The organism is Mumia flava (assembly GCF_002797495.1).
Taxonomy (GTDB): Bacteria; Actinomycetota; Actinomycetes; order Propionibacteriales; family Nocardioidaceae; genus Mumia; species Mumia flava.
This window is the reverse complement of record NZ_PGEZ01000001.1, coordinates 1,355,219-1,468,570: the sequence shown is the minus strand read 5'-3', so window position 1 is coordinate 1,468,570 and position 113,352 is coordinate 1,355,219. Positions and strand designations below refer to the sequence as shown.

The 113,352-nt window shown below is 72.1% G+C and carries 106 protein-coding genes and 1 tRNA gene (2 of these 107 only partly in view); 59 read left to right on the top strand and 48 right to left on the bottom strand.

What is annotated here, in order from left to right:
- The 4 genes from CLV56_RS06955 to CLV56_RS06940 form a co-directional block, all read right to left on the bottom strand.
- Positions 1–796 carry the 5' portion of a family 78 glycoside hydrolase catalytic domain gene (locus CLV56_RS06955; protein ID WP_170224762.1) on the bottom strand. Its footprint begins 2,930 nt before the window's first position, so 796 of the gene's 3,726 nt are visible here — the first part of the coding sequence; its start codon is at positions 794–796; its stop codon lies off the left edge, out of view.
- A gap of 207 nt (positions 797–1,003) precedes the next feature.
- Entirely contained in the window at positions 1,004–1,816 is an 813-nt protein-coding gene (locus CLV56_RS06950) for an ABC transporter permease (protein WP_100414594.1), read from the bottom strand.
- Positions 1,813–2,541, bottom strand: coding sequence for an ABC transporter ATP-binding protein (locus CLV56_RS06945; RefSeq protein ID WP_039350300.1), 729 nt, complete (start codon positions 2,539–2,541; stop codon positions 1,813–1,815). Before CLV56_RS06945 ends, CLV56_RS06950 begins: the two co-directional genes overlap by 4 nt.
- Positions 2,534–3,109, bottom strand: coding sequence for a TetR/AcrR family transcriptional regulator (locus CLV56_RS06940; protein WP_245857668.1), 576 nt, complete (start codon positions 3,107–3,109; stop codon positions 2,534–2,536). The genes CLV56_RS06945 and CLV56_RS06940 overlap by 8 nt, the downstream gene beginning before the upstream one ends.
- Positions 3,110–3,325: 216 nt before the next feature.
- Here CLV56_RS06940 and CLV56_RS06935 point away from each other — a divergent pair, with 216 nt between their 5' ends.
- The 4 genes from CLV56_RS06935 (at position 3,326) to CLV56_RS06920 (ending at position 8,103) form a co-directional block, all read left to right on the top strand.
- A complete protein-coding gene (locus CLV56_RS06935; RefSeq protein ID WP_039350298.1) occupies positions 3,326–4,807 on the top strand; it encodes an MFS transporter in 1,482 nt (493 codons plus the stop codon).
- Between the two features lie 45 nt (positions 4,808–4,852).
- Complete coding sequence (locus CLV56_RS06930) at positions 4,853–6,442, top strand: MFS transporter (protein ID WP_100414593.1); 1,590 nt, start codon at positions 4,853–4,855, stop codon at positions 6,440–6,442.
- Between the two features lie 63 nt (positions 6,443–6,505).
- Positions 6,506–7,096, top strand: a complete 591-nt coding sequence (locus tag CLV56_RS06925; protein ID WP_100414592.1) for an RNA polymerase sigma factor — start codon at positions 6,506–6,508, stop codon at positions 7,094–7,096.
- Complete coding sequence (locus CLV56_RS06920) at positions 7,093–8,103, top strand: DUF4349 domain-containing protein (RefSeq protein ID WP_100414591.1); 1,011 nt, start codon at positions 7,093–7,095, stop codon at positions 8,101–8,103. The genes CLV56_RS06925 and CLV56_RS06920 overlap by 4 nt, the downstream gene beginning before the upstream one ends.
- A 115-nt stretch (positions 8,104–8,218) precedes the next feature.
- On the opposite strand, the gene CLV56_RS06915 is transcribed toward CLV56_RS06920, so the two are convergent.
- Positions 8,219–8,521: a putative quinol monooxygenase gene (locus CLV56_RS06915; RefSeq protein WP_100414590.1), complete on the bottom strand. Its 303-nt coding sequence runs from the start codon at positions 8,519–8,521 to the stop codon at positions 8,219–8,221.
- 120 nt (positions 8,522–8,641) lie between these two features.
- Between CLV56_RS06915 and CLV56_RS06910 the strand changes: the two genes are divergently transcribed.
- Positions 8,642–9,628 carry an aldo/keto reductase gene (locus CLV56_RS06910; RefSeq protein WP_039350296.1) on the top strand — a complete coding sequence of 329 codons (987 nt, stop codon included), beginning with the start codon at positions 8,642–8,644 and terminating at the stop codon, positions 9,626–9,628.
- A 46-nt stretch (positions 9,629–9,674) separates the two neighbouring features.
- Here CLV56_RS06910 and CLV56_RS06905 read toward each other — a convergent pair whose 3' ends face one another.
- Entirely contained in the window at positions 9,675–10,280 is a 606-nt protein-coding gene (locus tag CLV56_RS06905; RefSeq protein WP_039350286.1) for a TetR/AcrR family transcriptional regulator, read from the bottom strand.
- Positions 10,281–10,505: 225 nt separating this feature from the next.
- Between CLV56_RS06905 and CLV56_RS06900 the strand changes: the two genes are divergently transcribed.
- Together CLV56_RS06900 and CLV56_RS06895 are read left to right on the top strand one after the other, a co-directional pair.
- Positions 10,506–11,756, top strand: a complete 1,251-nt coding sequence (locus CLV56_RS06900) for an ATP-binding protein (protein WP_039350284.1) — start codon at positions 10,506–10,508, stop codon at positions 11,754–11,756.
- Between the two features lie 163 nt (positions 11,757–11,919).
- A complete protein-coding gene (locus CLV56_RS06895) occupies positions 11,920–12,438 on the top strand; it encodes a methyltransferase family protein (RefSeq protein WP_039350282.1) in 519 nt (172 codons plus the stop codon).
- Between the two features lie 40 nt (positions 12,439–12,478).
- Here the strand turns inward: CLV56_RS06895 and CLV56_RS06890 are convergent.
- Positions 12,479–12,551: transfer RNA gene (locus CLV56_RS06890), tRNA-Lys, on the bottom strand.
- Positions 12,552–12,620: 69 nt separating this feature from the next.
- Positions 12,621–13,535: a hypothetical protein gene (locus CLV56_RS06885; RefSeq protein WP_100414589.1), complete on the bottom strand. Its 915-nt coding sequence runs from the start codon at positions 13,533–13,535 to the stop codon at positions 12,621–12,623.
- Positions 13,536–13,731: 196 nt separating this feature from the next.
- On the opposite strand from CLV56_RS06885, the gene CLV56_RS06880 reads away from it, so the two are divergent.
- From CLV56_RS06880 to CLV56_RS06850, 7 genes are all read left to right on the top strand, one after another.
- Positions 13,732–15,222, top strand: coding sequence for an alpha/beta hydrolase family protein (locus CLV56_RS06880; protein WP_039340617.1), 1,491 nt, complete (start codon positions 13,732–13,734; stop codon positions 15,220–15,222).
- Entirely contained in the window at positions 15,219–15,620 is a 402-nt protein-coding gene (locus tag CLV56_RS06875; protein ID WP_157805095.1) for a hypothetical protein, read from the top strand. The genes CLV56_RS06880 and CLV56_RS06875 overlap by 4 nt, the downstream gene beginning before the upstream one ends.
- Positions 15,621–15,728: 108 nt before the next feature.
- The gene (locus tag CLV56_RS06870) at positions 15,729–18,401 is read left to right on the top strand and encodes a M14 family zinc carboxypeptidase (protein WP_039340618.1); all 2,673 of its coding nucleotides are present in this window, start codon (positions 15,729–15,731) and stop codon (positions 18,399–18,401) included.
- 45 nt (positions 18,402–18,446) lie between these two features.
- Positions 18,447–18,998, top strand: a complete 552-nt coding sequence (locus CLV56_RS06865) for a TetR/AcrR family transcriptional regulator (RefSeq protein WP_157805094.1) — start codon at positions 18,447–18,449, stop codon at positions 18,996–18,998.
- A 52-nt stretch (positions 18,999–19,050) separates the two neighbouring features.
- Positions 19,051–19,518, top strand: a complete 468-nt coding sequence (locus tag CLV56_RS06860) for a DUF4334 domain-containing protein (protein WP_039340619.1) — start codon at positions 19,051–19,053, stop codon at positions 19,516–19,518.
- Positions 19,515–20,606: an NAD(P)-dependent alcohol dehydrogenase gene (locus tag CLV56_RS06855; RefSeq protein ID WP_039340620.1), complete on the top strand. Its 1,092-nt coding sequence runs from the start codon at positions 19,515–19,517 to the stop codon at positions 20,604–20,606. The genes CLV56_RS06860 and CLV56_RS06855 overlap by 4 nt, the downstream gene beginning before the upstream one ends.
- Before the next feature lie 38 nt (positions 20,607–20,644).
- Complete coding sequence (locus CLV56_RS06850) at positions 20,645–21,571, top strand: NADP-dependent oxidoreductase (protein WP_039340621.1); 927 nt, start codon at positions 20,645–20,647, stop codon at positions 21,569–21,571.
- 62 nt (positions 21,572–21,633) lie between these two features.
- Here CLV56_RS06850 and CLV56_RS06845 read toward each other — a convergent pair whose 3' ends face one another.
- On the bottom strand, positions 21,634–23,034 hold the full coding sequence (locus CLV56_RS06845; RefSeq protein WP_157805093.1) for an FAD-binding oxidoreductase: 1,401 nt from the start codon (positions 23,032–23,034) through the stop codon (positions 21,634–21,636).
- A gap of 193 nt (positions 23,035–23,227) precedes the next feature.
- On the opposite strand from CLV56_RS06845, the gene CLV56_RS06840 reads away from it, so the two are divergent.
- Entirely contained in the window at positions 23,228–26,689 is a 3,462-nt protein-coding gene (locus tag CLV56_RS06840; protein ID WP_039340624.1) for an ATP-binding protein, read from the top strand.
- A gap of 6 nt (positions 26,690–26,695) precedes the next feature.
- Here the strand turns inward: CLV56_RS06840 and CLV56_RS06835 are convergent, their stop codons facing one another.
- Entirely contained in the window at positions 26,696–28,834 is a 2,139-nt protein-coding gene (locus tag CLV56_RS06835; RefSeq protein WP_039340627.1) for an MMPL family transporter, read from the bottom strand.
- A gap of 131 nt (positions 28,835–28,965) precedes the next feature.
- Positions 28,966–29,445, bottom strand: a complete 480-nt coding sequence (locus tag CLV56_RS06830) for a hypothetical protein (RefSeq protein ID WP_039340628.1) — start codon at positions 29,443–29,445, stop codon at positions 28,966–28,968.
- A gap of 103 nt (positions 29,446–29,548) precedes the next feature.
- On the opposite strand from CLV56_RS06830, the gene CLV56_RS06825 reads away from it, so the two are divergent.
- The 6 genes from CLV56_RS06825 (at position 29,549) to CLV56_RS06805 (ending at position 34,756) form a co-directional block, all read left to right on the top strand.
- A complete protein-coding gene (locus tag CLV56_RS06825) occupies positions 29,549–30,151 on the top strand; it encodes a TetR/AcrR family transcriptional regulator (RefSeq protein WP_039340629.1) in 603 nt (200 codons plus the stop codon).
- 388 nt (positions 30,152–30,539) lie between these two features.
- Positions 30,540–31,391, top strand: coding sequence for an alpha/beta hydrolase family protein (locus CLV56_RS06820; protein ID WP_100414584.1), 852 nt, complete (start codon positions 30,540–30,542; stop codon positions 31,389–31,391).
- A gap of 197 nt (positions 31,392–31,588) precedes the next feature.
- Positions 31,589–31,753, top strand: coding sequence for a hypothetical protein (locus CLV56_RS20835; protein WP_170224761.1), 165 nt, complete (start codon positions 31,589–31,591; stop codon positions 31,751–31,753).
- A gap of 126 nt (positions 31,754–31,879) precedes the next feature.
- Positions 31,880–32,497 carry a DUF47 domain-containing protein gene (locus CLV56_RS06815; protein ID WP_039340635.1) on the top strand — a complete coding sequence of 206 codons (618 nt, stop codon included), beginning with the start codon at positions 31,880–31,882 and terminating at the stop codon, positions 32,495–32,497.
- 20 nt (positions 32,498–32,517) lie between these two features.
- Positions 32,518–33,510 (top strand): inorganic phosphate transporter, encoded by a 993-nt coding sequence (locus CLV56_RS06810; RefSeq protein WP_039340955.1) that lies wholly within the window; start codon positions 32,518–32,520, stop codon positions 33,508–33,510.
- Positions 33,511–33,523: 13 nt separating this feature from the next.
- Positions 33,524–34,756, top strand: coding sequence for an MFS transporter (locus CLV56_RS06805; RefSeq protein WP_039340638.1), 1,233 nt, complete (start codon positions 33,524–33,526; stop codon positions 34,754–34,756).
- 35 nt (positions 34,757–34,791) lie between these two features.
- Here CLV56_RS06805 and pstB read toward each other — a convergent pair whose 3' ends face one another.
- From pstB to CLV56_RS06775, 6 genes are all read right to left on the bottom strand, one after another.
- Positions 34,792–35,613, bottom strand: a complete 822-nt coding sequence (gene pstB / locus CLV56_RS06800) for a phosphate ABC transporter ATP-binding protein PstB (RefSeq protein WP_100414583.1) — start codon at positions 35,611–35,613, stop codon at positions 34,792–34,794.
- Positions 35,614–35,648: 35 nt separating this feature from the next.
- Positions 35,649–36,737, bottom strand: a complete 1,089-nt coding sequence (gene pstA / locus CLV56_RS06795) for a phosphate ABC transporter permease PstA (RefSeq protein WP_039340641.1) — start codon at positions 36,735–36,737, stop codon at positions 35,649–35,651.
- Positions 36,737–37,666, bottom strand: coding sequence for a phosphate ABC transporter permease subunit PstC (pstC, locus tag CLV56_RS06790; RefSeq protein ID WP_039340644.1), 930 nt, complete (start codon positions 37,664–37,666; stop codon positions 36,737–36,739). Before pstC ends, pstA begins: the two co-directional genes overlap by 1 nt.
- A gap of 94 nt (positions 37,667–37,760) precedes the next feature.
- Positions 37,761–38,858: a phosphate ABC transporter substrate-binding protein PstS gene (pstS, locus tag CLV56_RS06785; RefSeq protein ID WP_039340647.1), complete on the bottom strand. Its 1,098-nt coding sequence runs from the start codon at positions 38,856–38,858 to the stop codon at positions 37,761–37,763.
- 246 nt (positions 38,859–39,104) lie between these two features.
- Positions 39,105–40,007 (bottom strand): NUDIX hydrolase, encoded by a 903-nt coding sequence (locus tag CLV56_RS06780; RefSeq protein WP_170224760.1) that lies wholly within the window; start codon positions 40,005–40,007, stop codon positions 39,105–39,107.
- On the bottom strand, positions 40,004–42,202 hold the full coding sequence (locus CLV56_RS06775; protein ID WP_100414581.1) for an RNA degradosome polyphosphate kinase: 2,199 nt from the start codon (positions 42,200–42,202) through the stop codon (positions 40,004–40,006). The genes CLV56_RS06780 and CLV56_RS06775 overlap by 4 nt, the downstream gene beginning before the upstream one ends.
- A gap of 118 nt (positions 42,203–42,320) precedes the next feature.
- On the opposite strand from CLV56_RS06775, the gene CLV56_RS06770 reads away from it, so the two are divergent.
- Positions 42,321–43,373 (top strand): alpha/beta hydrolase, encoded by a 1,053-nt coding sequence (locus CLV56_RS06770; RefSeq protein ID WP_039340965.1) that lies wholly within the window; start codon positions 42,321–42,323, stop codon positions 43,371–43,373.
- Between the two features lie 17 nt (positions 43,374–43,390).
- Here CLV56_RS06770 and mshD read toward each other — a convergent pair whose 3' ends face one another.
- The 3 genes from mshD to CLV56_RS06755 form a co-directional block, all read right to left on the bottom strand.
- The gene (mshD, locus tag CLV56_RS06765; RefSeq protein WP_039340649.1) at positions 43,391–44,239 is read right to left on the bottom strand and encodes a mycothiol synthase; all 849 of its coding nucleotides are present in this window, start codon (positions 44,237–44,239) and stop codon (positions 43,391–43,393) included.
- Complete coding sequence (locus CLV56_RS06760) at positions 44,236–45,684, bottom strand: carboxyl transferase domain-containing protein (RefSeq protein WP_039340967.1); 1,449 nt, start codon at positions 45,682–45,684, stop codon at positions 44,236–44,238. Before CLV56_RS06760 ends, mshD begins: the two co-directional genes overlap by 4 nt.
- Before the next feature lie 117 nt (positions 45,685–45,801).
- Positions 45,802–46,569, bottom strand: a complete 768-nt coding sequence (locus tag CLV56_RS06755) for a winged helix-turn-helix transcriptional regulator (protein WP_039340652.1) — start codon at positions 46,567–46,569, stop codon at positions 45,802–45,804.
- A gap of 176 nt (positions 46,570–46,745) precedes the next feature.
- Between CLV56_RS06755 and CLV56_RS06750 the strand changes: the two genes are divergently transcribed.
- The 6 genes from CLV56_RS06750 (at position 46,746) to CLV56_RS06725 (ending at position 50,286) form a co-directional block, all read left to right on the top strand.
- Complete coding sequence (locus tag CLV56_RS06750; protein ID WP_211288002.1) at positions 46,746–47,045, top strand: MoaD/ThiS family protein; 300 nt, start codon at positions 46,746–46,748, stop codon at positions 47,043–47,045.
- Positions 47,042–47,824: a hypothetical protein gene (locus CLV56_RS06745; protein ID WP_039340655.1), complete on the top strand. Its 783-nt coding sequence runs from the start codon at positions 47,042–47,044 to the stop codon at positions 47,822–47,824. The genes CLV56_RS06750 and CLV56_RS06745 overlap by 4 nt, the downstream gene beginning before the upstream one ends.
- A 35-nt stretch (positions 47,825–47,859) precedes the next feature.
- Entirely contained in the window at positions 47,860–48,330 is a 471-nt protein-coding gene (locus CLV56_RS06740) for a TlpA family protein disulfide reductase (protein WP_100414580.1), read from the top strand.
- Between the two features lie 203 nt (positions 48,331–48,533).
- Positions 48,534–49,037, top strand: a complete 504-nt coding sequence (locus tag CLV56_RS06735; protein WP_100414579.1) for a DUF4395 domain-containing protein — start codon at positions 48,534–48,536, stop codon at positions 49,035–49,037.
- Between the two features lie 91 nt (positions 49,038–49,128).
- Positions 49,129–49,977, top strand: a complete 849-nt coding sequence (locus CLV56_RS06730) for a sulfurtransferase (protein WP_039340658.1) — start codon at positions 49,129–49,131, stop codon at positions 49,975–49,977.
- Positions 49,978–49,980: 3 nt separating this feature from the next.
- Complete coding sequence (locus tag CLV56_RS06725; RefSeq protein ID WP_039340659.1) at positions 49,981–50,286, top strand: DUF1416 domain-containing protein; 306 nt, start codon at positions 49,981–49,983, stop codon at positions 50,284–50,286.
- Between the two features lie 96 nt (positions 50,287–50,382).
- On the opposite strand, the gene CLV56_RS06720 is transcribed toward CLV56_RS06725, so the two are convergent.
- Entirely contained in the window at positions 50,383–51,489 is a 1,107-nt protein-coding gene (locus tag CLV56_RS06720; RefSeq protein WP_100414578.1) for an LCP family protein, read from the bottom strand.
- A 79-nt stretch (positions 51,490–51,568) separates the two neighbouring features.
- Complete coding sequence (gene dtd / locus CLV56_RS06715; RefSeq protein WP_039340662.1) at positions 51,569–52,030, bottom strand: D-aminoacyl-tRNA deacylase; 462 nt, start codon at positions 52,028–52,030, stop codon at positions 51,569–51,571.
- A 57-nt stretch (positions 52,031–52,087) separates the two neighbouring features.
- On the opposite strand from dtd, the gene CLV56_RS06710 reads away from it, so the two are divergent.
- The 4 genes from CLV56_RS06710 to manA all read left to right on the top strand — a co-directional run bounded on the left by CLV56_RS06710 (position 52,088) and on the right by manA (position 56,711).
- Positions 52,088–52,597: a heme-binding beta-barrel domain-containing protein gene (locus tag CLV56_RS06710; protein WP_039340665.1), complete on the top strand. Its 510-nt coding sequence runs from the start codon at positions 52,088–52,090 to the stop codon at positions 52,595–52,597.
- Positions 52,590–53,603 carry a CAF17-like 4Fe-4S cluster assembly/insertion protein YgfZ gene (gene ygfZ / locus CLV56_RS06705; protein WP_211288001.1) on the top strand — a complete coding sequence of 338 codons (1,014 nt, stop codon included), beginning with the start codon at positions 52,590–52,592 and terminating at the stop codon, positions 53,601–53,603. Before CLV56_RS06710 ends, ygfZ begins: the two co-directional genes overlap by 8 nt.
- A 113-nt stretch (positions 53,604–53,716) precedes the next feature.
- Positions 53,717–55,555 carry a DEAD/DEAH box helicase gene (locus CLV56_RS06700; RefSeq protein WP_039340671.1) on the top strand — a complete coding sequence of 613 codons (1,839 nt, stop codon included), beginning with the start codon at positions 53,717–53,719 and terminating at the stop codon, positions 55,553–55,555.
- Positions 55,556–55,559: 4 nt separating this feature from the next.
- Complete coding sequence (manA, locus tag CLV56_RS06695) at positions 55,560–56,711, top strand: mannose-6-phosphate isomerase, class I (RefSeq protein WP_039340674.1); 1,152 nt, start codon at positions 55,560–55,562, stop codon at positions 56,709–56,711.
- 453 nt (positions 56,712–57,164) lie between these two features.
- On the opposite strand, the gene CLV56_RS06690 is transcribed toward manA, so the two are convergent.
- The 5 genes from CLV56_RS06690 to cysC are packed head-to-tail and all read right to left on the bottom strand — an operon-like array spanning position 57,165 to position 62,206.
- Complete coding sequence (locus CLV56_RS06690; RefSeq protein WP_100414576.1) at positions 57,165–58,454, bottom strand: sulfate adenylyltransferase subunit 1; 1,290 nt, start codon at positions 58,452–58,454, stop codon at positions 57,165–57,167.
- Entirely contained in the window at positions 58,454–59,383 is a 930-nt protein-coding gene (cysD, locus tag CLV56_RS06685; protein ID WP_039340677.1) for a sulfate adenylyltransferase subunit CysD, read from the bottom strand. Before cysD ends, CLV56_RS06690 begins: the two co-directional genes overlap by 1 nt.
- 39 nt (positions 59,384–59,422) lie before the next feature.
- The gene (locus tag CLV56_RS06680; RefSeq protein WP_100414575.1) at positions 59,423–60,082 is read right to left on the bottom strand and encodes a lysoplasmalogenase; all 660 of its coding nucleotides are present in this window, start codon (positions 60,080–60,082) and stop codon (positions 59,423–59,425) included.
- Complete coding sequence (locus CLV56_RS06675) at positions 60,075–61,052, bottom strand: sulfite exporter TauE/SafE family protein (RefSeq protein ID WP_039340684.1); 978 nt, start codon at positions 61,050–61,052, stop codon at positions 60,075–60,077. The genes CLV56_RS06680 and CLV56_RS06675 overlap by 8 nt, the downstream gene beginning before the upstream one ends.
- A complete protein-coding gene (cysC, locus tag CLV56_RS06670; RefSeq protein WP_245857663.1) occupies positions 61,049–62,206 on the bottom strand; it encodes an adenylyl-sulfate kinase in 1,158 nt (385 codons plus the stop codon). The genes CLV56_RS06675 and cysC overlap by 4 nt, the downstream gene beginning before the upstream one ends.
- Before the next feature lie 131 nt (positions 62,207–62,337).
- On the opposite strand from cysC, the gene CLV56_RS06665 reads away from it, so the two are divergent.
- The 6 genes from CLV56_RS06665 to CLV56_RS06640 all read left to right on the top strand — a co-directional run bounded on the left by CLV56_RS06665 (position 62,338) and on the right by CLV56_RS06640 (position 66,041).
- Positions 62,338–62,751 carry a helix-turn-helix domain-containing protein gene (locus CLV56_RS06665; protein ID WP_039340687.1) on the top strand — a complete coding sequence of 138 codons (414 nt, stop codon included), beginning with the start codon at positions 62,338–62,340 and terminating at the stop codon, positions 62,749–62,751.
- Positions 62,748–63,449: a hypothetical protein gene (locus tag CLV56_RS20980; protein WP_211288000.1), complete on the top strand. Its 702-nt coding sequence runs from the start codon at positions 62,748–62,750 to the stop codon at positions 63,447–63,449. The genes CLV56_RS06665 and CLV56_RS20980 overlap by 4 nt, the downstream gene beginning before the upstream one ends.
- A gap of 86 nt (positions 63,450–63,535) precedes the next feature.
- Positions 63,536–63,826, top strand: coding sequence for a DUF2516 family protein (locus CLV56_RS06655; RefSeq protein ID WP_211287999.1), 291 nt, complete (start codon positions 63,536–63,538; stop codon positions 63,824–63,826).
- Positions 63,786–64,190, top strand: a complete 405-nt coding sequence (locus tag CLV56_RS06650) for a DUF2568 domain-containing protein (protein WP_100414574.1) — start codon at positions 63,786–63,788, stop codon at positions 64,188–64,190. Before CLV56_RS06655 ends, CLV56_RS06650 begins: the two co-directional genes overlap by 41 nt.
- Positions 64,191–64,236: 46 nt before the next feature.
- Positions 64,237–64,881 (top strand): alpha-ketoglutarate-dependent dioxygenase AlkB, encoded by a 645-nt coding sequence (locus tag CLV56_RS06645; protein WP_245857660.1) that lies wholly within the window; start codon positions 64,237–64,239, stop codon positions 64,879–64,881.
- Positions 64,882–65,069: 188 nt separating this feature from the next.
- On the top strand, positions 65,070–66,041 hold the full coding sequence (locus CLV56_RS06640) for a hypothetical protein (protein ID WP_157805091.1): 972 nt from the start codon (positions 65,070–65,072) through the stop codon (positions 66,039–66,041).
- A 58-nt stretch (positions 66,042–66,099) separates the two neighbouring features.
- On the opposite strand, the gene typA is transcribed toward CLV56_RS06640, so the two are convergent.
- Positions 66,100–67,974 carry a translational GTPase TypA gene (typA, locus tag CLV56_RS06635; RefSeq protein WP_039340690.1) on the bottom strand — a complete coding sequence of 625 codons (1,875 nt, stop codon included), beginning with the start codon at positions 67,972–67,974 and terminating at the stop codon, positions 66,100–66,102.
- Positions 67,975–68,187: 213 nt separating this feature from the next.
- On the opposite strand from typA, the gene CLV56_RS06630 reads away from it, so the two are divergent.
- Positions 68,188–69,780 (top strand): DHA2 family efflux MFS transporter permease subunit, encoded by a 1,593-nt coding sequence (locus tag CLV56_RS06630; protein WP_100414572.1) that lies wholly within the window; start codon positions 68,188–68,190, stop codon positions 69,778–69,780.
- A gap of 81 nt (positions 69,781–69,861) precedes the next feature.
- Here CLV56_RS06630 and CLV56_RS06625 read toward each other — a convergent pair whose 3' ends face one another.
- Positions 69,862–70,623, bottom strand: coding sequence for an SDR family oxidoreductase (locus CLV56_RS06625; RefSeq protein WP_039340697.1), 762 nt, complete (start codon positions 70,621–70,623; stop codon positions 69,862–69,864).
- A gap of 64 nt (positions 70,624–70,687) precedes the next feature.
- On the opposite strand from CLV56_RS06625, the gene mshA reads away from it, so the two are divergent.
- Both mshA and CLV56_RS06615 read left to right on the top strand, forming a co-directional pair.
- A complete protein-coding gene (mshA, locus tag CLV56_RS06620; protein WP_039340700.1) occupies positions 70,688–71,965 on the top strand; it encodes a D-inositol-3-phosphate glycosyltransferase in 1,278 nt (425 codons plus the stop codon).
- 49 nt (positions 71,966–72,014) lie between these two features.
- Positions 72,015–72,527 (top strand): type III secretion system chaperone family protein, encoded by a 513-nt coding sequence (locus CLV56_RS06615; RefSeq protein WP_039340702.1) that lies wholly within the window; start codon positions 72,015–72,017, stop codon positions 72,525–72,527.
- Between the two features lie 146 nt (positions 72,528–72,673).
- On the opposite strand, the gene CLV56_RS06610 is transcribed toward CLV56_RS06615, so the two are convergent.
- Both CLV56_RS06610 and CLV56_RS06605 read right to left on the bottom strand, forming a co-directional pair.
- Positions 72,674–73,669: an NAD-dependent epimerase/dehydratase family protein gene (locus tag CLV56_RS06610; RefSeq protein ID WP_039340705.1), complete on the bottom strand. Its 996-nt coding sequence runs from the start codon at positions 73,667–73,669 to the stop codon at positions 72,674–72,676.
- Between the two features lie 137 nt (positions 73,670–73,806).
- Entirely contained in the window at positions 73,807–74,754 is a 948-nt protein-coding gene (locus CLV56_RS06605) for an isopenicillin N synthase family dioxygenase (RefSeq protein WP_039341008.1), read from the bottom strand.
- A gap of 202 nt (positions 74,755–74,956) precedes the next feature.
- On the opposite strand from CLV56_RS06605, the gene CLV56_RS06600 reads away from it, so the two are divergent.
- Positions 74,957–75,703: a phosphoglyceromutase gene (locus tag CLV56_RS06600; protein WP_039340707.1), complete on the top strand. Its 747-nt coding sequence runs from the start codon at positions 74,957–74,959 to the stop codon at positions 75,701–75,703.
- 73 nt (positions 75,704–75,776) lie between these two features.
- On the top strand, positions 75,777–76,586 hold the full coding sequence (locus CLV56_RS06595) for a sulfite exporter TauE/SafE family protein (protein WP_039340709.1): 810 nt from the start codon (positions 75,777–75,779) through the stop codon (positions 76,584–76,586).
- Positions 76,587–76,696: 110 nt separating this feature from the next.
- Here the strand turns inward: CLV56_RS06595 and phoU are convergent, their stop codons facing one another.
- The gene (phoU, locus tag CLV56_RS06590; RefSeq protein ID WP_039340712.1) at positions 76,697–77,344 is read right to left on the bottom strand and encodes a phosphate signaling complex protein PhoU; all 648 of its coding nucleotides are present in this window, start codon (positions 77,342–77,344) and stop codon (positions 76,697–76,699) included.
- 133 nt (positions 77,345–77,477) lie between these two features.
- Here phoU and CLV56_RS06585 point away from each other — a divergent pair, with 133 nt between their 5' ends.
- From CLV56_RS06585 to CLV56_RS06575, 3 genes are read left to right on the top strand one after another with little or no spacing between them, the layout of a single operon-like run.
- Positions 77,478–78,761 (top strand): sensor histidine kinase, encoded by a 1,284-nt coding sequence (locus tag CLV56_RS06585; protein ID WP_100414571.1) that lies wholly within the window; start codon positions 77,478–77,480, stop codon positions 78,759–78,761.
- Positions 78,758–79,438, top strand: a complete 681-nt coding sequence (locus tag CLV56_RS06580; protein WP_039340713.1) for a response regulator transcription factor — start codon at positions 78,758–78,760, stop codon at positions 79,436–79,438. Before CLV56_RS06585 ends, CLV56_RS06580 begins: the two co-directional genes overlap by 4 nt.
- Positions 79,439–79,458: 20 nt before the next feature.
- Positions 79,459–80,253: a deoxyribonuclease IV gene (locus CLV56_RS06575; protein ID WP_039340715.1), complete on the top strand. Its 795-nt coding sequence runs from the start codon at positions 79,459–79,461 to the stop codon at positions 80,251–80,253.
- Positions 80,254–80,263: 10 nt separating this feature from the next.
- Here CLV56_RS06575 and CLV56_RS06570 read toward each other — a convergent pair whose 3' ends face one another.
- Complete coding sequence (locus CLV56_RS06570) at positions 80,264–80,884, bottom strand: hypothetical protein (protein WP_100414570.1); 621 nt, start codon at positions 80,882–80,884, stop codon at positions 80,264–80,266.
- A 288-nt stretch (positions 80,885–81,172) separates the two neighbouring features.
- On the opposite strand from CLV56_RS06570, the gene CLV56_RS06565 reads away from it, so the two are divergent.
- Both CLV56_RS06565 and CLV56_RS06560 read left to right on the top strand, forming a co-directional pair.
- The gene (locus tag CLV56_RS06565) at positions 81,173–81,658 is read left to right on the top strand and encodes a CarD family transcriptional regulator (RefSeq protein WP_039340718.1); all 486 of its coding nucleotides are present in this window, start codon (positions 81,173–81,175) and stop codon (positions 81,656–81,658) included.
- 148 nt (positions 81,659–81,806) lie between these two features.
- Positions 81,807–82,160, top strand: a complete 354-nt coding sequence (locus CLV56_RS06560; protein WP_039340721.1) for a nitrite reductase (NAD(P)H) small subunit — start codon at positions 81,807–81,809, stop codon at positions 82,158–82,160.
- Here the strand turns inward: CLV56_RS06560 and ispF are convergent.
- Both ispF and CLV56_RS06545 read right to left on the bottom strand, forming a co-directional pair.
- Positions 82,144–82,641: a 2-C-methyl-D-erythritol 2,4-cyclodiphosphate synthase gene (ispF, locus tag CLV56_RS06555; protein WP_211287998.1), complete on the bottom strand. Its 498-nt coding sequence runs from the start codon at positions 82,639–82,641 to the stop codon at positions 82,144–82,146. The two genes, CLV56_RS06560 and ispF, sit on opposite strands and share 17 nt — an antisense overlap.
- Before the next feature lie 174 nt (positions 82,642–82,815).
- Positions 82,816–84,102, bottom strand: coding sequence for a C39 family peptidase (locus CLV56_RS06545; RefSeq protein WP_100414568.1), 1,287 nt, complete (start codon positions 84,100–84,102; stop codon positions 82,816–82,818).
- A gap of 130 nt (positions 84,103–84,232) precedes the next feature.
- On the opposite strand from CLV56_RS06545, the gene cysS reads away from it, so the two are divergent.
- Positions 84,233–85,681 (top strand): cysteine--tRNA ligase, encoded by a 1,449-nt coding sequence (gene cysS / locus CLV56_RS06540; protein ID WP_039340725.1) that lies wholly within the window; start codon positions 84,233–84,235, stop codon positions 85,679–85,681.
- Positions 85,681–86,631 carry a 23S rRNA (guanosine(2251)-2'-O)-methyltransferase RlmB gene (rlmB, locus tag CLV56_RS06535; protein ID WP_039340728.1) on the top strand — a complete coding sequence of 317 codons (951 nt, stop codon included), beginning with the start codon at positions 85,681–85,683 and terminating at the stop codon, positions 86,629–86,631. Before cysS ends, rlmB begins: the two co-directional genes overlap by 1 nt.
- Here rlmB and CLV56_RS06530 read toward each other — a convergent pair.
- Positions 86,595–87,167, bottom strand: a complete 573-nt coding sequence (locus CLV56_RS06530) for a hypothetical protein (RefSeq protein WP_039340731.1) — start codon at positions 87,165–87,167, stop codon at positions 86,595–86,597. The genes rlmB and CLV56_RS06530 overlap by 37 nt on opposite strands.
- A gap of 55 nt (positions 87,168–87,222) precedes the next feature.
- On the opposite strand from CLV56_RS06530, the gene CLV56_RS06525 reads away from it, so the two are divergent.
- From CLV56_RS06525 to CLV56_RS06505, 5 genes are all read left to right on the top strand, one after another.
- Positions 87,223–88,134, top strand: coding sequence for an ABC transporter ATP-binding protein (locus CLV56_RS06525; RefSeq protein ID WP_039340734.1), 912 nt, complete (start codon positions 87,223–87,225; stop codon positions 88,132–88,134).
- Entirely contained in the window at positions 88,131–88,928 is a 798-nt protein-coding gene (locus CLV56_RS06520; RefSeq protein WP_039340737.1) for an ABC transporter permease, read from the top strand. Before CLV56_RS06525 ends, CLV56_RS06520 begins: the two co-directional genes overlap by 4 nt.
- 96 nt (positions 88,929–89,024) lie before the next feature.
- Complete coding sequence (locus tag CLV56_RS06515) at positions 89,025–89,435, top strand: tetratricopeptide repeat protein (protein WP_211287997.1); 411 nt, start codon at positions 89,025–89,027, stop codon at positions 89,433–89,435.
- 104 nt (positions 89,436–89,539) lie between these two features.
- Positions 89,540–92,326 (top strand): MMPL family transporter, encoded by a 2,787-nt coding sequence (locus CLV56_RS06510; RefSeq protein WP_245857869.1) that lies wholly within the window; start codon positions 89,540–89,542, stop codon positions 92,324–92,326.
- Positions 92,323–94,389, top strand: a complete 2,067-nt coding sequence (locus CLV56_RS06505) for a YhgE/Pip family protein (RefSeq protein WP_039340740.1) — start codon at positions 92,323–92,325, stop codon at positions 94,387–94,389. The genes CLV56_RS06510 and CLV56_RS06505 overlap by 4 nt, the downstream gene beginning before the upstream one ends.
- A 92-nt stretch (positions 94,390–94,481) precedes the next feature.
- Here CLV56_RS06505 and CLV56_RS06500 read toward each other — a convergent pair whose 3' ends face one another.
- From CLV56_RS06500 to CLV56_RS06465, 8 genes are all read right to left on the bottom strand, one after another.
- On the bottom strand, positions 94,482–96,125 hold the full coding sequence (locus tag CLV56_RS06500; protein ID WP_039340742.1) for an ABC transporter substrate-binding protein: 1,644 nt from the start codon (positions 96,123–96,125) through the stop codon (positions 94,482–94,484).
- A gap of 81 nt (positions 96,126–96,206) precedes the next feature.
- Positions 96,207–97,874, bottom strand: coding sequence for a CocE/NonD family hydrolase (locus CLV56_RS06495; RefSeq protein WP_039340745.1), 1,668 nt, complete (start codon positions 97,872–97,874; stop codon positions 96,207–96,209).
- Between the two features lie 14 nt (positions 97,875–97,888).
- Positions 97,889–98,404, bottom strand: coding sequence for a DUF3237 domain-containing protein (locus tag CLV56_RS06490; RefSeq protein ID WP_100414565.1), 516 nt, complete (start codon positions 98,402–98,404; stop codon positions 97,889–97,891).
- Entirely contained in the window at positions 98,401–99,273 is an 873-nt protein-coding gene (locus CLV56_RS06485; RefSeq protein ID WP_039340746.1) for an ABC transporter ATP-binding protein, read from the bottom strand. The genes CLV56_RS06490 and CLV56_RS06485 overlap by 4 nt, the downstream gene beginning before the upstream one ends.
- Positions 99,266–100,294, bottom strand: a complete 1,029-nt coding sequence (locus CLV56_RS06480) for an ABC transporter ATP-binding protein (RefSeq protein ID WP_100414564.1) — start codon at positions 100,292–100,294, stop codon at positions 99,266–99,268. The genes CLV56_RS06485 and CLV56_RS06480 overlap by 8 nt, the downstream gene beginning before the upstream one ends.
- Positions 100,291–101,160 (bottom strand): ABC transporter permease, encoded by an 870-nt coding sequence (locus CLV56_RS06475; protein ID WP_039340749.1) that lies wholly within the window; start codon positions 101,158–101,160, stop codon positions 100,291–100,293. Before CLV56_RS06475 ends, CLV56_RS06480 begins: the two co-directional genes overlap by 4 nt.
- The gene (locus tag CLV56_RS06470) at positions 101,157–102,119 is read right to left on the bottom strand and encodes an ABC transporter permease (protein ID WP_211287996.1); all 963 of its coding nucleotides are present in this window, start codon (positions 102,117–102,119) and stop codon (positions 101,157–101,159) included. Before CLV56_RS06470 ends, CLV56_RS06475 begins: the two co-directional genes overlap by 4 nt.
- Positions 102,109–103,800 carry an amidohydrolase gene (locus tag CLV56_RS06465; RefSeq protein WP_039340751.1) on the bottom strand — a complete coding sequence of 564 codons (1,692 nt, stop codon included), beginning with the start codon at positions 103,798–103,800 and terminating at the stop codon, positions 102,109–102,111. The genes CLV56_RS06470 and CLV56_RS06465 overlap by 11 nt, the downstream gene beginning before the upstream one ends.
- A gap of 98 nt (positions 103,801–103,898) precedes the next feature.
- On the opposite strand from CLV56_RS06465, the gene CLV56_RS06460 reads away from it, so the two are divergent.
- The gene (locus CLV56_RS06460; protein WP_157805090.1) at positions 103,899–104,627 is read left to right on the top strand and encodes a TetR/AcrR family transcriptional regulator; all 729 of its coding nucleotides are present in this window, start codon (positions 103,899–103,901) and stop codon (positions 104,625–104,627) included.
- A 68-nt stretch (positions 104,628–104,695) separates the two neighbouring features.
- On the opposite strand, the gene CLV56_RS06455 is transcribed toward CLV56_RS06460, so the two are convergent.
- Complete coding sequence (locus CLV56_RS06455; protein ID WP_039340754.1) at positions 104,696–105,853, bottom strand: PucR family transcriptional regulator; 1,158 nt, start codon at positions 105,851–105,853, stop codon at positions 104,696–104,698.
- A gap of 105 nt (positions 105,854–105,958) precedes the next feature.
- Between CLV56_RS06455 and CLV56_RS06450 the strand changes: the two genes are divergently transcribed.
- Positions 105,959–107,608 carry an FAD-binding dehydrogenase gene (locus tag CLV56_RS06450; protein WP_039340757.1) on the top strand — a complete coding sequence of 550 codons (1,650 nt, stop codon included), beginning with the start codon at positions 105,959–105,961 and terminating at the stop codon, positions 107,606–107,608.
- 98 nt (positions 107,609–107,706) lie between these two features.
- On the opposite strand, the gene CLV56_RS06445 is transcribed toward CLV56_RS06450, so the two are convergent.
- Positions 107,707–108,933 (bottom strand): DUF4032 domain-containing protein, encoded by a 1,227-nt coding sequence (locus CLV56_RS06445; RefSeq protein WP_100414562.1) that lies wholly within the window; start codon positions 108,931–108,933, stop codon positions 107,707–107,709.
- Positions 108,934–109,152: 219 nt separating this feature from the next.
- On the opposite strand from CLV56_RS06445, the gene CLV56_RS06440 reads away from it, so the two are divergent.
- On the top strand, positions 109,153–110,508 hold the full coding sequence (locus CLV56_RS06440) for a hypothetical protein (RefSeq protein ID WP_039340760.1): 1,356 nt from the start codon (positions 109,153–109,155) through the stop codon (positions 110,506–110,508).
- Between the two features lie 67 nt (positions 110,509–110,575).
- Here CLV56_RS06440 and CLV56_RS06435 read toward each other — a convergent pair whose 3' ends face one another.
- Together CLV56_RS06435 and CLV56_RS06430 are read right to left on the bottom strand one after the other, a co-directional pair.
- The gene (locus CLV56_RS06435; RefSeq protein ID WP_039340763.1) at positions 110,576–111,886 is read right to left on the bottom strand and encodes a D-arabinono-1,4-lactone oxidase; all 1,311 of its coding nucleotides are present in this window, start codon (positions 111,884–111,886) and stop codon (positions 110,576–110,578) included.
- The gene (locus CLV56_RS06430; protein WP_245857658.1) at positions 111,883–113,058 is read right to left on the bottom strand and encodes an alanine racemase; all 1,176 of its coding nucleotides are present in this window, start codon (positions 113,056–113,058) and stop codon (positions 111,883–111,885) included. The genes CLV56_RS06435 and CLV56_RS06430 overlap by 4 nt, the downstream gene beginning before the upstream one ends.
- A 91-nt stretch (positions 113,059–113,149) precedes the next feature.
- Here CLV56_RS06430 and CLV56_RS06425 point away from each other — a divergent pair, with 91 nt between their 5' ends.
- Positions 113,150–113,352, top strand: partial view of a TM7S3/TM198-like domain-containing protein gene (locus CLV56_RS06425; protein WP_039340769.1) — the start only. It continues 427 nt past the right edge of the window; 203 of the gene's 630 nt are visible here — the first part of the coding sequence; the start codon lies at positions 113,150–113,152; its stop codon lies beyond the right edge, outside the window.

The following is a 113,352-nucleotide window of genomic DNA, read 5'->3' as shown; positions in this document are numbered from 1 at the left end:
CGGTGGTGGTGTCGACCAGCGTGCCGTCGATCCACGTCCGGATCGTGTCGCCGACCGCCTCGATCTTCAGGGTGTGGTCGGTGTTGCGCTGCAGGTCGAGGTCGAGAGGCACGGTCTTCAGCTCGGTGTAGGCGCCGTTGACGCGCTTGTGCGGGGCGAGCTGGTTGACGCCGTCGCCGCGGACCTGCCACATGTAGTAGTTGTTCGTGTCCTGCGCGCGGAAGAGGATCGTGGCGTTCTGCGTCGTGATCGAGAACGTCGTCTCGAGCGTGTAGTCCCCCCACGCGTCGTCGTCCTCGCCGCCGAGCCAGATCGGGGTCGAGTCACCCCACTGCTGGTCGGGGGCGGTCGAGAAGTCGGCCGGCTTGGACCACGGGCTCGGCTTGCCGCGGCCGTTCCAGGTGCGTACGCGCCAGGTGTACGCGGTGGTGGGGTCGAGTCGCGGGCCGTCGTACGCGACGTTGGTGCTCGAGGGGGAGTCCACGCGTCCCGAGTCCCAGATCCGGTCGTCCCAGGGATCGTCGCCCTCGGGCGCGACCTGGACCCGGTAGCCGCTCTGGACGGCCGTCCCGACGTGCCAGCCGAGCAGCGGTGCGTCGAGGTCGCCGACGTCGGCCGGGGCCGGCAGCTGGCCGATCGTGAGTCCGGTCGGGCGCGCGGTGGCGGCCTCGGCGGCGTTGGGCGACGGGTCACCCACCGCGGGGGCCGACGGGATCAGCAGCGCGCCGGCGAGCAGCGCGGACGACGCGACGATCGCGGCGGTGCGCCGGCGTCGTCGGGGACGGATGCTCAGCACGGAGGCCTCCACATAAAACGATTCAAGGTCCGGGTCAACGTAACGACGTGACACGCGTCACGTCAACGCGCTCGGGTGGCCGGATCCGGACACCGCGTCAGCCCCGTCCGCGCCCGCGATGTGACGGGTTTCCCACCGAACGCCTGCCGGCATTCGGTGGGAAACGCGTCGAATCGGGCGCGCGTCGCGGTGGCGTGCGCGGGCGCGTCAGCGGTCGAGCTCGAGGTGCGCCCAGGAGCGGATCGTGAGGGCGCCGAACCCGACGCCGACCAGGACGGGCAGCCCGAGCTGTGGTGCCGTGACCGACGTCGGGTCCAGCGCCCACAGCGCAGGGGCGGCGAACGGCCACCGCGCCCCCGTCCCCGCGACCGCGAGCACCTGCGCGGTCGCGATCACCAGCACCGTGGCGGCGATCCCGCTCAGCAGGCCGCGCCCGAGCGTGGCGGTCCACGCCGCCGGTGTCGCGATCACCGCGGTGAGCAGGACGAGGACGCACAGCCGGCCGAGAGCGGCGACCGCGCCACCGTCCGGCGGGCCGAGGCCGATCGCGAGTCCGGCGACGAGTGCGGACACGGTCGATGCCGCCGCGACGACCGCGGCCCACGCCGCGTACACGAGCAGCTTCGCGAGCGCGGTCGTCTGCCGCGACACCGGCAGAGCGAACAGGCCCGCGAGGGTCCCGTCGGCGAACTCCCGCCCGACGAACCAGCTCAGCGCGACCCCGAACCCGAGCAGCGCGGCCGCCCCGCTGACCTGGGCGAGCGCACCCGTGTAGGTCGTCCAGCCGTCGGCGCCGCTCTGCCCCAGGGTCGCGCCGAGCTGCGCGCGGATCTGCTCGTTGCCCGCCCGTGCGGCGAGCGTCAGCGACGCGGCGAGGACGGTGATCCCACCGGCGACCAGGGCCGCCGTCGTGACCACCACCGGCGACGCGAGCGCCTTGCGCCGTTCGGTCTCCCACGCAGCCGCGAGGAGGCCGAGCCTCCCGGCACCGCCGCCCGTACGGGTGGGTGCGCCGCTCACGACGCACGCTCCTCGTCGTCGGCGAGCACGAGAGCGAAGAACGCTCGCTCGAGATCGGTCCCGCCGGGCTCCAGCGCGCCGACCACGCGGCCGTCGTTCATCACGGTGATCCGGTCGGCGATCCGCGCCACCTCGTCGAGGTGGTGGCTGGACACCAGGATCCCCGCACCCGCCTCCGCGCGGCGTACGAGCGCCTCGCGGAGCAGGATCACGCCGCGCGGGTCGAGCGCGTTCGTCGGCTCGTCCAGCACGACGAGCCCCGGGTCGTGCTGGAGCGCGGCCGCGATGCCCACGCGCTGCCGGTTGCCCGCCGAGAGCCGTCGCGCGCGGACCGACGCGTACGGCGTGAGCTCGAGCTCGGCGACGATCGCGTCGGTCCGGCGCCGTGCCTCGTCGGGCGCGAGACCGTGGAGCCGGGCGGCGAGCCGCAGGTTGGTCCGCACGTCGAGCTCGGGATAGGCGAACGGGGCGTCGACCAGGTGGCCGACCCGTCTCCAGGTCGACGCCGTCGCGGCGGGGAGCCTGGTCCCGTGCACCCGGACCTCGCCGGCGTCCGGGCGCAGCATCCCGAGCGCGGTGCGCATCAGCGTCGTCTTGCCGGCGCCGTTGAGCCCGACGAGCGCGTGCACCTCGCCCGCCCGTACGTCGAGGTCGACGCCGTGCAGCCCGGCGCCGCCGCCGAACTCGCGGACGAGCGCGGCGAGCCGGAGCACGGGCTCAGCCATCGCTGCCCTCCAGCGTCGCCAGGGCGGTCTCGATGGCGAAGGCGAGTCGGGTGTCCTCGCCTTCGGCCCACGCGAACAACGCGGTCGTGAGGGCGGCGAGGACGGCGGCGGCCGCGATCCGGGCGGGCAGGACACCGCTCCCGCCCGACTCCAACGCTTCAGCGATCACGCGCTCGGTCTCGGCGTTGTTGCGCGAGACGCCGGCTCGAAGCGACGGCGTCGCAGCCGCGATCCGCACGCGGCGCCGCACGGTCGCGTCCTCCGGCTCCGGCACCCGCCCCCACGCCTCGCGCACGCCGCCGACGGCACGGGCCAGCGGGGGCAGGCTCGGCGGCTGGTGGGCCACGGCGTTCGCGATCGCGGGGTCGTACGGGTCGTCGAGCAGGACGGACTCCTTCGTGGCGAAGTGCCGGAAGAACGTCATCTCGGTGACCCCCGCGGCGCCCGCGATCTCGCGCACGGTGGTGGCGTCGTACCCCTGCTTCTCGAAGAGCGTGAGCGCGCAGTCGGTCAGCCGGGCGCGGGTGCGCTCGCGCTTGCCCGCAGTACGCGTCGGTGAGGTGGTCACGCGAGAATGTTAGCAACTAACATTCGGCGGGACCGGTCTGTTGCTCGATCGGCCGGCCCCGGCGGCCTTCGCTGCGCGGGAGTACCGGCGCGCGACGACGGCGAGTGCGGCGCCGAGCTCGGGCGGTCCGTCGACGGTGAGGTCGGCGCCGAGCAGGCCCAGCCACAGCGCGAGCGGTGATCTGCACGCAAGACCGTTGGGGCGTACAACGATCTGGTGAGTACTTCGAGCAACTCTGGTGAGCGCGCCGGCGACAGCGACGCCCTCGGCACCGTCACGACCAACATCCCGGCGCGGCTCGATCGGCTGCCCTGGGCGCGGTTCCACTGGATGATCGTGATCGGACTGGGCACCGTCTGGATCCTCGACGGCCTCGAGGTCACGATCGTCGGCAACCTCTCGGCCGTCCTCAAGGACTCGACCGACGGACTCGGCCTGACCAGCGGCCAGATCGGCATGGCCGGCGCGATCTACGTCGCCGGCGCCTGCATCGGCGCACTGTTCTTCGGGCAGCTCACCGACCGGTTCGGGCGCAAGCGCCTGTTCATCATCACCCTGCTCGTCTATCTCGGCGGCACCGTGCTGACCGCGTTCTCGATGAACCCCGCGTGGTACTTCGGCTGTCGCTTCATCACCGGCCTGGGGATCGGTGGCGAGTACGCGGCGGTGAACTCCGCGATCGACGAGCTGATCCCCGCGAAGTACCGCGGGCGGATCGACATCACGATCAACGGCTCGTACTGGATCGGCGCCGCGTTCGGCGCGCTCATCACGATCCCACTGCTCGACCCGGCCCTCGTCAACCCGGAGTTCGGCTGGCGGTTCTGCTTCGCCCTCGGCGCCGTCCTCGGCCTCGTCGTGCTGTTCGTGCGGCGCAACGTCCCGGAGTCGCCGCGCTGGCTGTTCATCCACGGGCGGGAAGACGCCGCCGAGGAGGTCGTACGGGAGATCGAGGACCGCGTCGAGCACGAGGACGAGGTCGATCTGGAGGATCCCGAGCAGACGATCACCGTCCACCAGCGCAAGACCATCGGGCTGCCGACGATCGCACGGACGGTGTTCGCGACCTACCCCCGCCGTACGGTGCTGTGCCTGGGGATGTTCGTCGGGCAGGCGTTCCTCTACAACGCGTTCTTCTTCACCTTCGGCGACACTCTGCAGACGTTCCTCGGAGTCGGGCAGACCGGCTGGTACCTCGCCGCGTTCGCGCTCAGCAACTTCGCGGGCGCGCTGATCCTCGGGCCGCTGTTCGACAAGGTCGGCCGTGTCCCGATGATCTCGTCGACGTACATCGTCTCCGGCGTCGTGCTCGCTGTCGCCGGGTTCGTGCTGGGCGACCTGACCGCGCTCACGCTCACCGTGTTCGGGATCGTCGCCTTCTTCTTCGCGTCTGCCGGCGCAAGCTCGGCCTACCTGACGGCCAGCGAGGTGTTCCCGATGGAGACCCGCGCGCTCTGCATCGCCTTCTTCTACGCGATCGGAACGGCGGTCGGCGGGATCACCGGGCCCCTGATCTTCGGTCGGCTGATCGAGAGCGCGAGCAACGCCGGCGACATCACCGGGATCGCGCCCGGCTACTTCCTCGGCGCCGCCCTGATGGTCCTCGGGGGGATCATGGCGCTGTTCCTCGGTGTGAAGGCAGAGCAGCAGTCGCTCGAGGACATCGCCACCCCATTGACCGCGCAGGACGACGACTGACAACTTCCCGCCCGGCGCGCAGGCTGGTCGCTACGTTCGGGTGTTGTGCACGATCACGGTCGTCTGCACCCGCACCACGCCGATCCGGTGGGCAGCATCGACGGGCGGCGGCGTACGGTCGCGCTCGCGACGCTGTGCCTGTGCGCCCTGACCGCCGGGGTCGATCTCACGATCACCAACGTCGCGGTCCCGTTCATCGGGCGCGCGCTGGACGCATCCACGAACGAGCTGCAATGGGTCGTCGCCTCGTACAGCATCGTCCTCGCCGGCTTGCTCGTGCTCGGCGGCGCTGCCGCCGACCGGTACGGCCGACGGCGGGTGTTCCTGGTGAGCTACGCGCTGTTCGCCGTGGCTTCCTTGGTGGCCGCCTTCAGCCCGTCGGTCGGCCTGCTGATCGCGGCCCGGGCCCTGATGGGGGTCGGTGCGGCGGGGGTCACCGCGCCGGCCCTCGCGATCATCGCCTCGATGTACGCCCCCGAGGAACGCGGCCCGGCGATCAGCACGTTCGTCGTGTTCGGAGCATCCGGGCTCGCCGTCGGACCGATCGCCGGCGGGCTGCTCCTCGACCACTTCTGGTGGGGATCGGTGTTCCTGGTCAACGTGCCGGTGGTGGCGCTCGGCGTGATCGTCGGCGCCCGGACGATCGCCGAGTCGCGAGCGCCTGAGCCACCGGGCGGCTACAGCGATCTCGACGTGGGCGGCGCGATCGCGTCGGTCGTGGGGCTGGGCGGCGTGCTGTTCGCGGTGATCGAAGGGCCGGAGCGCGGCTGGCTGTCCCCGGTCGTGCTCGTGGCGTTCGCCGTCGGCGCGGTCGCGCTGGCCTGGTTCGTACGACGGCAGCTGCGGGCTTCCGCGCCGCTGTTCGACGTCCGGATCCTGCGGCGCCCCGCCGTCCTGGCCGGCTCCGTGACGCTCCTGGTGGCGTACCTGGTCTTCAACTCCTTCCTCTTCCTCACCCCGCAGGACCTCCAGGACGTCCGCGGTGAGTCGATCGTGACGGTCGGTGTCCTGCTCGTTCCTTTCGCCGCCGTGTTCGGTGCGTGCTCGCTGCGGGCCCACCGGGTCCTGGCGCGGCTCGGTCCCCGCTGGACGATCACGTCCGGCCTGCTCGTGTGCGCTACCGCGGCGGCGGCCCTCGCCGCCACGGTCGGAGGTCCGACGTGGTCGTCGGTCGGGGCCTCGGTCCTGCTGGGCGCCGGGCTGTCGGTGCTGATCGCTCCGCCGTCGACGGTCGTCATGAACGACCTGCCTCCCGCGAAGGCGGGCCACGGGTCCTCGCTGAACTTCGTCAGCCGGTTCGTCGGCGCCGCCGTCGGCGTGGCGGTCGTCGGGTCGGTGCTCGCGAGCCTGTACGCGTCCGACCTCGCCGCGGCCTCGGGCGGTTCGGGATCGCTCGACGCGAGCCAGGCCGACCGTGCGGACGGGTCGCTGCAGGGCGCGCTCGAGGTCGCCGACGGCCTCGGTCGTACGGACGGTGACGCCCTCGCAGCAGCGGCCCGCGACGCGTTCGACCGCGGTGCGCTCGTGGCGTACCTCGTGATCGCCGTCGTCGCACTGCTCGTGGCGGCGATCGCGTGGGCTGCGCTCCGCCACGTCGACGAGTCGTCCGGTCGGAGTGCGCCCAACGAATCGTGATCCGACTGAGACGCTTCTCCCGCTCGCGACATGGAGAAGATGAGGGACCACGAACGGAGCGCCATGACGACCGAGCCGCCGAGCGAGACCGACCACCCCGGTCGGGAGCCCGACGACGACCGCCTGCTGCTGGCCCGGATGCGCCGCGGTGACCGCGACGCGCTCGGCTTGCTCTACGAACGCCATGTGCGTCCCGTCTACTGGCAGGCCTACCGCGTCGTCGGCGTCGACGCCGATGCCGAGGAGGTCGTCCAGGACGTCTTCGTCACCGCGTGGCGGCGGCGTGACGACATCCACGTCGTCGACCGCTCGGTCCTGCCGTGGCTGCTCGCGACCGCGAAGTACACCGCGCTCAACCACCAGCGCCGCCGGCGACGCCGTGCCTGGGCCGAGCTGGACGAGAACGTCGCCAGCATCCACCCGGGCCCGGACGACGTGGTCGTCGCGGACCTCGTCCTCGAGCGGGTGCACGAGCACGTCCGCTCGCTGTCGACTCTCGACCAGCGGTTGTTCTCGCTGTGCGTCGCCGGCGACCGGTCGTACGCCGAGGCGGCCGACGAGCTCGGCGTCACCCACGGCACGGTCCGCAACCGCGTGTCCCGGATCCGCAGCCGGGTGCGCACCGCCACCGAGGACCTGAGGGGGCCCGCATGACCACCCCGCCCACCCTTCCCGAGCTGACCGACGTCCAGGTGGACCGGATGTACGCAGCGATCGCCGCCGAGGTCGATCGCACCGAGACCCGCCACCGCCGCCGCCGTACGGTCGGGCTCGCCGCCGCTGCGCTCGTGGCCGTCGCCGGTGTCGGGTCCGTCGTGGTCGGGCCGATCCTTCAGGACCAGTCGTCGGGTGACTTCTCGGTCTCGTCCGACGGGGACTCGGGCGCGGTCGCCGAGCGGGCGCCGACCGAGTCGGGCGGCGCCGTCTCCGACGAGGCCGCCCCCGGCGACGGATCGGCCGGCGCCGATGAGGACGGCGGTGTCGCCGGGACGGCGGACGCCGTCACCGACCGCGAGATCGTCACCACCGCGTACGCGACCGTCGAGGTCGAGCGCCCGCGTGAGGCGGCCGACGACCTGGTGGCGTGGGCCGAGGCGGCGGGCGGGCGACTGGAGAGCCGGTCCGAGTCGGGCTCGGGCGACGCACAGCACGCCACGGTGTGGCTGCGGGTCCCGGCCGACCGGGCGACCGACGCGACCGACCATCTCGACGAGCTCGGGACCGTGGCCACGCTCGAGGTGACCTCGGACGACGTGACCGCCCAGGGCCGGGACCTGGACGCTCGGATCTCCGCCCTCCAGGTCTCCGTGGAACGTCTCGAGACCCTCATGTCCCAGGCGTCGTCGACGGACGACCTGCTGCGGGCCGAGCGGGCGCTGTCTCAGCGCCAGGCGGAGCTGGACTCGCTGCAGGCGCAACGCCGCAGCCTGACCGACCAGGTCGCGATGTCCTCGGTGCAGGTCGACCTGATCGAGCCCGACCCGCAGGAGGCGCCCAGCCCGACCGGGTTCCTCGGAGGCCTCGCCGACGGGTGGGACGCGATGCTCGCGGTCGCCGGCACGACGGTCGCGGTGGTCGGGTTCGTGCTGCCGTGGGCGGTTGCGTTGGCGGTGCTGGTCGCCGCGCTCCTCGCCGCCCTGCGGATCCGGCGCCAGGCCTAGACCTTTTCGGGAACGCGGACCCGAGTCTCGACATTGCCGCTGCTCGGGCCACCGCGATGTCGAGAGGCCGGTCCGCAGCACGGAGATGTCGAGACTCGCGTCGCCGTACCCGCCGTCAGGCGGTCTGGTCGCCGACCGGGTCGAGCACGATGACTTCCGGCGGAGCCGCGAGAAGCTCGCCGAGCGCCGCGGACAGCGCCACGAACTCGTCGGACGAGCCGTGGGCCCGCAGCGCGTCGGTCGTCTCGTACGCCTCGATCATCACGTACTCGGTCTCGCTCTTGCGGCGGCGCTGGAGGTCGTAGCGAAGGCATCCGTCGTGGGCGAGCATCGCGGAGCGGACCTCCGCGATCGCCTGCTCGAGCGCGGGTCCGCTGCCGGGCTTCGTGGTCAGGAGCGCGACGACGTTGAGGGTCATGGAGGGCCTTCCGGTCCGGGGCGGGTCTGGCACGTGGTCGAGTGCATCACATCACGTCTCCGGCGCGGGTCGCCTAAGGTGCTCGTGCGGCACCGTGTCGCCCCACCGGAGGAGGACCGCATGCGTACTCGCACCCTCGGCACCCGCGGACCGGAGGTCTCGGCCGTCGGGCTGGGTTGCATGGGCATGTCCCAGGGGTTCGGGCCTGCGCCGGACCGCAGCGCGATGATCGCATTCCTGCGCAGCGCGGTCGAGCACGGCGTGACGTTCTTCGACACCGCCGAGGTGTACGGCCCGTTCGTGAACGAGGCGCTCGTCGGTGATGCGCTGGCCGCGGTGCGCGACGAGGTCGTGATCGCGACGAAGTTCGGCTTCGTCTTCGGAGAGGACGGCTCGTCGCGGCTGTCCAGCCGACCCGACGACATCCGCAACGCCGTCGACGGCTCCCTGACGCGGCTGCGGACCGACGTCATCGACGTGCTCTACCAGCACCGCGTCGACCCCGATGTGCCGATCGAGGAGGTCGCGGGCACGGTCGCGGAGCTCGTGGAGGCAGGCAAGGTGCGGCACTTCGGCCTGTCCGAGGCCGGCGTCGGCACGATCCGGCGCGCGCACGCGACCTTCCCGGTGACGGTGCTCCAGAGCGAGTACTCGCTGTACTGGCGTGAGCCCGAGGCCGAGATCCTGCCGACGCTGGAGGAGCTCGGCATCGGCTTCGTCCCCTTCAGCCCGCTGGGCCGGGGGATCCTGACCGGGCAGGTGACGGCGTCCACCGAGTTCGGCGAGGGTGACATCCGGGCGACGCTGCCGCGGTTCTCCGACGACGTGCGCGAAGCCAACCTCCGGCTCGCCGAGCAGGTCGGCGCGATCGCGACGCGGGCCGGCGCCACCCCCGGGCAGGTGGCCCTCGCGTGGCTGCTCGCGCAGAAGGCGTGGATCGTGCCGATCCCCGGGACCCGTCGGCTCGGTCGGCTCGAGGAGAACCTCGGCGCCGCGGACGTGGTGCTCACCGATGAGCAGCTCGCTGAGCTCGACGCCGCCGCGGACAGCCTGCCGATCGAGGGCGAACGCTACCCCGAGGCGATGCTGCGGATGATCGACCGCTGACGGCGGCGTTCCGAGGGCGGCAGGGCGTACGGCGCCCCGCGGCCGATCAGTCCGCGTCGGGCAGCGGGGCGGTGAGGTAGCGCTGGACGGTCGGGGCGATCGACGCGACCGCTGCGGCCGGGCTGAGCGCGACCACCGGCGGCAGCCGCAGGATGTCGCGACAGAGCGCGAGTCCGAGCATCTGGGTCGCGATCAGGCCGGCTCGTCGCGGCGCCTCGTCCATCCGCTCGTCGGGGAGCACGGAGACGATCGTCGCGACCAGCTGCTCGGCGAACATGCGGTGCATCGTCTCCGCCATCTGCTCGTCGTCGATCGCGGCACGCAGCAGCATGAGCAGCGTGTCGTCGTCCGGGTCCTCCCAGCGTGCGACGAAGTGGGTGACCAGCTGGTGGCCCCGTCTGCTCCGGGCGACCCGGCTCAGCTCGGGTAGTCGCAGGTCGAGGTCGGCCGCGGCCGCGAACAGCTGCTGCTTGCTCCCGAAGTACCGCATCACCATCGCCGGATCGATCCCCGCGTCGGCGGCGACCGCCCGCACGGTGGCCCGGCGGTAGCCCTCGGTCGTGAACCGCGTGCGCGCCGCATCGAGGATCGCCTGCTTCGTCGCCTCCGCGCTGCGCGGTCGCGAGGTTGTCGGGGTCTGCGGAGCAGCCATCGCGGTCCCTCGTCTCGTCATCGGCGGTGCCCACACCGTACGGCGGTCAACGTTCGTTGACAAGCGAATCGAGGTTGCGAGGACGGGGTGTACCGCTGGCGGCTGAAGCTAGAGCACGCCATCGAATCATCTCGGTTAGACGTATAGTATTGTCTCGCTTTTACCCATACTATTGTCTCGTTTAGGCCTAGAGGATGGTCTCGGTGCCTGCGAGGGAGCAGCGACGTGCATGACTACCGAACGCGTGTGGCGGACGGGGATCTCGCCGACCGGATGAGATGGGCGGGTGCCGTTCTCATCGAGGGTCCTAAGGCTTGCGGGAAGACCGCCACGGCCGAGCGTGTGGCGGCAACGACGTTCCAGATGGACACCGACATGGGCGCCCAGGCTCTGGTGCAGACGGCACCGGAGGTTCTGCTCGGCGCACACGCGCCGGTGCTCTTCGACGAGTGGCAGATCACCCCGTCCTTGTGGAATCTCGTTCGTCGCGAGGTCGACAACCATCGGGCTCGTGGCCGATTCATCCTCACTGGATCGGCGACGCCTGATGACGATGCTGCACGACACACAGGGGCTGGTCGGTTCTCTCGGCTGGAGATGCGGCCCATGAGCCTCTTCGAGGGTGGGGTCTCGAACGGTCAGGTGTCGCTGCGTGGACTGTTCGATGGCGACTTCGCGCCGACACTCGACCCGGGGGTCACGGTGCCTGAGCTGGTGGAGCGCATGGTGGTCGGCGGTTGGCCCGACTTGTTGGATGCGCCCGTCCGCGAGGCTCAACGTTGGATGTCCGACTACTTGCGCACCGTCGTCGAGATCGACCTGCCGCGGCTCGGTGTCAGGCGGGATCCCGAGAGCCTCATGCGAATGCTCCGTTCCCTCGGGCGTGGCGTAGGGACCGGGCTGACTGCGAAGGCGGTGGCATCGGATGTCGGCGGCCCCGATGGCCCAGCCCGGCAGGAGACGGTGGCGAGGTACCTCGATGCGCTCCGCAGGCTGATGCTCACCGAGGACGTTCCGGCCTGGGCGCCGCACATGCGCGCCACTACGCCGCTGAGAAAGGCCGCGACGCGCTTCATGGCAGATCCTTCCCTCGGGATTGCTTCGCTGGGTGCGGGGCCGACGCAGCTGCTGCGGGACCTCAACGCAGCCGGGTTCCACTTCGAGGGGCTCGTCGCGCGAGATCTCCGTGTCTACGGTCAGCCCCTGGGTGGGCGACTGTGGCATTGGCGCGACAACAACGGGCACGAGGTCGACTTCGTCATCACGCTCGACGACGGTCGCTGGGGTGCACTCGAGGTGAAGATGAACCCGGAGGCAGTTGACTCCGCGGCCGACTCGCTCCTGAGGTTCGTCCAGAAGGTCGACACGAGCAAGGTTGGTCTGCCGGAGTTCATGGGAGTGGTGACGACGCGGTCGTCAGCGATCCGACGTCGCGACGGCATTCTCGTTCTACCCGTCGCAGCGCTCGGCCCATGAAGTCGGGGTGCGGCCGGTCCAAGCCATCGTCGGGCTCGTGCGCCGCACGGTGGGTCAACAGCCGTTGACAACCAGGCCGCGGCCATGCATGCTGGGGACGGGGTTCAGGTCAACATGTGTTGGCATAGGGAGTGCGGATGACCCGAGCGCAGGAGATTGCACGATGAGGCCGGCGGCCTCGCGGATCGGGAGCGCTGCGTTCTTCCTCGCCGCGCCCGGCACGACCGCCGGTCTGATCCCGTGGGTGATCACCGGCTGGTCGATGCCCGACGACGGCACCCTGCGTACGGCGTCGGTGGCCGTCGGCTCGGCGGTCGTCGTGGTCGGGCTGGTCCCGGTCGTCGATGCGTTCGTGCGCTTCGCCCGCGCGGGCGGCACCCCGATGCCGGCAGCGCCGACCGAGCGACTCGTCGTGGACGGCTTCAACCGCTGGATGCGCAACCCGATGTACGCGGGGGTGACGCTGGTGATCGCCGGCCAGGCGCTCGTCTTCGGGTCGTGGGCGGTGCTCGCGTACGCCGGCCTGTTCTGGGCCGTGACGGCGTCCTTCGTGCGGTGGTACGAGGAGCCGACGCTGCTGCGGACCTACGGCGAGGCCTACCGGCGCTACCGCGAGGCCGTGCCGGCGTGGTGGCCGCGCCGGCGTCGACGGAGTGTCACCACTCAGCCGAACCAGCCGTAAGCCCTCACCCGGATCATCGTCCGGTCACAGAATCACACGGTGGGCCCCGTGGGACTCGAACCCACAACCCGCGGATTAAAAGTCCGCTGCTCTGCCGATTGAGCTAGAGGCCCCGGGCGGGTGGCCCGATCACGGCGGCCAGTATGCCGTACGCGCCCGGTGCGCGAGACCGCGCCGACAGCTCACTCGCCCCGCAGGAGCGACGGCGACGGGTCGTACGGCAGGTAGCCGAGCGACCACGGATCGAGCTGGCGGAGCTGGTTCAGCGTGCTGATGTTGCGGACCATGAGGTCGTTCGCGCGCCGCCCGACTGCGGTCGAGGTGACGTTCGCCGGCGTGTAGTACCAGGTGTCGGCGTACCCGTCGCCGTCGGTGTCGAGACACTGCCACTCGGCGTAGCGGTCCTGGTTGGCGTCGTAGTACATCCGCTCGCCGGCACCGTTCGCGTCGAGGTCCAGCAGGAACGCCTCGAGGTAGCCGTTCTCGTCCTGGTCGAGCGCGACCGCGATCGGCTTGCGCCGCGCGAAGATGGCGATGCGCTCGTAGAGCCCGTTGCGGTTGTCGTCGAACAGGATCGCGTCGCGTCGCCCGTCCGCCTGACGGTCGATGTTGTAGTCCTTGATCCCGTCGCCGTCGCCGTCAGCCATCCAGATCCGTGGAGCCCGCAGGTGCTTCGCACGCTCGAGCCGGCTGGCGCGGAGGCGTCGGGTCGCGAGCGCGCGGACCCGGATGCGCTTGGACTTCTTGGGCAGGGCCCGGTGGGCGCGGTTCTTCCGCAGCCGCACGACCACGGACCGCGTCCGCTTCTTCCTCCCCACGCGGTACGAGATGCGTGCCTTGCGGGCGTTGCTGCGGACCTTGACCGCGACCTTGCCGCGTCCGACGCGGCGCCACGTGGCCTTCAGGCGGGCCCGCTTCTTGCGCCGCCGCTCCTCGGCCGCGTCGGCGACACCCGCGGTGCGTGCCGTCGTGCCGCCGGCCCCCGCGGCCGCAGCGCTTGACGTCGTCGTCTCCGCGGACGCTGTGGCGGCGGCTGTCTCGAGGCAGAACGCGGTCAGCACGAGCGGAACGACGAGAACGAGAGCGGTTCGACCCATGACGGCCTCCTCACCGGTCCGCTCAACCTAGGCGGGCCGCATGGGCGACTTGACCGGATTTCACCGATCCGGCCGAGGGCACCCTCGCGCGTTCGGTGCAAGTGCCGAGCCGAGGCGCCGTGGGGATGCCACGCTGCGCACAGGAGGGTCGCGGGCCGAGACGTCGGCGGGACGCCGGGCGCCGCGGCGACGTGCGATGGCAGAGCGGCTTCCGATCATCTACGTCCGCGGCTTCGGCGGCGGTCAGCGGGGGATCGACTCCCTCGTCGACGACCCGTTCTACGGCTTCAACGTCGGCTCCACCCACGTACGGGTCGGCCCGAAAGGGGCCCCGCGGTTCCACCAGTTCGAGGGGCCGTTGCTGCGCCTGATGAACGAGGACCGCTACAACCTCGCGGTCGGCGGCAACCAGCAGCAGCTCCTGCTGGACGCCGGTGCCGGCGAGCTCGCGCCGGACTCGCTGTGGGTGTACCGGTTCTACGACCGCAACTCCAGCACGTTCGGCGAGGAACCCGAGCCGTACGAGATCGCACGGGCGGCACAGGGGCTCGCCGACTTCATCGCCCTGGTCCGGGAGAAGACCGCAGGCGCCCCGATGGTTAACCTCGTGGCGCACTCGATGGGCGGACTGATCTGCCGGGCGGCGATCCAGAAGCACCTCGACGACCCGGCGTCGGTGGTCTCGAAGCTCTGCACGATCGGCACACCGCACGGCGGGATCGACCCGAAGCTCGGCGGGGGGATCGGGGACTGGGTGATCAAGACGTTCGGTCCGGCCGGCTCGGACATCTTCGCCCCGGAGGTGATGGCCGGCTACATGGTTCCGGAGTCGGAGCTGTCCGACGCGAAGCCGGCGGAGGACTGGGACCCCCGCACGATGCTGAACGGCTTCCCGACCGACCGGGTGCTGTCGATCGCCGGGACGAACGCACGTGACTACGAGGTCGCGCTCGGCCTGTCGGCGAAGGCCATGGGCGAGCAGAGCGACGGCCTGGTCGCGATCCGCAACGCCGTCGTGCTGGGGTCGGCCCGCGCGTACGTCCACCGCTCGCACTCGGGCCGGTACGGGCTGGTGAACTCCGAGGAGGTCTACCAGAACCTGAAGCGGTTCCTGCTCGGCAGCCTCCGCGTCGACTTCCACCTCGCTGGCCTGGATCCGGCACGGCTCACCGCCGACGACGACCGGACCTGGCAGGCCGACGTGAAGCTCGCGATCCGGGAGCTCCCCGTCCTCGTCCACGAGCAGACCGCCGCACACCACTGCCCGGTCGACCTGGAGAAGCTGACCGAGGCCGAGACGCCGCTCCTCACCGTCTTCCTCGCACCCGGCTCGAAGTCGACGATCCGCTACGCCCTGAACCTGCGGCTCGCATCGCTCGTCGCCCGCGGCGGCTGGTTCAACTTCGGCGACCACCTCGAGCAGATCGCCGACTGGGACGACAGCCTGCTCGTCGAGCTCGAGATCAAGCCGGTCGGCGACCCCGAGGCCGGCAACGTCGTCGGCGGTGCGTGCGCGTGGAACAGCGAGCTGGCCGGGCCCGTCCGCTCCTCGACCCTGGCCCCGAACGTGATGGAGTGGACCGGCGGGAGCGAGAACGGCTGGAGCGGCGTCGTGCAGCTCCCCGAGACGGCGAGGACGCTGCTCGGCCCCGACGCCCACCTCCGGTTCGACGCGCGGCTGTGGTGACCGGGCCGCTGCTGACCGTCGGCGAGCAGCGCACCGTGCGGGTGGCGTCACGACCGCGCTGGGTCGCGACCGGCGCCGTGCTCGTCGCGGGCGGGTCGTACGACCTCACCGCCACCGGCACGTGGACCGACTGGCGGACCGAGTGCGGACCGGACGGGTACGCGTCGCCGAACCGCGTGCTCCGTTGGGCGGAGCGGCTGAGGCGGCACCGCGAAGCGGACTGGTTCACGCTGATCGGCACCGTCGGGTCGAACGGCGCGGCGACGTTCGCCATCGGCTCCGGGACGACCCACCTCGCCGAGGCCGGCGGCGAGCTGCGGTGCTTCGCCAACGACGTCGCGTGGTTCGGGTTCAACAACAGCGGCGCGGTCGAGCTGACGATCCGCCGCACCGCGTGACGGCCACCGCACGTCGCCGTCTGGACGAGCGGAGTCGGGCATGTCGGTGCAGAATCGGGCCACCGCGGGTGTCGTCCCCGTCGCCCCGCCCGGTGAGAGGAAGCCCCCATGCGATCGTCCCGTCGAGCCGGTGCCCTCGCCGGCGCCGCCCTGATGTCGGCCGCTGTCCTGGTCGCGGCCCCCGCTGCCGCGGATCCCCCTGATCGCGACCGGTTCAGCGTGCGCTCCGCCAAGGACGGCACGCACCCCGGATCCCTGACCGCGAAGGCTGCCCGGTGGGCGGCGAAGCACGGCGCCGGCGTCGGAGATCCACTGCCGATGCCGAGCTCGTACCCCTACCAGCCGCAGCTCACCGTGTTCCCCGAGACAGAGCCGGACGCGGCCGACACCGGCAACCTCGTCGGGTACGACCAGATCGCTCCGATGCTGAACGACCTGATGGCCGGCTCGGACCGCGTCTCGACGCAGGTCGTCGGGCAGTCGACGCAGGGCCGCGACCTCTACCTGGTGACGCTCACCGCACCCGAGAGGCGCCACGAGACCCGGCTCCAGACGGCGTGGCGGGACGAGATCCGCGAGCACCCGAGACTCGCCGAGCGTGACCGGCTCCTCCAGAAGCACTACAAGACGCCGATCTGGATCAGCGCCAACATCCATGGCAACGAGTGGGAGGGCACCGACGCGGCGCTGCAGTACATCGAGCAGCTCGCCACTGCTCCGTGGTCGCAGGTCCGGGATCTGCTCAGCGAGCACCGGATCTACTTCAGCCTCACCCTGAACCCGGACGGGCGCACGATCGGGCAGCGCGCGACCGCGCTCAACCTCGACGAGAACCGCGACATGGTCACGAACACCACGCCCGAGTCGGTCTCGTTCGTCCGCACGGCGCAGGCCGTCCAGGCGCTGTACGCCGCGGACTTCCACGGCTACACCCGGGTCCTGCAGGTCGAGCCCTGCGGACCGCCGCACGGCGACGACTACGAGTACGACCTGTTCATCCCGCACGGGTACGCGCTCTCGCTCCAGGTGGAGCAGGACGTCGTCGCGGCCGACATCCCGGGCAACACGTACTACGACGTGACGACCGGGCAGGTCGTGGACGAGAACACCGGACCCGACACGGCGCACATCAAGATCCCGTACCGCGACACCCCGTCCGGCTGGGACGACTACCCGCCGATCTTCACCGCGCAGTACGCCGCGTTCTCCGGAGCGGTCACCTCGACCGTGGAGCTGCCGAAGTCGCGCCCGAACGGGAGCTCGCAGACGCCGGAGAACGCCGTGGTGAACACCGCCGTCGCGCTGCAGACCATGCAGAGCCTGGTCGACTACGTCGAGACGAACGACGACGCGATGCTCGACGACCAGATCGAGTTCTTCCGCCGGGCGGGATCCGGCGCGCCGCGCGTCGCGCTGACCTCGGAGAACCTCGACGAGGTGGCCGGCCCCGACGAGTGGAAGGCCGAGTGGGACGCGGCCGACGACCAGAACGCGGTCACCTATCCGCGGGCGTTCGTGATCCCGACGGGTTCGGGTCAGCGCTCGAGCAGCGACGCGCGGTTCCTCGTCGAGCGGCTCCAGCTGCACGGGGTCGAGGTCGGGCGGCTCGTGCGCACCAGCCGCATCGACGGCACCACGTACCCGGCCGGGTCGTACGTCGTCGACATGCACCAGCCGCGACGCAACCTGGCGCACAACCTGCTCGCGGCGGGCAGCGACATCTCGGACAAGGTCCCGAGCATGTACGACGTGTCGGCGTGGAGCTGGGGCTACCTGTGGGGCGCGACGGTCGAGCCGGTCGGGACGACCGGGAGCGGCTCCCTCCCGTGGACCCGCCCGGCCACCCGTCACGACGCCGACGGGGACGTCCCGCGGTCGAAGGCCGCTCTGACCTTCGACCTCGCCGGCGTCGGCGACTTCCAGGCACTGAACGCCCTGCTCGAGGACGGGATCGCCGTGTCGCAGCTGTCCGACGGTTCGGCGCTCGTGGACGACGGCTCGGCCGGCCGCCGGGCGGCGGCCGAGGCCGCCGACGAGTTCGGCGTCGACTTCGAGACGGCCTCGAAGCGCGACCTCGCCGAGGTGCGGTCCGGCCGGGCGAAGGGGCTGGAGGACCTCACCGTGGGCTGGACCGGGAGCCAGGACGACCTGCTGTCGCTCACCCAGCTCGGCTTCGACGACCTGGTCGAGCTGGACGAGGCCGAGCTGGCCGCGGACCCGTCGATCCTCGACGACGTCGACGTGATGTGGCTCGGGTCCGGCCTGTCCTTCGGCGCCGGTGAAGAAGCCGGTGCGGCGGCGCTGGACGCCTACGTCGCCGACGGCGGCGGGATCGTCGGCCGCGGGACGGGCGCGTTCTCGACCGCGACCGATCTCGGTCTGATGTCGGGCACCGCCGTGAGCGGCAACCGGTCCGGCAACGGGATCGTCACCGTCGACACCGTCGACGACGGGGTACTGTCGGCGTACCCGCAGGGCCACGCCTTCGTGTACCCGGCGATCTGGTTCGCCGGCCTGGGGACGGGCACCACCGTCGAGCAGGCGTACGGCGCGGACCCGCTGGTGGCGGGGCACTGGCGGCCGAGCGGGAGCGGCGGCAACGGGCCGGCCGACTCCGCAGGCCAGGCGGCGGTCGTCTCCGCGGCGTCCGACTCCGGCGCGAAGGCGCTCGTGTTCGGGACGTCGGTGGTGTTCCGGACGCACCCCAAGGGCGGGATGAGCCAGGTGGCGACCGGACTGTTCTGGGCCTCGCCCGACGGCGACGGGGTTCCGGCGCCGTGACGACCGCGGTGTGACACTGGGGCACCGAACTGTCAGACTGGTTCGGTGCCCCAGCTGAGTCCAGCCCGCCGCGCGCAGGTCCTCGGCCCGGCGTTGCGGGTCTTCGCCCGCAACGGCTACCGCGCGACCTCGATGCAGCTGCTGGCCGACGCGACGGAGCTGTCCCGCCCGGCGCTCTACCAGTACTTCCCGAACAAGCGAGGCGTGTTCCGGGCCGCGGTGGCGTTCGCCCTCGACGGCGCGGTCCACGACGTACGCGCGGCGGCCGCCGGTGCCGGTCCGCCTCGGCAGCGTCTGCTCGACGTTCTGAGGCATGTTCTCGTCTTCTACGACGGTCCCGAGCTGGGTCGGATCCGTGCCGAGCTGATCGACCAGACGTACGCCCAGGCGGGCGATCTCTGGGAGGGTTTCGAGACCGCGCTCCTCGATGCCGTCGAGCGCGTCCTGTGCGAGGCCGGGGTCGGGGAGGCGGACGAGACGGCGGTCGTCGTGGTCTACGGCGTCGAGGGGATCGCCCTGAAGTCGACGGACCGCACCGCCCGCGACCGCGCCGTCGCCCGGCTCGTCGACCTCGCGCTCACCGCATCCACCCGCTGACATTATTGCGGATTTGTGTCAGGATCGCTCCACCCGACCACAGGAGCGACCGATGGACATCACCGAGGCACGCCAGACCTTCGCCCGACTGCGCGAGACCGACGGCACGGTCGACCCCGACGAGCTCGACGCCGTCTGGGCAGCGCTCGACGTCGTCCGGCCCGAGGCGCTGCTCGGTCGGTGGAAGGGCGGTGAGTTCGTCACCGGCCACCGGATGAACGGGATGCTGGAGCGGATCGGGTGGTACGGCAAGACCTTCTCGTCGCTGGACGACGCGCAGCCGCTGGTCTGCCGCGGGTCCGACGGCGAGCTGTACTCCGACCTGACGACCGGCAAGGGCGCCGCGAGCCTGTGGATGGTGGAGTTCCGTGGCGAGTCGACCGCGACCATGGTCTACGACGGCCAGCCGGTGCTCGACCACTTCAAGCAGGTCGACGAGTCCACCGTGCTCGGCATCATGAACGGCAAGGGCGTCCTCGACGACGAGCGGCACTTCTACTTCTTCCTCGAGCGCGCGTGAGCGCCCGTACGGCCCGCGCCGCGATCGTCGAACGACCGGGTGGACCGTTCGTGCTCGACGAGATCGAGGTCGACGGGCCGCAGGACGACCAGGTCCTGGTCCGGATCGACGCCGTCGGGCTCTGCCACACCGACATCAGCACCCGGGCGATGCTCACCGAGCGGCTGCTCCCGGCCGTCCTCGGCCACGAGGGCGCGGGCGTGGTCGAGGCCGTCGGGAGCCGGGTCCGCGGGGTCGGCCCGGGCGACCACGTGGTCTGCACCTTCCGCAGCTGCGGGTCGTGCACCTCCTGCACGACCGGGGCTCCGGCGTACTGCACCGCACGGGGCCTGAACAGCCTCGGCGGCCGCGCCGCCGGCACCAGCGCTCTGACGCGCCGCGGCGAGCGGCTCAACGGCGGGTTCTTCGGGCAGTCCAGCTTCGCGAGGTACGCCCTCGCGTACGAGTCGAACGTCGTCACGGTCCCCGCCGGTGTTCCGGCCGGCGTCGCCGCGCCGCTCGGGTGCAGCGTCCAGACCGGAGCAGGAGCCGTGCTCAACGTGCTCCGTCCCACGGCCGGTGAGCCGGTCGTCGTGCTGGGCACGGGCGCGGTCGGCATGGCGGCCGTGATGGCGGCCGTGGCCTCCGGCGCCGACGTGATCGCGGTCGACCCCGTGGCGTCGCGCCGCACGCTCGCCGTCGAGCTCGGTGCCCGCGCAGCCCTCGATCCGGTCGACGACCCGGTCGGTGCGGTCCGCGACCTCACCGACGGGGGCGCTGCCTGCGCGGTCGACACCACCGGGCGGCCGGAGGTCGTCGCGTCCGCACTCGACCTGCTCGGCCCCCGCGGCCGGCTCGCCGTGCTGGGGATCGGGCAGTCGTTCCCGGTCGAACCGATGACCCTGATGTCCAAGGGCATCACCGTGCGAGGCGTGATCGAAGGCGACTCCGTGCCCGAGGTCTTCATCCCGCGGCTGCTCGCGCTGCACGCCGACGGCCGGCTGCCGCTGGAGCGGATCATCACCCGGATGCCCTTCGAGACGATCGAGGACGCGGTCGCGGCGAGCGCGTGCGGCGACGTGATCAAGCCGGTCCTCACCTTCGGGTGAGGCGGAATGGCTGGGTCGTCGAACCCGTTGTGCGGGGCATGAGAGCCATCGCCTACGACGAGTTCGGCAGCGCCGACGTGCTGCACCTGCGCGACCTCCCCGACCCGCACCCCGGCCCGGACACCGTGGTCGTCCGTGTGGTCGCGGCCGGAGTCAACCCGGTGGACTACAAGGTCCGCGAGGGCTACCTCCAGGGGCTGATCGACGTCGACTTCCCCGCCGTCCCGGGGTGGGACGTCGCCGGCGTGGTCGAGCAGGTCGGTCTCGACACGCCGGAGCTGCAGGTCGGTGACGAGGTGTTCGCCTACGCCCGCAAGGACACGGTCGGCGGCGGCACGCTCGCGGAGCGGGTCGCGGTGCCGGTCCGGACGGTCGCCCGCAAGCCGGCGTCGATCGGGTTCGAGGAGGCCGCGGCCGTGCCGCTGGCCGGGCTGACGGCCCTCCAGACCGTCCGACGGTCGGGGCTGGGCGAGGGATCGACGGTCCTGGTCCACGCGGCGGCCGGCGGTGTCGGCTCGTTCGCCACGCAGCTCGCCGTCCACGCCGGTGCGCGGGTGGTCGGGACCGCGTCGGAGCCGAACCACCCGTACCTGCGGGAGCTCGGCGCCGAGCCGATCACGTACGGCGCCGGGCTGGTCGACCGTGCGCGCGCCCTCGCGCCGGACGGGTACGACGTGATCCTCGACTACGTCGGCGGCGACGCCGTCGAGACGGCCGGCGAGCTGCTCGCCGACGGCGGGACGGTCGTGTCGATCACGGACGCTCGCGCGCGAGACGAGCTGGGCGGCGAGTACGTCTGGGTGCGTCCTGACCCCGACGACCTCACCGCTCTCGCGGGGCTGATCGACGCCGGCGCGGTCCGCGTCGAGGTGGCGCAGGTCTTCGATCTCGCCGACGCGGCGGACGCGCACCGGGCGGTGGAGACCGGCCACACCCGCGGCAAGGTCGTCGTCCGGGTCGGCTGACCGGTCGAAGGCGCGACCCCGGGACCGGGTGGTCCCGGGGTCGCCTCCCGGACGGGCGTCCCTCAGACGAGGCCGACCGCCGCGGTGAAGGTGCCGGTGGGATCGGCGTCCGCCATGACCTCGGCGAGCAGGGCGCGGTCGCTGTACGAGGCGGTGCGCTCGAGGGTGTCCCAGGCCGCGACCAACGTCGACGCCACCGAGCCGGCGGTCCACGGGCGCAACGTGGCAGCGACGCCGTCGAACGCGTCCCGGATCACGGCCTCGACGGCCGGGTCGGGCACCAGCGCGAGTGCCGTGGCGACGAACGTGGACGGGACCGCGGTGACGAACCCGTCCCGGTGCCCCGGGCGCGCAGGACCCAGGTGGCGGATCTGGAGCTGCATCACCGGGCCCGGGCGGCCGACCGCGGCGAGCACGGCGTCGACGGTCGCGGGCGTCACCTCGCCGAGCGGTACGGCGCGGTGCGCTGCGGGCATCGGGTCGACCGGCTCCTCGCAGATGTCGCCGACCTCGGCCGCCGTACGGACCCGCATCGTGTCGTGCTGCACGGTGCCCGCGGCACGGATCGGGGCCAGCGCCCGTTCGAGCGGGCCGATCCCGTCGCTCGCGCAGGCGTCCACCGTGACCAGCGAGCGTCCGCGGATCTCGGCGGGCAGGAACGGCGCGTCCGGCATGTGGGCGATCGACGCCCACAGCGACACGGTGTCCGCGGTCTCGGACGTCGCCGTCGCGAACGCCTCGAGGACGTCGCGGGCGTCGGCGATGTCGAACACCAGGCGTCCACCTGCGATCCGCGGCGCGGGGTGCAGGTCGATCTCGACCGCGGTCACGTAGGCGACGTTGCCGCCCCCGCCGCGCAGCGCCCACATCAGCTCCGGGTCGGACGTGTCGTCGATCCGGCGCAGGCGGCCGTCGGCGTCGACGATCTCCGCCGCGCGCAGCGAGTCCGAGCCCATGCCGAACGCGCGCGTGAACCAGGAGTACCCGCCCTGGAGGGTGTAGCCGACCACGGAGACGTCCGGGTTCGAGCCGATCATGCCCGTCAGACCGGTGCCGTCCAGACGTGCCTGGAGCTGGCCCCAGCGGACGCCGGCACCGACGCGGGCGACGCGCCCCACGACGTCGACGTCGATCTCGTCGAGCCCGCTGCTGCGGACCACGATGCTGCCGCGCAGGCGCCCGCTGGCCCCGTGCCCGCCGGCCTGCGGCGCCACCGTCAGGCCGTAGGCCCGGGCGAACCGGATCGCGGCCGCGACGTCGTCGGTGCTCGACGCGAGGACGACGGCGCACGGCGCCTGGTCGATCGCGAGGTTCCAGGCGAGGCTGACCTCGTCCCACCCGGGCTCACCGGGCAGGACGAGACGGTCGCCGATCTGGACCCGCAGGGCGTCGAACGCGATGTCGTCCGTGCCCGCGGTGTGACGACCCGGTCGGATCTCGATCGCGTCGGTCGTTGTGGTCATGATGCTTCCTTGCTGGTGGTGCCGGTCGGACCGGCTCGGTTCGTTTGACATCGACCACGGTGAGCCCGGCACCTTGGGGAGTCCTTGGGATCGGCTTGGGGCGGGTCCGGGGGCGTGCCGTACGGCCCGTCCTGCCGGGCGGGACAGCGGAAATCGCGCAGCGGGTGGTCCCCGGCCGACTTAGGATCCGCTCATGTGGCTCGGTGTGCTCGGCCCGGTCGAGGTGCACCGTGAGCAGGCTTCGCCGCCGGTCGCGCTCGGGACGCGCAAGCACCGTGTCCTGCTCGCGGCGCTCGCGCTCGGGGTCGGGAACGTGCAGAGCGTGGACACGCTCGTCGACTACCTGTGGGGGGACCGTCCGCCGGACGGTGCCCTCGGCACGCTGCAGTCGTACGTCTCGGGGCTGCGCCGCGCGCTCGGCACGGCCACCGGTCCCGGCGAGGGAGCACCCCTGCGCACGGCCAACGGGGGCTACGTGCTGGATGCGCCCAGCGTGCAGGTGGACGCCGCGACCACGACGGCGCTGCTCCAGCGGGCCCACCGGGCGCTCGGTCCGCTGGCCCGCGACGCGATCCCCGGGTCCGGGGTGGTCCCCGACGACGTGCTCGAGCGCATCGGCCAGGACCTCGAGGCCGCGGTCGCGTCCTGGCGCGGACGTGCGTACGACGACCTGGGAGACCACCCTCAGGCGGTCGCCGAACGGGCCCGGCTCGACGAGCTCCGCCTGGTCGGGCTGGAAGACCTCGCGGTCGTCCGGCTCGCCCGTGGGGAGCACGCGACGGTCGCCGCCGAGCTCGAGGCACTGACCAGCCAGCACCCGCTGCGCGAGCGACTCTGGACGCTGCGGGCGGTCGCGCTCGCGCGTACCGGACGCCAGGCCGACGCCCTCGAGGTCGTGAGCCTGCTCGCCCGCACGCTCGACGAGGAGCTCGGCCTCCAGCCGACGGCGCTGGTGCGCGACACCCAGACCGCGATCCTGCGCCAGGACCCGCTGCTCACCTGGTCGGAGCAAGGACTGACGCGCAGCGGCGTGGCGGTCGGCGAAGCGACGGCACCCGCCGTACCGGTGGCCTCCGTGACGGCACCCGCCGTACCGATGGCGCCCGCCGGACCGACGGCGCCCGCCGGACCCGCCGAGCCCACCGCCGGGGGCATGCGGCCGGACGCCGGCACACCACGGCTCCCGGCGTGGCCGATGGTCGGCCGGGACCACGAGGTCGCCGTGCTGCGCTCGCGGCTCGACGCGGCGGACGCGGGCGTCCCTCAGTTCGCGGTGGTCACCGGCGAACCCGGGATCGGCAAGTCCCGGCTCGTGGCCGAGTTGATGGCCACCGCCCGCGGTCGCGGTGCCCGGGTGCTCGTGGGCCGCTGCTCGTCGGACGCCGGCGCCCCGCCCCTGTGGCCGTGGCAGGCGGTGCTCGACGGGCTGGGCAGCACGGTCCCGGTCGCCGACCGCGAGCGCGACCCCGACCCCGACAGCGGGCGGTTCGCGGCGTGGGACCACATCTGCCGCGAGATCCTGACGGCGGCAGCGGACCGGACGATCGTCGTCGCCCTCGACGACCTGCAGTGGGCCGACCCGTCCTCGCTGCGCGTGCTCCGCCACCTCGCCGCGCTGGCCGAGCACGGACGTCTCCTGCTCCTCGTCACCCTGCGCTCGCACCCCGAGCCCGCCGGTCAGGTCGCCGAGACCCTGGAGGCGCTGGCACGTCGCCACGCAGCGACGCTGCGTCTGCACGGCCTCTCGGTCCCCGACACCGGCGCGGTGCTCAACGCACTCGGCGACCGCCCCGTCTCCGTCCGCGCCGCAGAGGCGATGCGCGACCGTACGGACGGCAACCCGTTCTTCGTGGTGGAGTACGCGCGGCTGCTCCAGAGCGAGGGCGCTGTGGACGCGGAACCGCCGACCGCGGTCGCCGACGTCGTCCGCCGACGCCTGGACGCGGTCGGGGAGCCGACGCTGGAGGTGCTGCGGTACGCCGCGGTCGTCGGGCGGCGCTTCGACCTGACCACCGTCACGGCGTGCACGGGTCAGTCCGACCTCGCCGTGCTCGACCGGCTGGAGCAGGCGACGGCCGCGGGGCTGCTGCGCGACGAGGGCGACGACCGGTTCCGGTTCTCCCACGCCCTGGTGCGCGACGCCGTCTACGGCGCGCTGTCACCCTCGCGACGCCAGCGCATGCACGCCCGGATCGCCGAGACCTTGAGCGCCGACCGGCGTGCGTCCGCACAGATCGCACAGGTCGCCCGGCACTGGGCGGAGGCCGGCTCGGCGCACGCCGCGCAGGCGTGGACCGCCGCGTACCGTGCGGCGTTGGCAGCCCAGCGGCTGCACGGGCACGAGGAGGCAGCCGACCTCCTCGACCTTGCGCTCACGCGGATCGACCTCGATCCGGATGCCACGCCGGCGGACCGCTACGAGCTGCTGCTCGCCCTCGCCGACGCCGAACGCTGGGCCGCACGCTGGGACGCGCTGACCGACGCGGTCGTGGAGGCGATCGGGGTGGCCGAGGAGATCGGAGACCCCGCTCTGCTCGCTCGGGCAGCCGTCGCCACCACCCGCGGCGCGTTGTGGCAGACACGCTCGTTCGGGGCGACCAACGACGCCCTCGTGGCCGCCCTGCGCCGGTCCCTCGAGACGCTCCCGCCGGAGGACTCCGCCCTGCGCAGCACGGTCCTCATCAGCCTCGCGAACGAGACCTACTACACCGCGACCGAGGACGAGCGCCAGCAGCTGGTTGCCGACGGACTCGCGATGGCGCGGAGGCTCGGCGACGACGCGCTGCTGATGGAGTCGTACGCGGCTGCCTTCCTGGCCGTCTGGCACCCGTGGACCGCACGGCAGCGTCGCGAGCTCGCGGACGAGGTGGTCGCGATCGCCCGGGCGCGGGGAGACGCCCGCGGCGAGGCGATGGGGCTCGCTCACCGGGCGACCGCGCTGAGCGAGCTCGGTCAGGTGACGGCGATGGAGACCGACCTGGCGCAGGGCCGTCGACTCGCCGAGGAGCTCCAGCTCGCCTACCCGCGCTGGTACCTCGACTGCATGCGGCTCCCGTGGCTCGCGATGCGTGGCAGCCTCGACGAGGCTCGGGGATGCCTGGACGGGCTCGTGGCCGCAGCGGATGCAGTGGCGGTGCCCCACCGCGACGACGCCATCGCGGCCCTGGGGCTGGTCATCGGGATCTGGAGCAGGGAGAGCGGCCCCGGGGAGTTCTCGGTGGAGGCGCTGGCCGAGTTCGTGCGGGACGCCGAGGTCCCCATCCGGATGACGATCGTCGGCTTCCTCGTCCGACTCGATCGCCTCGACGAGGCCCGGGAGCTCTTTCCCGCCGCCGTTGCGGACGCCGACGACGAGTCCTGGTTCGCGCCGCTGGTGTGGGGGTTCGCCGCCGAGGCGGCGCTCGCCCTCGACGAGCCCGAGCTGGCTGCGCTCGTCTACCGACGACTGCAGGGCCTCGCGGGAGGGGTCCTCAGCGGAGGGTCGACGATCGCGATGGGACCCGTGGACGCCTTCCTGGCACTGGCCGCGGCGGCGACGGGCGAGCACGCCCGCGCGCGCGGTCACGCGGAGGACGCCCTGGAACTGATCCGGGACTGGGACCTCCCGCTGGTCGAGGAGTGGCTCCTCGCCCAGCGGGACGCCCACGGCTTCTGAGGACGGTCAGATCCGCACCGGCACCGCCGGGCGGTCGTCGGCAGACCCCAGCGGGCGATCCGAGCCGCCGTCGTTGCGTCCGTCGCGGTCGAGCCACGACGGCAGCCACCAGTTCCACCGCCCGAGCATCGTCATGGTCGCGGGGACCAGCACGAGGCGGACGAGCGTGGCGTCGAGCGCCACCGCCGCGGCCATCCCGACGCCGAGCATCTTGACCGTGACGGCCGACTCGGTGGCGAACCCGAGGAAGACCGCCACCATGATCGCCGCGGCAGCCGAGATCACCCGTGCGCTCGACGCGAGCCCGGCGGCGACCGAGCCGCGTGCGTCACCGGTCGCCAGCCAGGCCTCGCGGACGCGGGAGAGCAGGAAGACCTCGTAGTCCATCGACAGGCCGAACAGGACCGCGAACATCAGGATCGGCACCCAGCTCGAGACCGGCACCGCGTGGTCCATCCCGAGCAGCGACGACCCCCAGCCGTGCTGGAAGACCAGCGTCACCACTCCGTACGCCGCAGCGATCGACAGCAGGTTCATCGCCGCGGCCTTCACCGGGACGACCAGTGACCGGAACATCACCGCCAGCAGCAGCATGGAGACACCGACGACGAACGCGACCACGAGCCACAGCCGCTCGGCGAGCATCGACGAGATGTCGCTCAGGACGGCGGTGCTGCCGGTGACGTCGACGAAGGCCGGCAGCACGTCGTCGCGCAGCGAGGCGATCAGGTCGGCGGTGCGCTCGTCGGTCGGGCCGAACGCCGGCTGTGCCTCGAACAGCGCGATCGCTCCGTCGGGTGAGGACACGACCGGGCCCACCTCGACGATCCGGGCGTCCTCGGCGACCGCGGCGCGGGTCTGCTCCACGCCGTCGGGGCCGAGCGTCTCGAGGTCGGCGACGATGGTGAGCGTGCCGTTCGCACCGGGCCCCATCTCGGCGGCCACCACGTCGTAGGCCTGGCGGGTCGTGAAGCTGCTCGGGTCGGCGCTCGCGTCCTGCGGGAACGTGCGCATCCCGAGGGCCGGGGCGGCCAGGGCGAGCAGCACGATCAGGGCCGCCAGCGCCCAGGGCAGCGGTCGAGCACCGACACGTGCCGCCCAGCGCGCGGTGAACGACGGCCGGGAGGGGTCGACGAGCTCGGGGCCGCCGCGGCGGATGCGGCGCGCGAGCACGCGTGGGCCGGCCAGACCGCACAGCGCCGGCACCAGGGTGAGTGCCGCCGCCATCACGGCGACGACGGTGATCCCGGTCGCCAGACCGAACGCCGAGTACGTCGGCAGGCCGGCGAGCCCGAGCCCCATCAGCGAGACCAGCACGGTGATGCCCGCGAACACGACGGATCGCCCGGCGGTCCTGTTCGCGTAGCCCGCGGCCTCGACGCGCGGCTCACCGACGCTCGTGCGCTCGGCGAACCGGGTGACGAGCAGCAGTGCGTAGTCGATCCCCACGCCCAGGCCGACCATCGTCGCCACCGTCGGTGCCGTGGTGCTGACGTCGCGGGTCGCTGCGAGCAGCGTGACCCCGGCCGTGCCGAGCGCCAGCCCGCCGACGGCGACCGCGATCGGGAGCCCGGCGGCGACGACGGAGCCGAACGTGAGGATCAGCAGGACCAGCGCGACCCCGACGCCGATCAGCTCCCCGCGTCCGCTCATCTCCATCGCCGAGGAGGGCACCTCACCGGCGAAGTCGACCTCGACCCCGTCCAGCGCGGCGGCATCGACGGCCTGCTCGAGCGGTTCGAGCGCACCCATCACGTCCGGGTGCGTGACCGGCACGTCGTAGCGGACCGCGAGCAGCGCGGTGTCGCCGTCGTCGGAGACCCGGGCGGGTGACACGTCGACGACGTGGTCGACGTCGCCGAGCTGGTCGGCGAGGTGCGTGAGGTCGCCGGCGGCGAGCCGGTCACCGTCGGGGTCGTGGACGGCGACGAGAGCGCTCGCCCCACCCGAGCTGGGCAGGTGCTCCCGGATCGTGTCGAGACCGCGCTGCGCCTCGGCGCCGGGCACGTCCCAGTCGTCCTGGAAGGTCCCGCCGGCGGCAGCGGCGAGAGCGAGGGCGGCGGCGAGGGCGACCACCCACGCGGTGATCGTGCGCCAGGGGTGGGCGGCGGTCGCCCGCCCGAGGCGGTCCAGCAGGGAGGACATCGGTTGCTCCTTCTCGTGAGTGAGATCAGGAGCGTCCCTCGGGCGCCTTGAGATTCGGTTGGGAACCGCTTGGGGTGCCGGTCCCGGGCGCCGCCACCACTGGAGGGTCGGCGGCGGCGCCCGGGACCGGGTCAGCCGGCGATCAGCGTGCGGACCCGGCGCCGGAGGCCGAGCCCGCAGGAGCGCCGGGGTCGGGTCGACCCGGTCGGGGTGCGCCACACGGTCGGCACCGAGGCGCCGGTGCGTCGGCGGGTGGTGCGTGCGTGTCGTGCGTGCGCCTGGACCACGGCCGGGTGGTCGCGGTGCTGCTCCAGCAGCGCGGCGGTCCCGGGGAGCGCGTCCCCCGCGGCGGACCACGCACTCCGGACGGCCTCGGAGACCGTCGCCTCGCGCTCGAGGGCGAGGTCGAGCTGGGCGTCGACGGTCCGCTGCCACTGTGCGTACGCCGCGAGCAGCAGGTCGTCGAGAGAGTCGAAGGCGTCGGCGCGTGCACGGCGGACGGCAGCGGCCGTGGCGGCCGGGTCCTGCGCGGCATCGGTGACGGCGCGCAGGGCGCGCTGGCGCTGGGTGGTGCGCTCCCAGGCGGAGCGATCGATCGTCGAGGTGGTCATCGGTCTTCCTCTCGTACCGGGGCCTCGAACGGAGCGACAAACAGTGCGCCAGTGACCTACTAAGTGTCGGTCACATACACACTGTATGTCATATGCTGGGAGTATGTCACGCCTCCCGAGCCGACGCGAGCAGTACTCCGAGGAGACCCGTGAGGCGTTGCTCACGACGGCGGCCGCGCTGTTCGCGCAGCGCGGCTTCACCAAGACCGCCCTGTCGGCGGTGGCCTCGGAGGCCCAGGTCACGCGGGGTGCGGTCTACCACCACTTCAAGGACAAGCAGGACCTCTACCGCGCCGTCCTGGAGCGGACCGAGGCGGCCGGGATGGAGTCGATCCGCGAGGCCTTCCTGGCGCACGAGGACCCGGCGACCGGCGCGTTCGCCGCGATGAGCGCGTTCCTCGACCACGCCTGCGACTCCGACTACGCCGAGATCGTGCTCCGCCAGGGCCCGATCGCGTTGGGGTGGGAGGACTGGAAGGCCTGCGAGGAGGAGTACGCCGCCGGGCTGATCCGCGAGATCGTGACCGCCCTGGTGTCGGCGGGACGGATGGCACCGTTGCCGATCGACACGACCGCGTCGATCGCGTTCAGCCTGCTCGGCGGCTGCGCCATGACGATCGCGGCAGCCGATCCGGGTGAGCGCGGCCGTGTCCGCGAGGAGGCCGGCGAGGTGCTCGGACGGCTCGTGAGCGGCCTGCTCGTGTGAGCTGATTCCCAGCGGCGGTGGTGTGGGAACTGGCTCACGGCCGGGCGGTGGTGCGGGCCCGATCGTGGGGTGGCGCTGAGACCAGGTCTCACGTCGACGCGTCCACGGGCCCGATCGCACGGTCCCGACCGTGATTGGCCGACCGGAGAATTTCGCTCGCCGCATCGCCGAATCGTCAGATTCTGTCGGAGTGCCACCGGAATCCCGGAGAAACAGCCGGTGGCAGTCATAAGCAAGCGCTTAGTAAGTCGAGGCTTACCAGTGATCCGGCACCTGTGTTGTGCTCTTGATCACTTTGTAACCCAGTCGTTAACGTCCCGATTTCAACAGGCGGTGCTCCTCCGGATGCGGAGCGCTCTCGGGCCGCTCGATCCGAAAGGAGAACGGGATGTTCACACGTCTCGCGACCAGACTCGCGGCGTTGCTCGCCGTCGTCGCCCTGCCCCTCGTCGGGGTGTCGTCGGCCGGTGCCGTCGAGAACGGTCCGGCCCCGAACGGGTCCAACATTCTCGGGAGCGGCCCGTACAGCGTCCGCACCGACGGTGTCTCGGGCTGGTTCGTCAGCGGCTTCGGCGGCGGCGACATCTACCGCCCCTCCACCGGCAGCAACTTCGGCGCCGTGGTCTTCTCTCCCGGCTTCACCGCGACCGCGTCGATGTACAGCGGCCTGGCCCGGCGCGTCGCCTCGCACGGGTTCGTGGTGCTCGTGATCGACACCAACACGACCCTCGACCAGCCTGACAGCCGCGGTCGGCAGATCCTCGCGGGTGTCGACTACCTGACCCGCAGCTGGTCCGGCCGGTCCCAGATCGACACGTCCCGGGTCGCCGTGGCCGGTCACTCGATGGGCGGCGGAGGCACGCTCTACGCCGCAGAGAACGGCGGATCGAACGTGAAGGCGGCCGTCGCCCTGCAGCCCTGGCACACCGACAAGACCTGGTACGGCGTGGACGTCCCGACGATGATCATCGGGGCGCAGTCCGACACGATCGCCCCGGTCAGCTCCCACTCCGAGCGCTTCTACGCCACGCTGAGCGGCGCCCCGGAGAAGGCGTACGCAGAGCTCCGGCTCGAGGACCACCTGGCCGCGAACACCGATCCCGACGACCAGGGTGCGCTGATGGTCAGTTGGCTGAAGCGCTACCTCGACGGCGACACCCGCTACTCGTCGGTGCTCTGCCCGCTGCCGTCGACGGTCTCGTCGCAGCTCTCGGAGTACCGCGACACCTGCCCCGCCTGATCCCTCCCGGCGCGGCATGAGTTGAGGGCCGGGCGCGATGGTCGAAGCATCGCGCCCGGCCCTTCTCCATTCTCCGACCGGGCTCGTCGGGGGCGCGCGAGCGGGGGTCGCGTGGATTTCCCCAATGCTCCCCGTCGACTGGTCCGCACCCCGTAGCCTGACCTCGTACAGCCGTTCGAGCGTGCGAGAGGTGGGGGATGGCGACGCCGGAGCCGTTGGACGCTCGACTGCGCGATCAGGACGCGCTCGACGAGATCGAGATGACCAGCGCCCTGATGATCGCGGCGTCGGAGTCCTGCGAGCGTCTCAGTCAGCGTCGCGTCGACGAGATCCTCGGCATAGCCCCGGAGGGTCGCGACTAGGCGGGACGACGTCGGCCGGCGTGCTCGCGTGATGTGGGTCACGCGGACGTTCGACCGGACTGCGCACGGCCATGGACCAGCCCGTACCATTGTCCCGGCCCCTGCCCCACCCGACGGGAGTTTGTCGTGCGGTTGCGAATTCGACCGACGGAAACAGCGTTCTACGACCTGTTCACCCAGCTGGCCCAGCACCTCGTCGAGGGGGCGGACCTGCTGGCCAAGATGCTCGACGAGTCCGTCGACCGCGACGACGTCGCCGCACAGCTGCGTGAGGTCGAGCACAACGCGGACGAGACGACGCACGCGATCATCAACCGCGTCAACCAGACCTTCGTGACGCCGTTCGACCGCGAGGACATCTACAAGCTCGCGAGCAGCCTCGACGACGTCATGGACTTCATCGAGGAGGCCGGCGACCTCGTCGTGCTGTACGAGCTCGATGCGCTGCCCGGCCGGATGGCGTCGATGGTCGAGGTGATCCAGCGCGGTTGCGAGCTGACCGCCGAGGCGATGCCGCGGCTGCGGACGATGACCGACCTGTCGGAGTACTGGATCGAGATCAACCGCCTGGAGAACCAGGGCGACCGGGACTACCGGCGGATCCTGGCCAAGCTCTTCAGCGGCGAGTACAAGGCGCTCGAGGTGCTGAAGCTGAAGGACGTCGTCGACTCGCTGGAGAGCGCCGTCGACGCACTCGAGTCCGTGGCGAACACGGTCGAGCAGATCGCGGTCAAGGAGTCCTGAGGGTGGAGCTCACCCTGCTGATGGTGATCCTCGTGGTCAGCGTTGCGCTGATCTTCGACTACACCAACGGTTTCCACGACGCGGCCAACGCGATCGCGACGTCGGTCTCGACGCGCGCGCTGACGCCGCGGATCGCGCTGCTGATGGCCGCGATCATGAACTTCATCGGTGCCTTCCTCGGGACCGAGGTTGCCGACACCGTCGGAAGCATCATCGCCGAGGGAGTCGAGGGCGAGGGCAACCACGGGCTGACCGTCGTGTTCGCGGCGCTCGTCGGCGCGATCGTCTGGAACCTGATCACGTGGTACTTCGGTCTTCCCTCGTCGTCCTCCCACGCACTGATCGGAGGCCTCGTCGGCGCCGGTGTCGCGTCCGCGAGCACGGTCGCGTGGGCCACGGTGGTCGACAAGGTCGCGATCCCGATGGTCGTCTCCCCGGTGGTCGGGTTCACGGGAGCCTTCCTGCTGATGACGGGGATCCTCTGGGCGTTCCGCCGCAGCAACCCGCACAAGACCTCCCGGCACTTCCGCCTCGCGCAGACGGTCTCGGCGGCCGCGATGGCACTGGGCCACGGTCTGCAGGACGCGCAGAAGACGATGGGTGTCATGTTTCTGGCCCTGCTCGCCGGCGGCTACGTCGCCGCCGACGACGGGATCCCGTTCTGGGTCAAGGTCTCCGCCGCGGCCGCGATCTCGCTCGGCACCTACTCCGGCGGCTGGCGGATCATGCGGACGCTCGGACGCCGGATCATCCACCTCGATCCGCCGCGCGGGTTCGCGGCGGAGACGACCGCCGCGAGCGTCCTCTACGTCATGGCGATGGGATTCGGGGCGCCCGTCTCGACGACCCACACGATCACCTCGTCGATCATGGGAGCCGGCGCGACGAAGCGGTTCAGCGCCGTCCGCTGGGGCGTGGCTCGTGGCATCGTGACGGCGTGGATCGTCACCATCCCCGCCGCCGCCCTGGTCGCGGCACTGACCTACTACCTCGTGGCCTGGTTCCTGCCCTGAGTCCGGTGCGCCGATGAGGCGCGTCGCGTTCTGGGCGATCGCGTACTTCGCGCTCAATGCCGCGATCCCGTTCTTCGCGGTCTACACGCTGCTGTTCGCCGACGCCGGGCTGTCGGACGCGCAGATCACCTCGCTGCTCGCGTTCTGGTCGGTGACCGCGTTCGTGGTCGAGGTGCCGTCGGGGACCTGGGCCGACCTGGTGGACCGCCGGCTGCTCCTGTTCGGGGCCGGCCTGCTGCTCGCCGCCACGTTCGCCTCCTGGATCCTGGTGCCGACGTACGCGGGGTTCGCGTTCGGCTTCGTCCTGTGGGGCCTGTCCGGGGCCATGATGTCGGGCACCTTCGAGGCGCTGCTGTACGACGAGCTGTCCGCGCACGGTCGCGCGGAGCGTTACGCCGGGCTGATGGGGACCGCGACCACGGTGCAGATCCTCGCGATGCTGGCCGCGATCGCGCTGGCGGCCCCGCTGATGTCCCTCGGCGGCTACACGTTGGTGGCGTGGGTCAGCGTCGCGGTGGCGCTCGTCCACGCGGCCTGCGCTCTCGCGCTGCCGAAGGCGGCACCGACCACTCCCACCACGCCGACGGAGGACGCGGAGGTGGCCTCGACGGTGTGGTCGCGCTACGTCCGCACGATGCGGGCGGGGTTCGTCGAGTCGACCCGCGTGCGGGCCGTGCGCCGGCTGGTGCTGCTCAGCGCGTTCCTCTGGTCGGTGAGCCTCGTCGAGGAGTACTTCCCGCTGATCGGACGCGACCAGGGTGCTCCGGCCGCGCAGATCCCGCTGCTCATCACCTTGACGGTGGCCTTCCAGGCAGTCGGTACGGCGTTCACCGGACGGGCCGCGCTCCTGCGGGGCCGGTGGCTGGCGTGGCTGCTCCTGCTCGCTGCCGCGCTGTTCGTCGCCGGGCTGACCGACCCGCTCTCGGTCGCGGACAGCGTGGCCGGGAGGGTCGCGCTGTTCACCGTCCTGGGGCTGGCGTTCGGGATCGCGACGATGATCACGCTCGTCGTCGACGCCCGCCTCCAGGACGCGGTCACCGGTCGGGCACGCGCGACGGTCACGTCGTTCGCCGGGCTGAGCTCCGAGGCCGTGACGCTCGGCGTCTTCGGGCTGATCGCTGCCGGCACCTACGTGACGACCCTCGCGGCCACGCTCTCGGTGCTCGCGCTGCTGCTCGTCGTGCTCGCATGGTTCGTCGGACGGTGGACCGACCTGCCTCCGACGGCGAAGGCCCCCACCCCCTGACGGGGTGAGGGCCCTCGTACGGACGTGGCTGTCGCTCAGCCGAAGCGGCCGGTGATGTACGCCTCGGTGGACGGGTTGTCCGGGTTGGAGAAGATCTTCGTCGTGTCGCCGGACTCGACCAGCTCCCCGGGCTCGCCGACACCCGCGAGGTTGAAGAACGCGGTCTCGTCGGAGACTCGGGCGGCCTGCTGCATGTTGTGCGTGACGATCACGATCGTGTAGTCGGACTTCAGCTCGCCGATCAGGTCCTCGATCGCACTGGTGGAGATCGGGTCGAGAGCCGAGCAGGGCTCGTCCATCAGCAGGACCGCGGGCTCGACCGCGATCGCACGCGCGATGCAGAGGCGCTGCTGCTGCCCGCCGGAGAGGCTCGCCCCGGGACGCCCGAGGCGGTCCTTGACCTCCTCGAAGAGGTTGGCGCCGCGCAGCGCCTTCTCCGCGAGCTCGTCGGCGTCGTCCTTGCGGAGCCGACCGCCGTTGAGACGGACCCCGGCGAGGACGTTGTCCTTGATCGACATGGTCGGGAACGGGTTCGGGCGCTGGAAGACCATCCCGATCTCGCGCCGCACCAGGACCGGGTCGACCCCGGTGTCGTACAGGTCGCGGCCGTCGACACGGATGGTGCCTTCGACCCGGGCTCCCGGCGTCACCTCGTGCATGCGGTTGAGGGTGCGCAGGAAGGTCGACTTGCCGCAGCCCGACGGGCCGATGATCGCGGTCACCGACTGGCCCGGGATCGACAGGGTGATGTCCCGCACCGCGTGGCTGTCGCCGTAGAAGATGTTGAGACCTTCGACGTCGATGCCCGACCCGCGGTGGCGGGGCGAGGTCTGCGGCGTCTGCGTGGCTGCGGTCATGGCGGGGGAGGATTCACGGGTCACGGATCGCATGCTCATCGCTTGTCCTTCGGAGAGAAGTAGTAGGTCACGAGTCGGGCGGCGAGGTTGAGGATCATCACGATCAGCATCAGCACGAGCGCCGCACCCCAGGCCCGGTCGATCGACGGGCCGGGCGGGAAGCCCGGGGAGCTGATCGAGGTGTAGGCGAAGACCGGCAACGTCGCCATCCGCCCGTCGAACAGGTTGAAGTTGGTCGAGTCGGTGATGCCGACGGTGACCAGCAGCGGCGCGGTCTCGCCGATCACGCGGGCCACCGCGAGGGTCACACCGGTGACCAGGCCGGCCATCGCGGTCGGGAGCACCACCTTGAGCACGGTGCGCCACCGCGGCACACCCAGCGCGTACGAGGCCTCGCGCAGCTCGTGCGGGACGAGCTGGAGCATCTCCTCGGCCGAGCGGACCACGACCGGGATCATCAGCACCGACAGGGCGACGGCGCCGGCGATGCCCATCCGGACACCGGGTCCGAAGAACACCGCGAACAGTGCGTAGGCGAACAGGCCGGCGACGATCGAGGGGATGCCGGTCATCACGTCGACCAGGAACCGGATCGTGCGCGCCGTCCGACCGTCGCCGCCGAACTCGACGAGGTAGATCGCGGTGAGGATGCCCAGCGGCACCGAGATGACCGCCGTGGCGGCGGTGATGAGCACCGTGCCCCAGATGGCGTGGTAGATGCCGCCGCCCTCACCGACGACGTTGCGCATGGAGTAGGTGAAGAACTCCGGGCTGAGCACCGGGAAGCCGTTCTTCGCGACGGTCCAGATGATCGAGAGCAGGGGGATCATCGCCAGCACGAAGGCCGACGAGACCGTGACCGTGATGAACCGGTCGAGCGCCTTGCGGCGACCCTCCACGATCCAGGACGCGGCCGGCAGCCCGATCCCGACGATGCACCAGCCGACGATCACCGACGGCAGGAGCGACAGCCCGAGTCCGGCGTGCAGCGCGGAGGTCACGACGACCGCCAGCGCCAGCGCGTACCAGCCCGTGCGCGGCCACAGCTGTCGCCGGTGCCAGTCCGGCCCGAGCGGGTCGGACGGCGATCCGGTGGGGACCTCAGGGGTGGTCTGGATGGTCATCAGCGGCCCTCCGCGAAGTCCTTGCGGCGGTTCACGATCGCCCGGGCGGCGATGTTCACGGCCAGCGTGATGACGAAGAGCACGAGGCCGGAGGCGATCAGGACGTTGATCGTCAGGCCCGAGTTCTCCTTGAACTGCAGGGCGATGTTCGCCGGGATCGTGCTCGGGTTCGTCGAGCTGATCAGGTTGAAGGTGACCACGCCGCTCGCCGAGAGGACCATCGCGACGGCCATCGTCTCGCCGAGCGCGCGGCCGAGCCCGAGCATCGAGCCGCCGATGATGCCCGAGCGGGCGTGCGGCAGGACGACCGTGCGGATCATCTCCCAGCGGGTGGCGCCGAGCGCGAGCGCGGCCTCCTCCAGGAGCACCGGCGTCTGCTTGAACACCTCGCGAGCGATCGCGGTGATGATCGGCAGGATCATCACCGCGAGCACGATCGCGGCGGTGAGGATCGTACGGCCGGTCGCCGACGGGGGCCCTGCGAAGAACGGCAGGAAGCTCAGGTTCTGGTACAGCCACTCGTAGGGGCTGACGAGCAGGCCGGCGAGGACTGCGATGCCCCAGAGTCCGAACACGACGGACGGGACCGCGGCGAGCAGGTCGACCAGGTAGCCGAAGAACACGCCGAGCGAGCGGGGCGTGTAGTAGGTGATGAACAGCGCGACGCCGATCGCGAGCGGCACCGCCATGACGAGCGCCAGGGCGGAGCTCCACAGCGTGCCGAAGACCAGCGGGGCGACCCAGGCCAGGAACGACTCGCCGCTCTTGACCTCGTCGGGTGAGGCGGTGATGCCGGGCCAGCCCTCGATGCTGAGGAAGATCACGACCCCGGCGAGGATCGCCAGGATGCTGTACGCAGCAGTACGCGACAGCCCGGTGAAGATGCGATCACCGAGCCGCCGCTTCGCTGGAGTGGTGAGAGTGGTCAAGCCGGGAGTCCTCTCGATTCCAGTGGGAGTGTTGCCGTGGGCGGGGCTCCCCTCACCCCCGATCGGGGGGCCCCGCCCACGAGCCTGGGTGGTGCTACTTGGTCGAGATCTGGTCGACGATGTCCTGGATCTGCGAGGCCATGTCGCCGGTGATCGGCGCGGAGCCGGCCGACTCGGCCGAGGCCTGCTGGCCCTCCTCGCTGATCACGTAGGTCAGCCAGCCCTTGACCAGGTCGACGGTCTCCTGGTCGTCGTACTGCAGGCACGCGATCTGGTAGGACACCAGGACGTTCGGGTAGACACCGGACTCGCTGGTGCCGTGGTCGATGTCGAGCGCGATGTCGGTGTCGCCGCGCCCCTCGACGCGGCTCGAGGCCTCGAGGATGCTCGCAGCGGCCTCCGGCGTCGGCCCGACGTACTCCTCGCCGACCTTCAGCATCGCGACACCGAGGTCGCCGGCCTGGCTGGCGTCGGCGTACCCGATCGTGCCCTCGCCGCCCTGGACGGCAGCCACGACACCCGACGTGCCGTCAGCGGCCTCGCCGCCCTCGATCGGCCAGGTCTCGACGACACCGCCGGACCAGCTGCCGCCCGAGGTGGCATCGAGGTAGGTGGTGAAGTTCTCGGTGGTGCCCGAGTCGTCGGCACGGTGCACCGGGACGATCCGGCTGTCCGGAAGGTCGACGTCCGGGTTGTCCTCGGCGATCGCCGGGTCGTTCCACTTCGTGATGGTGCCCTCGAAGATCGCGCCGGTGGCCTCGGGCGACAGCTGGAGCGTGTCGACGCCCGGGAGGTTGTAGATCACGGCGATCGGGCTGACATAGGTCGGGACCTCGACCACGTCGGAGCCGCAGCGCTCAGCCGCTGCCGTCAGCTCCTCGTCGTCCATGTAGGCGTCCGAGCCGGCGAAGGCGGTGCCGCCGGCGATGAACTGCTCACGTCCCGAGCCCGACCCGACCGGGTCGTAGTTGACGGTGACGTCGGGGTTCGCGGTCTGGAAGCCCTGCTTCCACGCGTCGACGGCCGCCTCCTGCGAGCTGGCGCCGGCGCCGTTCAGGGTGCCGGAGAGGGCCCCGTCGGACTCGCTGTCGGTGGCGTCGGCCTCGTTGCCCGCTCCGCAGGCGGAGAGCGCGAGGACGGCGGACACGGCGAGCGCCGCGGGGGCGGCGATGCGCAGCTTGGTGCGGTTCACAGTCGTTTCTTCTCTCTCGATGTCACTTCGGTTGCGTTGTCGTGGGCGACGTTAGGTACGAGAAGTGAAGCGGCAGCCCGCTGAAGGTGAACCAGAGGTGAACGCTGGCTGTCCGTTCGGCGCAGATCGTCGGGTCGGCGTGCGCTCCGTCACGCCGCGGGGCATGCGCCCGCGACTTGTCGGGTTTCCCACCGCTTCGGCGCCGCCGAACGGTGGGGAACCCGTCGAATCGGGCGCGGGCGTGGGTCAGCGGGGTTCGTGGCGCTCGACGGCGTGGACGGTGCCCTTGCGGTGGTGGATGACGAGCGCGCCGGCCGGCGGGAGCGGGTCGGCCTCGAGGCCGAGCGTCGCCAGCATCGCCGGGAGGACCGGACGGTGACCGCAGACCGCAGCGGGCTTCTTGTGCCCGACCAGCTCGGCCATCGCCTCCGAGACCGGGCGCTGCTTCGTGGGGCCTCCCTCGTCCGGCTCGTCGAGGCGGTGGTCGAGGGTGAGGGGCCGGTGGGCCGACTCGGCGTACGGCGTGAGCGTCTGCAGGCAGCGCACGGCACCGCTCGTACGCACGTGGTGGACCGCGTAGGCGTCCAGCAGCGGCCGCAGGTGGTGCGCCTGGGTGTGTCCCGAGGCCGTCAGAGGACGCGCGAGCGGCTCCTTGCGCCAGGCCGAGCGGGACCGTGCGCGTGCGTGCCGGGCGACGACGAGGGTGCGGGACCGCAGCGCCCCGGCCGCCAGCCGCTCGGAGAACGCGTCGAGCACGGCACGGTCGCTGTCGTACGACAACCGCCCGTACGCCTTGCGCAGCCCGACCCAGCGGACCTGGTCGATCTCCTTGTTCGGTACGTACGCGTCCGCGTCGCCGCGAACCGGGCGCGCGGCCCAGTACGAGACCCGCTTCAGCCGGCCACGGGTGTACTCGTACTCGAGGTCCATCAGCGGGACGCCGAGCCGCGCGCGGACCCCGGTCTCCTCCTCGACCTCGCGCACCGCGGCGACGGGCACCGCCTCGCCCTTCTCGACGGTGCCCTTCGGGATCGTCCAGTCCTGACGCTGGGTGCGGTGCACGACGAGCAGCTCGACGTCGTCGCGGTCGTCGCCGCGGGCGCGCCAGACCACCGCGCCGGCCGAGATCCGGACGCCGGGTGTGCTCACAGCGCTCCGATCGCCGCTCGGTCCTGCGCCTCCGCCCGCGCTCGTGCCCGCCGCGCGCGGGTCCGAGCGATCGACCACTCCTGCAGATCGCGCCGCGGGCTGTCTCCGTGCCGGTCGCGGACCCAGGTGCCGTCCGGCCCGAGGTCCCAGGCCGAGGTCTCCGGCGACATCGCGACGTCGAGCATCTGGGCCACCTCCGTCACGTGCTCGGCCCGCGCGAGCCGGACCAGCACCTCCACCCGGCGATCGAGGTTGCGGTGCATCAGGTCGGCGGAGCCGATCCACACCTGCGGGTCGCCCCCGGCCTCGAACCAGTAGACCCGGCTGTGCTCGAGATAGCGGCCGAGGACGCTGCGGACGACGACGTTCTCGCTCATGCCCGGCACACCGGGACGCAGCGCGCAGATCCCGCGGACGAGGAGCTCGACCGGCACACCGGCCCGCGACGCGCGATAGAGCGCGTCGATGATCGCCTCGTCGACGATCGAGTTCACCTTGAACCGGATCCCGGCCGGCCGGCCGGCCCGGTGGTGCTCGATCTCGGCGTCGATCCGCTCCACGATCCCGGGTCGCAGCCGGGCCGGGGCGACCAGGAGCTCGCGGTAGGACTCGCGCCGGGAGTAGCCGGAGAGGTTGTTGAAGAGGTCGGTGAGGTCGTCGGCGATCCGAGGGTCGGAGGTGAGCAGTCCGAGGTCCTCGTACATCCTCGCGGTCTTGGGGTTGTAGTTGCCGGTGCCGACGTGGGCGTAGCGGCGCAGGCCGTCCGGCTCGTCACGCACGACCAGGCACAGCTTGCAGTGCGTCTTCAGCCCCAGCAGCCCGTACACGACGTGACACCCGGCACGCTCCAGCTTGCGGGCCCAGCGGATGTTGGCCTGCTCGTCGAAGCGGGCCTTGATCTCGACCAGCACCAGCACCTGCTTGCCTGCCCGGGCGGCGTCGATCAGCGAGTCGACGATCGGCGAGTCGCCGGAGGTGCGGTAGAGCGTCTGCTTGATCGCCAGGACGTTCGGGTCGGCGGCCGCCTGCTCGACGAAGCGCTGCACGCTGGTCGCGAACGAGTCGTACGGATGGTGCAGGAGCACGTCGCGCTCGCGCAGCGCCGTGAACATGTCGGCCGGGCTGGACGACTCGACCTCGGCGAGGTCCGGATGGGTCGCCGGGACGAACGGGTCGTAGGAGAGCTCGGGGCGATCGAGGTCCGCGATCTGGAACAGGCTCGCCATGTCCAGCGGAGACGGCAGCCGGAACACCTCGGCGTGGGAGATGTCGAGCTCGGAGACGAGCAGGTCGAGCACGTGGTCGGCCATGTCCTCGGCGACCTCGAGCCGCACGGGCGGGCCGAACTTGCGGCGCAGCAGCTCCTTCTCCAACGCCTGCAGGAGGTTCTCGGCGTCGTCCTCCTCCACCTCGAGGTCCTCGTTGCGGGTGACACGGAAGAAGTGGTGGGCCTCGATCTCCATCCCGGGGAAGAGCGCGGACAGGTGGGCGGCGATCACCTCCTCCAGCGGCACGAACCGCTGCGGCCCGACCGTGACCCAGCGCTCGAAGATCGGCGGCACCTTGACCCGGGCGAAGTGCGACTTGGACGTCGCCGGGTTGCGCATCACGACGGCGAGGTTGAGCGACAGCCCCGAGATGTACGGGAAGGGATGCGCGGGATCGACCGCCAACGGGGTGAGGACGGGGAACACGCGCTCCGTGAACAGCTCCGAGGCCCGGGCGCGCTCGCCCTCGTCGAGGTCGGACCAGTGCAGCAGCTCGATCTCGTGCTCGGCGAGCCGGCCCGTCAGCTCACCGAAGAGCGCGCTCTGGCGGAGCATGAGCGTGCGGGCGGAGTCGAGCGAGTCCGACCAGACCTCCCGCGGGCTGATGCCACTGGGTCGCCGGGAGGCCAGGCCGGCAGTGATGCGTCGCTTCAGACCGGCGATGCGGACCATGAAGAACTCGTCGAGGTTGCTGGAGAAGATCGCGCAGAACCGGACCCGCTCGAGCAGCGGCACCGATGCGTCCTCGGCCAGCTCGAGCACACGCTGGTTGAACGCCAGCCAGCTCAGCTCCCGGTCGGTGAAGCGGTCGTCCGGGAGGTCGTCGAACCGCGGGTCGAACGGCGGGTCGACGTCGAAGGAGTCCGGCGAGGTCGGAACGTCCTCGGACAGCACCGCGGTCGGCTGCGCACCGTGTTCTTCGGCCATGTCGGCATCGTCGCACGTAATCGTGAACGAGAGGTGTCCAGCCGGATCGCCCGCCGGATCGCCCGCCGGATCGCCCGATCGGGCCACGGCGGCGGCGGGATCCGCTACGGTGCCGCGCATGAGCGAGACCCCCGATCGCCTCAGCAACGCCCGATCGCGCGCCCTGCGGGGCCTGTTCCGGCTCCCGCCCGGTGCCCTCGCCCGGATGGCCGGCCCACCGGTCGTACGCGACGGGCGCACGCTGGAGCCGGAGATGAAGCTCCTGCTGCGTCTGATGGAGATCGACGCCCCGCCGGTGGAGTCCCTCCCGGTGCCGGCAGGGCGGCGGGCGATCGTGGCGGGCAGCCGGGAGGTGGGCGGAATCCAGCCGATCGGAGCCGTCTGGGACCGCGTGATCGACGGTCCTGGCGGCCATCTGGGGGTGCGCTGCTACGTCCCGCGCGGGTTGCGCGAGCGCGGCCCCGCCCTGGTCTTCTTCCACGGTGGCGGATTCGTGTACGGCGGGCTCGACTCGCACGACGCGGTGTGCCGGTTCCTGGCCGAGCAGGCCGGCGTCCGGGTCGTCGCGGTCGACTACCGGCTCGCGCCGGAGCACCCGTACCCCGCGGCGGTCGAGGACTGCATCGCCGGCTACCAGTGGGTGCTCGCCAACGCCGAGGGGCTGGGGGTCGACCGCGCACGCGTCGCGGTCGGCGGCGACTCCGCCGGGGGCAACCTGGCGACGGTGGTCGCCCAGCACGCGGTGGCGACGCGTGGCCTGCGCGTCCCCGCGTACCAGCTCCTGATCTACCCCGTCGTCGACCTCGCCGAGGAGCGGGCGTCACGTGCGACCTTCGGCCGCGGCTACTTCCTGACCGGCGACTTCATGGACCTCGCCAAGGCCTCGTACGTCCCGGAGGGCGCGGACCTCGGCGACCCGCGACTCTCTCCGCTGCACGGCAAGCTCGAGGGGCTGCCGCCCGCGTACGTCGTGACCGCCGGGTTCGACCCGCTCCGCGACGAGGGTGACGAGTACGCAGCCGCGCTGGCCGGCGCCGGCGTGCCGGTCGAGCACGTGTGCGAGGACGGGCTGATCCACTCCTTCGCGAACATGGTGGGCCTCGGGCGCGCCGCACCGGCCGCGATGCGCCGCACGGCCCGCGCGCTGCGTCGCGCGCTGCACGGCGCCTGACCGGCCGACCGCCGGCGTCAGCGGGCGTACAGCACGTCACGGGCGGTCTCGGAGAAACCGAGCCCGTAGTACGTCGCGAGGGCAGGCGTGTTGTCGCCCTCGACGTAGAGGTCGATCCGCCCGAGGCCCAGCCCGACCAGGTGGTGCAGACCGCGCAGCGTGAGGGCCTTCCCGAGCCCGCCGCCCTGGGCCCCAGGGTCGACCCCGACGACGTAGACCTCGCCGACCCCACGGCCGTCGGCCGTGTGCGCGTCAGGATCGACCTTCGTCCAGTGGAACCCGACGACACGCCCGTCGCGCTCCGCGACGAACAGCCCGGCGGGGTCGAACCACTCCTGCGCCATCCGAGCCGCCAGGTCGGCGGAGTCCATCGCGCCCTGCTCCGCGTGGTCGGCGAACGCGCGTGCGTTCACCGCGATCAGCTCGTCGCGGTCGGTCTCGCGCCAGGTGCGCAGCGTCGTGCCCTCCAGCGGTTGCTCGGGCGGGAGAGGCTCGTCCGCGTCGCGACTCAGCACGAGCAGCGTCCGGGCCGCGTGCAGGCCGACGGCCGACGCGATCGCGCGAGCGGGGTCGAGATCGCCGTGCGCCCAGAACGCGTCCTCGCCGGCATCGAGCAGGTCACGCACGAGCGCCGTCCCGACGCCGGCCCCGCGCCGGTCGGGCCGTACGCAGAGCTCGACGGGTGCGTCGCCGGGCGCGTACGCCAGCGCGTGCGGTGTCCCGGAGTTGTCGTCCGCGAGCAGCCGGTCGACCCGGGGCTCCTCACCGGCGGCGATCGCGATCCGGCTCGCCTCGTTGAGCGGCGCGACGCCATCGGCGTCGGCGACGGCGTCGGCGAGCGCCAGGCGCGGATCGGTGGTGCTCATCGCTGCGGCCTCCCGGTCTTCTCGAGCAGGATCCGGACCTGGTGCGCCGCCTCGGCCGCGATCGCGCGGGCGAGGTCGATGCCGTCCTCCGCGTCGGCGGGCCGCTCCTCGACGAGCACCTGCACCTTCCCCGCGGCGTAGAGGTCCGGTGCCGACACCCGTTGGGCCCGAGCCATCTCCGCGGCGTGGTCCGCATCGCCGTGCACGATCGCGGACGCGCCCTCGGGCGGCAGCGGGGACAGCCAGGAGGACTGTGCAGCGACCACGACGTCGGCCGGGAACAGGGCGAGCGCCCCGCCGCCGCAGCCCTCGCCCAGGAGCACGGAGACGGTCGGCACGGTCATCGTCGACATCGACGCGATGCACCGCGCGATCTCGCCGGCGATCGCGCCCTCCTCGGCCTGCTTCGACAGCTCGGCGCCGGGCGTGTCGATGAACGACACGAGCGGCAGCCGGAGCTCGTTCGCGAGGCGCATGCCGCGACGCGCCTCGCGCAGCGCGCCGGGACCCATCGGCGCGGCCCGCTGCGCCTTGCGGTCCTGACCGATCACGACGCAGGGCTCGCCGTCGAGCCGCGTGAGCGCCACGATCATGGCGCTGTCGCGCTCGCCCTCGTCGGTGCCCTGCAGGCGGATCGTGTCCGCGCCACCGAGGCGCAGCACGTCGCGCACGCCGATGCGGGTCTCGGCCCGGGTGGTCTCGATCGCGGCCCAGGGCTCGAGCGCCGCGCCCACCGCCGGCTCGCGCCGGTCCAGCGCCGGCTGCTGCGGGCCGTCGAGCAGGACGCTGAGGACCCGCTCGACCAGGTCGGGCAGGTGCTCGGCAGCGACCACGGCGTCGATGATCCCGTGGTGCGCGAGGTTCTCGGCGACCTGCACTCCCTCGGGGAACGGGACGCCGTTGAGGACCTCGTACACCTTCGGTCCGAGGAACCCGACCAGGGCGCCGGGGTCGGCGACGGTGACGTGGCCGAGCGAGCCCCACGACGCGAACACGCCGCCCGTCGTCGGGTGCCCGAGATGGACGAGGTACGGGAGACCTTCCGCCTTGTGGTCCATGATCGCCTGCGAGATGTCGACCATGTGGACGAACGCCGGCGTCCCCTCCTGCATCCGGGTCCCGCCGGACGCGGTGGTGACGAGCACCGGGATCCGCTCGGCGGTGGCGCGTCGGACCGCGGAGGTGATCCGGCGCCCGGCGTCCTCACCGATCGACCCGGCCAGGAACCGGAACTCGCTCGCGACGACTGCGACCGGCCGACCCCGTACGGTCGCTCGGCCCGTGATCACCGACTCGTCGCGACCCGAGCGCTCGCGCGCCCGCTCGAGCTCGCGGCGGTACGCCTCGGGCCAGCGCGCGATGTCGATCGGGCTGTCCCAGGAGGTGAACGAGCCGGGGTCGAGGACGAGCTCGATCAGGTCGGAGGCAGTGTGGCGTCTGGTCATCGGGCTCCTTCACCGACGTCCGAGCGTCGCGTCACGGGGTGGGTCCGGCCACCCCGATCCAAGCACAGGCCTATCCCGGGGCAGCGGGCGCTGCTCCGGGACCGGTCTGCGACGACCTCAGCGGCGCAGGGCTGCGGCTCGTTCGCTCTCGTCGGTGGCCTCGGCCTCGGAGCGCGCGCCGGACTCGCTCGTCTCGCGGCGCCCGTCGCGGCTCTGCGCGACGAAGCGGTACCCGACGTTGCGGACGGTGCCGATCAGGGTCTCGTTGTCCGGCCCGAGCTTCGCGCGCAACCGGCGGACGTGCACGTCGACGGTGCGCGTACCGCCGAAGTAGTCGTAGCCCCAGACCTCCTGCAGCAGCTGCTGGCGGGTGAAGACCCGGCCCGGGTGCTGCGCGAGGAACTTGAGCAGCTCGAACTCCTTGAACGTGAGGTCGAGCGAGCGGCCGTCGAGCTTCGCGGTGTACGTGACGTCGTCGACGGTGAGGCCGCCGGACTTGATCACGTGGGCGTCGGGGGCGTTCCCCACCTCGGCCGAGACGCGTCCGATCGCCAGCCGCAGCCGGGCCTCGACCTCCGCCGGCCCGGCGGCGGTGAGGATCACGTCGTCCATGCCCCAGTCGGCGGCGACGACGGCGAGGCCGCCCTCCGTCACGATCAGCACGAGGGGCGCGTCGACCCCGGTGGTCTTGAGCAGGCGGGTCAGGCCGCGCGCCTGGGCCAGGTCGGTGCGGCCGTCGATCAGCACCGCATCGCACGACGGTGCGTCGAGCAGGGCGCTCGCCTCGGGCGGGAGGATCTTGACCTGGTGCGGGAGCAGCGCCAGAGCAGGCAGGACCTCGATCGAGGACTGCGTGCTCGGGGTCAGCAGGAGCAAGGTGGACATCAGGGAACCTTTCCTGGGTACAAAAAAAGCCCAGGGCTGTAACCCAGGGCTTCATTGCTTCCCCCACAATAGGGCATGTGTCCGACGCATCACCAACCGGTAACCGTGACGCTGCTCGCAGCGACGCCGTCATGGTGCGCTACTGGGCTGCCGCTCGGGCCGCCGCAGGACGTGAGGTGGATCACGTCGAGGCGGGGTCGGTCGCGCAGGTGCTCGGTGCGGTGCGCGCGTTGCACAGCGGCAACGACCGGTTCACGCGCGTGCTCGAGATCTGCTCGGTCCTGGTCGGCGAGCAGCCGGTCGGCGGAGCCGACCCCGAGACCGTCGACGTCCCGCCAGGGGCGACCGTCGAGCTGTTGCCGCCCTTCGCGGGAGGCGACGGTCGACACAGCTCGGAAGTTTCGGGTGCTGCCGGGTCGCAGGTGCGGCCCGATGTCCTGTCCGTCGGGGGATCAGGTTCGGCCGTGCCCCGGTGAGCCGGGTCCGTGAGGAGGCGCGCGCACCTCTCCTCGTCCAGGTCGCGCCCCGGCTGGTCGCCGCGCTGCTGGTGGTGGCCCTGGCCGCGGCGTCTCGCTTCGGCGAGCTCGCCCTGGCGGTCGTCCTGCTCGGCGTCCAGGCGCTCGCGGCCTTCGCACCGCGACCGTGGGAGGAGCGGGCGTTCGTCGTACGGCCGGACAAGGCGCTGCCCGTCGTGACCGCCGGTGCGGTGACGCTCGCGACGACCCTGGCGCCGTCCGTCCTCGACGGCGCGGCGGGACACGTACGCGTTGCCGGCAGCGGGTCGCTCGCGGGCGCCGGTGTCGGCCTGGGTGTGCTCGTGATCGTGTCGTTCGTCACCCGGCTCTCCCGGCCGGTGGCGGGGACGGTCCCGGCGCTCGCCGACACCCTCCTGTGCGGGGTTCTCGCTGTCCTGGCGTGCGGTTGGCTCGCCGCCGCCGGGTCCCGTCCTGCGCCGTTGGTCGTCGGGGCGGTGCTCTGTGTGGTCGTCCTCGTGCTGGGACGACGGGGGTACGTGGCGTTCTGGCTGGTGACCGCGGCCGCCCTCGCCGGCGTCGTGGTGGCGGCCTCCGAGGGTCTGCCGGTCGCGCTCGGGGCCGGTGCGCTCGCTGCGGTCGCCGCGTCCGCCCGGCTGGGGGTGGCGGCCGGCGAGCGGTGGGGCGCCTTGCCGCCGGGTCGGTGGGCGATCGGCTGTGTGCTGCCGGTGGCGCTGAGCGGTCCGGTGGTGTTCGCGGTCTCGGTGGTCGGTCTGGTCTGAGACCGGGGCTTCGGCCCGGTCCGTAGGCTGGAGGGGTGCCGATCGGTGTCGTGGTCCTTCTGCTCGTCCTCGCGTTCGCGGGGGCGTTCGCCGTCGTGCGCCGCCGCACGGACGGACGGGTCCGGTCGACCGTCGAGCAGCAGCCCGTACGCTCGGGCGCGCCGGCTGCGCAGGCGTCGGCAGCCGAGGTGCTGACCGCGGACGAGCTCGGCGGTGAGCTGGGGGCGGCGGCGACGCTGGTGCAGTTCTCGTCGGCATTCTGTGCTCCGTGCCGGGGCGCACGGGTCGTCCTCGGTCAGCTGGCGGCGGAGCGGCCCGGCGTCGTTCATCGCGACGTGGATGCCGAGTCGCACCTCGATCTGGTGCGGCGCCTCGATGTCCGGCGGACGCCGACGACGTTCGTGCTCGACGCTCGCGGGACGGTCGTGGGACGGGTCGCCGGCGTCCCGCGCAGCGACGAGACCGGGCGCCTCCTGGATGCGCTCGGAAGCACCCGTCCCGAATGATGGACGTGTATCTCACGATTCGGGACGCTGACGTGACCGCGGCCAGGGTGGCGCCTACTGTTGCTCCCATGCTCCACACGACCCTGCTGACGAAGCGGCGCGCAGTCGATCACTGCCGCGTCCGCTCCGCGCTGTGTCGAATGCGCTGAACGAACCCTCGTCCCCGCCGCGATCCGCGGCACCGTTCTGCGCCTGGAGTCTCCATGTCGAACCCCTCGGCCCCGGCCGACCTGCGCTCGCCCGAGCGTGAGCCGGGCCAGTCCGCCCCGTCCGGGCAGCTGCTCGTCGACCCGCGCGGTCAGCGGCTCGCCGCCGTGATCACGTCGGTCGTCCTGGCGGCAGCGCTGGTGCTGCTCGAGTCGCGGGCCGGGATCGCGCTGGTCGCGTTCCAGGCCGCTGTCTTCCTGCTCGGCGCGACGCTCGGGCCGAGCAGGACGCCGTACGGCTGGCTGTACGCGCGGCTCGTCCGTCCGCGTCTCGGAGCGGCGAGGGAGCTCGAGGACGCGCGCGGACCGCGGTTCGCGCAGGGCGTCGGCGCCACGTTCGCCGTGATCGCGCTCGGCGGGCTCCTCGTGGGCGCGTCGGGGGTCGCAGCCGTCGCCGTCGGCTTCGCGCTCGCCGCCGCCCTGCTCAACGCGTCCGTCGGCTTCTGCCTCGGCTGCGAGCTGTACCTGATCCTGCGCCGGATCGCCCCGGCGCAGACCTGAGGCCGGGCAGGTCCGAACAGAACCACCCCGAGGCGGTCCGCCGCCCACCGTCCACACCCATCACCGAATCACCACCACCCTGGAGGTCACCATGAGCCGCGAGTCCGCGCTCGTCACCGCTGAGTGGGTCGAGGAGCACCTCTCCGACCCGACCGTCGTCCTCGTCGAGGTCGACGAGGACACCACCGCCTACGACAAGGGCCACATCGCCGGCGCGATCAAGCTGGACTGGAAGGAAGACCTCCAGGACCCGGTCCGTCGCGACTTCGTCAACAAGGCCCAGTTCGAGGCGCTGCTGTCGGAGCGGGGCATCTCCAACGACGACACCGTCGTCCTGTACGGCGGCAACAACAACTGGTTCGCCGCCTACGCCTACTGGTACTTCACGCTCTACGGCCACGCCGACGTCAAGCTGCTCGACGGCGGGCGCAAGAAGTGGGAGCTCGACAGCCGCGAGCTCGTCGCCGAGGTCCCGACCCGCGAGGCGACGCAGTACACCGCCCAGGAGCAGGACACCTCGATCCGCGCGTTCCGCGACGAGGTCGTCGCCGCGATCGGCACCCAGAACCTGATCGACGTCCGCAGCCCCGACGAGTTCGCCGGTCGGCTGCTCGCCCCGGCGCACCTCCCGCAGGAGCAGGCGCAGCGCGCGGGCCACATCCCGACCGCCGGCAACGTCCCGTGGAGCAAGGCGGCCAACGACGACGGCACGTTCCGGAGCAACGCCGAGCTCGAGGAGCTGTACGCCGAGGCCGGGCTGGACCGCAGCAAGGACACCATCGCGTACTGCCGCATCGGCGAGCGCTCCTCGCACACCTGGTTCGTGCTGCAGGAGCTGCTCGAGGTCGGCAACGTGAAGAACTACGACGGCTCCTGGACCGAGTACGGCTCGCTGATCGGCGTCCCGGTCGCGCTCGGCGACGAGCCCGGGGAGGCCTGAGCCATGTGCGGTGCGACCAAGGGCGGCCCCAGCCTCGACGGCGTCGACGTCGACAAGGAGACGGTGATCCAGGGGATCGTGACGCTCGACGGTGAGCCCGTCGGCAACGCGTACGTGCGCCTGCTCGACGCCACCGGGGAGTTCACCGCCGAGGTTCCGACCTCGGCGACGGGGCAGTTCCGGTTCTTCGCAGCGCCCGGTGAGTGGACGCTGCGCACGCTCGCTCCGCGGGTGACGCCGACGGACCGCACGGTCCAGGCGCAGCGCGGGGTGCCGGTGGACGTCGAGGTCGCGGTCAGCGCGGCCTGACGAACCGGGGGGTGCGGAGGCCCTCGTCCGACTGCGGTCGGGCGAGGGCCTCCGTCATGGCAGAGCGACCGCCGCGAGCCAGGGGACGACCGACGGTCAGTCGATCTCCTTGGTGTCGCCGAGCTCGGCGTCCGGGTTCTGCTTCAGGTACTTCTGGATCCGGTCTCGTTTGAGGAGCGTGTATAGCTCCTCGCCCTTCTCCTCGTCGAGGTTGACGATGCTCATGCCCTCGGCAGTCTCGCTGATCGAGGGCTCCGCCAGCGGGGCGGTGAGGAAGTTGACGTCGTCGACCTGGATGCCTCGGAGCGCGAAAGCCAGCCCCATGAGGTCGGAGTTGGTGAAGTCCTCGTCGATCGTCATGTTCTCGGCGACCGAGTTGACGGTGCGCTGGAGCGTGATGGGGTTGCGGGTGTTCTCCGGGCTGATCATCTTCTTGAGGACCAGGCGGATGAAGTTCTGCTGGCGCTCGATTCGGCCGAAGTCACCGTCGGTGAGCCCGTAGCGCGTCCGAACGTACTTCAGGGCCTTGGTGCCCTCGAGGTTCTGCCAGCCCTCCTCCCAGGTGATGTCCTGGGAGGAGTCGTAGAACGTCGACGGGATGTAGACCCGGACACCACCGACCGCTTCGGTCATGTCCTTGAAGCCGTCCCAGTCCATGATCACCATGTGGTCGAGGCGGACGTCGGTGAGGTTCTCGACCGTCGAGATCGCGCCCGCCGGACCGTAGTCGGAGAAGGCGGCGTTGATCTTGTTGTAGCCCATCTCGGTGCCGGTCTCGTCGTAGATCGGCACGTAGGAGTCGCGCGGGATCGAGACGACCGAGACGTGCTTCCGGTCCGCGGAGATGTGGGCGATCATGATCGTGTCGCTGCGGTGGGAGCCGACCGGCCACTCCGGTTCGGCCATGCTCTCCGCGATCGACGAGGAGTTGTTGTTGTTGTCGGACTCGGCGTCTGCGCCGAGGACGAGGATGTTGAGGGCCTCGCCCGGAGCGGGGTCGGGGCGGGTCTCCTCCTTGATCGTCCCGGTCGAGTCGATCCGGTCGATGTCACCGAGGCTGTTCATCATTCCGATGGCGTACGCGCTGGTGGCGAGCACGACGACGGACAGGACCGAGGCGACGAGCGTGGCCACCCAGTGCCGACGGAACCAGCCGCGCGACTTCTCCGCGCGGCGCTTCCCGGCGCCTTCGTACTCGCTCATCAAGCTCCCTGTTCAGCACGACGGCAGCCTCGAGCGTCCCGCGAGGCTGCGATTCGTCCCATTCTGCCTCATCGAACGCTCAAGTCCCAGGTGACGTTCCCGACCGGGAGAGCTCGGCGGTGTCCACCACCAGGGTCACGGGCCCGTCGTTGACCGACGAGACCGCCATGTCGGCGCCGAAGATCCCGCGGCTCACCTGGGCGCCCAGATCGCCCAGGAACCCGCAGAACGCCTCGTACAGCGGCTCCGAGACCGCCCCCGGTGCCGCCGAGCCCCACGACGGGCGCCGTCCCTTGCGGACGTCCGCGTACAGCGTGAACTGGCTCACGACGAGCACCGGCGCTCCGAGATCGGCGGCGGACCGCTCGTCGCGCATGATCCGCAGGGTCCAGATCTTGGCCGCGAGCGATCGGGCCTCGTCCGGACCGTCGTCGTGGGTGACTCCGAGCAGCACGAGCAGGCCGGGACCGTCGAAGGAGCCGACGACCTCGCCGTCGACCGTCACCGACGCCGAGCCGACCCTGGAGACCACTGCGCGCATGGCGGTCATTGTCTCGGAGGCAGGTCCGGGCGTCACAGCGCCCCGTAGACTCGACGCATGCCGTTCGAGATCCCCGAGGACCTCCATCCCGACCTCCTGGGCCTGGCCTGGCTGCTGGGGCAGTGGCACGGCAACGGGCGAGGCGACTACCCGACCATCGACGCGTTCGGCTTCGAGCAGGAGGTCGCCTTCGCGCACGACGGCCGCCCGTTCCTGCACTACTTCAGCCGGACCTGGGTGACCGACGAGTCCGGCGAGCGGGTCCGCCCGGGGGCGCTGGAGACCGGGTTCCTCCGCCCCGCAGGCCCGCTCGAGGCCGCGAAGGGGCCGGTCGAGCTCGTGCTCGCCCATCCGACGGGCATCACCGAGATCTACTACGGCGAGGCCGACGGTCCCCGCCTGACGCTCGCGACCGACGCGGTCGCCCGCACGAGCACGGCCAAGGAGTACGTCGCCGGCCAGCGGATGTACGGCCTGGTCGAGGGCGACCTGATGTACGCGATCGACATGGCGGCCATGGACCAGCCGATGCAGTCACACCTGTGGGGGCAGCTCAAGCGTGTCTGAGACCACCGAGACCACCGAGACCAGCAGCGGCGGGCAGCCGCCCGCCTACCGCAGTCCCTTGCTCGACCGGCCCGGCGCCGTCGAGGGCGAGGCGCTCGACGCCGGCGTGGCCGCCCACTACGGCGCGATCGCGGCCGAGCAGCGCCGGCTCGAGGCCGGCGAGGGCTTCGTCGACCTGTCGCACCGCGACGTGGTCGCGATCAGCGGGCCGGACCGCCTGGGCTGGCTGCACTCCCTGACGACCCAGGTCTTCGAGGGCCTCGAGCCCGGGGTCGAGACCCGGGCGCTGCTGCTGTCGCCGCAGGGCCGCGTCGAGCACGCGTTCGTCGGCGTCGACGACGGCGAGACCTTCCTCGCGCACACGGAGCCGGGAGCCGGGGCGGCGCTGGCCGCGTTCCTGGACTCGATGCGGTTCATGATGCGGGTCGAGGTCCGCGACGTGACCGCTGACCACGCGGTCCTCGGGCTCGCGGGCCAGCGGTTCGCCGTGATCGAGCGAGCAGCCCTGCCGGACGCGCCCGCGACGTACGGCGAGCCGGCCGGGACCTGGGCGTACGAGGCGCTGCGGATCGCCGCCGGTGTCCCGCGTCCGGGCCTGGACCTGGACGAGAAGTCGATCCCGAACGAGTACGGCTGGACGTACGACGCGAGCAGCGGCTCGCCGGACGCGCTCCGAGCCGTCCACCTGGTCAAGGGCTGCTACCGCGGCCAGGAGACCGTGGCGCGGATCCACAACCTCGGTCGGCCGCCGCGGCGGGCTGTCCTGCTGCTGCTCGACGGGTCGGCGGAGCACCTCCCCGAGCACGGTGCCGAGGTGACGCTCGACGGACGCCGGGTCGGGTTCGTCGGCTCCACCGCACGCCACCACGAGCTCGGCCCGGTCGCCCTCGGCGTCGTCAAGCGCAACGTCGACCCCGAGGCGACGCTGCTCGCCGACGGGGTCCCGGCGGCCCAGGAGGTGCTGGTCGACCCCGAGGTCGGGCTGCACGTCCGGCCCACCCTCTGAGCGTCCCGGACGCGACGACGGCGCGCACTCCGCCCAGGGGTCGGTGAAGGACGCGCAGATCACAGGGTTACGATTCGTGATCGGGACCGATACGGTCCTAGACTTGGGCGGTTATGACTTCTGACGCCGCCCTCGACGCGCCCACGCTCTCCTTCGCCGACATCCTCGCTGACGAGCGGCTGCTGGCTGCCCTCGACGACCTGGGGTACGAGTCCCCGTCCCCGATCCAGGGCGAGGCGATCCCGCCGCTGCTCGACGGCCACGACATCATCGGCATGGCGCAGACCGGGACCGGCAAGACCGCTGCGTTCGCGCTGCCGGTGCTCTCCGGCGTCGACGTGGACCGCGCGGAGACCCAGGCGATCGTGCTCGCCCCGACCCGCGAGCTCGCGCTCCAGGTCTCCGAGGCGTTCGAGTCGTACGCGAAGCACGTGCCCGGCCTGCGGGTGGTCCCGGTCTACGGCGGCGCCGGCTACACCGAGCAGCTCGCCGGGCTCCGCAAGGGCGCGCACGTCGTCGTGGGGACCCCGGGTCGCGTGATCGACCACCTGGAGCGCGGCCGCCTCGACCTGTCGCGGATCAGCCACCTGGTGCTCGACGAGGCCGACGAGATGCTCAAGATGGGCTTCGCCGACGACGTCGAGCGGATCCTCGCCGACACCCCGGACAGCAAGCAGGTCGCGCTGTTCTCCGCGACGATGCCGCCCACGATCCGACGGATCGCCGACACCTACCTCACGGATCCGATCGAGGTGAAGGTCAAGTCGGAGACGCTGAGCGCGACCAACGTGCGCCAGCGCTGGCTGCTCGTCCCGCACTTCCGCAAGCTCGACGCGCTCAACCGCTTCCTCGAGGTCGAGAACCACGACGGCGTCATCGTCTTCGTCCGGACCAAGTCGGCCACCGAGGAGCTTGCCGAGCAGCTCCGCGCGTACGGCCACAGCGCCGCCGCGATCAACGGCGACCTGGTCCAGGCGCAGCGCGAGCGCACGGTCAACGCGCTGAAGGGCGGCACCCTCGACATCCTGGTCGCGACCGACGTCGCCGCCCGCGGCCTCGACGTCGACCGGATCAGCCTGGTCGTCAACTACGACATCCCGCACGACCCCGAGGCGTACGTCCACCGGATCGGCCGCACCGGCCGGGCCGGCCGCGCCGGCGACGCCGTGCTCTTCGTGACGCCGCGCGAGCGTCGGCTGCTCGGCGTGATCGAGCGGACCACCGGCCAGCCGGTGACGCCGATGGACATCCCCACGGCCGAGCAGGTCAACGCCAGCCGCGTCACGAAGTTCCAGGGTGCGATCACCTCGGCCCTGTCCAGCAAGGACGTGCACCAGTTCCGCGGCCTGCTCAGCGAGTACGCCCGCGAGACCGGCGTCGACCCGCTCGACGTCGCCGCCGCGCTGGCGGTGCAGGCGCACGAGGGCACGAAGTTCCTGCTCGACCCGTCCGACGACATCGTGGTGACCGACCGCAAGGGTCACGATCGTGACGGCGGTCGCAAGGGTCGCGACCGCGACGGCGACCGCGAGCGTCCGACCCGCCCGACGCCGGACGGCATGGCCGTCTACCGGCTCGCCGTCGGCAAGCGCCAGCGCGTCACCCCGAAGTCGATCATGGGGGCGCTCGCGAACGAGGGCGGTCTCGGGCGCGGCGACTTCGGCAACATCTCGATCCGCTACGACCACTCGCTGGTCGAGCTGCCCGACCCGCTGCCCAGCGGGACGGAGTCCGCGCTCAGCCGCACCCGGATCGGCGGCAACCTCATCCACCTCGAGCGCGACCGTGGTCCGCGCCGCTCGGGGCCGTACCGCGGGGGGTCTTCGCGTGACGGTGGTCACCGGGGTGGCGACCGTTACGGGTCCGACCGCCGCGGCGGCGGGCGTTCCGGTGACAGCGGCAGCCGCGGCCCGGTACGTTCGGCGAGGACGCCGCGACGACGCAAGGGGTGATCGCGTGCACGAGCTGCGGACGGTGGTGCAGCACTACGCGTGGGGCTCCCACGATGCGCTGCCGACCCTGCTCGGCGTCGAGCCCGACGGTCGGCCGTGGGCCGAGCTGTGGGTCGGCACACACCGCCTCGGCGCGAGCGAGGTCGTCGGGACCGACGGCACGACGCGTGGCCTGCGCGAGGTCGTCGGCGACGGCCTCCCGTACCTCCTGAAGGTCCTCGCGGTCGATGCGCCGCTGTCCCTGCAGGTGCACCCCGACACGCCGACGGCCCGCGTGGGGTACGCGCGCGAGGAGGCCGCCGGGGTGGCGCTCGACGACCCGGCCCGCGTGTTCAAGGACCCGCACCACAAGCCCGAGATGGTCGTCGCCCTGACTGTGTTCGAGGGGCTCGTCGCCTTCCGGCCGACGGCCAAGGTCTGGCAGGTCCTCGGCGGTCTCATCAACCCGCTCGCCGTCCGATTGCACGCCGAGCTGCGCGGTGACCCGGGTTTCCCCGGCCTGGCGCGGATGGTGGGCCGGCTGGTCGATCCGGAGACCCGTCCGAGCGTCGAGGAGATCGGGGCCCTGGTCCAGGAGTGCGCCACCCGGGTCGCGGAGGACGCCGACCTCGACCGGGCGTACGAGACCGTGCTCGAGCTGGCGGCGCACCACCCGGGCGATCCCGGGGTGCTGATGGGCCTCCTGCTGAACCGCGTCCGGCTCGAGCCCGGCGAGGCCGCGCTGGTCGAGGAGGGCGTGCTGCACGCCTACCTGTCGGGCACCTGCGTCGAGGTGATGGCCTCGTCGGACAACGTGCTGCGCGCCGGGCTGACCGACAAGCACGTCGAGCCGGTCGCGCTCGCGGCCTGCGTCCGCCGCGGGATGGCTGACGCCTATCGCGTGGCGCCGAAGGTCTCCGCGGGCGTGCGTGAGTATCTCCCGCCGGTGAGCGAGTTCGCGCTGTCGTTCGTCGACGCCGTCGGTGACACCGATCGGGTCGTGCCCGGGTCCGGCCATCGGCTCGTGCTGTGCACGGAGGGCGAGGCCGAGGTCCTGACGGACGACGATCGGATGTCGCTGCGGCGCGGTCACGCCTGCTACGTCGCCGCCGACGAAGGCACGGTCCGCGTCCGCGGCGCCGGGACCGTCGTCCAGGCCTACTCGCCGACCGCCTGACCCCGCCGCCCGACCCTCGCGAGTCGCGCATGGCGGGGTCGCGAGTCGCGCATGGCGGGGTCGCGAGTCACGTAGGGCGGGTCGGGTCGCGCGTGGCGATTGCACCGTGATCGACCCAGGTGCCTGCATGCGAGGCACCTCCGCGTACCAAGCGCAGGCACGTCCGTACCTGCTGCGCCGTGGGTGACGAACGGGCCTGCAACTGAGCTCGCTCGGGGTGTGGTTCGCAGGCATGTACGTCAGCGTGGACCAAACGCAGGCGCGTACGTCGAGCGCGCTGGGGAATCGGGACCGCCCGCAGCGACTCGCGACCCCGCCCGCAGCGACTCGCGAGTGCGCCCGCAACGACTCGCGAGTGCGCCAGGACTGACTCGCGAGCGGACTTGGGAACGACGAAGGGCCGGGACCACAGTGGTCCCGGCCCTTCGTACGTCGTGCGTCAGATCGACGGCGTCAGAGGATCATCCCGGCGCCGACGGTCACACCCGTGGCCTCGTCGATCAGGATGAACGAACCCGTGGTGCGGTTCTTCTCGTAGGCGTCGACGAACAGCGGCGCGGTCGTCCGCAGCTTCACGCGCCCGATCTCGTTCAGGCCCAGCTCCTGGGTGTCGAGGTCGCGGTGCAGCGTGTTGATGTCGAGCCGGTACTGGAGGTCCTTGACCATCGCCCGCGCGTTGCGGGTGGTGTGCTTGATGGCCAGCTTCTGGCGAGGACGCAGCGGCTGGTTCGTCATCCAGCAGACCATCGCGTCGATGTCCTGGGTGGGCGTCGGCGCGTTCTGGGGACGGCAGATCATGTCGCCGCGACTGACGTCGAGGTCGTCGGTGAGCCGCACGGTGACCGACATCGGCGGGAAGGCCTCGTCGATCGACTGCTCGTGCAGGTCGATCCCGGCGATCTTCGAGGTGAAGCCGCTGGGGAGCACCTGGACCTCGTCGCCCGGCTTCAGCACGCCGCCGGCGACCTGGCCCGCGTAGCCGCGGTAGTCGTGGAACTCGTCCGACTTCGGACGCACCACGTACTGCACGGGGAAGCGGGTGTCGACCAGGTCGCGGTCGGAGGCGACGTGGACGTTCTCCAGGTGGTGCAGGAGCGAGGTGCCCTGGTACCACGGCATGGCCTCGGAGCGGGTCACGACGTTGTCGCCCTTGAGCGCCGAGATCGGGATCACCGTGAGGTCCGGGATCGCGAGCTTGGCGGCGAAGGTGTCGAACTCGTCGCGGATCTTGTTGAAGGTGTCCTCGTCGTAGTCGACGAGATCCATCTTGTTGACCGCGAGCACCAGGTGCGGGACCCGCAGCAGGGAGAGGATCACGGCGTGGCGGCGGCTCTGCTCGGTCAGCCCGGAGCGGGCGTCGACGAGCACCAGACCGAGGTCGGCCGTGGAGGCGCCGGTGACCATGTTGCGGGTGTACTGAACGTGACCCGGGGTGTCGGCGATGATGAACTTGCGCCGCGGGGTCGCGAAGTAGCGGTACGCGACGTCGATCGTGATGCCCTGCTCGCGCTCGGAGCGCAGACCGTCGGTCAGCAGGGCGAGATCGGTGTAGTCGTAGCCCTTGGACTGCGAGGTGGCCTCGACCGCCTCGAGCTGGTCCTCGAAGATCGCCTTCGAGTCGAGCAGCAGCCGGCCGATCAGGGTCGACTTGCCGTCGTCCACGGAGCCGGCGGTGGCGAACCGCAGCAGGTCCATCCGCGACTCGTCGAGGGTCTCCGGGGCGTCGGTGACGGGGGCGGTCATCAGAAGTAGCCCTCCTTCTTGCGGTCTTCCATGGCCGCCTCGCTGAACCGGTCGTCACCGCGGGTCGCGCCGCGCTCGGTGACACGGGCGATCGCGATCTCGTCGATGATCTCGGCCGTCGTCGCCGCGGAGGACTCCACGCAGCCGGTGAGCGTCATGTCGCCGACCGTGCGGAAGCGCACCAGGCGCTCCTCGACGGTCTCGCCGCTCTTCAGCGTCGCGTGGTCGCCGTACGACAGCAGCATGCCGTCGCGCTCGAAGACCTCGCGCTTGTGCGCGTAGTAGATCGACGGGATCTCGATCTGCTCGCGGTGGATGTAGTGCCACACGTCGAGCTCGGTCCAGTTCGACAGCGGGAAGATCCGCATGTGCTCGCCCTCGGCGATGCGGCCGTTGTAGAGGCTCCACAGCTCGGGACGCTGGTTCTTCGGGTCCCACTGGCCGAACTCGTCGCGGTGGGAGTAGACGCGCTCCTTGGCGCGGGCCTTCTCCTCGTCGCGGCGGCCGCCACCGAAGGCGGCGGTGAAGCCTTCCTCCTCGATGGCGTTCAGCAGGGTGCCGATCTGGAGGCGGTTGCGGGTGGTCTTGCCGTCGTCGACGACGATGCCGTCGGCGATCGCCTGGTCGACCGAGGCGACGATCATCCGGACTCCCAGGCGGTCGACCCAGGAGTCACGGGTGTCGAGCACCTCTTGGAAGTCGAAGCCGGTGTCCACCTGCATGACCGGGAACGGGACGCGCGCGGGGTAGAACGCCTTCTCGGCGAGCCGCAGCATCACGATCGAGTCCTTGCCGCCGGAGAACAGCAGGACAGGCCGCTCGAACTCCGCCGCGACCTCGCGGAAGATGTGGATCGACTCGGCTTCCAGCTGGTCCAGCTGGCTGAGTCGGTAGTCGTGCATGGGCGTCACCAGGGGGTCTCCCGTCATACCTGGGGGTTCTGAGCGTCCTGAGAAGCAGCGGCCATCCTATCGAGCCATCTGCTCAGCGCCCAAGCCAGCCGGGTGCTGGACGTTTGCGCGTGTGATCCCGGTCGCCAGCAGCAGCTGGGCGGCCAGGTACGTGATCATCACCGCGAGGCCGGTCTCCGAGGGACCGACGTGGGCGAGGTCGAGTGCGATCAGCGTATCGGAGAGCAGGAACAGCACGCCTCCGACGCCCGCGAGCGGACTGTACGCGAGGGCGGTCACGGCCGTCGCGGTGAGCAGCAGCGCGTAGAGCGCGATCGGGATCCGCAGGGCCGGCTCGTGCTCGCCGAGCGGTGCCCACAGGGCCGCGAGGACGCCGGCCCACACCACGAGACCGCCGGCGGCGATCCACCAGCGCCTTCTCAGGACGTCCAGAGCGCCGGCCCGGACGAACCACGTGATGTAGCAGACGTGCGCGGCGGCGAAGCCCGCCATCCCGACCAGGAAGGCGCCGTCGATCTCGAGCGCGACGTCGCCGACCCACGAGAGCAGCAGCGCGGCGACCAGCAGCCGAGGGCCGCGTACGCTCACGACCCACGCCGCCAGCAGCGGCATCAGCAGCGCCTTGGTCACGGAGTCGGCGATCCCCGCGTCGGTGGCGACCAGCACGAGGTGGATCGCCGACGCGGCGAGGAACGCGACCAGCCAGGGGCTACGCACCGTGGTCGCCCGGTGAGCCGCCGGACGAGCCCGAACGCTGTGGTGCCGACTCGGCGGGTCCGTCAGCGGAGTCTGCCGCGGGGACCGGTCGGTTCACCTGCTCGCGGACCAGCGCCCAGACGACCGGGCCCAGGATGACCAGGCCGGCGGCGATGAGGCCGATCGCGACCGGCGGCACGCCGAGGAGCGTGAGGCCGGTGAGGCTCAGCACGATGACGATGCCGCGCCGTACGACCGCCTGCGGGACGCGGTTGGCGATCCGGGCGCCGAGGAACGTCCCGGGCATGCCTCCGACGATCAGCGGGACCAGGACGCCGACGTCGACGCCGGACACGATCACGTGCGTGATCGCGGCGGACATCACGAGGGGGACGGCCTGCACGAGGTCGGTGCCGACCAGGCGGACGGCCGACAGGGTCGGGTAGAGCAGCAGGAGCGCGACCATGATCAGCGAGCCCGACCCGACCGAGGTGATCCCCACCAGCAGCCCGCCGACGGCGCCGACGATCAGTGTCGGGATCGGCCGTACGGCGGGGTCGGTGTCACCGGCGACGACGCCGCGGGCGGCGGCGCGCATGCCGAGGTACATCCGCAGGGTGTAGGTCACCGCGGTGAAGATGAGGGCGCAGCCGATCGCCGTCTTGACGAACGTGGTCTGGCTCTCGTCGGTGCCGACCGCGTCGATGATGAACGCGCCGGCGGCCGCGGTCGGGACAGACCCCACGATCAGCCAGGCGGCGAGGCGGAGGTTCGGGGAACCCTCCCGGGCGTGCACGACGGCGCCGACCGACTTGTTCGCGGCGGCGGCGACGAGGTCGTTCGCGACCGCCGCGGTCGGGTTGACGCCGAGGAAGATGAGGGCCGGCGTCATCAGCGCACCGCCGCCCATGCCGGTCAGTCCGACGACGATGCCGACACCGAAGCTGACGACGAGGATCGACAGCGCGGAGAGGGTGAGGATCTCGTTCATGCGGTCCTCCAGACCCCGGCGTCGATCAGCGCGTCGACCACGTCGGTGAGGGCGTCCTCGATGGTGCGGCCGGTCGTGTCGACCGCGACCAGGGCGTCGTCCGGGACCTCGTACGGCGAGGAGATGCCGGTGAACTCGGGGATCTGGCCCGCTCGCGCCTTCGCGTACAGGCCCTTGCGGTCGCGCCGCTCGCACTCCTCCAGCGGCGTCGCGACGTGGACCAGAGCGAACGTCGCACCGGCCCCCTCGGCCATGGCGCGGACCTGCTTGCGGGTGGAGTCGAACGGCGCGATCGGCGAACAGATCGCGAGCCCGTGGTGCCGCGCGATCTCGGCGGCCACCCAGCCGATCCGGGCGATGTTGGTCTCGCGGTCCTCCTTGGAGAACCCGAGACCCTTGCTCAGGTGGTGACGGACCACGTCGCCGTCGAGCGAGGTGACGGTCCGGCGACCCTCCTCGAGCACCCGGTCGTACAGCGCGCGGGCGAGCGTGGACTTGCCGGAGCCGGACAGGCCGGTGAAGAAGACGACGAGACCGCGCTCGTCGAGCGGCGGGACGTCGGCGTCGACGATCGCTGCGACGGCATCGTCGAGCGACCCGGTCCCGGGGAGGTCGATCACCTCGTCGGCGTAGCGAGCGGCGACCGCTCGGCGCAGCGCTGCGTCGTCGGTCTCGTCGTCGCGCGCGGCGAGCGCGACCGCGACGGTGGCCCGGCCCGGCAGTGCGGCCAGCGTGGCCCGGACGAGGGCAGGGGCCGTGACCGTACGGCGCGGGTCGGGTCCGGTCGTCACGAGCAGCACGACCTGGCGGCCGCTGCGCGTCTCCTCGGCGGTGATCGAAGCGACGTCGTCGGTGGTCAGCGGCCGGTCGACGAGGACGGCGAAGCCGTTCGGGACTGCATCGCGGACCTGCGCAGGGGACAGGTGGTAGCGACGGAACGGGCCGTACTGCGGGGTGGTGAGGACGGTGGTGCTGCCGTCGCTGCGGTCGTGGACGGCGAGCGGGAGGCCTTCGGGGTCGAGAAGCTCGACGGGGCCGCTGAGGTCCGCGGGGAGGTCGAGCTCGAGCGGCCGGTCGGTCGGCCAGGCGTCGAGCATGACGAGCTCGAGGTCGGCCAGCCCGCGGGCGCCGGGGGTCCACTGCTGATCGGTCACGAACCCGATTGTGTCACGCGACAATCAGAACAATCACCCGCCCGACCGCGACGATTCCGAGCGGCCGTGATCTCCGCCACGTTGCTAGCGAGGTGCTTGCTCTTGCTTGCAACTGCAAGCACACTGGAGGCATGGCCAAGCTGAGCGTGGGAAAGACCGTGGGAGACCTCGGAGGCTACCTGCGCGACCAGCGGAGCCAGGCGCAGCTGTCGTTGCGGCAGCTCGCCGACCTCACCGGCGTCTCCAACCCCTACCTGAGCCAGATCGAGCGCGGGCTGCGCCGACCCTCCGCCGACGTGCTCCAGCAGATCGCCAAGGCGCTGCGCATCTCGGCCGAGTCGCTCTACGTGCAGGCAGGCCTGCTCGACCCGGACGAGTCACCGCAGACCGGCGTGGAGGCCGCGATCAACCTCGACCCGCGGCTGGACGCCGGGCAGCGACGAGCGCTGCTCGAGATCTACCGCTCGTTCGTCGGCGACGTGGCCGGCGCCCCTGACATCGACGAACCGGGCACCGCCCCGGAGAACCAGGAGTTCACCCCATGAGCATCTCCGACACCATCACCAAGCAGGTCATGGCGCTTCCCGAGACCGTGAAGACCCTGCCGACGGTCGCGACGCAGCTCGCCGGCCAGGCGCAGACCACCGCGGTCGCGCTGCTCGGTCAGCTCAAGGAGCTCGACCTCGACGAGCTGCAGAAGAAGATCGAGACCGACGCGAAGGCGCTGCCCGGCCAGGCCGGGGCCCTGTACGCCGAGCTGGTCGGCAAGGCCAAGGAGTTCGACCTCGACGAGGTCCGCTCCGAGCTCGAGACCAAGGTCGACGGCCTGACCGACGAGGTCAAGGACCTCCTCGTCGAGCTCCTCGCGACCGCGAAGAAGACGGCCGCCGGTGCCGTCGCAGCTGCCCCGGTGGTCGGCAGGACGGCCGAGCCCACGCCGGCCGCGAAGGCGGAGGCGCCGACCCCGCAGCCCGCGCCGGCCAAGAAGGCCCCCGCACCGTCGGCCGCCCCCAAGGCGGAGGCTCCGGCGCAGAAGGCCCCGGCGAAGAAGGCCCCGGCGAAGAAGGCGACCGCGAAGAAGGCGGCCCCCGCCAAGAAGGCCCCCGCCAAGAAGGCTCCGGCGAAGAAGGCGACCGCGAAGAAGGCCGCCCCCGCCAAGAAGGCCGCCCCGGCCCAGAAGGCGACCGCGAAGAAGGCGACCCCGGCGAAGAAGGCGACCGGCTCGTCCGCGACGGAGGGCTGACCGCGCACGATCGAGGCCGGACCGACCACGGCGTCGGTCCGGCCTCGTCGTGTCCCGGGGGCCGGGGACTCGGATAGTCTCGTGACGTGTTCGATCTCTTCGCGGTGCAGAACAGCATCGAGCTGCTCATCACTCTGGTCCTGCTCGTCATCAAGGGCTTCGCCTTCGTCGACGCCGTGTCGCGGAGCCCGCAGGCGTACGTGGCCGCCGACAAGCAGACGAAGCCGTTCTGGCTGATCGTGCTCGGGTTGTCGCTGCTCGCGAACCTGCTGATCTGGGCACCGATCAGCCTCCTGAACCTGGTCGGCACCGTCGCGTCGCTCGTCTACCTGGCCGATGCCCGTCCTGCGCTCCAGCAGGCAGGCGGGCGTCGGTGACCGCAGCGCCGTGACGGACGAGCGTCGGGGAGCGCCGGCGCGCGTCGGGCTGCTCGACCTGCTCGCTCTCGCCTGCGAGCTCGCCGCCCTCGCGCTGCTCGCGGCGGCCGGGTGGTCGCTCGGGGAGACGGTGGCACTGTCGCTGCTCCTCGCGGTCGCGCTGGTCGGCGTGGCCGGCTGGGTGTGGGGCCGCTGGATGGCCCCGACCTCGAGCCACCGCCTGGCGCCGGTCCCGCGGACGTTCGCGAAGGTCGCCTTCTACCTCGCGGTGGCGGGCATCGGCGTGGTCGTCGGACTCTGGATCTGGGCCGTCCTGCTCCTGGCGGTCGCGCTGCTGGTCCAGGTGTCGAGGCCGGAGGAGTAGACCAGCATCGAACACCTGTTCGATGATCTGGGGTACGATGGGTCCCGTGTCCGCTCCGTACCGCGCGTCCCCGTACCAGGCGTCGCTGCTCGACACCGCTGCCGAGCCGTCGCTCGGCCCGCTCAGGCAGGCACTGGTGCGGCACGAGCTCGGGCGCGGGGCCTGGCTGGACGTGCTGCCGCGCTGGGTCGACGGCGCGGGCGCCCTGTTCGAGCATCTTCACGCCTCGGTGCCGTGGCGGGCCGACGAGCGGCCGATGTACGACCGGACGGTCGCCGTGCCGCGACTGCTCGCCTTCTACGGGGAGCAGCAGCCGTGGCCGCACCCGGCGGTCGAGCGGATGCGCGAGCAGCTGAGCGACCACTACGAGGCCGAGCTCGGCGAGCGGTTCGCCACGGCGGGGCTGTGCCTCTACCGCGACGGGCGCGACTCGGTCGCCTGGCACGGCGACCGGATCGGACGCGGCCGCTCGGCGGACACGATGGTCGCGATCGTCTCCCTGGGGTCGCCCCGTCGGCTGCTGCTCCGCCCTGCCGGCGGCGGCGCCTCGCGTGCGTACGCGCTCGGCAGCGGTGACCTGGCGGTGATGGGCGGGACGTGTCAGCGCACCTGGGAGCACGCGATCCCGAAGACCGCCAAGGCAGTCGGACCGCGGATCAGCGTCCAGCTCCGCCCCCGCGGCGTGCTCTGACCGTGATCCCGCGACCGTTATCCCGCAGATCGGTGCGCCGTGACGGATAACGAGGCCCGCCATCCGTCACAGGTCACCGCTGGGGAGCGGCGGTGCAGTGCGGTGACCTGTGGAGGATGGCGCGGCGTTCTCCACAGGCCGAGTTCGGGCGCCACCACCACCCCGCTCCGTACGCCACGCTCGTCGGCATGCCAGCGCCGATCCCGCTCCCCGACGCCCTCGCCGGTCGCCCGTTCTCCCGCGACGAGGCGACCGCGGCGGGCCTGCCGTCGCACGTGATCCGGCCGCCGCGGTTCCGACGCCTGCATCCGCGCGTCTGGGTGCCGTCCGGGCACGAGATGACCGGTTGCGACGTCGTACGGGCGGCGATGCTGGCAGTCGGTCCGGACGTCGCCGTCAGTCACGAGTCACGGCTGCGTCTCCTGGGCGTCCAGGCCGGACCGCCGGGGCCCGTACGGTTCCTCGTGGACACCGACCTCCACCTCGACCTCGACGGCGTCATGGTCCACCGGACGAAGGCCATGCCGCCGCTCGACGGCGTGGGAGTCGCGCCGTACGCCGCCTACGTGTGCGCGGGCCACACCCGTCGGCTGCTCGACCTGGTCGTGCTCGGCGACTTCCTCCTGCATCGCGGGCACGCCACCGCCGAGCAGATCGCCTCGATGGCCCTCGAGGACCGATGGCGACCGGGGGCCGGCCGGATCCTGCGGGTGGTGCCGTGGTTGGACGCGCGGGCGCGCTCGCCGAAGGAGTCGGAGCTCCGCGTGATCCTCGTCGCAGCCGGGCTGCCGGTTCCCGAGGTCAACGTCGACCTCGTCGTCGGGGGACGGTGGATGGGGTGCGTCGACCTGCTGTTCCGTGACTTCCTGCTGGTCGTCGAGTACGAGGGCCGTCAGCACGCGAGCGACGACGAGCAGTTCAACTCGGACATCAGCCGGTACGGGCGGTTCCGTCGCAACAGAGTTCAGTACGTCCAGATCACCAACGCCATGCTGCGCCAGCCGCGGGCTGTCGTGCGGCACGTGTACGACGAGCTGGTCGCGCAGGGATACGCGGGTCCGGCTCCCGAGTTCGGAGCGCGATGGCGGTCCCTGTTCGCACCGCCGCCGTCCGTCGTACCGCACCGATCTGCAGCGAGGGCCCTGGGCGGTGTGCTGTGACGGATAGCAGGGGTGCGTATCCGTCACAGCCCACCGACCTGCGGGTACGGGGCCGGCCTCAGGCGCGGGGACCGCGGCGGGACGCGCGGGCGCGCTCCCCCGCGTCCAGGATCACCTTGCGGATCCGTACGGCCGAGGGGGTGACCTCGACGCACTCGTCGGAGCGGCAGAACTCCAGGCTCTGCTCCAGCGACAGCTTCTTCGGCGGGATCAGCTTCTCGAAGTTGTCGGCGGTGGAGGAGCGGACGTTCGTCTGCTTCTTCTCCTTGGTGATGTTGACGTCCATGTCGTCGTCACGGCTGTTCTCGCCGACGATCATGCCCTCGTACACCTCGGTCGTCGGCTCGACGAACATCACGCCGCGCTCCTGCAGACTCGTCATCGCGTACGACGACGCGGCGCCGGCGCGGTCCGCGACCAGCGAGCCGGTCGGACGCGTCGAGATGTCGCCGAGCCACGGCTCGTACCCCTCGAACACGTGGTGCGCGATGCCGGTGCCGCGGGTGTCGGTGAGGAACTCCGTCCGGAAGCCGATCAGGCCGCGCGCCGGGACGAGGAACTCCATCCGGACCCAGCCGGTGCCGTGGTTCGTCATCTGCTCCATCCGGCCCCTGCGGACGGCGAGGAGCTGCGTCACGGTGCCGAGGTACTCCTCCGGGCAGTCGATCGTGAGCCGCTCGACGGGCTCGTGCACCTTGCCGTCGACGACCCGCGTGACGACCTCGGGCTTCCCGACGGTCAGCTCGTAGCCCTCGCGGCGCATCTGCTCGACCAGGATCGCCAGCGCCAGCTCGCCGCGGCCCTGGACCTCCCAGGCGTCCGGGCGCTCGGTCGGGAGCACCCGGATCGACACGTTGCCGACCAGCTCGCGGTCCAGACGGTCCTTGACCAGCCGCGCGGTGACCTTCGTCCCCTTCTCGCGACCGGCGAGCGGTGAGGTGTTCGTGCCGATCGTCATCGAGATCGCCGGCTCATCGACGGTGATCAGCGGGAGCGGCTGCGGGTCCTCCGCATCCGCGAGGGTCTCGCCGATCATGATCTCCGGGATCCCCGCGACCGCGACGATGTCGCCGGGGCCGGCGGACTCGGCGGGGACCCGCTCGAGCGCCTCGGTCTTGAGCAGCTCGGTGATCTTGACGCGCTCGACCGAGCCGTCGCGCTTGCACCACGAGACCTGACCGCCCTTGCGCAGCGTGCCCTCGTGGACCCGGATCAGCGCGAGGCGTCCGAGGAACGGCGAGGCGTCGAGGTTCGTGACGTGGGCCTGGAGCGGCGCGTCCTCGGTGTAGGTCGGCGCGGGGACGGTGTCCAGGATCGTGGTGAACAGCGGCTCCAGGTCCTCGCTGTCCGGCAGACCGCCGTCGGTCGGCTGCTCCAGGGACGCCCGGCCCGCCTTCGCCGACGCGTACACGACCGGGAAGTCCAGGGCGTCGGCGTCGGTCGAGTCGTCGAGCAGGTCCATGAACAGCTCGTACGTCTCGTCGACGACCTCGGAGATGCGCGCGTCCGGCCGGTCGACCTTGTTCACGACGAGAACGACCGGCATCTTCGCGTGCAGCGCCTTGCGGAGCACGAACCGGGTCTGCGGCAGCGGGCCCTCCGAGGCGTCGACCAGCAGGACGACGCCGTCGACCATCGACAGGCCGCGCTCCACCTCGCCGCCGAAGTCCGCGTGGCCGGGAGTGTCGATGATGTTGATCGTGACGCCGCCGTCGGGCGCACCGGGTCCGACGTAGGAGACCGCGGTGTTCTTCGCGAGGATGGTGATGCCCTTCTCGCGCTCCAGGTCGCCGGAGTCCATCACCCGGTCGGCCACCTCGCCGTGCTCGGAGAAGGCGCCCTGCTGACGCAGCATCGCGTCGACCAGGGTGGTCTTGCCGTGGTCGACGTGCGCGACGATCGCGACGTTGCGGAGGTCGGTGCGGATGGGCATGGCGAGATCGACGATCCTTGCGTGAGTTGGTGCGCGTGCCGGGGCCGAGAGAGGCCTCCGCGCGCTCAGACGCCTCCCAGTCTACCGAGCGATCCTCCGCGCACCCCGCGCGGACTGTTCGCCCACCGCAAATTCCGATGACTTCTGTCGGTGGGAGGTGTCAGTCTCGATGAGGATGCCCACGGGGGGCGCCAGGACGGAGGCGGGCGCGTCATGACCGGACCGCAGGACCCGACCACGCGAGGATCGACCGACGAGCTGCCCGATCACATCGACGCCGCCGTGCTGAAGATCGCCGGTGCCGTGATCATCGGCGTGATCATGTCGATCCTCGACATCACCGTGGTCAACGTCGCGCTGCCGACGTTCCAGGAGGAGTTCGGCTCCGCGACCGAGCCTCTGGAGTACAGCCACGTCGCCTGGACCGTGACCGCCTACACGCTCGCGCTCGCGACCGTGATCCCGCTGACGGGGTGGGCGGCCGACCGGTTCGGGACCAAGCGCCTGTACGTCGCCGCGATCTCGCTGTTCACGCTCGGCTCCGTGCTGTGCGCGCTGGCGTCGGACATCAACCAGCTGATCGCGTTCCGGGTCGTCCAGGGCCTGGGCGGCGGCATGATCATGCCGCTCGGCATGACGATCATGACCCGCGCCGCGGGGCCGCACCGGATCGGTCGTCTGATGGCCGTCATGGGGATCCCGATGCTCCTCGGGCCGATCCTGGGTCCGATCCTCGGCGGCTGGCTGATCGAGATCGCGAGCTGGCACTGGATCTTCCTGATCAACCTGCCGATCGGCGTCGCCGCCGTGATCTACTCGTTGATGGTGCTGCCGTCGGACCGCCCGACGCCGTCGGAGTCCTTCGACTTCCTCGGGATGCTGCTGCTCTCGCCGGGCCTGGCCGTCTTCCTCTTCGGGGTCTCGTCGATCCCGGAGGAGGGCACCTTCGCGGCGCCGCGGGTCTGGGTCTCGATGCTCGTCGGCGCGCTGCTGATCGTCGCCTTCGTGTTCCACTCGTTCCGGCCCGAGCACCCGCTGCTGGACCTGCGGCTGTTCCGCAACCGCAACCTGACGCTCTCGGTGATCGTCATGTTCCTGTTCGTCGTGGCGTTCTTCGGGAGCCTGCTGCTCGTCCCGACGTACTTCCAGCAGGTCCGCGGGGAGTCCGTCCTCCAGGCAGGGCTGCTGGTCGCGCCCCAGGGCCTCGGTGCGATGGTGACGATGCCGATCGCGGGGCGCCTCGTCGACCGGATGCCGGTCGGGCGGATCGTCCCGTTCGGCTTCGCGCTGATCCTGCTCGGGATGTTCCCGCTCACCCAGATCGAGTCGGACACCGACATCTGGAAGATCTGCGCGGCGCTGTTCGTGATGGGACTGGGGATGGGCGCGACGATGATGCCGATGTTCACCTCGGCCCTGAAGACCCTGACGAACCACGAGGTCGCTCGCGGCACGACGCTCATCAACATCAACCAGCAGATCGGCAGCTCGGTCGGCGTCGCCGTGATGTCCGTGATCCTGACGAACGCGCTGCCGCCGCAGCGGCTCTGGTACGCCGTCGTCGAGACCTGGCAGGACCCGTCCCTGATCGACCAGATCGGCGGCCAGGCGGCCGTGGACGCGCTCCTGAGCGAGGGCGCGGACGCGTTCGCCCAGACGTTCTGGGTGGGGCTCGCCCTGATCGCGATCACGCTGATCCCGGTTGCGTTCCTGCCCCGCCGCAAGGAAGAGGCGCACCTGCTCGACGACGAGCCGGAGACGGGGACGGGGGAGAGCGCGACGGCGCCCGTCGCCCCACCGCACTGAGAGCATGCAGCCCGCCCACTGAGGGCGTGCAGCCCACCCACCGAGAGCGTGCAGCCCGCCCCGCTGAGAGGTGCGCGGCCTTCAGCCCTCGCGTGCGACCTTCCACGGCGCCGCCTGGGCGAGCGGCTTGAGGACCAGCAGGTCGACGTTCACGTGCTGCGGCCGGGTGATCATCCACGCGATCGCGTCGGCGACGTCGTCGGCGCTCAGCGGCTCGGGGACCCCGGCGTACACCGCGTCGGCGCGCTGCGCGTCGCCGCCGAAGCGCACGAGCGAGAACTCGTCGGTCTGCACCATGCCGGGCGCGATCTCCGTGACGCGGACGGGCTCGCCGTTGAGCTCCAGGCGCAGCGTCTCGGTGATCATCGCGACGCCGTGCTTCGCCGCGGTGTAGCCGGCGCCCCCCTCGTACGCGAGGTGCCCGGCGATCGAGCCGACGTTCAGCACGGTGCCGGCACCGCCGGCGCGCAGCGCCGGCAGGAGCGCCTGGGTGACACGCAGCGTCCCGAGCACGTTCAGGTCGTACATCCGCGACCAGTCGTCGGGGTCGGTGCGGTCGATCGGCTCCTGACCGAACGCACCACCGGCGTTGTTCACGAGCACGTCGAGGCGCTCGCCGACCGCCTCGGCCAGGCGTGCGACGTCGTCCGGGTCGGTCACGTCGCACCGCACCGCGACCCCGCTGATCTCAGTGGCGAGCGCCTCGATCCGGTCGGTGCGACGCGCGGCGCACACGACCCGGTAGCCCGCGTCGGCGAGCCTGCGCGCGGTGGCTTCCCCGATCCCGCTGCTCGCGCCGGTCACCACGGCGGTGCGCGCCTCGTCGCTGGAGTGCTCGGTCATGTCCCGATGCTCCCACGACCGAGTCGCGCGTGACCCGGATCACACCTGTGGGGCTCTGCCTAGGATGGAGGCCGTGTCGTCCCCCGTCCGCCGTGTCGCCATGCTCTCTGCGCACACCTCTCCGCTCGAGCAGCCCGGTGACGGCGACGCCGGAGGGATGAACGTCTACGTCCTCGAGCTGGCCCGCCGCCTCGCCGCTCGGTCGGTGGAGGTGGAGATCTTCACCCGCGCCACGTCCTCGTCGCAGCCGCCGATCGTCGAGGCGCTGCCGGGGGTGCTGGTCCGCCACGTCGCGGCCGGGCCGTTCGAGAATCTCGACAAGCACGCGCTCCCCTCCCAGATGTGCACGTTCGTGCGTGACGTGCTTCGGGTCGAGGCGAGCCACCCGGCGGGCTGGTTCGACGCCGTGCACTCCCACTACTGGCTCTCGGGTCAGGTCGGGATGGTCGCGCGCGATCGCTGGGGCGTCCCGCTCGTGCACTCGATGCACACGATGGCGAAGGTGAAGAACGCGTACCTCGCCGCGGGCGACTGTGCGGAGCCGGTCGGTCGGGTCGCCGGGGAGCAGCAGCTCGTCGAGTGCTCGGACCGGCTGATCGCGAACACCCAGGACGAGGCCCGCCAGCTCGTCGAGCTCTACGGCGCCGGGGCCGACCAGGTCGAGGTGGTCCACCCCGGCGTCGATCTCGACCGGTTCCGGCCGCGGCCGCGGCCGGAGGCACGTCGGGAGCTGGGCCTCGACGACGACGCGGACGTGATCCTGTTCGCCGGGAGGATCCAGCCGCTGAAGGCGCCCGACGTGGTGCTCGAGGCCGCGGCCCGGATGATCCACGGTGGCCGGCGGGACCGCACGGTCGTCGCGGTGGTCGGTGGCCCGTCCGGCTCCGGGCTGGAGCGCCCGACCGCGCTCGTCGAGCTGGCCGCGCGGCTGGGCATCGCGGACCGGGTACGGTTCGTGCCGCCGGTCGCTCAGGATCAGCTCGCCCTCTGGTACGCGGCGGCGTCGCTGGTGTGCGTCCCGTCCTACAACGAGTCGTTCGGTCTGGTCGCGATCGAGGCGCAGGCCTGCGGGACGCCGGTCGTCGCGGCGCGCGTCGGTGGGCTGACGACGGCGGTGCACGACGGGCTCAGCGGGCTGCTGGTCGACGGGCACGACCCGAGCGACTACGCCGACGCGTTCGTCCGCGTGCTCGACGAGCCGGGGCTGCACCCCTCGATGTCGTCAGCGGCGGTCCGGCACGCGTCGCGGTTCGGCTGGGAGGTGACCGCCGAGCGTACCCTCGAGGTCTACGCCGACGCCTCCCACCGGCTGTACGCGCTGCCGCAGGCGGTCGGCCAGTAGCGACCGGTGTCGGTCCGTCCGGCGCACCCCGACGTACGAAGGAGTTCCGGTGAACGACCACGACGTCGCCGCACGCGCGGCCGCCGAGATCCGTTCGGCGCTCGCGGCCAGCGAGCTGGAGCACACCGAGTTCCGGCCCGGGGTGTTCGAGGTGACGCTGCCCGGCACCCGGAAGCTGACCACGACCTGCCGGCTGGAAGTCGGCGATCACGCGCTCGGGATCCACGCGTTCGTCGCCCGTCGCCCCGACGAGAACCACGAGGCGGTCTACCGCTGGATGCTGGAGCGCAACCTGCGGATGTACGCGGTGGCGTTCGCGGTGGACAGCGCCGGTGACATCTACCTCGACGGCCGGATGCCGCTGCACGCGGTGGACGCCGACGAGATCGACCGGATCCTCGGGTCGGTGCTCACCTACTCGGACGACTCGTTCAACACGCTGCTCGAGCTCGGGTTCGCGACGTCGATCAAGCGCGAGTGGGACTGGCGGATCTCGCGCGGCGAGTCGACGCGCAACCTGGAGGCGTTCCGGCATCTGCTCGAGCGGGAGCCGAGCGACTGACGCGGACGCCGGATCCGTCACAGGTCACCGATCTGCCGCCGCCCCCGTGAGCGGTGACCTGTGACGGATGCGGCCCGTGCTGGTCCGTCACCGCGCACCGATCTGCAGGTGGGCACGCGTGCGGTGCGCTGTGACGGATGTGCCGGTCAGTCTCGCAGGCGCGCGAGCACGGCGGCCTCGGTCTCCGGCGCCAGACCGACCGGCGACCGTCCGGTCCACGTCGGCATCCCCTCCGTCCGGAGCCACGCCCAGGTGTCCGTGACGGTCTCGGGGGCGGGTCGGCACCGCAGCCCGCGCGACGCCGCCAGCGCGGTGTCGCCGTCGTGCAGGCTCGCGAGCTCCCCGGTCGGCGGCACCCACACCGGGAGATCGGTCCAGCCGCTGATCCCCGCGTCCGCCAGCACGTCCGGCGGCGACCAGCGCAGCTCGGCGCCGGACCCGGTGACGGCGACGCAGGCCTCGAGCAGCTCACCGATCGTGCTGTGTCCGGGCGGACTGACGGTGTCGACGGCGCCTCCCGCGCCGCGGTCCGCCTCGTCGAGCATCCACGCGGCGAGGTCGCGTGCGTCCACGTACTGCAGGGGACGGTCCGGCGGTCCGGGAGCGAGCGTCGGACCGCCGCGGGCGATCCGCTCGAGCCACCACGGCAGCCGGCCGACGTACTCGTACGGACCGAGGATCAGGCCGGCGCGGGCGAGCAGCGCGCGATCGCCGAAGGAGTCGAGGGCGGCGAGCTCACCACCCCGCTTCGCCGCCGCATAGTCCTCCTCCCGCGTGTCGTCCGGGTCTCCGGCGACCACGGGGGCGGTCTCGTCGGCGCCGGACGGGATCGGCCACGCGTACACCGAGCGGCTCGACACGTACCCGTACCAGCCGGCGCGGTCGGCCAGCAGCCGTGCGCTCGTCCGGACGACGCTCGGCGCGCCCGACCACGTGTCGATCACGGCGTCCCAACGCTCGCCGCGGAGGGCGGCCTCGAGCGAGCCGGCCACCGTGCGGTCGGCCGTACGGGCGGTGGCGCCGACGGCCGGCGGCCCGCTCGTCCCGCGGGTCACGGTCGTCACGTCGTCACCGCGGGACAGCGCCGCCTCGACGACGGCGCGTCCGACGTGGTGGGTCCCTCCCAGCACGAGCAGCCTCATGGCTCGAGTCTGCCCCGCCGCGGCCGGGAGGTCAGCCCGTTCCGCGCTCGGCTGAACGGCGAGGAGCCGTGGGCGGTGCGGGGTGACGGATCGGGCTCGTGCGTCCGTCACCACGCACCACCGGCCCGCGCGGGGTCTCAGACCGTGATCGCGGCGAAGCGTGCCTCGAGGTACTGCCGCGTCGTCACCGGCGGATACCAGCTCGGCCCGCCGTGCGGGGGTCCGAGCGGCTCGACCACGGCGTCGAGGTCCGCCTCGAAGAAGTAGATCAGCGAGACCAGCTCCTCGTCGGCGTCGTCGGCCGGCGGTGGCAGCACCCGGTGCCGGGTCGAGCGCCAGCGGTCGCCGACCCAGCGGGCGAGCAGGTCGCCGATGTTGATCGTGAACGCGTCCTCGACGTACGGGGCGTCGACCCAGGTGCCGTCGATCTCGACCTGCAGCCCGCCGTACCCGGGCTGGCGGTCGAGGATCGTCACCATCCCGAAGTCGGTGTGCGGCGCCACGCGGTACTGTCCTTCGGCCGCGGCTCCGGTCTCGCGCAGCGACGGGTAGCGGTTGACGTTGAAGGAGTGCGGCGCCTGCCCGCTCCGGTCGGTGAACCAGCGGTCCGGCAGCCCGAGCGCGGTCGCGAACACCGAGACCAGCTCGCCGGCCAGCAGCCGCATCCGCGTGGTGTAGTCGGCCGCGAGGTGCTCGAGGTCGGGCAGCTCGACGGGCCACACGTTCGGAGCGAACCAGTCGGGGTCGTCCGGGGTGTCGGGGCCGTCCCACCCGGCCGTCCAGGTCTCCTTCAGGTCGGCGGGTCCGGGCGGCTGGTCCACGAAGGCGTTCGCCTCCGCACCCGACGGGATCCAGCCGCGGCCGCCCACCTCGGTCCGGTAGCGCGACCGGACGTCGGTGGGCAGGGCGAAGAACGCCGACGCGGCGGCGCGCAGGTCGGTGCGCAGCGCGGGCGGCACACCGTGTCCCGCGAGCAGCAGGAACCCGGACGTACGCAGCGCCTCGTCGACGCTCCCGGCCACGGCTGCGCGCTGGTCGGGGGTCCCGGCGCGCCACGCGCTGAGGTCGATCAGGGGGATGGACATGTCGAACGTCTCCTCGTTCGCGGTGAGTGCCGGCGGCGCTAGGGGCATCCTCTGGGACGCCGCCGGACGCGGGGGAGAGACCGCGTCGTGCGACCGGCCGACGTGCCCAGTCTCCAGGCCGCTCGTGACGACGGTGTGGCGGCCCGGTGTCCACCCGATGTCGCCGTCCGGGGACCGCCGTCGCCGTCGCTAGGCTGGGCCCATGACCTACGACCTCGTGCTGCTGCGTCACGGCCACAGCGAGTGGAACGCCAAGAACCTGTTCACCGGGTGGGTGGACGTCGACCTGAACGAGCAGGGCGTCGCGGAGGCCGAGGCCGCCGCACCGCTGATCCGCGACGCGGGTCTGCTTCCGGAGGTGCTGCACACCTCCCTGCTGCGCCGCGCCATCCGGACCGCCCAGATCACCCTCGACGGGATCGACCGCCACTGGATCCCGGTCCGCCGGTCGTGGCGCCTCAACGAGCGGCACTACGGCGCGCTGCAGGGCAAGGACAAGAAGGCCACGCTGGAGGAGTTCGGCGAGGAGCAGTTCATGCAGTGGCGGCGCTCGTACGACACGCCGCCGCCCGAGCTCGACGTGGATGCAGAGTTCAGCCAGTTCGACGACCCGCGGTACGCGGCGCTGCCGCCGGAGGCTCGCCCGCGCACCGAGGCCCTGAAGAACGTGCTCGATCGAATGCTGCCGTACTGGTACGACGCGATCGTCCCGGACCTGCGGACCCACGGCACCGTGCTCGTGGTCGCGCACGGCAACTCGTTGCGCGCGCTGGTCAAGCACCTGGACGGCATGAGCGAGGAGGCGGTCGTCGGCCTCAACATCCCGACCGGGATCCCGCTGCACTACCAGCTCGACGACGCGATGCGCCCGGTCGTCACCGGTGGGCGCTACCTCGATCCGGAGGCCGCCGAGGAGGCCGCCGCCGCGGTCGCCAACCAGGGCCGCTGAGCCGGGGCCGGCGAGCGCCGGGGCCCGGGACCGGGGACGGTCCGCGACGCCGCGTCGCGTACCGTTCTTCGCTGTGTCGGTCGTGGAGATGGTGCTGGTCCTGCTCGCGGGTGTCGGCGCGGGCGTGATCAACACGATCGTCGGGTCGGGGACCCTGGTCACCTTCCCGACGCTCGTGGCGTTCGGCGTCCCGCCGGTGACGGCGACGATGAGCAACGCGGTGGGCCTCGTCCCGGGCAACATCACGGGGTCGTTCGGGTACCGCCGCGAACTCGCGGGGCAGGCCCGCCTCGTACGGACGCTGGTGCCGGCCTCGCTCGTCGGGTCGCTGATCGGCGCGTTCCTGCTGCTGACGCTCCCCGAGGACGCGTTCATCACGATCGTCCCGGTCCTGATCGTGCTGGCGCTCGTGCTGGTCGTCGTGCAGCCCCCGCTGCAGCGCTGGTTGAAGGCACGGCGCGAGGCCGCCGGAGCCGACGCCCCGAGCATCGAGGCGATGGGATCCGGGCGCAGGGCGCTCGTGCTCGTCACGGTGCTGGGGTGCGGCGTCTACGGCGGCTACTTCGCCGCCGCGCAGGGGATCCTGCTGCTCGCGCTCCTCGGGATCCTGCTGCCGCAGGCGCTCCAGCGGGTGAACGCGCTGAAGAACGTCCTGGTGCTCGTGGTGAACGTGGTCTCCGCGAGCACCTACATCGTGGTCTCGACCTTCGGCGGCGGACGCCACCACCTGGACTGGCTCGCCGTGGGGCTCGTCGCCGCCGGGTCGCTGATCGGGGGCGCTGTCGGGGCGCAGGTCGGCCGCCGGCTCTCACCGGTGCTGCTGCGCGGATGCATCGTGGTGCTCGGCCTGGTCGCGCTCTACACGATCCTCGGCATGGGCTGACCGCGTCACACAGCGCGAAGAAGCAGGCGGTCGAGGCGACGCGCGGATCGCCCGCGTGGACTCCCGGTGTACGCACGGGCGCCCCACGCGCCGGCTCGACCGCCCGCTCCTCACCCCAGCGGGACCTCGCCGGTGACCTGGTAGACGATCCGGCGTGCGATCGAGACGGCGTGGTCGCCGGTGCGCTCGTAGTAGCGGGCGAGCAGCGCGATGTCGACCGCGGTCTCGACGCCGTGCGGCCACTGGTCGCTCAGCAGGCGGCGGAAGGTCGAGCGGTACAGGCCGTCGAGCTCGTCGTCCTGGGTGAGCAGCGCGACGGCGGCATCGAGGTCGTGGGTGCCGAGCACGATCGCGACGGACTCGAGCATGCCCTCGGCCACGCTGGCCATCTGCGCGACCATCACGCGCGCCGTCTCGGGGACGGCGGGCTCCGGAGCGCGCATCCGCGCGAGCTTGGCGACGTGCACGGCGAGGTCGCCGATCCGTTCCAGGTCACCGGCGATCCGGATCCCGGCCACGACTCGGCGCAGGTCCGAGGCGACGGGCTGCTGGGTGGCGAGCAGCGAGAACGCATCGGCCTCGCAGGACTCGCGGGCTGCATCGATCACCGTGTCGCCGCTGATCACGAGCTCGCCGGCCTCGATGTCGCCCTCGAGCAGTGCAGCGCTCGCGCGCGCGAGCGAGAACCGGACCGCGGTGGTCATCGCCACCAGGTCGGCGTCGAGCGCATCGAGCTGATCATCGAGGGAGTCACGCATGCGACGACCGTACGCACCCCGGGTGAACCACCCGGGACCTGTGGTGAACGCATGGTGAACACTGGGCGAACCGGCCCGGGTCACGCCTTGGTGAGTTCGGGCGGGTGCGTGCGGTGTGCGTACGATCGGTGTTGTGGACCCGAACGTCGCTTTCGTCTTCGGGGCCGCCTTCGGCCTGCTCCTGGGCGCCGGGGTGGCCTACGCGTGGCGCTACAGCGAACGAGCACAGACGATCGTCCCACCGCAGCCCGAGCCGGAGGTCCCGGTCGGCGCCGTCGCGGTGCTGTCCGTGCTGCGCTCGTCGGCCGTGATCGTCGACGCGGCCGAGCGGGTGGTGAAGGCGTCGGCACCGGCGCACGCGATGGGCCTGGTGCAGGACACCCGCCTCGAGAACCCGGCCATGCGCGAGCTGGTCCGGCAGGTTCGTCGCGACGGGCAGGTCCGTGAGGACGAGATCGTGCTGAGGCTCGGCCACCGCCGCCAGCGGCACGTGCTCGTGCGCGTCGCGCCTCTCACCTCGCGCCTGGTGGTCGTGCTCGTCGACGACCGCACCCGCGAGCGGCACGTCGAGCGGATCCGCCGCGACTTCGTCGCGAACGTGAGCCACGAGCTGAAGACCCCCGTCGGCGCCCTGAACCTGCTCGCCGAGGCGGTTGCGGAGGCGCACGACGACCCGGAAGCGGTCGTACGGTTCGCCGGGCGGATGCAGCGCGAGGGCGAGCGTCTGACCCGGCTGGTCCAGCAGATCATCGAGCTGTCCCGGCTGCAGGGCGACGACCTGGTCGACGAGCCGCAGGAGGTCGACGTCGCGCGTCTCGTGCGGGCGTCGGTCGAGGCGAACGGCACGGACGCCGAGCTGCGCGGGATCGACATCGCGATGCGGTGCGACGACGAGCTCTACGTCCTGGGCGACCCTTCCCAGCTGCTCCAGGCGCTGAACAACCTGGTGGAGAACGCCGTCGCGTACTCCCCCGAGCGGACCCACGTCTCGGTCGTCGCCGAGCACCACGACGAGGACGTCCAGGTGACGGTCCGTGACCAGGGGATCGGCATCCCGGCGCCGGAGCTGGAGCGGATCTTCGAGCGGTTCTACCGGGTGGACCCGGCGCGCTCCCGCTCGACCGGCGGCACCGGTCTCGGGCTGTCGATCGTGAAGCACGTCGCGGCGAGCCACGGCGGCTCGGTCGAGGTCTGGAGCGAGCCCGGTGAGGGATCGTCCTTCACCCTCGTCCTGCCGGCCGCTGCCAGGACCCGCGAGGACGCCGAGGGCTCCGACGCCGAGGGGTCCGGCGAGACGCCCCCGCCCGCGGGCGGCGAAGCCGACGGTCCGGCCGCCGAGGCCGGCCGGGCCGCCCACCACGTCCGCACCGTCCCCGGCATCGCGCCGGTCCGCCCGACCCAGGAGGTCCGTCCGTGACCCGAGTACTCGTCGTCGAGGACGAAGAGAGCTACATCGATGCGCTCTCGTACGTCCTGCGCAAGGAAGGGTTCGACGTCCAGATCGCGACCGACGGGACCGCGGCGCTGGACGAGTTCGAGCGCAACGGCGCGGACATCGTGCTGCTCGACCTGATGCTTCCGGGCACCTCGGGTACGGAGGTGTGCCGGCGGTTGCGGGCGACCTCGAACGTCCCGGTGATCATGGTCTCGGCGAAGGACTCGGAGGTCGACAAGGTCGTGGGGCTCGAGCTCGGCGCCGACGACTACGTCACCAAGCCGTACAGCCCGCGCGAGCTCGTGGCGCGGATCCGGGCGGTGCTGCGCCGGGGGGTGGAGCCGGAGGAGCTCTCCTCGGCGACGCTCGAGGTCGGCAAGGTGCGCATGGACGTCGACCGGCACGTCGTCACGGTCGGCGGTACGGAGGTGCGCCTGCCGCTCAAGGAGTTCGAGCTGCTGGAGCTCTTCCTGCGCAACGTCGGCCGGGTTCTCACACGGGGGCAGCTGATCGACCGGGTGTGGGGGTCGGACTACGTCGGGGACACCAAGACGCTGGACGTCCACGTCAAGCGTCTGCGGTCCAAGATCGAGGACGACCCGTCGAAGCCGCGCACGCTGGTCACGGTCCGCGGGCTCGGCTACAAGTTCGAGGTCTGAGCCGGCCCTAGGGTGGGGTGATGAGCACCGTCCGGATCGGCACGCACGTCAGCTCCGACGACCCGTTCACCGACGCCGAGCGCGTCGGCGCGGACGTGGTCCAGATCTTCCTCGGCGACCCGCAGAGCTGGAAGTGGCCGAAGTACACGTTCCCCGGTGGGGCTGAGGGGCTCCGCGACGGTTTCGCGGAGCGGGACCTGCCCGTCTACGTGCACGCCCCGTACCCCATCAACGTGGCGAGCATGAACAACCGTGTCCGGATCCCGAGCCGCAAGCTGATCCAGAACGCCGTCGACGGTGCGGCCGAGATCGGCGCGAGCGGGGTCGTGGTGCACGGTGGGTACGTCGACGCCGAGGCGGACCTCGAGCGCGGGTTCGACAGCTGGCGCAAGTGCGTCGACGCGATCGACGCGAAGGTCCCGGTGCTCCTCGAGAACACCGCGGGCGGCGACTGGTCGATGGCGCGCCGCCTCGACCGGATCGCGCGGACCTGGGAGGCGATCCAGGCCGGTGACGGCGCCGAGGGGTGGGGCTTCTGCCTCGACACGTGTCACGCCTGGGCGGGCGGCATCGCGCTGGAGGACGTGGTCGAGAAGGTCACCGCGATCACGGGGCGCATCGATCTCGTCCACTGCAACAACAGCCGTGACGCCTTCGACTCCGGAGCGGACCGGCACACGCACCTGACGAGCGGAGAGATCCCCGCCCAGGTCCTGGCCGACGTGGTCGGCGCGGCCGGCGCGCCGGTGATCTGCGAGACGCACGGCGACGCCGTGGTCGACGACATCGCCTGGCTGCGCTCCGAGGTGAGCTGACCGCAGGCGGTCAGCGCTCCTGCGGGGTGTCCTCTTCCTCGGTCGGGGCGTCGTCCTCCGCGGCCTCGGCCTCCTGCTCGGCGGCGGCCTCCTCCTCGACGGCCGCGGCTTCCTCCTCCGCGGTCGCCTCGGCGTCCTCCGCGGGTGCCGGCGGCTCGGCGACGGAGTCGTAGAGCGGGACGCGGAGCACGATCGGGGCCTGGACCTCGACGGTGCCGGCGTTCTCGAAGGTGAACGTGAGGTCCAGGAACTGCCCGGCGCTCAGGTCGCCGTCGATCAGGACCTGGGTCTTCGTCCCCAGCGTGGTCAGCCGCAGCGGTGCGACCGGGACCGTCTTGTCCATCGTGACGTCCACCGGGGTCCCGGCGAGCGTGACGGCCTCGACTGACAGCAGGGTGTCGCGGTCGCGGGTCTGGTTGACCAGCCCGGCCGAGAGCGTGGCGCTGCCGTCGTCGTTCTGCACGAAGAGCACGTTGAGCAGGTCGACGTCGGCCGACCGGTTGTTCGTGCCGACACCCGCCTGGTAGACCGCGTTGGTCTGAGCGTTGAATCCGGTCCCGCAGCCCGAGGCGACGACAGCGATGCTGGCGACGGCGAGCGCGGCGGCGACGCGGCGCGGACGAGTGAGCACAGCTCGACCCTTTCGTGGACGACACGGACGACGAGCACAGCGTATCCGCGGGCGGTCGCCGATGTTCGACGAGGTCGCCCGGAGGGGCTCGCTCAACCCGTCCTGCGGTGTCGTCGGAGGACGGCGTTCGGCGCCGTCGGAGGCCGCCGGACGGAGGTGGGCACATGCCCGACTGCCACTTCCGCGGGCCTTTGTCAAGTCACGATTCGGCCTCTGACCTGCACAAACGCTGAAGCGACCGGTTGGCGGACGTGTTAGACTGGTCACCTAAGAAAGGGCTATGGACATATGACTTTCACTGTTGGCGAAACGGTTGTCTACCCCAATCATGGTGCCGCCGTCATCGAGGACATCGAGACGCGCACGATCAAGGGCGAGGAACGTCAGTACCTCGTTCTGCGCATCGTCGCTCAGAACGACCTCGTGGTCCGGGTCCCGGCGTGCAACCTCGATCTGGTCGGGGTCCGCGACGTCGTGGACAAGGACGGGCTGGACCGGGTCTTCGGGGTTCTTCGCGCCGAGCACGCGGAGGAGCCGACGAACTGGTCGCGTCGCTACAAGGCGAATCTCGAGAAGCTCCACTCCGGTGACGTGATGAAGGTCGCGGAGGTCGTCCGTGACCTCTGGCGGCGTGAGCGGGACCGAGGGCTGTCGGCCGGCGAGAAGCGGATGCTCGCGAAGGCTCGGCAGATCCTCGTCTCCGAGCTGGCACTGGCGGAGAACACCAACGAGGACAAGGCGGAGACCCTGCTCGACGAGGTTCTCGCGTCCTGATCACCTCTCCGGACACCGACGTCCGGGCTCGACGGCCGAGCCGCTTCCCGTAGGGGAGGCGGCTCGGCCGTTGTCCGTGTGCGATTCTGTTTGCACGGGCGTTGCGTAGCGTAATCCGCCCGAAACGCGCGCTGCTTACCGTCACGGCATGGCGACGTCGAGCGGGGTGGCGACCTGGGTCAAGGTCTGCGACGCGGGTGAGCTCGTCGTCGGCATCGGAGTGTCCGCCCTGGTCCGCGGCAAGCAGGTGGCGCTGTTCCGGACCGCCGAGCGGACCTTGTACGCCGTGGGCAACCGCGACCCGTACGCCGGGACGCAGACGATGGCGCGCGGCCTCGTGATCCACCGCGACGGCCGCGCCCTGCTGGCCGCCCCCGCCGGACGGGAGCTGTTCGACCTCGCGACCGGCGTGAGCGTCGACGACCCGATGACGAAGCTCGCGACGTACCCGGTCCGGGTGGTCAACGGCTACGTCGAGGTCTGCATCACGACCCGGAGCTGACGGCGGTCACGAGAGCGGTGGCGATCGCGGCCGCGCCCTCGCCACGTCCGGTGAGCCCGAGGCCGTCGGTGGTGGTCCCGGCGACCGACACCGGAGCACCCAGCGCCTCCGACAGGACCGCCTCGGCCTCGCTGCGCCGCGTCCCGACCTTCGGCCGCGACGCGATCAGCTGGACCGAGGCGTTCTGGATGGCGTACCCGGCCGCCCGCACCCGCCGCGCCGTCTCGGCGAGGAACACCACCCCGGACGCGCCCGACCAGCGGGGGTCGGTCGTGCCGTACTGGCTGCCGAGGTCCCCGAGGCCCGCGGCCGACAGCACCGCGTCGCAGACGGCGTGGGCGACGACGTCGCCGTCGGAGTGGCCGGCCAGTCCCTGAGGCTCGTCGGGCCAGTGCAGGCCGGCGCACCACATGGGGCGGGACGCGTCGTACGCGTGCACGTCGGTGCCGATGCCGACCCGGGGGACGTCTGGGGAGGTCACGGCCCCATCATCGCCGATCCCGCTCGTGCGCCCGTGCGGTGGTCGAGGTGGAGCGGAGGACGTCCCTTCCGCTGGTCGAGGCGGAGCGGAGGACGTCCCTTCCGCTGGTCGAGGCGGAGCGGAGGACGTCCCTTCCGCTGGTCGAGGCGGAGCGGAGCGACGATCGAGACCCGGTCACCACCGGTGGCCGGGAAGCGGCGGCAGGGAGCGGCCCGGCGTACGGACGACATAGGTCGTGCCGCCGCTGCCGCGCAGCCACGCGCGCTCGAGCTGGTCGCGGCGGTAGCGCCGGTCGACGCCCGAGCGCCGTCGGGCGGCGGGGTCGTTGACCAGCGCGTCACCGGACGCCGTGAACCCGCGGAGCACCACGAGGTGGCCGGCGGTCGACGAGATCGGCGCGCCGGCGAGCTCACCGGCGCCGAAGCGGATCGACAGCACCAGCGGGATCCCGGCCCGTACGAACGCCTCGGCCTGCCGCAAGGAGGTCAGCCGGGTCACGAACGCGTCGGTGCCGTACGAGCCCGCGTAGGCGGTGTTGAACGGCCAGTTCCCGGTCCCGCGGTAGCGGTGGTCGTACGTCCCGCGCGCGGCGTGGACGACGAAGCGCTGCGGCACGTCGCGGCGGACCCAGGCGTAGGCCCGGGGCTTCGGCCCGCGGCCCTGCGCCCGCAGGACCATCGCGGTCGAGGTCGGCGAGCACCAGGCGGCTCCGCCACCGCCCCACTGGCCGTACGTGCCGCGGTGCAGCATCTGCGAGTACCGCGGCACGGTCAGCGCGACCCGGCTCGCGCGCCGCGGGGTCGACGTGGCGCGTGCGGCGCGGGCGCGTACGGAGGCCACCGCCCCGACCGAGGTCAGCCGCGGCGTCGCCGAGCTGCCCGCCGGGCGGTGCAGGTCGACGCGGATCCGCCACCCCCGGGCGCGGGCACCGCCGCGGGTCTTCACGACGTCCGTCACCAGTCGCGCGAGATCGTCGCGCTGCGCCCGACCCGAACGGCGGTCGATCGCCTTTCCGGTATGGGCCCACCGCGCGACCTGGTCCCACGATCCGGTCCTGCCGTCGGCGGTGCGGACCTTCACCGAGACGGAGATCCAGGTCCGCCGGGGAGTCACGGCGGTCCACGAGGCGATCACCTCGCCGGCGCCGAAGCCGACCTTCGCCCAGGGCGACGTCCAGCGCACCCGGTCGTACGTCCGGCCGCCGGTGCGGACCCGCGACGTCGGCCGGGTGATGCGCACCGCGCCGGCACGGACGGCCCAGCCGCGGCCCGAGCCGGCCCGCAGGCCCGCGCCGCGCCAGCGGGCAGACGAGACCCGGGCACCGCCGGAGGCGCTCACCGCGGCGGGGGCGGCCGCACGGGTGGCGGCGGTCGTGTCCGCCGCTGTCGTAGCTGCGGCGGCAGGTGCGGTCAGCACCGTGGCCGCCACGGTCCCGGCTGCGCCGATCACCAGTCCCCGCATCCGCACCCTCCTCGCTCGCAGGGCACGACTGTAAGCACGACCGGGCGGCTCCCGCGCCCCGAACCGCTCGTCGCGCCGCCCGTCCGTCCGCGGGCCGGGGCCGGTGGCCCGGCTCCACTACGCTGGACGGGTGACACTGAGCCTCTACGACTCCGCGACGATGCAGGTCCGCGACTTCGTCCCGATCGCCCCCGGCGCGGTCGGGATCTACCACTGCGGTCTCACCGTCCAGGGTCCGCCGCACCTCGGCCACATCCGCAAGGAGGTGGTCTTCGACGTGCTGCGGCGGTGGATGACCCACGAGGGCTACGCGGTCACCCTGGTCGCGAACGTCACCGACATCGACGACAAGATCCTCGCGAAGCAGTCCGAGGAGGATCGGCCGTGGTGGGCCGTCGCGTACGCGAACGAGCGCGCGCTGCACGCGGCGTACGACGTGCTCGGCTGCCTGCCGCCGACGTACGAGCCACGCGCGACCGGCCACATCCCCGAGATCGTGGGGCTGGTCGAGACGCTGATCGAGCGTGGGCACGCCTACGTCGCCCCGGACGGGTCGGGGGACGTGTACTTCGACGTGCGCAGCTGGCCGGACTACGGCGAGCTGTCGCGGCAGCGGCTGGACGACATGCTCGACGCCGGTGACGCCGACCCCCGGGGCAAGCGCGACCCGCGCGACTTCGCGCTCTGGAAGGGCCACAAGGCCGATGAGCCGGGGACCGCCGCCTGGCCGTCGCCGTGGGGTCCCGGCCGGCCCGGGTGGCACATCGAGTGCACGGCGATGGCGACGAAGTACCTCGGTCCCGCCTTCGACATCCACGGCGGCGGTCTGGACCTGCGCTTCCCCCACCACGAGAACGAGCTCGCCCAGGCGCGCGCGGCCGGGCTCGACTTCGCGGCGAGCTGGATGCACAACCAGCTCCTGCGCATCGGCGGCGAGAAGATGAGCAAGTCGGTCGGCAACTCCCTGCTGGTCAGCGAGGTCGTGAAGCGGTTCCGGCCGATCGACGTGCGTTACTACCTGGTCGCGGCCCACTACCGGTCGGTGATCGACTACTCCGAGGCGGCGCTCGCCGAGGCCGCGACGGCGTTCGGACGGATCGAGGCGTTCGTACGGCGTGCGAGCGAGGCGTCCGGTGCTCCGCGCGACCTCGCCGACGCGGAGGGTGCGGTGTCCGACGCGTTCGCGACCGCGATGGACGACGACCTCGCGGTGCCGGCGGCACTCGCGGTGGTCCAGGACGCGATCCGCGAGGGCAACAAGCTGCTCGCCGCCGCCGACGTGGACACCGTCGCCCTGCGTACGCTCGTCACCTCGGTCCGCAGGATGCTCGACGTGCTCGGGCTCGATCCGCTGTCGCCGACGTGGGCGGGCGCCGACGCCGACTCCGGGGCGGAGCGTGAGGCGCTCGGTACGCTGGTGGACGCACTGCTCGACCAACGCGCCGAGGCCCGCGCCGCGCGCGACTTCGCGACCGCCGATCGGGTCCGCGACCAGCTCAAGGCCGCGGGCGTCGAGGTCGAGGACACGCCGTCGGGACCACGCTGGTCCGTCGGCGCAGCATCCGGGAGCGAGGACTGATGGCCGGCAACAGCCAGCGCAAGGGCGCGATGAACAAGTCGCGCAAGGGAGCCAACGTCGGGTCCGGCGGACAGCGCCGCCGCGGCCTGGAGGGCAAGGGCCCCACCCCGAAGGCGGCCGAGCGGCCGAACCACAAGGCGTACAAGATGGCCAAGGCCGCCGAGAAGCGCCGCCCTCCGGCCCCGCGCAAGAAGCGCGGCGACGAGGCCGAGTGGGCCGCCGGGCGCAACTCCGTGCTCGAGGTGCTGCGCGCGGACATCCCGATCGCGTCGCTCTACGTCGCCGAGGGGATCGACCGCGACGACCGGGTCCGTGAGATCTTCGCCCTCGCGGTCGACAAGCGTCTGTCCGTGCTCGAGGTCAGCAAGCCCGAGCTGGACCGCTTCACCGACCGGGCGGTGCACCAGGGCGTCGCCGCGAAGCTCCCTCCGTACGAGTACGCGCACCCGGACGACTTCCTCGAGACCGCCCGCGAGCGGGGCGAGGACCCGCTGATCGTCGTCCTCGACTCGATCACCGACCCGCGCAACCTCGGCGCGATCGTGCGCAGCGCCTCCGGGTTCGGCGCGCACGGCGTCGTCGTCCCGGAGCGGCGGGCCGCCGGCATGACCGCGTCGGCGTGGAAGACCTCGGCCGGCGCGGCCGCGCGCGTCCCGGTGGCGCGGGCGACGAACCTGACCCGTCAGCTCAAGGCGTACGCCGCCGAGGGACTCATGATCGCCGGACTGGCCGCCGACGGGGAGGTGGCGCTGCCGGACCTCGACCTGGCGGAGGGGCCGCTCGTGCTCGTCGTCGGCAGCGAGGGCAAGGGCCTGTCGCGGCTGGTCTCCGAGACCTGCGACGTCCGGGTGTCGATCCCGATGGCCTCGAACCTCGAGTCGCTCAACGCCGGCGTCGCCGCCGGGATCGCTCTCTACGCGATCGACCAGCGCCGCTCCTCAGGCGGCTGAGGCTCCTCGGGGGCTCGGTGTGGGCGCCGGTAGGCCCCGAGCAGCAGCGCCGCGAGCAGCGGGTAGACCACGAAGCCGTAGTAGACGACGTTGACGAACGGGAAGTCGTAGAGCGGCTCCGGGAGCCGGGTGATCTGCTCGAACAACCACCGCGGATCCGCGACGACCAGGACCAGCGACGGCACCACCCCGTACAGCATCCCGGCGACGGCGGGGCACAGCCACGAGATCCGGCCCGCGGCGGAGACACCGAGGAGCACGGTTGCGGCGAGGGCGACGAGCAGGAACGTCTCCGGTGCGGCGTGCCAGTCTGCCGACCGCGTGCCCGTCAGCCTGCCCAGCGCGTAGTTCCGCTGGTGCAGCGCCCAGTCGATCGCCACGAGAGCGACGGGCGTTGCGAGAACGCCGATGAGGACGCCGACGACGTGCCGCGCCGGCGACCGACCGCCGTCGCGATCATCGCTCGGATCACTCCGGTCCGTCCCGACGGGCGTGGACTCGTACACCGGCTCGGTCGGCGGTTCCCAGGAGCGCATGCTGGACTCTAGCGAGTGCCGAGGGCCCGCTGACCGTCCGATAGCGTGGGGCGCGATGATCGAGATCGCGAACCTCACCAAGACCTTCGGGCCCGTGCGGGCGGTGGACGACCTCTCGTTCTCGGTCCGCCCGGGCGCCGTCACCGGCTTCCTCGGACCGAACGGCGCCGGCAAGACCACCACCCTGAGGATGCTGCTCGGCCTGGTCACGCCGACCTCGGGCAGCGCCACGATCGACGGTCGGACGTACGACCAGATCGACGACCCGGGCCGTGTGGTCGGTGCCGCGCTCGAGGCGGCGAGCTTCCACCCCGGTCGGACGGCGCGCGACCACCTGCGGGTCTACGCGCCCCACGTCGGGGTGTCCGATGCCCGCTGCGACGAGGTGCTCGAGATGGTCGGGCTCGCCGAGGCCAGGAAGCGGCGCGTCGGCGGTTTCTCGCTCGGGATGCGGCAGCGTCTCGGGCTCGCGACGACGCTGCTCGGTGACCCCCCGGTGCTGATCCTCGACGAGCCGGCCAACGGGCTCGACCCGGGCGGCATCCGGTGGCTGCGTGAGCTGCTGCGGTACTTCGCCGCCGAGGGCCGGACCGTCCTGGTCTCCAGCCACGTCCTGTCGGAGGTCCAGCAGAGCGTGGACGACGTCGTCATCATCGCCGGCGGACGGATGGTCCACGCCTCGTCGCTCGAGGAGCTGGCGGAGCAGGCGTCACGCAGCGTGGAGGTCGTCTCCCCGGACCGCGACGGGCTCGCGCGGCTGCTCTCCGGGAGGCGGTGGAGCGCCACCGAGCACGGGGCCGGGTTCGACGTCGACGGCGTCACGGCAGCCGAGGTCGGCGCGGCCGCCTTCGCCGCGGGCCTGGAGCTGCACGCACTGACGCAGCGGGTCGTCGAGCTCGAGGATGTGTTCCTGGAGCTGACCCGGACCGGCGGACCGGCCGACGAGCACGAGGAGGTGGCGGCATGAGCACCGCGATCCGCGCCGAGCTGCGCAAGTGGACGTCGACCCGGATGTGGTGGATCCTCCTGCTCGTGATGGCCGCCTACATGGCGTTCCTCGCGGCGGTGCTCGGGTTCTCGCTGACCGTCGCGCCCGAGCAGCAGGGGGCGGTGCCGCTCACCGGCGTCGAGGCTGCGACCACCGTCTACTCGATCGGCAACGGCCTCGGCTACGTCTTCCCGCTGCTCGCGGGTGCGCTCGCGATGACCGGGGAGTTCCGGTACCAGACGATCACGCCGTCGCTGCTGGCCGAGCCGCGCCGCTCGGTGTTCCTGAGCGCCAAGGTCGTCGTCGCGCTGCTGATCGGGCTCGTCTTCGGCCTCGTCGGGACGCTGTCGACCGTCGCGGTCGGGGCCCCGATCCTCGCGTGGCAGGGGGACGGCGCGTTCCTGGGCTCGTCCGACGTGATCGTCCCCGTCCTGCTCTCGGTCGTCGCGCTCGCGGTCTGGGCGTTCGTCGGCGTCGGGGTCGGCACCCTGATCACCAACCAGGTCGCGGCGATCGTGGTCGTGCTCGCGTTCACGCAGTTCGTCGAGCCGATCGTGCGCGTGGGGCTGAGTGCGGTGGACAGCCTCGCGTCCGCCGCACAGTTCCTCCCCGGCGCCGCGTCCGAGGCCCTGGTCGGCGCGAGCACCTACGCGTCGTTCGGGTCGTCCGGCGATGTGCTCGGGCGGCTGCCCGGTGCGCTCGTGTTCCTGGCGTACGGCGTGGTGTTCGCGCTGGTCGGCCGGTTCACCACGCTGCGGCGCGACATCACCTGATCGCGTCCGCGCCGGAGTCGCCCGGCGTGGCAGCCTCGGGAATGGGCGGCGGCGCGCGACCGTTGTGGGGTACGACGCCCTGAGGAGGTGCCCCAGATGACCAGCTTCCGCGAGCTCGGGATGAAGCCGATCTTCACCGACGCGATGATCTCCGAGATGTCGCTGTACGACCGATTCCGCACCGCCGAGGACCTGCTCGCGCAGCGCTTCCCGCGCGACGCGGCGCGGATGCTGACCGACGTCGTCGAGGCCGAGCCCGCGAACGCCGCGGCCTGGGAGCTGCTCGGACGCTCGTACTTCGCGGCTGCGCTGCTCGGGCCGGCCGAGGACGCGTTCCGCCGGCTGGTCGAGCTGGAGCCCACCAGCGGCTGGGCGCACGTCGCCCTCGGTCTCACGCTCGATCGCCAGTCCCGCCACCGCGAGGGCGCGGCGTACCACCGGATGGCTGCCGTGATGGATCCCGACCAGGACCGTCGTCCGCGGCTGGTCGCCACCACCGAAGGCTGAGCTCCGGCGCTCTGCAAAACCCGGCGACCCCCCGGTCCCCGCCGTGCATGATCGAGGCAGGCCTCGCTGACGTGCGCGGAGGGACGGGGGGTCGCGCCGTGTCCATGCTGCTGTACCGGCTCGGCGGCGCCATCGCCCGCCACCGCGGTGCCTTCGTCGGCGGCTGGCTGCTGGTGCTCGCGCTCGTCGCCGGCGGGGCGACCGCGCTCGGCTCGGACTACGACAACGAGTTCACCGTGCCCGGGACACCGTCCCAGGAGGGCAAGGACCTGCTCGACGAGCGGTTCGACATCACCGGCACGGACGGCCAGGTCCTCTTCACCGTCGCCACCGGGCGCATCGCGCAGGCCCCTGCGGCTCCCGTGGTGAACCGGATCTCGTCGCGGATCGACGACGTCCCCGGCGTCACGTTCACCAGCCCGCTGGCGAAGAACTTCCGGGTGGTCTCCTCCGACGGCCGGGCCGCGCTGGGTCAGCTGCGCTTCGCCGCGGAGAAGCCGTCGCAGGCCACGCTGGACGCCGTCGTGGACGCTGCGAGCCCACCGGCCGGGGCGGGGATCACGACCGACGTCGGCGGCGACGCGTACGACCCGGACGTCGAGACCAGCCGGATCCCCGAGCTGCTGGGGCTGCTGGTCTCGCTCGTGATCCTGTCGATCACGTTCGGCTCCCTCCTCGCGGCGGGGATGCCGATCGTCGGCTCGCTGCTCGGTGTCCTCACGACGATCAGCGTGATCGTCCTGGCCTCGTCGGTGACATCGGTGTCCAGCAGCGCGTCGACGCTCGCCGAGATGCTCGGGCTGGCGGTCGGGATCGACTACGCGCTGTTCCTCCTGTCCCGCTACCGCGGCCACCTCGCCGAGGGCCTGCCGACCACTGAGGCGATGCGGCGCTCGCTCGCGACGGCCGGGATCGCGGTGATGTTCGCAGGAGCGACCGTCGTCATCGCGCTGCTCGGGCTGGCGGTCGCGCGGATCCCGGTGCTGACCGCGATGGGGGTGGCGGCGGCGATCGCGGTGGCGTTCGCCGTCTCGATCGCGCTCACCCTGCTCCCGGCGGTCGCGCTCCTGCTCGGTGAGCGGCTGCGTCCGAGGCGCAAGGCGCGGGCCGGCGGGGCTGCCTCGGCCGTCGTCGCGCGGCGGTGGGTCGGGATCGCGACCCGGGTGCCGGCGGTGACGATCGTCGTCGTGCTGCTGGCTGCGGTCGTGGCTGCGCGCCCCGCGGCGGACCTGGATCTCGCGCTGCCCGACAACAGCACGGCACCCGAGTCGAGCAACGCGCGCCAGACCTACGACGCGATCACGGCAGCGTTCGGTGAGGGGTACAACGCGCCGCTGACGGTGACCGGCGACGTGATCACGAGCGACGACCCGAAGAAGACCGTGAACGAGCTCGCGGCCGCGGTCGCCGGGGTCTCCGGCGTCGTCGCGGTCACCCAGGCCACGCCCAACGCCGACGGTGACACGGCGCTGATCCAGGCGATCCCGGAAGCGGGCCAGACCGCGCCGTCGACGGAGGCCCTCGTCCAGCGGCTGCGCGACGACAGTCCCGGGTGGGAGCAGACCTACGGCGTGCACGACATCCTCGTGACCGGTCAGACCGCGATCAACATCGACGTGTCCGCGCGGCTCGGTGGGGCGATGCTGCCGTTCGCCTGCATCGTGATCGGGCTGTCGCTGATCCTCCTGATGCTCGTCTTCCGGTCGATCGCGGTGCCGATCAAGGCGACGGCCGGCTACCTGATCTCGGTCGGCGTCGCGTTCGGCGTCGTCGTCGTGGCATTCCAGTGGGGCTGGCTCAGCGGACTGACCGGCGAGGAGGCCGGGCCGGTCGTGAGCTTCCTCCCGATCTTCCTGATGGGCGTGCTGTTCGGGCTGGCGATGGACTACGAGATGTTCCTCGTCTCGTCGATGCGGGAGGACTACGCCCGTACGGGCGACCCGCGTGGCGCCGTGGTCCGCGGGTTCTGCTCCAGCGCGCGGGTGGTGACCGCAGCCGCGTTGATCATGACGAGCGTGTTCGTCGCGTTCGTTCCCGGTGGTACGTCGACGATCAAGCCGATCGCGTTCGGTCTGGCCGTCGGGGTGCTCGTCGATGCCTTCGTGGTCCGGATGACCCTGGTGCCTGCGGTGATGGTCCTGCTGCGCCACGCGGCGTGGTGGCTGCCGGCGTGGCTGGAGCGGCGGTTGCCCGACGTCGACGTCGAGGGCGCCGTGCTGCACCGCAAGGTCGAGCTCGACGCGTGGCAGGACGAGCACGGGCAGGTCGCCGTGCTGGCGCGGGGCCTGGTGGTCACGGACGGTGCGGCTCCGGTCGAGATCACGGCGCGGCCCGGCGAGGTCGTCCGGCTGCCGCTCGCCGCGGAGGCCGACGACCGGGCGCTGGCGATGGTGCTGACGGGCCGTGCCGGCGCACGGGCGGGCAGTCTGGCCGTCGCCGAGCAGCTGCTTCCCGAGCAGCGCGAGGAGGTCAGTCGCCGTGCGGCGGCCCTCGATCTCGCGGCGACCGGGCACGCGGCCGCGAGCGACGGCACCGACCGTACGGCCTCCGACGTCGTCCGTGACCGGTCACGCCTCGCCGCCCTGACGCGGCGGGGTCGGCGCGCGTTCACCGAGCGCAGCGGGCAGGTGGCCGCGCGCCTCGGCTCCGTGGCGCCGGGGGTCGATCCGACCGTCGTCGCGCAGGCGGCCTGCGCGGTGGCGTCGGGGTCGCACGTGCTCGTGCTGTACGGCCGTCCACCGGCCGCCCGGGACGCCGGAGCGGAGCTGGCGTTCGCGGCGGCCCTGGCGAACGAGGGGGTCACGGTGGTCGTGCTCGACCGGGTCGGAGCCGAGCGCCCGGCCGACGAGGGGGTCCGCACGTCCGTGCGGGCCGGCGAGGAGGTTCGATGAGCGAGCGGCGTGCCGTACGACGCGGGGGACGGCGGGCGACGTGGATCCGGGTGCTCGCCGTCGGGGTGCTGCTGCCGCTCGCCGCGGCCGCGGTCCTGGTCTGGTCGACGTCCGACCGGGTGGACCGGGTTGACCGGATCCCGGTGGCGGTGGTCAACGGCGACATCATCATCACCGACCCGCAGCCGATGGCGGCCGGTCGGGCGCTGACGGCGTCGCTGACCGACCCGACCACCTCCGCCCCGGACCTCGACTGGATCCTGACCGACGCGACCGACGCCGACGAGGGGCTGCGGACCGGGCGCTACTACGCCGTGCTGACGATCCCGTCCGACTTCTCGAAGGCGATCCTGTCGACCGGCACCGACGATCCCGAGCAGGGCGCGCTCACCCTGGTCGGGAACGCCGCCGCGAGCGTCAGCACGCCGTACCTCAGCGCTCAGATCGCGGACGCCGCCGCGCGCTCCCTGGGGCGACAGAGCACCGAGGGCTACCTGACGAACGTGTACGCCGGGTTCAACCAGATCGCGAAGTCGAACAAGCAGGCGGCGCAGGGGGCGGCGCAGCTCGCAGCCGGCACGGAGCAGCTCGCCGACGGTGCCGACGAGCTGGCCGACGGTGCCGAGAGCCTCGCGAGCGGCCTCGACCAGCTCGCGACCGGAGCGGCCGAGCTGAGCACAGGGGTCGACGCGGTGTCGAGCGGCGCGTCGGCCACCGCGGTCGGGGCGCGTGGTGTCGCGGCCGGTGCCGCCTCGTTGGACGCGGGCGCTGGTCGGATCGCGCTCAGCGCCGACCGGCTGTCGACCGGCGGCTCGGGCCTGGCGACGGCGTCGGACGAGATCGCTCGCGGCGCCGGCCTGGTCGCCGAAGGCGAGACGCTGCTCGCCGACCGTGCACGTCTGCTCGCCGAGCAGCTCCAGCAGCTGCGGCGCGACTGCCGGGCCGCCGGTGCCACGGTCCGGTTCTGCACGCGACTCGGTCGGGCTCGTACACGGGCGCTGGTGGTCGAGGGAGGAACGCGTCTGTCCGAGCGGGCGACCGAGGGTCTGGCCCGCGCGACGAACCGCGTCGCCGGCGGCGCCGTACGGTTGGCCGACGGGCAGGCACGGCTCGCGCGCGGCGCCGGCAGGCTGGATGCCGCCGGGGGGCGGCTGAGCGAAGGCGCGGAGAGACTGGCCTCGGGTGCGGGCGAGGTGGCGAGCGGTGCCGTCGATGCGGCCCGTGCGTCCGGTGAGCTCGCCGACGGTGCGCAGAGCTCGGCCGAGGGCGGTGCCTCGCTCGCCTCGGGGGCCACCACGCTGGCGTCGAGCGCCGGCCAGGTCGACGACGGTGCGCACCAGCTCAGCGACGGGCTCGCGCAGGAGGCGGCGCAGATCCCGACGTACGGCTCGGCGCAGCAGACCGCGCTCGCCGACGTGGTCAGCGAACCGGTGGTCCTGACGAGCACGGTCGAGCACGCCGAGCACGGCAACGGGTGGTTGCTCGGCGCGATCCTCGGTGCGGTGCTGTGGCTGGCCGCTCTGGTGAGCGTGCAGACCGTGGACCCGGCGGCGATCCGGCGCGACGGGCTGGCTCCGGTCGCCTCGCGTCGGATCGCGCTCACGATGGCGGCGCCGGTCCTGGGGCTCGCGGTGGTTCAGGCGGTGGCGGTGATGGTGGCCGTCGTGCTGCTGCACCCGAGCACGGCGTCGACGCTGCCGCTCGCGCTGCTGTGCGGGCTCGCGGCGGTGGCGTTCACGGTGGTCGCCTTCGCGGTGCGGCTCGCGCTCGGCGGCGCCGGCGTCGCCGTGCTCGTGCTGCTGCTGGCACTCCAGCTCGCGGCGCTGAGCAACGTGCTGCCGCTGGAGACGGCGCCGGAGCCGCTGCAGTCGCTGAACGCCGTGATGCCGCTGACGGCGTTCGTGAACGGAGCGAGCCGGCTCGTCGCCGGCGGCGAGGTGATGTCCGTCCTGGCCTCGGTCTCCGTCCTGGTGATCTGGACGCTGGCGGCGGGCCTGCTCGCGGTCGCGGTCGTGAAGAAGCGCCGCCAGGTCCCGCTCGCACCTGCCCCCGCCCCCGCCTGACCCACCCTCCCGACCGCGATTCGTCGAGTTCCGGTCGGATTCTGCATCCGAGTTTGCTCCGCAACTCGACAAATCGCGGTCGGTGGGGACGGTCAGGAGGACGTGCCGCCGAGCTGTGCGGCCCAGGGGGTGCTGATGTAGGCGAACGACGCCGGGGCGCCGGTCAGGCCCTCGCGCAGGAACAGCCGCGAGTACGACTGGCCGAGCGAGACCTGGAGCTTCGCCTCGTTGAAGATCGCCTGCGCCTCGACGAACTTCTGCGCGGTCACCTCCGGGTCCGTGGTCGCGCTGGCCTCGCCCATCAGCTTCGAGACCTGCGGGTCGGAGTAGCCGGACCAGTTGAACAGTCCGCCCGGCAGGACGAACATCGGCGAGTAGTACAGCGCGCCGGGCACCTCGACGTACCCGGTGGTCGCGACGAAGTCGATGCCCTCGCGCTTCGACGGGTCGTAGAAGAACGAGGAGAACTCGGTCGGCTGGAGCTGCTCGATCGCGATGTCGAGCCCGAGCTCCTCGCCTGCGGCCTGCACGAACTGCACCGTCTGCAGACTCTGCTGGTCACCGGCCGCGATCGCGAAGACCAGCGACGCACCGTCGGCCCCGGCGTCGGCGATCAGCTTCTTCGCCGCGTCGAGATCGGGCTCGCTGTTGTCGGGCAGGGCGTCGTAGCCCGCGCGGTACGTGTCGGCCGCCGGGTCGCCCTCCCACACCAGCGGCGGGGTGAACGTCTTCAGCGGCTCACCCAGCCCGCGCAGGACGTTCTTGACGTAGAGGTTCTTGTCGATCGCGAGATCGAGAGCCTGACGCACCCGCGGATCCGCCGCCGGACCGGTCTCCGACGCCGGCCCGAAGCTGGCCGACGCGGTGCTCGGCCCGACGTACAGGGTGCCGACGCCGCTGTCGGACAACGTCTGCGAGCTCTGGACCGGAGGCTGGTACGCACCGTCGATGTCGCCGCTCATCAGCGCCGAGGTCAGGGTCGACGAGTCGGCGACGAAGCGGAACTCCAGCTCGGAGACCAGCGGCGCGCCCCCGCGGTAGCCGTCGTACGCACGCAACGTGACCGACTCGCCCGCCTCCCACGACTCGAGCTGGAACGGGCCGGTGCACATCAGGCCGCCGTCAGGCGTGCCGAAGGCGGCGCCGGCCTTCTTGGCGTACGCGGCCTCGACGATCATCCCGGTGCCGCCGGCGAGGGTGTTGCGGAACTGCGCGTCGGGGGTCTCGAAGGTCAGCGTGACCTGGTTGGGGCCGGTCTGCTTCATGTCCTTCATCGCCATGAACGCGGGCCCGTAGACGCTCTGAGTCGCCGGGTCGAGGTGGCGCTGGAAGGTGTACAGGACGTCGGCCGGCGTGACCGGGTTGCCGTTCCAGAACGTCGCGTCGGGATCGAGATCGATCACGAACGTCGTGTCGTCGGTCCAGTCCGCCGACGTCGCCAGACCGGGTGCCAGCGAGAAGTCGGGCTGCAGCTGGAGCAGACCCTCGCACAGGTTCGCGACGACGGAGCTCTCCGACTCCGCGCCGGCCTTGGCGGGGTCCAGCGTGGTCGGCTCGCCATTCGGCAGGCCCCACGTGACGTGGTCGACGGGCTCGGTGCCGGCATCGGTGGTCTCGACGAGCGTGACGTCGCCGGAGGCGGTGGAGTCGCCGCCACCTCCGTCGCTGCCGCTGCAGCCGGTGGCGGCCAGCGCGGCGATCGCGCCGAGCGCCACCAGGCGGGTTCGGGTACGCATCAGGGTCTCCTGTCGTGGAAGGGTCGATCGGGTGGGTCTCGATCGCCCGCTCGCGGGCGCCTCGACCATCGGAAGCGGGCGTCAGGTGGGGAGGACGTCGAGGTGGAGCCGTGCGCCGTCGGGGCCGCCGACGACGAGGGTCTGGTGGTTGGTCCGCACGTCGACCGCGGTCCAGGGGTGCTCGCCGGTGCCGGGCTGCGGCACGAACTCCGGGAAGTCGCTGCTGGCCACGTGGACGCGCAGCCGGTGGCCAGCGCGCAGGCGGTAGCCCAGCTGGCCGAGGTCGATGTCGACGCGGCGTGGTCCGTCGAACGTGGGCAGGTGGACCTGGCCGCGGGTGATCAGGTGCGCGGCGCCGTCCGGCTCGACGTCGAGGAGGCGCACGAAGACGTCCATCGTCGGGCCGGACGTCGACACGGTGCCCGTGAAGCGACAACCCCCGACGTACTCGCGGTCGGCGACCACCGGGGCCCCGTCGAAAGTCAGCACGTCGTCGCGGTCGGCGAGGCCGCGCTCGTCGGGGTACTCCTGGAGGAACCCGAACGCGTTCATCACCGGCGACGGCACGAGGGCGTCGGGGTCGTGGGTCCAGGCGAGCTCGTACGGCTCGGTGCTGTCCGCGCCCAGGCTCCCGTCCGCACCCAGGCTCCCGTCCGCCCCGAGCGCCAGCGCCACCGTCTCGACCCCGGGCGGCGGCCAGGCCGTCGTCTCGCGGAACCCGTCGGCGTGCGCCACGGCGTACCGCACCTTGGGGAGGTCGGCCGCGGAGCCGAGCCCGCGCACGAAGACGTCGAAGAAGTCCAGCGCCGGGTCGAGGTACTCGCCGAGCGACTTCTCGATCTCCTCCGGTGTCCGCTCCCGACCACGGCCGGCCTCGGCCAGGTTGTTGAACTCGTGGTCGATCACGTCGATCAGCAGGTAGTGCTGGTTCGCCCAGCCGGGACGGGCCTCGAGCTCGCGGACGTCGGACCATTGCTGCGGCGCGATGTTGTCCCACCAGCCGATCGTCTGGAGCACGGGGATCGGGTTGGCGTCGAACGGGTGGCCGTGCCGGAACCGCCGCAGCCGCACCTCGTGGCCGGGCGCCCACTGGTCGTACGAGACCGAGCGGTGCCCCACGGTCGCGAAGAAGTCCTCGACGTTGTCCGTGTACGGGCGCCGGGACCAGTCCGGCATCCAGAGGTAGACGTCGTTCGACTGGAAGAACGTGGTCGGGTACAGGCGGTGGACGCCCATCTCGACCTCCATCGCGCCGGACTCGTCGACCGGCTCGGGGAGCTCGCCGAGCCGCGTCCCGGTCACCCGGGGCGCGATCGCCTTGAGCGCGGGGTGCCGACTGGAGACCGCGGCCCACTGGGTGTAGCCGTAGTAGGAGTCGCCCCACATCGCGACGTCGCCGTCGGACCAGGGCTGGCGGGTGATCCACTCGATAGTGTCGTAGCCGTCCTCGACCTCGTTGACGAAGAGCAGCGTCTCGCCCTCGGAGCGGAACTTGCCGCGGACGTCCTGGGCGACGACGCGGTAGCCGCGGCCGACCATGTACCGGGCGACGACCGGGATGTGGGTGTAGTCGCCGTTCTTGTCGTACGGGAGGCGGACGAGGATCGTCGGGCCGGGCTCGGTGTCCGCGTCGGGGCCGTCGGGCAGGTAGACGTCGGTGGCGAGGCGGACGCCGTCGCGCATCCGGACCATCACCTGGGTGGCGTCGTCGGGCACGGGCGACGGCGGGACGTGCAGGTAGTCGATCATCTCGGTGGTCCTCCTCAGCGGACGGCGAAGAAGCGGATGCAGACCTGGCCGTTGCGCAGGTCGTCGTACGCCCAGCCGACGAAGACCGTCTCCGACAGCCACGCGTGGGCTGGGGCGTCGGTACGGAAGACGGGCTGGGTGCGGAAGTAGTACTCGCTGGTGGGGACGTCCTCGCCCCGCTGCGAACGCTCGATCACCGAGGGGTCCGCGGCGTAGAAGCCGCGGTTGACGATGTCGATCACGGTGCCGTCGTCGGACTCGATCAGGTAGCGCGCATCGAGCTCGCAGACCCGCGGACCGCGGGTGATCGACCAGTCGCCGCCGCCGGGGAGGACCCGGCCGTCGAGCAGCGGGCCCGCGACAGTGCCGCCCACGATCGGGACGAACACGAGCTCGTCGCCCGCCCCGTGCCCGATCCGCTTCGGGGGCTCGCAGGCGACGCGCGCCTCGAAGGCGAACTCGAGCGTCGGCGTGACCAGCGGCGGGTCGTCCGGTCCAGGGGTCCAGGTGGTCTCGGTCGTGGCGGTCATCGGGTGCCTTCCGGGGTCGGGATCGGGGCCGGGGTCGAGAGCTGGTGGCGGCGCGGCGTCCACCCGAGGCGGGGGACGGAGTCGAGCAGACGGCGGGTGTACGGGTCGGCGGGGGCGGCGAGGACGTCGTCGATCGCGCCGGCCTCGACGACCGCACCGCGCTGCATCACCACGACCCGCTCGCAGACCTGGCGGACGGCAGCCAGGTCGTGGGAGATGAAGAGGAGCGCGACGCCGGTCCGGTCGCGGATGTCGGCGAGCAGCGTGAGGATCTGCGCCTGGATCGACACGTCGAGCGCGGCCACGGCCTCGTCGAGGACGAGCAGCCGCGGTTCGGCGGCCAGGGCGCGGGCGATCGCGACGCGTTGGCGCTGGCCGCCGGACAGCCCGCGCGGCAACGAGGCCGCGTGCGTCGCGGTGAGGCCGACCTGCTCCAGCAGCTCCGCGACCCGTGCGTCCCGGTCGGCCCGGCCCACCACACCGTGCAGCGCGACCGCCTCGGCCAGGCAGTCACCGACGCGCTGACGGCGGTCGAGCGAGGAGTACGGGTCCTGGAAGACCATCTGCACCAGCCCGCCGCGACGCCGGCGGTCGCGGGTCGACGTACGGCCCGTTGTCCAGTCCTCGCCGGCGATCCGAAGCGTGCCGGACGTCGGGGTCTCCAGGCCGACCACCATCTTCGCGACGGTCGTCTTGCCGGAGCCGGACTCGCCGACGACGGCGACGGACTCGCCGGCCTCGAGCCGCAGGCTCAGCCCGTCGACGGCGACCAGCTCCTGGTGCCCCCGGCGCTCGTCGTCACGGACGCGGTAGACCTTGCGCACGTCGTCGAGCTCGAGCAGCGCCTCAGGCGTGATGGACTCAGGCATCGGCGGCCACCTCCTCGCGGTCGGACAGCGGTGGGTGCTCCCCGAGGACCTCGGTCCGGTGACAGGCGACCTCGCTCGCGCCGTACGGGCGCAGCGGTGGCCGCGACTCGTGGCACGGCGGCCGTACGTGGGCGCACCGGTCGGCGAACGCGCACCCGTCGCCCGCCTCGTACGCCGGGAGCGGGCGGCCCGGGATGGCGCGGAGCCCCTCGCGCGGTCCGTCCAGCGACGGTCGGGCGGCGAGGAGACCCCGGGTGTACGGGTGGCGCTCGGCGCTGCCGAGGGCCGAGGCGGGGAGGGTCTCGGCGACCCGGCCCGCGTACATCACACCGATCCGGTCGCAGACCGCCGAGGCGAGCTCGAGGTCGTGGGTGATGAACAGCATCGCGAGGCCGCGCTCGCGCTGCTGCTCGCCGAGGATCGCCATCACCTCCTCCTGGGTGGTGACGTCGAGGGCGGTGGTCGGCTCGTCGGCGAGGATCAGCCGCGGCTCGACGGCGAGGACCGACGCGATCATCACGCGCTGGAGCAGTCCGCCGGACAGCTCGTGCGGGTGCTGACGCATCCGGCGGGCGGCGTCGCCGATGCCGACCTCGGTCAGCAGCGCCGTGGCGCGTCCCTCGGCATCGCGGCGAGGCGTACGGCCGTTGGTGACCATCGCCTCGCAGAGGAAGTCGCCGACGGTCCGGACCGGGTTGATGTGCGCCTTGGGGTCCTGGAAGATCATGCCGACCTCGCGCGAGCGCAGCCGGCGCAGCGCAGCGGGACGCATCGCGGTGACGTCGTCACCGTCGACGAGCACCCGGCCGCGGGTCCGCATCGTCGGCCCCAGCAGCCGGATCACCGAGCGGGCCGTGAGCGACTTGCCCGACCCGGACTCGCCCACGAGGCCGAACGCCTCGCCGGCCGCCACCTCGAGGCTCACGCCGTGCAGCAGCGGCCGCGGTCCGTCGGCGGTGTCGAGGTCGACGGCGAGGTCGTCGATGCGCAGCAGCGGTTCGGTGCGGCCCGTGGCGCTCATGCCTGCTCCTCGATCCCGAAGCGCTCGGCGAGGCGCTCGCCGAGGATGTTGACGGCGACCACGACGACGACCACGGCGATCGCGGCGAACAGGGACTGCTGCGGGAAGCCGGAGAGGATCGCGGACTTGCCGTTCGCGATCATCAGGCCCCACTCCGCGGTCGGCGGCTGGAGTCCGAGCCCGAGGAACGAGATCGCGGCCAGGTCGAGCAGGGCGTAGCCGAAGCCGACGGTGGACTGCACGACGATCAGCGGCAGGAGGTTGGGGACGACGTGGCGGACGCAGATCGTCCACGGCGAGGCCCCGGAGATCCGCAGCGCCGCGACGTACGGCATGCCCATCTCGCGCTGCGCCGCCGAGCGCACCACGCGGGCGAACACCGGGACGTAGGCGATCGAGATGAACAGCACGGGCACGGCGAACCCGGTGCCGAGCACGGCCGCGGCGATGATCGCGAGGATCAGGCCGGGGAACGCGAGGACCACGTCGAGCGCCCGGGTGATCACGTTGTCGACCGCGCCGCCGAACCAGGCCGAGGCGATCGCGAGGACGGTCCCGATCAGTCCGACCAGCACGGTGACCAGAGCGGGCCCGGCCAGCGTCAGCCGCGCGCCGTACAGGATCCGGGAGAAGATGTCGCGGCCGAGATCGTCGGTGCCGAGCCAGTGCTGCGGCGACGGCGAGGCGAAGACGGCGGTCGGGTCGACCTCGTACGGGCCGTACGGCGCGATCAGCGGCGCGGCGACCGCCACGAGGAGCGTCGCCGTGATCACCACGGCCGCGGCGATCAGCAGCAGGTCGGGCCGGCCGGTCCGGCGACGCACCCCCCGGAGTGCGGGAAGCCTGCGGGCGAGGGCGTGGCTCATGAGCGACCTCCGGGGGCGATCCGCGGGTCGAGGGCGGCGGTGACGACGTCGACGACGGTGTTGACGACGACGAACGCGGTCACGAGGAACATCGAGATCGCCATCACGACCGCCATGTCCTGCTTGGCGGCGCTGTCGACGAGCAGCGAGCCGAGGCCGTTGACGCCGAAGGCCTGCTCGGCGATCGCGGTGCCGGCGAAGAGACCGGCGAGCATGATCCCGGAGACGGTGAGGATCGGGGCGGCGGCGTTGCGCAGGACGTGCCGGCGGACGATCGTCCGCCGGGGGAGCCCGCGCGCGGTGGCGGTGTCGACGTGCTCGGAGGCGAGCTCGGCGCGGACCGCGGTGCGCGAGACCCGGGCGACGTAGGCGAGGTAGGACAGCGCGAGGGCGATCGCCGGCAGGGTGAGGTGCTCGAGCCGTCCGAGGAACCCGGTGCCGGAGCCGAACACGGGGAGCCAGGAGACCTGTGTGGCGAACAGCCAGATCAGCAGGATCGCGGTGACGAACGTGGGTGAGGCCATCGCGACGCTGGTCCCGACCGTGACGGCGCGGTCCACGCTGCGGCGCGACAGGGCGGCCAGCAGGCCGAGCCCGACACCGGCGAGCACGATCAGCGCCCCGGCGTAGGCGACGAGGAACAGGGAGTTCACGACCCGGGCGCCGAGCAGCGCGGTGACGTCGGAGCGGTAGACCATCGACCGACCGAGGTCGCCGGTCACGAACCCGTGCAGCCAGTGGCCGTACTGCACCCAGACCGGATCGTCGAGGTGGTACTCGGCGCGGATCGCGGCGAGGGTCTCCGGGTTCGGCTTCGACCCGCCGACGAGCAGCGTCGCCGGGTCGCCGGGCGCGAGCGCGAAGCTGCCGTAGATCAGGACGCTCGCGACGAACAGCGTGACGACGAGCGTGATCAGCCGGCGCGCGACGAACGCCCAGGTGGCGCGGTCAATCGACACGATGCACCTCCCGGCCGTCGACGTAGGTGCGGTGGACCCGGGCCTCGGCGATCCGATCGGGGTCGTTCGCGAACGGGTCGCGGTCGAGCACCACCAGGTCGGCGTACGCGCCGGTGCGGATGGTGCCGACGCGGTCCCCGAGGCCGTTCACGTGGGCCGACCCGGCCGTGTAGGCCCGCAGGGCGACGGCGAGCGGGAGGTCCTGCTGGTCGCCGAGCGCCGGGGTGCCCGGCGGAGCCTGCGGCGCGACGCGGTTGACGGCGACGTGGATCGCCTCGATCGGGTCGGCGCTGCTGACGGGCCAGTCGCTGCCCATCGCGAGCGGCGCGCCGGCCCGCAGCAGGTCGCCGAACGGGTACTGCCAGCCGGCGCGCTCGCTCCCGAGGTACGGGATCGTGAGCTCGTCCATCTGCGGCTCGTGGGCGGCCCAGAGCGCCTGGAGGTTCGCCGTCGCGCCGAGCGTCCGGAACCGCGGGAGGTCGTCGGGGTGGACCACCTGGAGGTGGGCGAGGTGGTGACGCCGGTCGGAGGCGCCGTTGGTGGTGCGGGCGTGCTCGACGGCGTCGAGCACGTCGCGGACCGCACGGTCGCCGAGCGCGTGGAAGTGCACCTGGAACCCGGCGGCGTCCAGCGCGGACACGCTCGCGCGCAGCACCTCGGGCGCGAAGAAGCTGATCCCGTGGTTGCTGCCGGGGCACCCGCACCGGTCGAGGTACGGGTCGAGCAGCGCCGCGGTGAACGTCTCGGCGACGCCGTCCTGCATCACCTTGACCGCGTCGGTGCGGTAGCGGTCGCTCGCGGCCGAGGTGGCGGCGCGGATCTTGGCGAAGCGCTCGACCTGCTCGGCGATCGCGTCGAGCGTGGTCTCGCGCGGCCACCACAGCGCGCCTCGTACGCGTGCGGTGAGGCGGCCTGCGGCGTCGGCGCGCAGGTACGCCTCGTGGCCGGCGGGTGCGTCGCCGCCGACGTCGACCATCGCATCCTGCCAGCCGACGACGCCGACCGAGTGCAGGTAGCGCTGAGCCGCGTCGAGGGCAGCGTCCCACTCGGCCTCGGACGTGGCCGGCAGGTAGGGGTCGAGCAGCCGGGCCGCGCCCTCGTGCAGCAGGCCGGTCGGGACGCCGTCGGCGTCACGCTCGATCCGGCCGTCGGCGGGGTCCGGGGTGTCCGCGGTGACGCCGGCGATCTCGAGCGCGCGGGTGCTGGCCCAGGTGCTGTGGTGGTCGCGGTTCGGCAGAGCGACCGGGCGGCCCGGCGCGAGCCGGTCGAGCAGGTCGCGAGTCGGCGTACCGCCGGGGAAGGTGCTCATCGACCAGCCGCCGCCGAGGATCCACTCGGCGTCGGGGTGCGCCGCGGCGTACGCGCCGATCGTCTCGGTGACCTCGTCGAGCGTGGTCGCCGCGGTGAGGTCGCACCGGATGCGCTCCAGGCCGCCGCTGGGCGGGTGGGCGTGGGCGTCGGTGAAGCCGGGGAGCAGCATCCGGCCGTCGAGGTCGACGACCTCGGCGGCGCGCTTCCGATAGGGCGCGATCTCCACGTCGCCTCCGACGGCGACGACCCGGCCGTCCTCGACGGCGACGGCGGAGGCGAGCGAGCCGGCGGCGTCGGCGGTGAAGACGGTCCCGTTGCGGAAGACGCGGACGTCCGTACGGGCGTCCGTGCCGTGCTGGTCGTGGTTCATGGGAGATGATCAAACCCTTCCGCAACGGTGCTGTCAACAGTGATGATTAAATTGACCGCCTAGTCTTTTCGAGCACGGACGAGTCAGGAGGGGGCGACGTGGCACAGCAGCCCATGCCGGCCGAGACCGCGGGAGGGCGCAAGCGAGGGCGGGGACGACCTCCGTCCCTGCGGCCCGAGGCGATCGTCGACACGGCGTTCGACCTGGTGATGCGCGAGGGCACGGCGGCGCTGTCGATGCGCCGCCTCGGCGAGGAGCTGGGGGTCGACGGGACCGCGGTCTACCGGCACTTCCGCGACAAGGACGACCTCATGCTCGCGGTGAACGACCGCGTCGCCGCGTGGGTGGTCGAGGAGGCCCGGCGCCGTACGGACGACGACGCGTCGTGGCAGGACGTGCTGCGCACGTTCGCGGCGTGCTCGTGGGAGAGCGCGACCCGCTTCCCGTCGGTGATCGCGCTGGCGCTCGGCAGGACCACCGGCGAGCGGGCCGAGCGCGAGATCGTCGAGCTGCTGATCAGCACGATCGCCCGCTCCGGGCTGTCGGCGACCCAGGCCACGCTCGCGTACCGCGCGTTCGCCGACACGCTGCTCGGTCTCACCGGGATGCAGGCGCTCGTCCTCGACCTGCCGCCGGCGCTGCGCGAGAAGGACGACTCCGCGTGGTCACGCGTCTACGCGCTGCTCCCGCACGAGACCTACCCCGCCACCCAGGAGCACGCCGCCGAGCTGCTCGGGATCGAGGAGGAGGACGTGTTCACCGAAGCCGTCGAGCTGATGATCGCCGCGATCGAGGCCCGCGCCGCCGCCCCTGCGCCCCCGATGTGACGGGTTCCCCACCGAATCTCGGCGCCGAATCGGTGGGAACCGCTTCAAATCGGGGGCGCGATCAGGGGTCAGGACGTTGCGGTCGAGGCGGCGATGGCGGTGTGCAGGACGAGGCGGTCCCAGGCGTCGCGCGGGTCGCGGCCGGTGACCTGGGCGACCCGGCGCAGCCGGTGCCGCATCGTCTGCGGGTGCAGGTCCAGGGCCGCCGCTGCCTCGGTGGCCGAGCCGTGCCGCAGGAACGCCGTCAGGCCCTCGAGCAGGTGCCGCTCGGCCGGGCCGAGCAGGTCGCCGAGCGCGGCCCGCACGAACCGCTGGGGCGCGTACTCCGGGGCTCCGCGCAGCATCGCGACCGCCAGCGCGTCGGCCTCGCCCAGCCCGCGCCCGGCGGCGTCGGCCGGCGCGTGCGCGACCGCAGCGGAGGCGAGGCGGAACGCGCGGGGCAGGTCGGCGATCCCGACCGCCGGGATCAGGCACCCGTACGGCGGGGTGCGGTCGGTGCCGCTGCTGCGGTGGTCGGGGGTGGTCGAGCCGGTCGCGGCGAGCCGTACGACGCGTCCCGCGTGCGTGGTGGCGAGCACCAGGGCGTCGCCTGTGCCGACCGGTGCCTCGGCGTGCCCGTCCGCGAGGGCCACCCCGGCACCGACCGCGAGGTCGAACCGCGCCGGCAGCGTGATGCCCAGCTCGCGCGACCGGTCGGCCAGCGCGGCTGCGGAGGTGTGCCGGCCGGTCAGCAGGTCGTCCGCGAGCCGGCGCAGCGCCTCGTCCCGGTCGCGTGCGACCGCGTCGGTCACGCTCGCGTACCCGCTGAAGACGGCCTCGGACAGCTCGTCCACCCCGGTGAGCAGGGCGCGGTTGAGTGCGAGGAGGTCGTCGCGGTCGAGGCTGTCCCCGCCGAGCTCGAGGACGACGTCGCTGGTCACCACCGCGGCGACCCGGTACGCCCGCAGGACCGCGGGGAGCGGGCGGCCGTCGGTGGCTCGGGCCGCGCCGATCCCGCGGAACCGGCGCAGGTCCGCCTCGGTGAGCGACGTGGCGCCGCCGGCCCACAGGTCGACGACCCGTTGCACGGCCCAGCCCGCGATCGAGCGGGTCTCCTCCAGCTGGCTCGGGCCGATCGCGGCGTACGTGGGGATCTCGGCGCGGACCGCGTCGATCAGCCGGGCCGCGACCTCCTCGGACCGCTCCGTCAGACGCCGCCGTACGCCGGTGCGCTCGTCGAAGCCCATCCGTCCTCCCCGGGGTCGCCGATGATTGTCACTGTATGACAATGCACCTCGGCATCTTCGCCAGGTCCGTTGTCACCGAGCACGTCGTACGGCGAGCATGGACGCATGGACGCAGACGTCATCGTGGTGGGAGCGGGACTGGCCGGGCTGGTCGCGGCAGCAGAGGCGGCCGACGCCGGGCGCCGGGTCGTGATCGTCGACCAGGAGTCCGAGCAGAACCTCGGCGGTCAGGCCTTCTGGTCGTTCGGCGGTTTGTTCTTCGTCGACTCCCCCGAGCAGCGCCGGATGGGGATCAAGGACTCCCACGAGCTCGCGCTGGCGGACTGGATGGGAAACGCCGGGTTCGACCGGCCCGAGGACGCGTGGCCGCGGCGCTGGGCCGAGGCGTACGTCGACTTCGCGGCCGGGGAGAAGCGCGCGTGGCTGCGCGCGCAGGGGCTGAAGATCTTCCCGATCGTGGGCTGGGCGGAGCGCGGCGGGTACGGGGCGATCGGTCCCGGCAACACCGTGCCGCGCTTCCACATCACGTGGGGCACCGGGCCCGGGGTCGTGGAGCCGTTCGAGCGGCGGGTGCGTGCCGCCGTGGAGAGCGGACGGATCGAGCTGCGGTTCCGCCACCGCGTGGACGCGCTCACGATCACCGACGGCACCGTCACCGGCGTCGCGGGTGCGGTGCTGGAGGCGAGCGACCTGCCGCGGGGCGTCGCGACGTCGCGTGAGGTCGTCGAGGAGTTCGCGCTGTCCGCGCAGGCCGTGATCGTGACGTCGGGTGGGATCGGCGGCAACCACGACCTCGTCCGGGCCACGTGGCCGGAGCGGCTCGGTGCTCCGCCGGAGGACATGCTCACCGGCGTCCCCGCGTACGTCGACGGGCGGATGCAGCAGATCGCGATCGACGCCGGCGCGCACATGATCAACCCGGACCGCGGCTGGCACTACGTGGAGGGCGTGCGCAACTGGGACCCGATCTGGCCCGGCCACGGGATCCGGATCCTGCCGGGGCCGTCGTCGATGTGGTTCGACGCGCAGGGGCGCCGGCTGCCCGGGCCGCTCTACCCCGGGTTCGACACGCTCGGCACGCTCGAGCACCTGCGGACGACGGGCCACGACCACTCGTGGTTCGTGCTGACGCAGAAGATCATCGAGAAGGAGTTCGCCCTGTCGGGCTCGGAGCAGAACCCGGACCTCACCGGTCGGGACCTCCGGCTGCTCGCGAAGCGGCTCGGTTCCGGCGCGACCGGTCCGGTCGAGGCGTTCAAGCAGCACGGGGAGGACTTCGTCGTCGCGGACACGCTCGACGAGCTGGTCGCCGGGATGAACGCGCTCACCAAGGAGCCGCTGCTCGACCTCGAGGACCTGCGGACGCAGATCGAGGCGCGTGACCGCCAGATCGACAACCCGTTCGGCAAGGACGCGCAGGTGACCGCGATCCGTGGGGCGCGGGCGTTCCGTGGGGACAAGCTGATGCGGACGGCGACGCCGCACCGGATCCTGGACCCGAAGGCGGGTCCGCTGATCGCCGTACGCCTGCGCGTGATCACCCGCAAGACCCTCGGCGGGCTGGAGACGGACCTCGACGCGCGTGTGCTGCGCGCCGACGGCGAGCCGTTCGCGGGGCTGTACGCCGCGGGGGAGGTCGCCGGGTTCGGCGGCGGGGGCGTGCACGGCTACCGCGCGCTCGAGGGGACGTTCCTCGGCGGCTGCATCTTCTCCGGTCGCCAGGCGGGCCGCGCGGCCGCAGCCGCCACGGCCTGACCCCTCCCAGCCGACCGCGATTCGTCGAGTTCCGGTCGGATCAGGGATCCCCGAACCCACCGCAGCTCGACGAATCGCGGTCGGGGCGGGCGGGCCGGTCAGGTGGGGCCGGAGGTGGCGGTGCCGGCGGCGCGGAGGGCGCTGACCTGGCCCGGCAGCACCGACCGTATGTAGTCGTCCGCCGCGTCGAAGATGTCGACCTCGTGCCCGGCGGACTGCGAGAGGTGCCAGCGGTGCACGAGCACGTCGTGGAAGAACTGCGCGGCCTCGACGACGTCACGCGCGTCGGCGGGGACCGCCCTGGCGAGGCGTTCCCAGACGTCGGTCAGCCAGCGGTGCGCGACCACCATCGGGTCGTCCTCCTGCCACCCGTGCGACGCCGTGAACGCGTCGAGGTCGTTGAGCAGCCGCCGCGCCTGGGCGTCCTCGAGATCGAGCCCGGTCAGTCCCTGGAGCCGACGGGTGTGGTGGCCCGGCTCGACGACCTTCGGCTGGATCCGGATCGACTCGCCGTCGAAGTCGGTGACGATGTCCAGCTCGTCGACGTCGAACCCGAGGTCGTTCAGCCGCTCGATCCGCTGCTCGATCCGCCACAGCTCCTCGCTGCCGAACTCCTCCGCACCCGTCAGCGCGTCCCACAGCTCGTCGTAGCGCTCGCCGATGTGGTCGACCAGGGCGAGCGGGTCGATGCCGGGATCCAGCAGTCCTCCGGCCTGGAGGTCGAGGAGCTCGCCGAAGACGTTCGTCCGGGCGAGGTCGAGGTCCTCCGCGCGCTGACCGGGTGACAGCTCCTCGTGCAGGGCACCGGTCTCGGCGTCGACGAGGTACGCGGCGAGCTCGCCGGCGCTGCGGCGGAACAGGGTGTTCGACAGCGAGCAGTCCCCCCAGAAGAAGCCCTCGATGTGCAGCCGGACGAGCAGCACCACCATCGCGTCGACGACACGGTCCTGGGTGTTCTCGGTCAACGGGTGCTCGAACAGCGAGCGGTACGGCAGCGACATCGACAGGTGCGCGGTCACGAGGGCGGCTCCGAGGGGTTCGCCGTCGTGGGCGACGCGGCCGGTGATCACCGCGACGGGCTCCACCGTCGGGAGGTCGATCCGGCGCAGGTCCCGCAGCAGCCCGTACTCCCGTCGGGCGAACCGCTCGTTGGTCTCCTTGATCGCCATCACGGCGCCACCGACCCGGACGAACCGGACGACGTGGCGGTGGATGCCGCGGGCCAGGTCGACCTCCAGGTCGTCGGGCCACTGAGCCAGCGGGAACCGCCACGGCAGGTCGAACAGCTCCTTGCGCGGGCGCGTCGACAGTGCGTGCACCACCATGTGCTCAGCCTGCCCGCGGGTCGCCGACTCCGCACCGCGGAGCGTGCCGTACGGCCGGTCGCACAGCGCCGTACGGCCGGTCGCGCAGCGACCCCTGTCAGCCGCGTCGCCGACCCCGGTCGTCCCGTCGACGGATGCGGATCATCCGCTCGGGCGATCCGCCGGCCGGCGGTCCTGCGGGACGGTACAACGGCGAACGACCACGACCGGAGGACACCCATGCGAACTCGTACCGCCGCCATCGCGGCCGCCCTGGCGCTCACCTTCGGAGGGATGAGCGTCGCGCCCGCCTCAGCGGATCCTCCGGAGGACCCGACGGCCGACCGCGACCCGAGCACGACCGTACGGCGGGCTCCGGCCGCGGTCCCGGTCGCACCGGCCGCCGCCAACGTCAGGGGCGGGGCGATCGTCTTCGTCCGCGGAGGGAACGTCTGGCTGGTCCGCGGGGACGGCTCGGGTCTGTACCAGGTGACGACCGGGGGCGGGTACAAGACGCCGTCGATGGCCAACAACGGCACGATCGTCGCGATGCGCGGAGACCTGCTGGTCGTGATGCGCCAGAACGGGCAGCTGGTGAGAGCGTTCGAGCCCGAGGACCTCTTCCCGCACGACCCGACGACGATCAACCTCACACCGGCACTCGATCCGGTGATCTCGCCGGACGGCACGCGGGTCGCGTACGCGCAGGGGCGGCTGCGGGCCTCCGGACCGAACCTCGAGGCCGAGGTCCTGTCGTCGGTCACGTCGGTCGCGCGTCCGACCCTGAGCCGGATCTGGATCGGCAGCGACCCGACGTGGGTGACGAACAACCGGGTCGTGCTGTCGGACAACGGGGGGATCGATCTCGCGAACGTCGGGGCCGTCCCGGACGCGTGGTTCAGCACGTCGGAGATCGACCCGTTCTTCGACGACCCGTACAGGTTCTACGGCGCCTACGACCCGCAGCTCGCACCGAACGGTTCGCACGTGGTGATGACGATCGACGGTGACGTCGTGCTGACGGCGCGCGTGACCGGCAACCCGCGGACGTCGACGCCGGCGCCGCCCGCCTCGGCCTGCGTGGTCAGCGACGACGGACCGGCCTCCGACGACGACCTGTTCTCCCGCGCGACCTACGCACCGGACAGCGCGTCGATCGTCTACGCGAACCGCGGCCGGCTCACGGTCGTCCGCAACATCGACGCGTGCAACGCGACGAGCGCCGAGAAGGTCCTGCTGACCGGGACCTCCGACCCGTACTGGTCGGCCGCCGCGCTGAACCCGCCGCCGAAGCCGAAGCCGCGCCCGACGATCCGGCCGTTCTCGCTGAAGAAGCGCCCGAAGGTCGTCGGCAAGGCCCGGGTCGGTCGCAAGCTCGCGGTCACGAAGGGGACGTGGTCACCGCGGCCGGCGAAGGTGTCGTACCGGTGGTTCCGCGGGAGCAAGAAGGTCTCGGGCGGTGCGGGGGCCAAGGCGTCGTACCGGCTCAAGCGGGCCGACCGGGGCAAGCGGATGCGCGTCAAGGTGACGGTGCGCCGCTCCGGCTACCGCACCAAGACGGTCTGGTCGACGTCCAGCCGCCGGGTCAAGCGCTGACGCCTCGGTCGCACCACCCGCGTCCCGGGCGCGGGTGGTGCGGTCGCGTCCGGCGCGGTGCGGCCGGTCAGCCGAGGACGCGGTCGAGGTAGGAGTTGGTGAACGTCCGCTGCGGGTCGAGCCGGTCCCGCACGGCTCGGAAGTCGTCGAAGCGCGGATACCGGGTACGGAGTGCGTCGGCGTCGAGGGTGTGCATCTTGCCCCAGTGGGGGCGACCCTCGTGCTCGCCGAAGATCGCCTCGATGCCCTCGAAGTACCGGCGGTGGTCCGAGCGGTGGTACATGTGCACGGCGACGTACGCGTTCTCCCGCTCGTAGCCGGTCGACAGCCAGATGTCGTCCGGCGCGGCGAAGCGCACCTCGATCGGGAACGAGATCTGCTCGCCCGACGCGTTCACCCAGCCGTCGATCGCCCTCAGGACCTCGGGCAGGTGGGCCCGCGGGATCGCGTACTCCATCTCGCGGAAGCGCACGCGGCGCGGCGACACGAAGACCTCGTGCGACCAGTCGGTGTACTCGCGCGCGGACAGCAGGCCGCCGGAGAAGGCGTTGAGCCGCGGGATCCACGACGGGCGCAGCCGGCCGACCCGGTTGACGATCTCGAACCCGCCGTTGGACAGCACCTCGTCGTCGAGCAGGAACCGCGCCTTCGACAGCGGCGCCCGTACGGTCCCCTCCGGCACGCGGTTGTTGCGCTTGAGCAGGGCGCAGTCGGTGTGCGGGAACCAGTAGAACTCGAAGTGATCGTTGTCGTCGACCAGCGCATCGAGCCCGTCGAGCACCTCGGGCAGCCGCATCGGCTCCTCGCGCGCATGCAGCAGGAACGCCGGCACGCACGCGAAGGTGATGGCGGTGACGATGCCGAGCGCACCGAGCCCCACCCGGGCGGCTCCGAAGAGATCCTTGTCGTCGGACGTCACCTCGACGATCGTGCCGTCGCCGGTGACGATCTCGAGGGCGGCGATCGCCCCGGCGATCCCGGTCAGCTTCGCGCCGGTCCCGTGGGTGCCGGTCGCGGTCGCGCCCGACATCGTCTGCGGGTCGACGTCGCCCATGTTCGGCAGGGCGAGGCCGTGGGCCAGCAGGGCGGGGTTGAGGTCGTGCAGCCGCGTCCCGGCCCCGACCCGTACGTGGCCGGTCGCGTGGTCGACGTGCTGGATCCCGGCGATCTGGTCCATCCGGAGCAGCACGCCGTCGGTCTGCGCGATCGCGGTGAAGGAGTGCCCGGCGCCGACCGGCTTGACCCGCTGTCCCTGCGCGGCCGCGGTGCGGACGATCTCGGCGACCTCGGCCGCGGAGCGCGGATGGACGACCGCCGTGGGCTCGCTGGTGACGGTCCTGGCCCAGTTGGTCCAGGCACCGGCTCCGGTGCTGCTCATCCGAAGTTCTTCCCTTCGCCTCGGTACGTCGGCAGCGTCTCGACCGTCCCGTCGGTCCCCACCAGGTGGACCGCGTCGAACCGTTCGCACATCTCGCCGGCCTTCGCGTGCCGCATGAAGACACGGTCCCCGACCCGCAGGCCGCGCGCGACCCTACCGCGGACGGGGGTCTGCACCTCGCCGGCGCCCTCGGTCCCGATCAGGCTCAGCCCGCGGGGCCACACGGGGGTCGGCAGCCGGTCCTTCCCGGCGGCGCCGGACGCGGCGTACCCGCCGGAGTAGAGCGTCGCGATGTCGGGCGTGGGCTTGCGCACGACCGACAGCGCGTAGAACGCGGCCGGCGTGGCCGTGAACGCGTCGTAGGAGTCGAACAGCGTCGGCATGAACAGGCCGGAGCCCGCGGTCACCTCGGTGACGTACGGATCGGCGCTCATGGTCTCGAGGCTGCCGGTGCCGGCTGCGTTGACGATCTGCAGATCGGTCACGCTCCGGACGCCGTCGACGATCGCGGCACGTCGCGCGACGATGTCCTCGACGGAGCGGGACTTCGCGAGCCGGACGAGCGGTGAGGAGTCCTGGAGGCCGGCGACCTGCGCGTCGTAGAACATCAGTCCGACCAGGTCGAACCCGGGCCGCGCGGCGATCGCTCGGGCGAGTGCGACGGCCTCGTCCGGGTCGTGGACCGGCGAGCGTCGGACGCCGACGTGGACCGGGCCGAGCTTGAGGGACGAGTCGATGTCGAGGCAGAGCCGGATCGGCGGGTGGTCGGTGCCGACGGCGGCGTCGATCAGGTCGAGGTGGTCGAGGCTGTCGACCATGAGCGTGATCGCGGCGAGCCGGTGCTCCTTGGCGACCAGGTCGGCGAGCGCGGTCCGGTCCGCGGTGGGGTAGGCGAGCAGGAGGTCGCCGACACCGTGGTCGGCGAGCCACACGGACTCGGCGAGGCTGTACGACATCACGCCGCCGAACCCGTCCTGCGCGAGGGTGCGGGCGATGATCTCGCGGACCCGGACGGACTTCGACGCGACCCGGACGCCCACCCCGCCGGAGCGGCGGACGAGCTCGGTGGTGTTGTGCGCGAGCGCCGCCCCGTCGACCACGGCGTACGGCGCCTCGAGGCCGCGGGTGAGGCGGTCGAGGCGCTCCATGTTGGGCAAGCGTCCAATAGTCACGCCTCTGATTATGCCGACTCGGCGCCGGTTTGGACACCCGACCAGGAAGGATTGCGGATCATCGCCGCCCGATTGCCCCTACGCTTCGGACATGAACGACGTGCTGCTCGGTGTGATCCTGCTCGTGATCGGGCTGGTCCTCGTGTTCTGGGGGCGCCCCGCGCTCCAGGCCCTGATCGGGGTGTTCGGCGCGCTGATCGGGTTCGTGATCGGTGCCCAGGTCGGTCAGGAGATCGCCGGCGGTGCCGTGCTCGACTCGGCGTGGAGCTGGGTCGCCGCCATCGTCGGCGCGAT

Bases quoted from the DNA above. Each gene is read 5' to 3' on its own strand.
- CLV56_RS06720 (WP_100414578.1), bottom strand. From the start codon at position 51,489: ATGAGCGAGTACGAAGGCGCCGGGAAGCGCCGCGCGGAGAAGTCGCGC.
- mshA (WP_039340700.1), top strand. From the start codon at position 70,688: ATGGAGGCCGTGTCGTCCCCCGTCCGCCGTGTCGCCATGCTCTCTGCG.
- CLV56_RS06450 (WP_039340757.1), top strand. From the start codon at position 105,959: ATGGACGCAGACGTCATCGTGGTGGGAGCGGGACTGGCCGGGCTGGTC.
- CLV56_RS06675 (WP_039340684.1), bottom strand. From the start codon at position 61,052: ATGAACGAGATCCTCACCCTCTCCGCGCTGTCGATCCTCGTCGTCAGC.
- CLV56_RS06625 (WP_039340697.1), bottom strand. From the start codon at position 70,623: ATGACCGAGCACTCCAGCGACGAGGCGCGCACCGCCGTGGTGACCGGC.
- CLV56_RS06845 (WP_157805093.1), bottom strand. From the start codon at position 23,034: ATGACCACAACGACCGACGCGATCGAGATCCGACCGGGTCGTCACACC.
- CLV56_RS06920 (WP_100414591.1), top strand. From the start codon at position 7,093: ATGACCACCCCGCCCACCCTTCCCGAGCTGACCGACGTCCAGGTGGAC.
- CLV56_RS06915 (WP_100414590.1), bottom strand. From the start codon at position 8,521: ATGACCCTCAACGTCGTCGCGCTCCTGACCACGAAGCCCGGCAGCGGA.
- CLV56_RS06435 (WP_039340763.1), bottom strand. From the start codon at position 111,886: ATGAGCAGCACCGGAGCCGGTGCCTGGACCAACTGGGCCAGGACCGTC.
- CLV56_RS06700 (WP_039340671.1), top strand. From the start codon at position 53,717: ATGACTTCTGACGCCGCCCTCGACGCGCCCACGCTCTCCTTCGCCGAC.
- CLV56_RS06545 (WP_100414568.1), bottom strand. From the start codon at position 84,102: ATGCGGGGACTGGTGATCGGCGCAGCCGGGACCGTGGCGGCCACGGTG.
- CLV56_RS06520 (WP_039340737.1), top strand. From the start codon at position 88,131: ATGAGCACCGCGATCCGCGCCGAGCTGCGCAAGTGGACGTCGACCCGG.
- cysD (WP_039340677.1), bottom strand. From the start codon at position 59,383: ATGACGGGAGACCCCCTGGTGACGCCCATGCACGACTACCGACTCAGC.
- CLV56_RS06500 (WP_039340742.1), bottom strand. From the start codon at position 96,125: ATGCGTACCCGAACCCGCCTGGTGGCGCTCGGCGCGATCGCCGCGCTG.
- CLV56_RS06445 (WP_100414562.1), bottom strand. From the start codon at position 108,933: ATGGTGGTGCACGCACTGTCGACGCGCCCGCGCAAGGAGCTGTTCGAC.
- CLV56_RS06775 (WP_100414581.1), bottom strand. From the start codon at position 42,202: ATGGCCGAAGAACACGGTGCGCAGCCGACCGCGGTGCTGTCCGAGGAC.
- CLV56_RS06630 (WP_100414572.1), top strand. From the start codon at position 68,188: ATGACCGGACCGCAGGACCCGACCACGCGAGGATCGACCGACGAGCTG.
- CLV56_RS06895 (WP_039350282.1), top strand. From the start codon at position 11,920: ATGAGGCCGGCGGCCTCGCGGATCGGGAGCGCTGCGTTCTTCCTCGCC.
- CLV56_RS06735 (WP_100414579.1), top strand. From the start codon at position 48,534: ATGTCGAACCCCTCGGCCCCGGCCGACCTGCGCTCGCCCGAGCGTGAG.
- CLV56_RS06825 (WP_039340629.1), top strand. From the start codon at position 29,549: ATGTCACGCCTCCCGAGCCGACGCGAGCAGTACTCCGAGGAGACCCGT.
- CLV56_RS06905 (WP_039350286.1), bottom strand. From the start codon at position 10,280: ATGGCTGCTCCGCAGACCCCGACAACCTCGCGACCGCGCAGCGCGGAG.
- CLV56_RS06600 (WP_039340707.1), top strand. From the start codon at position 74,957: ATGACCTACGACCTCGTGCTGCTGCGTCACGGCCACAGCGAGTGGAAC.
- CLV56_RS06610 (WP_039340705.1), bottom strand. From the start codon at position 73,669: ATGAGGCTGCTCGTGCTGGGAGGGACCCACCACGTCGGACGCGCCGTC.
- CLV56_RS06515 (WP_211287997.1), top strand. From the start codon at position 89,025: ATGACCAGCTTCCGCGAGCTCGGGATGAAGCCGATCTTCACCGACGCG.
- CLV56_RS06525 (WP_039340734.1), top strand. From the start codon at position 87,223: ATGATCGAGATCGCGAACCTCACCAAGACCTTCGGGCCCGTGCGGGCG.
- CLV56_RS06835 (WP_039340627.1), bottom strand. From the start codon at position 28,834: ATGTCCTCCCTGCTGGACCGCCTCGGGCGGGCGACCGCCGCCCACCCC.
- CLV56_RS06840 (WP_039340624.1), top strand. From the start codon at position 23,228: ATGTGGCTCGGTGTGCTCGGCCCGGTCGAGGTGCACCGTGAGCAGGCT.
- CLV56_RS06820 (WP_100414584.1), top strand. From the start codon at position 30,540: ATGTTCACACGTCTCGCGACCAGACTCGCGGCGTTGCTCGCCGTCGTC.
- CLV56_RS06770 (WP_039340965.1), top strand. From the start codon at position 42,321: ATGAGCGAGACCCCCGATCGCCTCAGCAACGCCCGATCGCGCGCCCTG.
- CLV56_RS06860 (WP_039340619.1), top strand. From the start codon at position 19,051: ATGGACATCACCGAGGCACGCCAGACCTTCGCCCGACTGCGCGAGACC.
- CLV56_RS06885 (WP_100414589.1), bottom strand. From the start codon at position 13,535: ATGGGTCGAACCGCTCTCGTTCTCGTCGTTCCGCTCGTGCTGACCGCG.
- CLV56_RS06880 (WP_039340617.1), top strand. From the start codon at position 13,732: ATGGCAGAGCGGCTTCCGATCATCTACGTCCGCGGCTTCGGCGGCGGT.
- CLV56_RS06495 (WP_039340745.1), bottom strand. From the start codon at position 97,874: ATGATCGACTACCTGCACGTCCCGCCGTCGCCCGTGCCCGACGACGCC.
- CLV56_RS06575 (WP_039340715.1), top strand. From the start codon at position 79,459: ATGAGCACCGTCCGGATCGGCACGCACGTCAGCTCCGACGACCCGTTC.
- typA (WP_039340690.1), bottom strand. From the start codon at position 67,974: ATGCCCATCCGCACCGACCTCCGCAACGTCGCGATCGTCGCGCACGTC.
- CLV56_RS06665 (WP_039340687.1), top strand. From the start codon at position 62,338: ATGGCCAAGCTGAGCGTGGGAAAGACCGTGGGAGACCTCGGAGGCTAC.
- phoU (WP_039340712.1), bottom strand. From the start codon at position 77,344: ATGCGTGACTCCCTCGATGATCAGCTCGATGCGCTCGACGCCGACCTG.
- CLV56_RS06565 (WP_039340718.1), top strand. From the start codon at position 81,173: ATGACTTTCACTGTTGGCGAAACGGTTGTCTACCCCAATCATGGTGCC.
- CLV56_RS06805 (WP_039340638.1), top strand. From the start codon at position 33,524: ATGAGGCGCGTCGCGTTCTGGGCGATCGCGTACTTCGCGCTCAATGCC.
- CLV56_RS06945 (WP_039350300.1), bottom strand. From the start codon at position 2,541: ATGGCTGAGCCCGTGCTCCGGCTCGCCGCGCTCGTCCGCGAGTTCGGC.
- CLV56_RS06710 (WP_039340665.1), top strand. From the start codon at position 52,088: ATGCCGTTCGAGATCCCCGAGGACCTCCATCCCGACCTCCTGGGCCTG.
- CLV56_RS06850 (WP_039340621.1), top strand. From the start codon at position 20,645: ATGAGAGCCATCGCCTACGACGAGTTCGGCAGCGCCGACGTGCTGCAC.
- CLV56_RS06910 (WP_039350296.1), top strand. From the start codon at position 8,642: ATGCGTACTCGCACCCTCGGCACCCGCGGACCGGAGGTCTCGGCCGTC.
- CLV56_RS06505 (WP_039340740.1), top strand. From the start codon at position 92,323: ATGAGCGAGCGGCGTGCCGTACGACGCGGGGGACGGCGGGCGACGTGG.
- CLV56_RS06605 (WP_039341008.1), bottom strand. From the start codon at position 74,754: ATGTCCATCCCCCTGATCGACCTCAGCGCGTGGCGCGCCGGGACCCCC.
- pstB (WP_100414583.1), bottom strand. From the start codon at position 35,613: ATGACCGCAGCCACGCAGACGCCGCAGACCTCGCCCCGCCACCGCGGG.
- rlmB (WP_039340728.1), top strand. From the start codon at position 85,681: ATGGCCGGCAACAGCCAGCGCAAGGGCGCGATGAACAAGTCGCGCAAG.
- CLV56_RS20835 (WP_170224761.1), top strand. From the start codon at position 31,589: ATGGCGACGCCGGAGCCGTTGGACGCTCGACTGCGCGATCAGGACGCG.
- CLV56_RS06730 (WP_039340658.1), top strand. From the start codon at position 49,129: ATGAGCCGCGAGTCCGCGCTCGTCACCGCTGAGTGGGTCGAGGAGCAC.
- CLV56_RS06870 (WP_039340618.1), top strand. From the start codon at position 15,729: ATGCGATCGTCCCGTCGAGCCGGTGCCCTCGCCGGCGCCGCCCTGATG.
- CLV56_RS06490 (WP_100414565.1), bottom strand. From the start codon at position 98,404: ATGACCGCCACGACCGAGACCACCTGGACCCCTGGACCGGACGACCCG.
- CLV56_RS06690 (WP_100414576.1), bottom strand. From the start codon at position 58,454: ATGACCGCCCCCGTCACCGACGCCCCGGAGACCCTCGACGAGTCGCGG.
- dtd (WP_039340662.1), bottom strand. From the start codon at position 52,030: ATGCGCGCAGTGGTCTCCAGGGTCGGCTCGGCGTCGGTGACGGTCGAC.
- pstA (WP_039340641.1), bottom strand. From the start codon at position 36,737: ATGACCATCCAGACCACCCCTGAGGTCCCCACCGGATCGCCGTCCGAC.
- CLV56_RS06475 (WP_039340749.1), bottom strand. From the start codon at position 101,160: ATGAGCCACGCCCTCGCCCGCAGGCTTCCCGCACTCCGGGGGGTGCGT.
- CLV56_RS06755 (WP_039340652.1), bottom strand. From the start codon at position 46,569: ATGTCCACCTTGCTCCTGCTGACCCCGAGCACGCAGTCCTCGATCGAG.
- CLV56_RS06440 (WP_039340760.1), top strand. From the start codon at position 109,153: ATGCGAACTCGTACCGCCGCCATCGCGGCCGCCCTGGCGCTCACCTTC.
- CLV56_RS06455 (WP_039340754.1), bottom strand. From the start codon at position 105,853: ATGGGCTTCGACGAGCGCACCGGCGTACGGCGGCGTCTGACGGAGCGG.
- CLV56_RS06830 (WP_039340628.1), bottom strand. From the start codon at position 29,445: ATGACCACCTCGACGATCGATCGCTCCGCCTGGGAGCGCACCACCCAG.
- CLV56_RS06640 (WP_157805091.1), top strand. From the start codon at position 65,070: ATGCCAGCGCCGATCCCGCTCCCCGACGCCCTCGCCGGTCGCCCGTTC.
- CLV56_RS20980 (WP_211288000.1), top strand. From the start codon at position 62,748: ATGAGCATCTCCGACACCATCACCAAGCAGGTCATGGCGCTTCCCGAG.
- CLV56_RS06560 (WP_039340721.1), top strand. From the start codon at position 81,807: ATGGCGACGTCGAGCGGGGTGGCGACCTGGGTCAAGGTCTGCGACGCG.
- CLV56_RS06760 (WP_039340967.1), bottom strand. From the start codon at position 45,684: ATGACCAGACGCCACACTGCCTCCGACCTGATCGAGCTCGTCCTCGAC.
- CLV56_RS06465 (WP_039340751.1), bottom strand. From the start codon at position 103,800: ATGAACCACGACCAGCACGGCACGGACGCCCGTACGGACGTCCGCGTC.
- CLV56_RS06810 (WP_039340955.1), top strand. From the start codon at position 32,518: ATGGTGATCCTCGTGGTCAGCGTTGCGCTGATCTTCGACTACACCAAC.
- mshD (WP_039340649.1), bottom strand. From the start codon at position 44,239: ATGAGCACCACCGATCCGCGCCTGGCGCTCGCCGACGCCGTCGCCGAC.
- CLV56_RS06480 (WP_100414564.1), bottom strand. From the start codon at position 100,294: ATGAGCGCCACGGGCCGCACCGAACCGCTGCTGCGCATCGACGACCTC.
- CLV56_RS06725 (WP_039340659.1), top strand. From the start codon at position 49,981: ATGTGCGGTGCGACCAAGGGCGGCCCCAGCCTCGACGGCGTCGACGTC.
- CLV56_RS06650 (WP_100414574.1), top strand. From the start codon at position 63,786: ATGCCCGTCCTGCGCTCCAGCAGGCAGGCGGGCGTCGGTGACCGCAGC.
- CLV56_RS06925 (WP_100414592.1), top strand. From the start codon at position 6,506: ATGACGACCGAGCCGCCGAGCGAGACCGACCACCCCGGTCGGGAGCCC.
- CLV56_RS06485 (WP_039340746.1), bottom strand. From the start codon at position 99,273: ATGCCTGAGTCCATCACGCCTGAGGCGCTGCTCGAGCTCGACGACGTG.
- CLV56_RS06530 (WP_039340731.1), bottom strand. From the start codon at position 87,167: ATGCGCTCCTGGGAACCGCCGACCGAGCCGGTGTACGAGTCCACGCCC.
- CLV56_RS06510 (WP_245857869.1), top strand. From the start codon at position 89,540: ATGCTGCTGTACCGGCTCGGCGGCGCCATCGCCCGCCACCGCGGTGCC.